Raw genomic sequence first — 114,676 nt, 5'->3', positions numbered from 1 at the left:
TTCAAATGAACTAGTGACAGCAATACTTTCAACATATAGCTACTATACGCACAGACCCAGGAACTCAAAACCAATTCGTATATTTGCATACCAACTAGTAAAAGACAAAAATGTAAAATATCATTTCTTTCAGACAACTTAAAGAGGGCGAAGCGAAAATCGGTTTGCCTATTTCTTAATCTTTAACGAAAGAAGTTATGCTTATTTTACAGAACATCTCCTATACACATCCCAATAAAAATCTGTTGTTTGACAACATCAATCTAACAGTAAATCGTCACGAAAAAATTGCTTTAATCGGCAATAATGGTTCAGGAAAATCTACTTTGCTTAAAATTATTGCAAAGGAAACGGAGCCTTTGGGCGGACAAATAAATGTAGTTGCTGAACCTTATTATGCTCCGCAAATTTTCGGTCAGTACAATCATTTTACCATTGGACAAGCCTTGAAAATTGAAGACAAACTCAATGCTTTGCAAGAATTATTAAACGGTAGCACAGCTGCCGAAAATTATACTCTGCTTGGCGATGACTGGAACATTGAAGAACGCTGCAATGAAGCTTTAACATATTGGCAATTAGCAGATTTGGACTTGTCGCAAAAAATGGAAACGTTAAGTGGCGGACAAAAAACAAAAATTTTCCTTGCGGGTATTGCCATTCATCAACCTGAACTTATTTTGTTAGACGAGCCAAGCAACCATCTGGACGTTTCAGGCAGAGAGCTTTTATATGATTTTATTGAAACCACAAAAAGTACTTTGCTAGTTGTGAGCCACGACAGAAAACTATTGAACCTTTTGGACAGCGTTTGCGAATTGAGCAAACGTGGCATTACCGTTTATGGTGGTAATTATGATTTTTACGTTGAGCAAAAGCAGACAGAAACCAACGCTTTAAATGAGGATTTGCAAAGCAAAGAAAAAGCGTTGCGAAAAGCCAGAGAGAAAGAAAGGGAAACATTGGAACGCCAACAAAAACTGGACAGTCGTGGAAAAGGCAAACAGGAAAAGGCAGGCGTTGCAAGGATAATGATGAATACACTAAGGAACAGTGCTGAAAACAGCACCTCAAAAATAAAAGGTGTTCACGCTGTAAAAATTGGAGGTATTTCACAGGAATTACAAGCATTGCGTTCAGCTTTGCCAGACATTGATAAGATGAAGTTCGGTTTTGACAATTCTTCTTTGCACAAAGGCAAAATATTATTTAAGGCTACGTCGATCAATTTTAGCTACAACAATCATTTACTTTGGCAAGACAACCTTACATTTCAAATCACCAGTGGCGAACGTCTTGCATTGAAGGGGTTGAACGGTTCGGGAAAGACAACTTTAATCAAAATAATTTTAGAAAAGTTAGAACCGCAAACAGGAACAGTTTACAGGGCAGACAATAAACCGGTTTATATTGACCAAGATTATTCGTTGATAGATAACCAGCTTAGCGTTTATGAACAAGCCCTGCAATTCAATTCTTATGCATTGCAAGAACACGAAATAAAAATCAGGCTCAATCGTTTTTTATTTACCAAACACCATTGGGACAAGCCTTGCAGTGCATTGAGTGGTGGTGAAAAAATGCGTTTAATTCTTTGTTGCCTGACCATTGGCAATCAATCGCCAGACATGATCATTTTGGATGAGCCAACCAACAATTTAGACATTCAAAACATCCAAATTTTGACAGCAGCCATTAACGAATATCAAGGGACATTGATTGTGGTATCACATGACGAAACATTTTTAGAGGAGACGAAAATTGAGCAGACTATTCAACTATGAACGAAGCACTGCAGCATTGGTATTGCTGCCAGCCTTGCGGAATTTCCAGCCTGTCCTCTCTGTGGGGCCGGGCGGACTAATGGCCAGACAGCAGCGGCTTTGACAAAACACAAAACAACAAGTATGACTGAACTCTATCATTTAAACTGTGTAAAAATTGTTTCGCCCATTAACGATCATGTTTGCGGGCATTGCCTGCTGGTGAAAGAAGAGGACCGACTTATTTTGATTGATACCGGCATCGGTCTTTTGGACACGACGAACCCTATTGAACGAATAGGTAAACAGCTTATTGATATTGTTGGTTATCGTTTTGAAGAAAGTAAAACTGCAGTGCGGCAAATTGAACAGCTGGGACTTGATCCCGAAAACGTAAGGGATTGTATTATTTCGCACCTGGATAACGATCATATTGGCGGGCTGGCTGATTTTCCCAACGCCACCGTTCATGTGAGTGAAGAAGAACTGAACAATTTTCATTCGGGCAATGCGAGGTATTTGCAAGTGCCCCTGGCACATCAGCCAGTGATCAGAACTTATGCGAAGGGAACTGCTGACTGGTTTGGATTTGAAGCAAGAAAAATTATTGCCGACATTGAAACAGGGATTTTTCTTGTGCCCCTTTTCGGGCATACGTTGGGACATTGTGGTGTGGCCTTGCAGGTGGAGAACAGGTGGTTGTTTTATATCGGGGATGCTTATTACATGCCGGCGGAACTGACAGATGAACATCATCCGGTAAATGAGTTGGCGAAATTGAGAGCAGATGATAATGATTTAAGAATGGCTACTCTTGATAAGATCCGCACATTCATGAGAGACCACCCGGAGATTGAAGTTTTTGGGTATCATGATATAGAAGAGTTTAATCGTTTCAAGGGGGTGGCGAAGGCCGGTGCTAACGCAAGTAAGAGACCGCATTTATAAGTCCCGGGGTCCACTGCGTGAGACCCCTTGCGGACAGAGTTGTTGAAAACGAGCATGCAGGATAAAAGGCCCGCAGTTGTTTACCAAACGATCCAATCAAAATCTTTCAATTCATTCCGGGTGGTGGGTTTTTGCAGTCCGTTTGTTAATTGCTCCACCCGTTCACCTATCATCTTTTTAAGTTGGGATACGTGGATGTTGTTTTGCTTTTCAAGTGCTTCAAGTAAACAATATGTAAATACACCGTTTTCGAGATCGTTCCGCTCCTGTGCAAACTGTACACCTCCTGCCGCAGAAATAATGGTTGCTCCTGTGCCTTTACCAACATTTACAAACAGCGATTGCATCAATTCGAAACTGTTTTGCAAACCAACTGTTTTTGTGTTTGGACCAGTTTCACCTTCACCTTCTTCTTCTGATCCACGATTCATGATGAGGCCTTTATTGCCTGTTTTGCTTTTTGCTTCACGGATGGCCAGCATTTCATCTTTATCAACTTCACCACTGTGGCAGGCATCAATCAATAACAATTTTTTTCTCGCCGGAATTGAATCCAGTAATTTCTCAATTTCTTCATAAACGATACCCCCTTCTGCGGGATTTCTGAAGTTAACATTGTACGATGATAAATAGTAGTCGTATTGTTTGGACAGCAAACCGTGACCGGAGTATGCAATAATTACTTTGTCGTTGATATTTGTTTTGAGTAGTTTTTGTTTCAGCGCCTGTACATTTTTGAGCGTAACATTTTTATTGAACAAGGTATCAATCAAGATGGCATCGCCATACTTTTCTTTGAACTTCAATGCCAAATCACGAATATCTTTTACACACCATTGCAGGTTTCTCCTGTCGTCGGCAAACTCATTAATACCAATACCAATAAAGTGAACGGTTTCTTTAACAGGTTTGATTGGTGTGAATTTTATATATAATGGCATCCGGTAACTTTCTGTTCCGTTAATATTGGTAACAGATGTTTCAATGCGGTTTTCACCTTGCGATAACCGAATCGTAAGTGTGGTGTCAAAAATGTGGCTCTTCCGGTTTCGGATTGTTATTCCTTTCATCCCAAACAATGGCACTTCGTTGATCCAGATATTAAAATGATCGAGGGTATGCGTACTATCTGCACCCTTAATACGAAGTGTTAGTTGTTCGTTCGTGAGTTCGTATCCAAATTGCGATCTATTGAGAAAATCTGCTTGGGGTACGCTGTAGCCATTCGTAAACTGTGTGGTATCAATCCCCAGTTTTTTTACCCGTTTATGGTAAGCCTGCCTGTAAGAGGCGATGAGTGCAGTATCCTGAAAGCCGATTGCTTCCAGTACCTTATCTGGCCGGTTGAATTTTACATCCAGCTGTTCAAACGTAATAATCTTAAGATCTTTGCTTACGTAATGCAGCAAACGGCTCGCCATTTTATCGGCCATATAAAAGCCCGAAGGCAGTACACGCAGCGAATAATTTTTATCGAGCATGATGTACGAATAAAGCAATTGCCCTGTGGCGATGCTCCAGATCTTTGCCGTGTTATCTTTTGATACGGTAAGCACTTTTGTTTGATCGGGTAGAGGCAGCGTAGCCGTTACTTCATTGGTATGCCCCACGAGTTTTGTAATAAGACGGTAATCACCTGCATCATAAATAGCTACCTCATCTTTATAATAAGCAAACAGCAAACGCCCATCTTTACTTAAAACTAACCTGGTAGCAAAGGCAGGAAACTGATTCAACAGTTCGCCTGTAAGTGCATTAAGTACAATAACCCGTCCTTTGTTTGTTGAAATAAAGAGCCTGCTTTCATCGGCCGACCAACATACGTCCCACCGAGCTTCATACTTTTCGGTAAACAGCACTGCTTTTTTCCATATTGCTTTTTCTTTTTCCAGATCCCATAACGAAAACCCATCGTTGCCGGAGAAATGCGAAACAAATACACGGCTGTTGTTGCTGTTAAAGAAAGGCAGGCCTGCGGGTATGGTTAAGATGGGTTTTTCTTTTTGTTCATCGTATACCTGCATATTATCTACGCCCCCGGTTATAAAACGGTTAGTGGTTCCAATAAAGTGCATCCGGTTTAGATGGTCGGTTGTTGTCCAGGAACGGATGGTTTTATTTGCAGGTATATTCTTCAGCGTTATTTTATTTTCTGTATAGGAAACAAAGCGCTGCATGGTTGTATTTACTGCCGACTGCCATACTCTTTCATGTTCGATGCTGTAAAGCAATTTTCCGGTTGCAGCATCCAGTACATAGGATCCCCAATCGTTATTGCCAATAAATAATTGTTTACTATCTGCCGAAAAGGTAAAGCTGCCCTCCGCATTCTGCGTTAAATTCTGCATTCCTTTTTTTTCTACATCATCATCTACCAGTGTAAACGATGGGGCACGCCAGATGCTCACTTTTTCATCATTTGCAAACACATCATTGTTGCTACCTGTTTTGGAATTGATCTGCACCAGTATACTATCGTCAGGGCTATAGCGAAGAAACTTTACTCCCTGATTAACCGGGTGCACAAACGGTGAAATAAGATTGCCCTGCAGTTGCCAGAAGACAGGGTTATTCTCCGGATTGGTAACCAGTAATGCAGGCTTGTTAACCAGGAAAGCATCGTCAACAGTTTGTGTAATGGTTTTCATTTGTACAGCCAGCTTCCCGGTTTCTGCATTCCAAACTGCCAGACTCCTGTTGCTGTTAGAGGTGCCAGCCAGAAGCTTTCCCGTTGTATTAAAAACAGGAAGGGTTAAGCTGTTCGATTCTTCAAACTCAAAAACCGTATTCTTTGTGTCAACATTAAAAAGTTTGCCTTTATCATCATGTTTCAGAAAAAGCGCTTTGCTGTAATTGTTAATGGCAACGTTGCTAAACCGGCTTAATCCTGTTTTTATTTCCATGCCTGTTGTGGCATCCCATGCACGTGCACCTCCGATAGCAGTGGTGATTAAATATTTTTCATCGGCAGTGAAAACAGCTGTTTGTAACGAGCCGTAATCCGAAACTTTGAGTACGCTAATTAATTCGCCAGTTAGTGCATTCCACAAACGTGCATTGGATTCAGACGATGATGCAGTAAGCAGTTGCTTACCCCCAGGGCCAACGCTTATTGAAGTGGTTTCAGATGTATGCCCAGAAAGAGAAAACCTGACTTGATTATTTTGTAGGTTCCAAATGTATACCTGTTTGTCGTAAGATGCTAATGCAACAGTTTGCCCATCGGGAAACCATTGTGCCGCTGTAACAACTGCATGAGGTAAGTTGAGCTCTGCCACCCGTTCACCTGTTTTGGTAGAATAAATTTCCGGTTTGTCGGAATTGTAAATGATCAGCAACAAACTGCCATCAGGGCTGTACGCTGCTGCCTTGGTGGAGTATTTCCAATTTGCCTGTAATTGTACAACTGGCAATCCTGTTTCAGAACTATACAAAGCAGGTTTTTGATCGGATGAATTATTTTCTACTGTAAACGTATTTCCATCGGGACTAAACAGCGCATAAGCTATATAATAAGGCCCTGTGGAAATGCTGCGAATGCGTTCGCCTGTTTGCACATTCCAGAGTATGGCTGTTGAATCCAGATCGGCAGTTGAAAGTAATCGTGTGCCCTGCCGGTTAAACTCTATGGATAAAATATGATCTGCATGGCCTTTTAAATCGGCCAGCAGCTTTCCTGTTTGTACATCCCACAGTTTAATGGTTTTGTCTTTTGACCCGGAAGCCAGTATGCGACCATCAGGACTGAATTTAAGAAGTGTAATATCATCTGTATGCCCAACGGGTAATACCATTCGTGGTGCCTGGGCCCAACAGATAAATGAAGCAATGAACATGAACAAAGAAAGCGACAGCCGTTTCATGGCGCCAATGTAAGCATCATTTTTTTCCCAGCTATACCCCCAAAGATGTAATTTTTCTTACAGGCGCTACCGTTAATCATTTGAAATAACAAGCTTAGCCGATCAGAAAATGTTCAGTATAATATGAAAGCAGTTGGCCGGCTCCGTTAGAAGCGGGTTCAGTTCGTCGTCTACAAATTGAACTTTTCGGTCATCTTCGTTTCACCTGTTGTAATATAAATTGAAGCATGAACTTCATTACCCGAACCAACGAATCAAACTTATGACTTCTTTGGCCAGGGGTTTGGTGCCACCAACCCGGGGAGTTAGAATATTAATTGACAACGGAGAGTCCCGTTTTTCAGGACACTCGCCTGAGAAGCAATGGTGGCTACACAAAACAACAAGTTATTGATGCAGGCCCGGCAATTGGTGCTTATATCGATGCTAATCATTGCGAATAGTTCAACGCCTAGGTTTAGCTCCAATAAATAACGACTCATATTAGAAAGGCTGCTCGCATGAGCAGCCTTTTTTTGCGTTTGCTTGCCTCACTAAATTCAATAATTTAATTCCCTGTTTGGTGAAAGCAACAACCAGTAAGAATACAATACTATTATTTGCTTGCTTTTAATGCGATACCCAAATGCACTTCGTTGCGTATGAGATCATCGGGTTTACCGGGATACACGATATCCCAGTCCTGGCGGTTAATGTTGAATTTTGCAATGGCGCTTGCTGAATTACCAGTTATTGTTATCTGCGCCGGGAACGTAATATTTTTTGTTAGTCCTTTTATGGTAAGGTTGCCACTCACTGAATGTGTGGGGTTGGTTACTTTGTATTTGCTGATGGCTTCCTGCCTTGGATCAGCACTGTCTTTGGCTGTGCCTGAAAAAGGCGCTACCGATGTAATGGTAAACGTTGCTTCAGGATTTTTGGTCACATCAAAAAAGTCGGCCGATTTTAAGTGACCTAATAATTTTTCGTTGGCTTTGGTATCAGAACCTTTAGGACCCGAAACAACAATACTGTTCATATCAAGCACAAAGTTGCCACCAGTAATATTACCGTCCTTTACTATTACTTCACCACTCTTTACATTCAGCGTGCCGGTGTGGTAGGCCGAAACTTTTGTAGCTACCCATTCAACTTTGCTGGCTGTTGTATCTACTTTAAAATTTGTACCGTTGCTGGTGGTTACTTCCTGCGCCTCGGTTGTTTCAGCTTTATCTGACTCAGGCGCATCGGCGCAGGCTGCCAACAAAAACATGGCTGCAATGAATAGTTTGGAATATTGCATATGTTATTTTTTATCTATCCATCAGCAAACCACATACCTTTTTCAACTTTCCGCAAATTAAATGTCGCCTGCTTTGGGCAAACACCTGAATTTTCAATTCCCCTTTTCAAACGGCCTGCCATTTATTATTTCATTACATGTGTTCGAATTCTATCCACAGCATGGGGCATTAATTACCCGATGTACGTTCCAGCTGACTGTAACTGTGTTTGTGTTTTTATGGCACGTTTTTTTAAAAGTAAAAGGGAGAACACCGAATGGCTATCGCCATTCAATTTTATAATCATAAAATTTTTTAATCATGGCACAAGAACGTAACAGGCAATCAGAAGACATGAATCAAGGTGGAAGCAGAAGCGGAAGCCAGGGCGAAAGAGATGAGCAACGTAAGAACAGGGAAGGCGAAGAACAACGCACAGGAAATGAAAGAGGCAGTGAAGGTAACCGCAGCGACAGAAGCCAAAGCGACAGGAATGAGCAACGTGGCAACCGCCAGGGTGAAGAACAACGCACCGGAAGCGAGCGTGGCAGCGAAGGTAACCGCAGCGACCTGACCGAAGATGATGAAGACATGGGCAGTGAAGAAGAAGGTAGAGAAGGCAGAAAAAGTTCCGGTAACCAGGGAGACAGCAGAGGCAGAAATGGCGGCGCTGGTGGAATGTAATTTTTTCTAACGATTGCTAAAGAGGTCTTCTTCTAACGGGGAAGACTTCTTTTTTTGCCCACAGCTCCGGAAGTTGTTTCACTTATTCTTCTTTTCCCGGTAAATGAGGTTAAGCACCACAATGCTGATATTGGTAATGAACGATACAGCATTGGATATAATAATGATCCAGTCGCTCTTGGTAATACCATACCAAACCCAAAGGGCCAGACCGGCCATGAGTATACCCATCATGAGGAAAGAGATATCTGCGGGCTTTTTTTCTTTATAGATCTTAACGAGTTGGGGTAACATGGCAATACCAGTACAAATACTGGCGCCAACACCAATCCAGGTTTCTGCTTGCATGTATAGATAGCTTATATATCTGTGCCAAACTTACGGGTAATGATGCCGTATTTCTGCACCGGAAGAGTGAGGGTATTCGTCATTCAATGCTACTTGCCATTCTTTTGCATATTTTAGATTGTGCATAAACGCATACGAACCAACATGAGAAAGATTATCTGCAACGGGTTTATGCTGTCTTTTATTTTTTTGCATTTTAGTTCTGCAGGGCAAAACAAACTATACAGCATCAAAGAAGCTTCGGCAATGCGTGACAGTATTGCGAAAAAAAGGTGGGATGCAGGTGGAGCTCCCTCGAAATACAGTTTCAGGTATATGGCTGAGCTTTTTCCGGTTGGCATTATTCAACAACCAACTAATGCATTTGCTTTTCGTTACCTGCCACAAAAATCAATCGACAGCATCCAGGTGAAATTAAAAAGCGGCACACTAAGCCTGGAACAATATTTCAAGAGGCTGCATCTAAGTTCGTTTATTGTTGTGCATAAGGGCAGCATTGTATATGAGAAATATTTTTCGATGCTTCCGAATGATCAGCACACACTTCAATCTGTTACAAAGGTTATTACCGCCACTCTAATTACCAGTTTGATCAACGAAAAGAAAATAGGGATTGATGAATCCATTCACAAATACATTCCGGAGTTAACCGGTAGCGAATGGGAGGGGATCACAGTGAGAAATGTTTTACACATGAAATCGGGTATGGACAGTAAGTCTATCGATTATGCATCGGGTCCGTTTACAAATCCATTGCATAAAAATTATCAACTGGAATCGGCATTGGGTCTGCTGCCGAAAACACCCAACACACCTTCATCGGTATATGCATTTCTAAGGGCCATGAAAAAAGATACGGCTGCGGGTGCGGCTGCACAATACTCAAATATCAACACGTTCGTATTAGGTTGGCTTGCTGAAAAAGTGACGGGACAAAAATATGTTGACATGGTATCGGAACGAATCTGGAAACCGATGGGTGCATCGTCGAGCGCTTATGTTTGTTTGTCAAATGAAGGTATTCCATGGTATCATGGTGGTGTGTCGGCAACGTTAAGAGATCTTGCACGTTTTGGAATGCTTTTTACGAAAACAGAAATACAGAAGAGAAAGGAAAGTCTTATCAGTTTCAGTCAGCTAAAAGAGATGTTTGATGCAAAGCCTGTTGACAATTCCTTTGCGCCGTTCAAATGGACCTATCAATGGGATTTCGCTTCGGATGGTATGTTGATGAAAAGCGGTTTTGGCGGACAAGCATTGCTCATTTATCCCGAAAAAGAAATTGTGATTGCTTACTATAATTATGTTGATGAAGATTGGGGTATGAATATGGTGAGTGACGGGGTGATAAATGATATTGTGAAGTTGTTAGAAAAGCAGGCAAACAGAAGTTGATCATAAAAAAGTCCAGGTGTTCGCTGCGTAAAAACCTGGCAGGCTTGAGCCGGCACTTTAAGTGAACAACTTCTACACTTCTTTTTAAAGTTGTTGCAGAAACAGAAGCTGGAACAACGTCCTGTTATTTCAGTAACAATTTCAAATAAAAAATAAACACCTATATCCCAAACTCTGATGCAAAACAGCTTTGCAACACAAAAAAAAAGTTGTTACTTATGCTGCCAGCAGCAACTTTGTGTTTCGCACAATTGTCTCTAGTTTTCCATACCCCATGTAATAAACATTTTGCCAGTACATTTATTCATTTTGTAAAACCAGGACCGGCTGTACATGAAACTGCCCAACGTTAAAACAAGGATCATCAGCATGATTACAGCAATTCTCCTGCTGTTATCGGGGACCATGCTCTTTTCCATATTCACCATTGAAAAAGTAAAGAGCAACCTGGCGATTCAGGTGCAAACACGTACCGCCATCATTACCTTAAAAGATAATTTTGCTTTATTGCTCTCCGCCGAAACTGCAGAGAGGGGTTTTATTATTACTGCTGACTCCAGTTACCTGGAACCTTATGCTGAAACAAGACGGAACATTGATTCCATTACCGGCTTTTTAACGTCGCTCTTAAATTATAGCCCGGCCCAGAAAAAGAACCTAGACACACTTGAACATCTGATTGAGCAAAAATTTGCATATATCGAAAAACTCGTGTCCTTAACCAATAAAGGGAACCGACAGGAGATTGCACGCATTATGGTTTCAGACGAGGGCAAGCATATTATGGACGAAATAAGAGCGCTGAACAAGCGAATGCAGGCAGTGGAACTTCAACGGTTTGAAGCAAGAACAGCAAGCACAGCGGCGAGTATAGGACGAGCAAAATTTGTATTTCTGTTTGAGGGAATTTTAGCGCTGCTCATTACTGTTTTGCTTGCGATCATTCTTTCAAAAGAATTCAGCCGCAGAAAAAAGGTGGAGAAAGAACTGGCTGTTTCAAGCGAACGCTTTTTTAAGATCTTTGATGAAAACCCGGTGGCCATGACGGTTTCGGAAATCGGTACAAACAAAATTGTGTTTGTGAACAGTATTTTTCACAAACAGTTTGGCTACAGCAGGGAAGAAGTAATAGGCAGCACATCCGATGAATTGAAATTATTATCGGCCGAAGAACAGGCAAGAGTATATCCTATCCTGCTCTCGTACATCAATGAAACACGATCATTAGCGGAACTGAGGGCACTATCGCATGAAGAGCGGGAGAAATTGCTGGAGAAGTTAAAAGAAGCAATGGGCAATACTGGTTTGGATGTGTTGTACACAAGAAAGAATGGTGAGACATTTTATGCAGTGCTCTTTTACGATATGATTGAAATCGATGGTAAAAAATATACCATCAATTCGTACCTGGATGTGAGTGAACAAAAAAAGGCGGAGCAAAAAATTAAAGCGTATGCCACCGAGCTTGAACGAAAGAATAAAGAGATTGAACAGTTTGCGTATGTTTCTTCGCACGACTTGCAGGAGCCGCTGCGGAGTGTGACCAATTTTTCTTCGTTACTGGCCGGCAAGCTTGAAACGCATCCTGATAAAGCGGTGCATGATTACATGGGTCTTATTACAGGTGGTGTGAAGCGCATGTCGCAACTCATTTTTGATTTGCTTGAATATTCACGCTTGGGTAATGATGTGGCGAAAACCAAAATTGACTGTAATGAATTAGTGAATGAAGTGCTGGCATCTATGTCGGCCAGTATTAAAGAGAGTGGGGCTGTGGTGGAGGTGTCGGCATTGCCCGTTGTGGAAGGATATTTTCATTTACGGTCTCTGTTTCAAAACCTGGTGAGCAATGCCATCAAGTTTCAGCAGCCGGGTACCCAGCCACAGATTTATATTTCGGCCGTTACCAAAGGCAAGGAACATCTTTTTTCCATTAGTGATAATGGAATTGGTATAGAAAAAGAGTATCATGAACGAATTTTCATTATTTTTCAACGATTGCACAGTCGCAGGGAATTTCCGGGCACGGGTATTGGCCTTGCGCAGTGCAGAAAAATAGTTGAACTGCATGGAGGTAAAATGTGGGTTGAATCGGAGCCCGGGAAAGGGAGCACATTTTATTTCACCTTACCAAAAACGTAAAACCAACTGCTTATGAGAAAGAAACTCGATTGTATCTTGTTAGTTGATGATGACCCCGATGATAATATGTATCACCAGATCATCATTGATGAAATGAATATTGTGAACCGTATTGATATTGCCCTGAATGGTTTAGAAGCGTTGGCGTACCTGAAAAGAGAAAATCAAACTCCACCTGAAATTATTTTCCTGGATCTGAACATGCCCCGGATGAACGGTTGGGAATTTCTGGAGCAATACAAACATTTGAGCAAGGAACAAAAAGCAAAAGTGGTACTGGTGATCTTAACTACTTCAGCCAATCCTGATCATATTAAAAAAGCACAAGAAATTGAAGACGTAACGGGCTTTGAAACAAAACCTTTGTCAAAACAAATTTTGAGAGAGATATTGGTTGAACATTTCCCTGATCATTTATAATTCACCGTGGAAAGGAAATTTTACAACGCTTTCCCCGTACTGAAAACGGAAAGACTGACGCTACGACGATTAAGAATTGAGGATGCACCGGAGATTTTTACTTTGCGTTCCGACAGCGAGATAAATAAGTATCTCGGCAGGCAACCAAGTAACAGTATTGACGATGCAAAGAGTTTTATTCAAAAGATCAATGCCAGTATTGATGCCGGCGCTTCCTTTTATTGGGCAATCACTTTTAATGACAACAACTTATTTGCCGGTACTATTTGCCTGTTTAATTTTTCGGATGATAATAAGAAGTGCGAAATAGGGTATGAGCTTCTAACAAACTTTCAAGGGCAGGGAATCATGAAAGAGGCTGTAGAAAAAGTGATTGACTTTTCATTCACGACGATGAATGTTCAAACAATTGAAGCATGTTGTCATAGAGAAAATGTGCGTTCTCTACAACTATTGTATAAATTTTATTTTGAACCAATTAATGAATCGGATAACGCTGAACCTGAACTAATCTGTTACTGTTTAACAAATTCAAATCATACGCAATAACAAAATCTTACTTCATCTGCATAAAAAAGCCTGTTGTCACCGAAGATAACAACAGGCCTGCAAAGCCTTCAGCAAAGCTGATTTCACACAACAAGATCAATTAACGACCTCTGCTTCGTTCACTGCCTGAATCGGGTCTTGATCTCATATTCATATCAGAATCAGATCTCCCTTCATCAGCAGATGAACTCTTTTTCGAGACTCTACGTTTTTGATACGCTTGTTCGTGTGGTTGCTTGCTGACACGTTTTGCGTCTGCTTTCTTTTTGCTAGGGTTGTCCATAGTGTTATGTTTTAATAGGTGACCCAAATGTTGTGCCATACCGTTTCACTGACATCACCCGTTTTTCACATGCAGGCCCTTACCTGTTGTTCGGCCATACTCCTCACTTCTGCATGGGACTGACGCAAACCATTTTCCTGTTCAATGAGTAGTGAACGCAATGGCAAATCAATATCATGTTCAAGCGCTTTATCATACGCTTTTAAGGTTGCGTCTTCGCCAAAAGCGCAGCAATCAAGTGCAGCCTGGTGATCAGCGCAATCGAATGTAGCTCCAAGATTTACCCATGTGCTGTAGATCTTTCCGGGTTTGTGCTCATTTTCTGCAGGGTTTGGCCCTGAGATGAGGTCCCGTTGTTTTAACTGGTCAACGAACAAACGGCTTTGCGCCACTTTTGCTGCAAACATATGTTTCAGCCTTGGTTCAACCATTTGCTCGGTTACTTTCAGGTAGCCTGCAATGCGATCATGGTTGATTTGGATCAAATCTTCTACAATATTTTTTTCCTTCATGCTTATTGGTTTAAAAAATTTAATGAGGTTGGGGTTTACAATTCCCACTATGTATGCTTGAAAATAGCATACCAAAATTGGTTGATGTGGATATCAACCCATCAAAACAAAAAATAATAGCGTATTACTGATGTCTTTTTCGCATTCGAATAACATTCACTACCTGTTCAATTGTTTTCTTCTACAGTTCGGATGTATTTAATTGTTGATGTGTATTCCTGTTTACAATTTTGTGTGAGTAAAAAGCAATGGAAACATTGTTTCACAAAAACATATATCATCGTAATAACCTAAAGTAAACACAATGCACAAAACAAGCCCTGTATTACAACAAATTGTACAAAAGGATTTTATTGTATCTGAAATTGAAACATTCATTGAACGAGGTGGTCCCCGTTCGCATGAGTATGCTTATGCCGATTACCTGTTTGAAGAACTAGGAAGAAAATTGAAGACAGGTGAATTGCCAGCCGAAACCGGAGTTGACTTATTGCAACAATGCGCTTTTCTACACAAGAGTGAATCGGTGATGGGGCATATTCGCAACAAACCGTATGGTTATGCCGGCGACTTTATGATCATTGAGCGCATTACCTGAACCAGCCGCAATCTTCAACAGCTTATTATCATTGGGATTGCTATTCACTTGAGCATGTAGCTGCCAAAGCTGTTCGTAACAGGAAAGATTATTTTAAGAGCATCATGACAAGTCGTATACAACAAGCAGGTAAGCATTTGCAGTTACTTGATGTAGCGAGTGGACCGGCAAGAGATCTGAAAGAATTGTTTGAAATCATTCGACCGGAAAGCATGAAGGTTACCTGTGTTGAAATGGATAACCGGGCTATTGAACATGCCACAATTATTAATGCTTCGCATGGCGGCGACATCAGATTTATCAATAAAAACATTTTTAAATTTCGTACAACAGAGAAGTTTGATATTGTTTGGTCGGCAGGCTTGTTTGATTATTTCTGCGACCGCAGTTTTGTTCTTGTGTTGAAAAAGCTGATGGAGTTTGCAACTCATAACGGTGAAATTATAATCGGCAATTTCAACGATGAGAATCCAAGTCGTATTTACATGGAAATGGTGGGCGATTGGATATTGAACCGTCGCAGTGAAGAGCAACTTATTGAATTGGCAATAGCTGCGGGCGCTCAGCCTTCACAGGTTCATGTAGGAAGAGAGCCGGAAGGGATCAACCTGTTTTTACATATTAAGAAAGGGTAGTGGCTAAAAAAAAAATGAAAGGTTGGCGATGTGCCAACCTTTCATTTTTATGCGATTGAAACCGTGTAGTTATTCGCTTTGATTTACCTGTAAAACAATTCCACATAGTTTTTTGCAAATGTTTGCCATAAAGCAGTATCCCGCAGCTGCCATAAAACAGAGCCGATAAGCAGCACGATGAAAACATTGAGGAAGGGTTTGTAGTTTTTTTTCCTGTATATGTCAACAGCCAGTAAAATGCCAACGATCACAAGGTCTATCACATCGGTAATAGTTAAGGCCTCATAAATATTCATTCCGAAACTGGCACCAAGTCCACGCCCCACACCTGGTCCAATTGCAAGAATGCCCGTTGCAATCATATAGCGCATATGTGAATCGGGCAATTTGCGGGTGATCATTGCAAGTGTCCAAAAAATAGCGAAGGATAGAAATCCACGCATATCAAGTACAATAAAGCCAAGCATTTCCTGTTCGGTTCTGTTATCGGCCAATCCCCTGAAATAACCTCCACGGCCAATGAGAAAAAGCGAGATGATGATGAGTGGCCCCAATACCCAGGAAACTTTTCCAATGGTGCGATGAAGAATTGCCTTGCCCGTATGTATGAGTAGAGGTTGAACAATCAGTAACAGCATCCATGTCATGAGTAAAGCTCCATGCACATGAATAAGGGGAGTTATATTTTTAAAATTTGGAAAGTGACTTGTATAAGATTGATAGAAGCCCCACTGTACGGCAATTAAAATAACGAATACAAAAATGGCTGTGTTGAGATACGCTTTTTGCATGGTATGTTGTTAACAGGTGGAGTTTGCGATTACTGAAACTACCTGTTTCACTTAACATTTGCAAGCGTTCGATTAAAAAGTTATAACGAAAACAAATCAAGCACCCCTTTCAACCTTAATTTGTAATGTCCTAATTTCTCTTTGTCTTTTTGGTCAATGATTCGTTGTATGGCGGGTGCATAGTTAAGAAGGTTAAATACTTTAACCGCACCCGACATGTCTGCAACTTTTTTATCGGGTAAACCATAACCATCGAGGTAGCGCCATTGGGCATCAATGGAAAGATCGTGTAAGGCAATAGAAGTATCCCAGTATGAACCAATGCTGGAAATACAATTTTCCCAGTCGAGAATGGCTGTTATCTTTCCTTTTTGATCCACCATTACATTTTTTAAACGCAGGTCGCCATGATGCAGGCAAGGTGATTGTTTCCATCTTCTCATCTTTACCAGTTCCCTTGTTATTTTGCCGATCATCGATGGTGGGAGGATTTTATTTTTCCGCAGGATTTCTAACCGTGCATTTACATTCAACTCACAATCGAGGTATTCTTTCCATGTTTTATTTTTCGACAGTGTATTTGGCGACCAATCGAATACATGCCCGTAATCATTGGTGGGAATGGTATGGATCAACGCTGCATAACGACCGATCTCTCTTATAATATGCAGCCGTTTCTCATGATGAATTGCTACATCGCCTTTTATTTTTTTCGAGATCATGTATGGAAAGGGGATGATGTTGTTGCCCACTTCGAGTATGTCGGGCACAGGCACGCCTTTTTCTTTTGCTTTTGCTACTGCCCATTGCTCTTTTTGAAAGCTGTGAATTTTTTCAGCACTATCGCTGATACGCACAACCAATTCTTCCTTGCCAGCTTTCACCGCATATACATAATTAGTAAGCCCCCCGCTAAGTGCCGTTATCGTCAATCTTCTTTTTGGATAATGATGATAGATAACCTGTCGTGTAAATTCTTCGTGTTTGTGGATGTTGTAGGTAGTGCGGTTTGCCATGATTATTTTACGAGGTTGGTTTGCAAATAAGCGAATTGATTCAACAGATCTCCGTACTCCACAAAATCACGAAGCCTCAGTGTATCTTTTAATCCTTCAAAAGGTAAATTCTTTCTTCCAATATGCACCGACATGCCCACTGCTTTTAAAAAATTATCCATATCTGTATCACCTGCGCCAACAGAATGTTCAAGATCAAAATGAAGAAGGCTTGCTATTTTTCCAGTGCCTGTTAGTTTATCAACTCCCTGGTGCGTAACAAAATGACTTCTTTTTGTATGTTGATAGGCCATTAATTTATCGGTTGGTATATCTACCAGCACCAGGAGCATACAAACAGGATTTTTTAATAATTCCGTTTGCAGTTCATCCAAAGAAATGGATATAACCGATGAAGCACTGGTATATTTTTTTTGCAAATGGGGAATGCGTTGCGGATCGGGAGTCCAGATTATTTCCCCATTTTTCCAATCTTCGGGATAATAAAACAAAATGATATCCTGGATGCCGTCACTGGTAAACTGTTGCAAATTGGCTATTTCAGTTTTAATTTCTTCTGCCGATAATGGTGTGCATTGCAACTGTTCAAATGCAAATTCATTTTCTACTTTAATGATATAACCCAACTGACTTCCGTTTAGCAACACCACCGGGATGGGCGCATTGGAAATAGTATACCAGTCCAACGCAAATGTTCGTATAACGGATAGAGGAAAACGAAGTGTATTGATAACGATGGGGCGACCGATATCGTAGATTTTTTTCAAACCCACACCCACCGATTTATGAATGATGGTTCTTCCTTCAAATTCATGCACAGCCGTTCCATCAAGATCAGTAATTACTGCCCCGTTAGTGCTGAACTTGCTTTGTGAAAAAAAACGTTCAATGCGTTCGAGCTGTTCTTCTGTCAAGGTCATAGCATAGCCATGCAAAAGCTCTGCCAATCATGCCAGCAGCAAAATGGCCCTACGAATAATAGATGTCGGGATTGGGGATAATGGTAGCAACTGCATGAAAGTTGGCTTTGTAATTTTTCCGGTTCATTTTGTAATACCAGGCACCTTTCTTGGAATTTTCTTTATCCTTCTGATCAAGTTTTTCCAACAGGTTCATGGAAAGAATTTTCCTGCTGAAATTGCGGTTATCCATTTCAATGTTGTACAGTTCTTCATACAAACTTTTCAATTGCGGCAAAGTGAATTTTGATGGCAGTAATTCAAAGAGGATGGGATGGAAGGCGGCTTTATAACGCAATCTTGCTTTTGCTTTTTCCACCATTTGCTTATGATCAAAGATAAGTTGAGGATGATTGTTGATGGCAAACCACCCTGCATGAAAATCATCAGTGATCTGCTTTTTGTATTTGTTGATATCGATCAATGCAAAGAAGGCAACCGATACCGTGCGCTCAACAGGATCACGTGTTGGTTCGCTGAACGATGATAATTCTTCGAGGTACACATTGGATAAACCTGTGCGGGTTTGCAACACACGTGCTGCGGCCTGCTGAATGTTTTCATTATTAAACACAAAACCACCCATTAAACTCCAGCTGCCCATTTGGGGCTCCAGTGCACGTTGCACCAGCAGGATTTTTAATTCTTTTCCATCAAACCCAAAAATGATGCAATCAACAGCCATAAAAACCCTGGCCTGTTCAGGATAACGATCCATAGTATTAACGGTTATTAGCAAGTAAAAATAACTGTAGTTTTGACAGTTAAAAAATTTTATTTTACTTTGTTGCACCCGAAAGGGTCATAATCAATAGTCGGCAGGCAGTTTCTACTCTCCGCCCTTTCTTAATCATTAACGAACAGGATATTTAGTTTGGCCTCAGTCTTGCGCTTTTTCATCAAACAAATAAACCTGTACCAAACAGAAGCTATATGAAAGAAAAATTAAAAGCAGCGTTCAGCCAACAACATGAGGCGGAGCCTGCAATCATTGTGCGCTCTCCGGGTCGGGTAAATATTATTGGTGAACACACCGATTATAACGAAGGTTTTGTGTTGCCTGCTGCTATTGATAAAGCTGCTTATGTTACCTTATCACTTCGTGATGATGATACCATACATCTTACCGCAATGGATCTGAAAGAAAAGTTTACCACTACCGTTGCAGAATTAAAACCTGTAGGTGATGTAAGCTGGCCAAATTATTTACTTGGTTCAGCTGCGCAATTTTTAAAACGTGGCATCAAACTACGAGGCTTTAACGCCGTGCTTTCAAGTGATGTACCTATTGGTGCAGGCTTGTCTTCATCGGCAGCTGTAGAATGTGCCATGGTATTTGCGTTGAATGAATTACTGCAAACAAATCTTGATCGTGTTACCATGGTATTGATGGCGCAAAAAGCCGAGCATGAATATGCAGGTGTCATGTGTGGTGTTATGGATCAGTTTGCATCGATGATGGGTAAGAAGGATCATGTGATAAAACTTGATTGCCGTTCATTGGAATATGAAAATGTTCCGTTTAAACTTGAAGGGATAAAGATTTTATTGCTCAATACAAATGTGAAACATTCGCTTGCTTCATCTGAATATAATACCCGCCGCAAAGAATGTGGACAGGCAGTTGCATGGATACAGGAACATCATCCTGAAGTAACATCATTGCGACACGCCACTATTGATATGCTCGACAAATATGTATTACCAAAAGACAAAACCATTGATCAACGCAGCCGCTTTGTTGTGGAAGAAATAGATCGTTTGCTTACGGGTTGTGAGGATCTGCAACGTGGCGATATTGCTGCATTGGGTAAAAAGATGTTTGCCACCCATGATGGTCTCAGCAAGATGTATGCAGTGAGTTGTAAAGAACTCGATTTCCTTGTTGATTTTGTACGTAACCGTAAAGAAGTAATTGGTGCACGTATGATGGGCGGCGGCTTTGGTGGCTGCACCATTAACCTTGTGCAGGAGTGGGCCATTGATCAGTTGATTGCTGATGTGAAACCTGCTTATGAAAAAGCTACCGGTCTGCAACTCGATTATTACATTGCTTCCATTGAAAATGGAACCGAAATCATTTAATTATGTTTGATAGCAAAGAGCATTCGCACACACGTTTAAATATTCTTACAGGTGATTGGATATTGGTTTCACCGCATCGCATGAAACGGCCGTGGCAGGGAAAAGTGGAAACATTGCCTGCAGATAACAGGCCTTCTTATGATCCGGGTTGTTATCTATGTCCCGGCAATAAACGCAGCGATGGAAGTATGAACCCTGCTTATACAGGTGCTTATGCTTTCACCAATGATTTTTCGGCGTTGTTGCCAGCAACACCCGATGGAGGAGAAAATAATGAAGGTTTGCTTGTGAGCAAAAGTGAAAGCGGTATTTGTAAGGTCATTTGTTTTTCGCCCGATCATAGTCTTACGCTTCCTGTAATGGAAGAAGAAGCAATTACAAAAGTGATCGATTTGTGGAAGGAGGAATTCAAATCTCTTTCTGCAAACATGCATATCAAGTACATCCAGATATTTGAGAACAAGGGCGAGATCATGGGCTGCAGTAATCCTCATCCACATGGTCAGATATGGGCTTCTTCTTCGTTGCCTTTGGAATTAGCAAAAGAGACCACGCAGCAAAAAAAGTACTATGAACAGCATGGAAAAAGTTTGCTGAGCGCTTACCTCGACCTTGAACTGCAAAAGCGGGAGCGTATTGTAGTGGAGAATGAACATTTTGTGGCGCTGGTTCCGTATTGGGCTGTATGGCCTTATGAAACCATGATCATCAGCAAGCGACAGGTGCAAACTATTTTGCAGTTTAGTCCTGAGGAAGAAAAAGCACTGGCTTCTGTTCTAAAAGATTTAACGACTAAGTACGATAACCTTTTCAATATTTCATTTCCTTACAGTGCAGGTATGCACCAGGCACCTGTTAACGATGGTGAAGATCATGCAGAGTGGCATTGGCATATGCATTTTTATCCGCCTTTGTTAAGAAGTGCAACGGTAAAGAAATTTATGGTGGGTTATGAAATGCTGGCGAATCCGCAACGGGATATTACAGCAGAGGCAGCAGCAGCTACTTTGCAGAAACTATCGGATGTTCATTATTCGAAAAAGTAATGCTTAGTTGTGAACGACAGCATGAGCTCTAAATAAATTTATGCAAACGTTTCCCCAACTCATTTCCGGATGGATTGGATATATTTGGGCCTTATTTAAACAATAAGATAATGGCTCGAAAGACTGCTTCCATGGATCTGCTCGATAGTTTTGAAAAAATTCCCACCAAAATATTTAACAACGCAAAGGAAGGATCGGCATTTGCAGCCACGCAAATAGCCGATCTTATTCGTGAAAAGCAGGCAAAGAACGAAAAATGTGTGCTGGGTCTTGCTACCGGTTCTACTCCCAAATCGTTATATGCTGAGTTGGTGCGTATGCATAGGGAAGAAGGTCTCAGCTTTAAGAATGTAATAGCGTTTAACCTCGATGAATATTATCCTATAGAACGTGATGCGATCCAAAGCTATCATCGTTTTATGAAGCAACAGTTGTTTGATAAGATTGATATTGATCAAAACAACTGTCATATTCCTGATGGTACCACCGCAAAAGAAGATGTGAAACAACATTGCTCTGCTTATGATCAAAAAATTGCAGATGCGGGTGGTGTGGACTTACAGGTTTTAGGAATTGGTGTGAATGGTCATATTGGTTTTAACGAACCGGGTTCAAGCGTGTATACCAAAACAAGGTTAACTACACTTACCAACTCTACACGATTAGCAAACAGTTACGAGTTTGCCAACATCAGTGAAGTACCACGTTTGGCCATCACAATGGGTATTGGTACAATTCTGAAAGCAAAAAAGATCATCCTTATGGCATGGGGCCCAACAAAGGCACCCGTTATTCAGCAATCAGTTGAAGGCGATGATACAGAACATGTGCCTGCATCGTTATTGCAGAATCATGATGATGTAACATTTGTGATCGACGAAATGGCTGCGGCTGAGCTTACCCGTTATAAAAGTCCATGGCTCACTGGTGAATGTGAGTGGACGAATAAGATGATCAAGCGTGCTGTTGTAAACATGGCGTTGAAATTGGGTAAACCGGTTTTGAGTTTAACCAATACAGATTATAATGAATATGGTTTAAGTGACCTGCTGGTAGAGAAAGGGGATGCTTATGAAATTAACCTCCAGGTTTATTATATGTTGCGTGATAGTATTACAGGATGGCCTGGTGGTAAACCCAACGCAGTTATTCCACATCATCCTGAGCGCAGCAATCCTTATCCCAAAAAAGTGATCCTGTTTTCACCGCATCCAGATGATGATATTATCTCCATGGGTGGAACGTTTCAACGTTTACATGATCAAGGTCACGAAGTACATGTAGCTTATCAAACAAGTGGCAACATTGCAGTAACAGATGAGTTTGTTACACGCTTTCTCGATTTTGCTGTGGGCTTTGAACAGATGTTTGGTATCGATGCTGATAAATCGAAAAAGATATTGAGTGAAGCAAGAGGATATCTTGAGAAGAAAAAATCAAATGAAGTTGATACGCAGGCTATCCGTGAGATCAAAGGTTTGATTCGTCGTTGCGAAGCGGCAGCAACCTGTCGGTATGTTGGTTTGAAAGAAGGACAATGGCATTTTCAAAACCTTCCTTTCTATGAAACTGGTACGGTTGAGAAAAAACCAATGGGTGAGGAAGATGTACTGCTTACCATGGAACTGTTCCGTAAAATAAAACCGCAACAGGTGTATTGTGCCGGTGATTTTGCTGATCCGCATGGTACTCACTTAGTTTGTTTCAATGTAGTGCTTGAATCATTAAGAAGAATTAAGGAAGCAGGTGATGAATGGATCAACGATTGCTGGTTGTGGTTATACAAAGGTGCATGGCAGGAATGGAATATGGAAGAAATTGAAATGGCCATACCTATGAGTCCTGAGCAAGTGATGAAAAAACGTTTTGGAATTTTTATTCATCAATCGCAAAAAGATATGGTGCCATTCCAGGGTAGCGATAGCCGTGAGTTCTGGCAGCGTGCTGAAGAACGTAATGCAGCCACTGCTGATCTGTATGGTAAACTTGGCTTAACACAATATGCCGCTATGGAAGCATTTGTAAGATGGCATTATTAAGGATTTAAATATGATTAGACCAATCTGAATTCTGCTCTCATGAATAAAGGCAAAGTGAAATCTTTGCCTTTATGATTTTTATAGAAAGTTTTTTAATACAAACTCTTTTATAAGTAAGAGACTTTTAAGTAATCAATGGCCAGTGTAACTTTTCTGCCTGCACCAAATCCCATTAAGTTTCCGAAGAAAGGGCTAAAGGGCATTGTATAAAATAAGGTGCCGTTAATGAAAAAAGAGTAGGTTTTATCTGTCTTTTTTATAGTGTACACATTAAATGCATCAGAATCCAGTATGGTTTTTTGCAGCGATCCTTTGCGTGGCGTACAGGAACTTTGGTTCTTATCAGTACAAACCTGAACTGAAGCAAACCCATCTTTTGCAAACGTAAAGTAGTAACTGTTCATCACTTCCCGTCCCCAGAATAGCATACTGTAATAGTTTTTATGTTCTGCTTCCCCGCTTACAATTTTTATCCTTGACTCTATTTGAAAATCCTTTCTTGTATCAACTTTTATTTGCTGCGCTTCTCCGTATGCACGCCCGGTTGCAGTTAAATAATAAATGCCTCCTTCAATTTTTGCACTTACATTTTTATTATCGGCAACCGTCCAGTTATTGACATTGTTATCAAAGTCGTCAAAAAAAATAACTGATGTTGACGGGTTTGTCGTTTGCCCTAAACATTTTGTTGTAATCATTAATGCAAAAAGTGCAGATAATATTTTCATAGCTGAGTTAGAGACGGATGTTTCCCCGCCTTTGATTTTGTTTTATAAAAGTATGAATGTAAGGGGAGGGAAAATAGGTGATCACAGAAAAGTATCACCGCTCGTCCCATTACTGTTCCATTCATGGTTGTAAAACCACAATTCAGAGAGAATACATAAATATGTCGGTCCCTGAAAAATAGCTTTGCCAATCAATTATAAACCTTATCATCTATGCGTTTTTTATCTCTCGCAATGGCAATGTTATGCCTGCAGTTTATTATTCTTTCAGGTTGTAAAAAAGCAACTTCGCCACAACAACCTTCAATTGATTTGTCAGCCATAAAGATCAATGATTTTCGTTTTTCGGAAGTGAATTATGCGTCTATTGATATTGATCATCCAACAATCGTCAATGGTGTTGAAACAAATGCCGGGATTATTACAATTAAAATACCAAGAGGTAACACCGGCTTGCAGTTAACGCCACTTGCTTCAAATTTTAAAAAACCGGGATTCATTATTTCTCCGCAGTTAGGTAGCACAACTGATTTTCTCTACAAAGAAATTCTGTACAGCATTACTTCTGCAACTGATCCGCAGAAACAACTGCATTACTGGGTAAGAGTGCAGGAAGAAGCAGAAGCCGGCCCGTTAGCCATAACGCAGGTTCGTCTTTTAAAATCGATGAATGCACAATTGAGCGATGATGTGATTGCATCACAGGTTATTCCTGAAAACGGTTCTATTGGTAAAATACATTTATTTGTACCTGCAGGTACTCATTTTGGTGCGCTTACTGCTGTGTTCGATCATAATGGTGATGAAATCCGTTATACACAAAATGCGTTTGAAGTGCCTGCAAACAGTGCAACGGTTTATCCGCATACAGGTTTGTCACTCGATCTTGCCTATCCAAAAGGTTTTTATGTTGCGGTAAAACGTGGAGCGGAAATAAAAACTTACAGTGTAATTGTAGATGTAATAAAACCGGCAGTGTTTATAAACGATCATGTCACTATAACAGGATTACAGTCGGGCACAACACAAACGGTAAAAGTGGGAGAGTTGTATAACCGTGGCAACAGACCTATCTCCATTACACAAATAACGCATAGCGATCAGCTGCCACAAGGATCGAACCTTCGCACATTTGTTGCAGTGCCCTCGGGAGGATTATTGCCCGGCGAAAAAACAGATGTCACCACCATACTTACTGCTGGTTTTTTCTTTCCAGGTACGTACGAAGTAAAAGCAACCATGCGATCATCTTTTTTCCAGGAACCGGAGATGCAGAATTTTTTGCAGTCATCACTATTTAATTTGAAAGTAGAGTTGCAGTAAAATAAATATAACTTATCAACAGTCATCTTGTTTCGGTTTGGCTTGAAATTTGGTGCTTCAGCAGTAAAACTGTTTATGAATAAAAATTGTTTACTCCTTGTGTTTATTTGTTTTTCTCTTATCACTGCATCATCTTCCTATGCTATTGTTCCGGTAAATACAGAGCCTGTGTCGCAAGCCATAGTAGATAAAGCCGTGAATGATTTTAATGATCTGTCTAACAGAGAAAAGAAGCAGCGAATAAAGGAAGCAAAAAAGCAAATCAGCTTGTTTAAAGCAAATAAGGCAAAGGGTATGGATGCTGATGACAGAACGATTCTGTTGGTTGTGTTGGCTATCATATTGCCACCGTTAGCAGTTTACCTGCACGAAAATGCCATCAATACAAAATTCTGGATCAGCTTGTTACTTACATTGTTGTTTTGGGTGCCCGGAGTTATATATGCATTATTGGTTGTACTTGGTGTTGTATAAAAATCTGTCTTATCTAAAACGAATAGCCGCTTCATTTGAAGCGGCTATTCGTTTTAGTCTTTTATTTCGATCACCCGTTCTTCGATATTTACTATGTCTTCGGACGTGACCGTTTTTGTAAGGATGATGTAAATGGGCCAGCCATATTCATGTATCCTTGCTCCAACAAATGTTTCGTGTACCATTTCTTTCAGGTTGAAATCTTTAGGGACAGGTTTTCCAATTTTCTTTGCAAGGTTGGTTACATATTCTGTAGCGGCGGCAATAAGTTGCTTTTCATCAACAGACTGTTCGTAGCGCAATATATAATTGTCTTCTTCTGTGTTGATCTCGTCCAAATAAATAAACACATTGGCATCAAAAGGTTTGCCGCCAAATACGTTTGGTATTTCAATAGTTCCTTCAGCAGGTTCTCCTTTTGTGTATTTGCCACCATGAAACATATAGAACTGCTGAATGTCGTTTATGGCTATGGCTTCCACATTTTCTTTTGTTGCGTAAAATTTTTCCAGTTCCTTCATCACAATGTCAAAGTTTTTATCATTCCCGAATTCTGTACGCAGCAATGATGACGTTTTAAGCATATAATCCCTTACATCCTTCCAGTTAAGTATTTCTTCAAACGAACCCATTTCATCCGTTTTTACCAGGATTTTCAGACCCTGCTGTGCTGCTTCTACTTTCCTTCGCAGTTTGTCGGAGTTGGTGCTTTTGAAATTGCTGTAAGCCCACTCCAGTGTATAGGATTTTGCTGTTGAATCGATAACGGTAATCTCTACATCATACGTAAGTCTTGCTCTTGAAATAGTGTCGTTAGCCTTTACTTTAAACTTGTCGGTTACAATACTGTATTGCTGTTTTTCTTTTTTGTCCCAATAGCCAACTGTCTGTACCGAGGAATCTTTTAGATTGATCTGTGCAGTAGTAAACGTTGTAATGCTAATAGCAAGGAGGAGTGAAATAATTTTACTCATATCGATTTCTTTTCGTCGATCACCATGGTATTGGTCCATTTGTCTTGCCATGGGTTGCAGGGCGTTCCCAATGCACTAAAGGCGCAAAACGGAACTGCACGGCTGCATCCTCTTGCAAAGGCAGTAGCAAATGAAATCTTTGTTCCATCCATGTTTACAGCACGGGTTCCCGTAATTAATTTGCCAAGTGATTTGCCTTTGAACAGGCCCTCAACAAGACCCATGTATAAAGCGTAAATCAGCAACGTCAGTAAACGATCGACTAAATTGAATCCGGTCGATTCGGTATCGATATTCTCCAATGTGGAAGGCGAAATAACGACGAGTACCATGCCGAAGGCAAAGAAAAGCACATAAAATAAAACAAGATCAATCAGGTAGTTTCCAAATCGCTGGCCGGTACTGGCTCTTACAAGTTCGGTTTCGAGACTGAGGTAATCAGTAGTAGTGGTTTGTTCAGTTTGCATGGTAGTTTGTTCTTAATGTGGGTTTTGGTTTATATTATTGGCGACGGAAAGAAAGGTGATTTTTTTCTACCTGAAGCCCTTCAATAAGAATGAAGATAAGAAGTAAAGTGATTTTAATGATGGTTGTTCAACTCGAAATTTTGGATAAGGTTTTCCCTTTACCGGTGATAGAGGTTTAAACAAAAAAATGCGGACAATCGTAGAATTTGCTACTCCTGTCCGTATGAAAAAAATCAAAAAATTTTATAAAACCTGTGCCAGCTCAATGAGGTTGCCCCAGGGATCGGAAAAGAAAGCAAGCCTGCGACCGATAACAGCAAGATTGAATGGTTCTCCGACGGTTTTTACATCACGTTTATTCAATTCGGCCAATGTTTCGTCAACGCTGTCAACGTTAATGCAAAAGTGATGATAACCTGCCTGGTGAAGACTTTCATTAAGGTCGCTGTAGTCAGGTTGATTAGCTGGTGCCCCTCCTGCAAGCAATTCAATCCAAAAATTATCGTCGTTGGCAGGAGCTAAGTAAGCGAGCTGAAGATTGCCAAAAGGCCATTCATGAATTACACGGAAGTCCAGTTTTTCAATAAACCATTTTTTGCTTGCTTCAAAATCAGGAACACGCATAGCTACATGACTGCCTTTCATGCTGGCGAATTTGCTATTGCTATTAGTTGCTGGAGTTTTTACTACTGTAGTCATTGTATTATTTTTTATAACACAAAGATGAAAACAAAGTAGGGGTGCTTCCTTATTGAAAGAAAAGTATATCTTATGAATTTCAAAGATGGAAGTTTTTCCGGAATTCAGAAGGAGTAATGCCGGTGTTTTTTTTAAAGAAAAGATTGAAGTTAGGTTGGTCGGCAAAGCCCATACTGTAGCCGATATCCTGCAAGCTCCAATCTGTTTGCAGGAGCAGAACCTTTGCTTCTTCAAGCAAACGATTTTTTATGTGTGTACTTATATTTTGCCCGGTATGTTTCTTTAGCAATGCATTTAGGTGATTTGGATGAACAGAAAGACTTGCCGCAAATTCCTTTGCCGTTTTAATTCGAATGGGTGTAGCGTAATTTATGCCGGTTGTTGTTTGCTCCAGCAGTTGGAAGAATTCATGAACATATTTGTATTCTTCTGTAACAGAATCAGGCTTGGGGAAATTACCGATCTTGAGACTTTCAATGATCAATAATTGAAGGTAGGCCTGCATTGTATCTTCACTAAAACTGGTTGCGATTAATTCCTCTTCGTATAAGTTTATAAAAATACGTTCTAAAGCAGCTGCTTCTGTTTCTGTAAGGGAGATGATACTTTTCGTTTTATCTGTAAAAACTTTGTACTTGTCAATGGCTGTTTTCAGCTGTGTATGTTCATTAAAAAAAGTATTTTTAAAAAGACAATAGTAGCCTTTGTTTTGCTCTGAAAGATTTTTCCATGAAATTATATCGTTTGGATGAATGAATAAGATGGTCGGTTTTTCTATAAAATAAGTATTGAGTCCAATGGTAAAAAAACCCACACCTTCGGTAACTAACAAGATCTTGAAGAAAGCACGCCTGTTTGGCGAAATGTAATTCCGGCATTCATGCTTTCGTCTGTCGAATACCCGAATATTCCAATCCTCGTAATATTCACGGTAAACAGGAATAAGATCAGGAATATCACGAAGTGTGTCGATGGTTTTGCTGTCTAATGTGTGTAAGGCCATATTATAGTCATTCAAAAGGCAGAAGACCTGCCTTTACTCTGATTAAAGATATATTGTTTGAATTATGTTGATGGCTCTAATTTTAGTATGCTTACGGCCTACCTGATACAAATAAAAAAGCTGCCTGGTGGCAGCTTCTCACAAATCAAAAATTACTTTTAATTTTTCTTCGGCATATTCTTTCCCATTTCTTCATAATACGTTTTCACCGCTTTTATTTGTTCTGCTGTAAGAACCTCGCTGTATTTTTTTTCTTTTTCCGCTTTTATTTCTGCCAGTTTTTTTGTGCGGTCGGCTTCATTAAGACCTTCTAATTCACGGCCTGCTTTCATGCGGGTTTCGTAATTGATCTCGATAATTTTTTCTGCCTGTGCTTCGGTAAGACCTGCTTTCTCCATCAAGCCGGGCTTTTGTTGTTCTTTCATCTGTTGCAATACATTAGGTGGAGTGGCAGAAGGTTGCGCATAACTGTTAATGGAGAGGAACGCAATTAAAATGAATGTGATAAATAAATACTTTTTCATAACAGAAGATTTAATGTTTTGTAAAAGGTATTTCATTTATTCGTTTTCTTCAAGCGTGAATCTATAAGCGGCTTTTACCACTCTACGAAGCTGACGGAAAATTACCATATCGATGCTGCAGAAAGTGACTTCTAATTATCCTTGAAAGATTAGTAAGGCGTCAGCATCAAACAAACTAAGCTATGTTTTGCTATTTGGCAGGAAGATAATTTCTGTTCATCATTTAAATAGCTTGTTGGGTATGTTCACATAATCACCTGTCTTTGCTTTGTCGTCCCAACGCAATTTGTTTACATATTTTTTAGGTGTCATTCCTGTGGCATCATGTCTTGCATCAAAACTTCGTTCGCTGTCAGGGTTGTTTTTTCCCGTTGGCGTTCCTTTTACACCGCCCTGTATGGTCATTTTCTTTTTACTGACAGGATTAATGCCGGTGGCTTTCCAGCTTTTCCCCTTTGCTGTTGCTGTTTCTATTTTAAATTTTGCCATGATTAAGTTGTTTTCTTTTTCCAATTGGTTTTCATCTTTTCATATGATTTTTTTGATACAGTTTTGTCGGCTTTGCTTCTTGTTATACCTTTTTCTTTTCTTGCATTGATATTATTTACTAATGAGTTCTTTACACCCAACTTATTTGTTTTTGATTTTTTTTTAGTTGCCATTGTTTCTTATGAAAACATCAAACTATATGCCGCTAACTGTTTAATAAATCAGGTCAAAATCATGGTAATAGTTAATCGGCGTGCGTTGGAGAGACATTGTTATTCAGATATTACATTAAAAATGGGCAATAGCACACTTGCAGAAGCTTCCCATGATTGAAATGTGCCAGGCATAATTGTCGGGGAGCATATGACCTGCTGTGAAATATATCTTATTGAGTGAAACTTATTAATTCCGGTACATCATGTTTAGACCAAATCAAATTCATCATCTTTCGATCCCCTGCAAACTTCCTCCCTTTGCAAACAACCTATCAATACGTTTTTCAACTGCGGGATCTTTTTCTAATGGCGGTGCATGATGAGGTTTCATACGCACATCAAACACCACGGGGCCTTTGCAACCCCAATGTTTGTGTTCAGTAAACGAATTGATTCCATATACATCATGACTTGGATTGCAACGTGTATAAGTTACCCATAAATAGTTTTTTAATGTAGCAGCAGTAAACGAAGCATCATCACAAATAACAAGTTGGGCTACAGCATTGAGTTCATGGTTCTTTGTTGATAGTTCATGGTTAAGCCGCTCCATCTCTTTTGCAGCTTCATCATAAGTGCTAAACTTTTTTGTTTGCAAGGCAACAACACCGGGCATGCATAGTTGTGCGTTTTCAAACTGCTGTAATTCTTTCAAAGCCTTTGGCACTTCTTTGCACAATTCTCTTTTCTTGTCGCCATAGGCCGCCAGAACGAGTTTGCTTCCGCTGTTTAATCCCGTTCCGGAATAATCCAGTGTATCGATAGTTGTGTTGGTATGAAAATGCAAATCTCTTGCAAGGTCGATGCGTTCAAACACATATTCCAGGTAATGCTGAATATCGTGCGTGGTTAATTGATTGGTATCGTCAGCAGTAATAAATAAAAACTTCGCAAGACTTAACTGCCCTGTACCCAATACATGATTGGCAATGGTTAGTAATTCAGCAGGCTGTTTGGCGGGCATGTAGGGTGTGTAACGTTCGCTGCCGATGGCCAGTAACAAAGGATGCACACCTGCCGCATCAACCGCATGCACTTCTTTAACGCCGGGAATTTCCTGTGGAATAGCGTTGCCCGTTAGTTCATGTATGAGTTCGCCAAAGCTGGTATCTTCCTGCGGCGGACGACCAACAACGGTAAATGCCCAGATAGCGTTTTTCTTTGCATACACGTTGTTCACTTTCATTAACGGGAAGGGATGTGTTAAACTGTAATAACCTAAATGATCGCCAAATGGTCCTTCAGGTTTATTCTGCAATGGATCTACTTCGCCCGTAATAACAAAATCCGCATCGGTGCTGATGGCATTGCCCAATGCATCATATGCATATCGAAATCTTCTGCCTCCTAATATTCCTGCAAAAGTCATTTCACTGATTCCTTCTGGTAAAGGCATCACCGCACTTAACGTATGCGACGGCGGCCCGCCCACAAAGCAACTTACTTTCAGCGGTTGCCCTTTGGCGTTAGCTTTTGTTTGATGAATACCAATGCCCCTATGTAACTGGTAATGCAAACCAATTTCTTTGTTCAGCTCATATTCATTTCCGCTTAGTTGAATGCGATACATACCAAGATTCGATTGCATGATGCCTGGCTTGTCAGCATCTTCTGTATACACTTGCGGCAGTGTTACAAACGCACCGCCATCCATTGGCCAGTGTTTAATAAGGGGCAGATCACTCACCTTTATTTTATCAAAAGAAAAAGAAGATTGCTTTTTTGGTAATGCTTTGAAAGCTGCCAGTCCCGTACTGATATTCTGAAAAGGTTGCTTCAGCGCTTTCATAGGATCGCCTTTCAGTGCAATTAGTTTTTGTACCAGCTCCAATGTTTCACGGAAAATAAATTTACTACGGTCGAGTGTGCCAAAAATATTTGAAGCAGCACGGTATTTCGATCCTTTTACATTTTCAAATAACAGGGCCGGACCTTTTGCATCGTACACACGGAGATGAATAGCCGCCATTTCAAGATGCGGATCAACTTCTTCTTTAATACGCACAAGGTGACCGTTCTTTTCAAGATCGAGTAAACATTCTTCAAGTGAGCTGTATGCCATAATTAGCAAAGGTAGGGGAGGAAAAGGAGTTGAATAGAAGTTAAGAGTTAGGGGGTATGAGTTAAAGTTGCACCCTATGATTCATTATTGCTCTTTCTAAGGCAAAGTGGCGTCTGAAAATACAAAATGGTAAAAGTTATAACAACCCGTAACCCATAACTCATAACACGTAACTGTTTTATCCGCATCTTTGTGTTTTGAGTCACAGACGGCAAAAAAATAATACATGAACTTTCCAATAGAAGTAAAGAAAAGCAAGGTAGCTGGCAAAGGAGCATTTGCATTGAAAGCCATTCCTGCAAAAAAGAAGTTGGGCAATATGGCTGGTGAGATCATCAGTTATAAAGAAGCTCAGCGCAGGGTGAAGCAACAACATGCTGGTGAATTGCTGATGGTGGAATTTGATAATGATCCTGTGGCCCTGGATGCAAGCATTAACCGCAATGCATTATCATACATCAATCATTCCTGCGATCCCAATACGTATATGCGTCGTGCATACCGGCAAGTTGAATTCTACAGCAAACGCCCGATAAAAAAAGGAGAAGAGCTTACTTGTGATTATGGCGAAACGCATCATGATGGTAAACTGCCTTGTAAATGCGGAGCGAAGAATTGCAGGGGATTTATTTAAAAGAGAGCGGCGTGTAGTGAGTAGTGAATGGCGAGCGCAAGCTCCGATCGTGAAGCTGAATAATCAATCAGTTTTGCGGATATTCATTTTCCTCCTCTAAACTTATATCGCTTCTGCCCCCAAACATAACATAACAAACGAGGCCGATAATAGGAGCTACTACAATAAAAATGCTCCATAAAAGTTTTGTGCTTTGGTGAATATCGTCCCTACCCCAAATTGCATACACGGCCCTGATAAAAACTGCTAAAAACAGAAGGGCGAACAACGACCAAACTATCAACATCCAATCAAAGCTAATAAGTGTCATGTGCTGTGTTTTTAATAATAATGCAAATGAAAGTGTGTTATTGGTTTCGACTTTGTTTATATCCAAACAGTAAATAACAAATGATGCTGAGAATGGGAGCGAAGACAAAGAAAATCATCCACATGATCTTTGAAGCCTGATTAAGATCTTCTCTTTTCCACACGGCGATAATAAAAGTTAGAGGAATAACGATCAACAAAAAAATAAATAAGGAAAGCATAAGCCCGCTCATCGTAAATTGAAAATTCTCCATAGTCAGCATTTGATTAAAAGTATAAAATGTTTTTAGTTGATGCAAGCGCCGGGCTTTCATTACTCATAACCCCTAACCTTTAACTCACCAGGATTTGTTTCTCCTTAACTTTGTTGTATGACCAAACTTTCCGTGAACATCAACAAATTTGCTACGCTGCGCAACAGCAGAGGTGGTAACCGTCCCAACGTTTTACAAGCTGCCATTGATGCGCAGCGATTTGGTGCCGATGGTGTAACAGTTCATCCACGTCCCGATGAGCGGCACATACGTTATGATGATGTGCGACAAATTAAAGAAATCATTACCACTGAATTTAATATTGAAGGAAACTGTCGTGAGCAATCATTTGTTGATCTTGTGTTGGAAGTAAAACCGGAGCAGGTAACTCTTGTGCCCGACGCATTAGGACAACTCACGAGTGATCATGGATGGGATACCATTCAGAATAAAAAATATCTGATTGAAATGATCACAGTATTTAAGAATGCCGGCATACGCACTTCCATTTTTGTTGATCCGGAGATACGAATGATTGAAGGTGCCGTTGAAACAGGTACTGATCGTATTGAATTGTATACCGAAGGTTATGCAAAACGTTTTGCAGATGATCCACGAAGTGCAGTGCAGGAATACCTCGTTGCGGCCACACGTGCCCGTTCGATGGGCCTGGGTATTAATGCAGGTCATGATCTTGATTTGCAAAATCTCAATTACCTCGTGCAAACTATTCCATGGATTGACGAAGTAAGTATTGGTCATGCATTGGTTTGTGATGCCTTGTATCTTGGCTATGAAAATGCTGTACAGCTGTATAAACGACAGTTGAATGTGGAATAATCTGTCAGGCAGAAATATACACTGACTGTGAAAATTATTTAACAAGGTTGAAAGTGCAGCAAACAACTTAAAACTTAAAACTCAAAACTTAGAACTTTTCCCATGTCAAACATCAATCTCATAATCGAAGAGCGTGCGGCGAACATTGGAAAGTTTATGGTAGGCAGGTTGTTGCCTTTCCGTGAAAAAAGAATGGTTGGGCCCTTCATTTTTATCGATCATATGGGTCCGGTGCAAATGAACGAGCGGGAGAATATGGATGTGCTGGCTCATCCGCATATTGGCCTCAGCACACTTACGTTTTTGTTTGAAGGCAGCATTATGCATCGGGATACATTAGGTACAGAAGTGGAAATAAAACCAGGCGCTGTTAACTGGATGACTGCGGGCAAAGGCATTGTACATTCTGAACGTACGCCTGAATACCTGCGACATTCTTCTAAAGCCATGCATGGCTTACAGATATGGGTGGCATTGCCAAAAGAACTTGAATTTATGGAGCCTGAATTTTTTCATATTGAAAAAGATCAGTTACCGGAATGGACAGATGGGGCAGTTCATTATAAATTAATTGCTGGTGATGCATGCGGACACCAATCGGCAGTGCCGGTGTATAGCAGACTTTATATGATTGAAATAAAAAGTACAGCAACGCAAACAGTAAAGATCGGAAGCGAGTTGTACGGCGAATCGGGATTGTATATTTTAGAAGGCAGTATTGAAAGTGAAGGAACAGTGTTTGAACCAAAACAATTACTTGTAGCAAAAGACAGCAGCCTTTGCGAGTTTACTATACACGCAAACAGTACCATTTATATTTTTGGTGGTGAGCCTTTCGGCGAAGAACGTTTCATCGACTGGAATTTTGTTGCAACAAGTAAAGAAATACTTGCAGAGGCAAAACGTCAATGGATAGCGCAGGAATTTCCCAAAATAAAAGGAGAGGAGAATGAGTTTGTGCCTTACCCCGTGATGAAAACGAATACAGTTAAAGGTTAAGGGTTATGATTTACGGATTCTGCTAACTTTTACCTTGTCACTCATAACTTGTTCGCCACAGTTGATACTTCATTAATACCATTCCATCCATATGGTTCTTTTAGTTAAGTGGTAGCAAAATAGTTTTGATGGAAAATAAAACCTCATGAACTACATCTTGCCACACACTATTGAAAATGTACTCGGCGAAAAACTTGTATTTGTGTCTTCTCAAAAAGAAGAACTTGGCGAAAAACTTATTGTTGAAAATTTTGTTGATCCCGGTTTTGGTCCCATCATGCACACACATTGGTTGCAGGACGAATGTCTTACGGTTGTAAGAGGACGTATTGGTTACCAGGTAAAGGGCGGTAAAGAACAATTTGCCGGTGAAGGAGAAACGGTATTATTTAAGCGGGGAGTGGCGCATCGTTTCTGGAATGCAGGTAATGAGGAGTTGCATTGCAAGGGTTGGATCTACCCGGCCAATAACATCGTGTTTTTTCTTACATCCATATTTGATGCGCAAAATAAATCGGGTAAAGCACAGCCCGAAGCCTTTGATGCTGCATACCTCGCCACACGATACAAATCGGAATTTGATATGGATGAAATGCCGGTGGTTGTAAAAAAAGTAATTCTTCCTGTTACCTGCTTTGTTGGCAAAATGCTCGGCAAGTACAAACATTTTGAACATGCGCCAGCACCGATTCGGAGCTGAACTTCCCTAACGATACAAAATGAAGAAAGAATGAACTAAGCTGATACGTTGAGCCTCGGGTGTTTCAATATCATTGCGTCCTAACAGTTAAACGGGCAGCGGTCATATGAACAAAACAGTCTCCGGTGTTATTGGAAGTTCCACTGCGGAACTGCACACAGAAAAAAAACAACAGTAACAAATCTCAAACAGTTGAGAGCAAGACTTTGGATTCTGCCAAACCCGGTGCGAAGCCCCATTACCAAATATTAGATCGCCTCAGAGGTGTTGCAGCCATCATCGTGGTATTCTTTCATCTTGCTGAACCGCTTGCCAAAATCGTTTTGAGAATGTTATAAACCATGGTTACCTCGCTGTTGATTTTTTCTTTCTGCTCTCTGGTTATGTAATTGGGTATGCATATGATGACAGATGGAATAAGTTAACTATCGCTGGTTTCCTTCGACGCAGGTTAGAGCGTGTAGTATGTTGGTAACAGTTGTTTTACTGATGCCAAGAATTGGCGGTGATGCCCATTTATGGTGGAATGGTTTGTACGAAGCATTTTGCATCATCGTTATTTTTCCATTGATCGTATATGTCGGTGCAAGCGGTGTGGTGCATGGTAAAATTGAAAGTAAGATCTGTAAGTTCTTGGGCGATCTTTCTTATCCGTTATACATTACCCATTATGTGCTTGTTTATTTTTATGTGGCATGGGTAAGTAATCATAATGGCATTACATTACTGCAGGCTTTGCCTTATGCACTTCTCACATTTGCAGGTGCGGTTGTATTAGCTTATGCAAGTTTAAAATTATACGATGAACCAGTGCGAAACTGGTTACGAAAAAAAGTGAAGTTTCAAAAGAGTCGTTGATCTCCTTTCCAGGTATTCGGTTTAAACAACCGATAATTTTTTCATTATGTTCCCGTTTGCATATGTGCTCAATCTTCCAATACTAAGGGTTAAACCTTATTGTTATACCCGTTTTTTTAAATCACCTTTGAATTCATCATTGTCGGATTTTTTTTTAAATAAAGAAATTCGAGCGGCTGGCTCTTTTTAGAGTCGGCCTTTTTAATCTCCTCTATTTTTTCACGCATTAGAAGAACCCGGAAAACGCTTCCTTTTACTCAACTTATTGTTTTATAACAAGCTGCGTACCCCAATATGTAGAATAATTTGCTCAGGGTATTTAAGCTTCCATAGGCAATTACAACATGGCATGGTTTTTTAAAGTGCATTGTTAATATTATTCATCTAAAACGGAAAAAAATGAAAGCTTTAGCCAACTTAAAAACCGCATGGATTACAATGCTGTTATTCTTCGTTAACATAGCCTTATTCGCCCAGGAAAAAAAAGTAGATGTTGATATCGATCTTGATAAAGGTAATAATGCCCAATGGTATAGCAACCCCATTGTATGGGTAATTGGTGGGGCTGTATTTATTTTACTATTGGTGGCCCTGTTACGTGGTGGAAAAGAGAAGGGCTGATAGTACAATTTATTGTTAGCTGATATATTGCCGAATCATAAAGCAACTGTTTTCAGTTACGGGGCTTTATGATTCGTTTTGGTTTTTTAAACCGTCATTTATAATCTCATAAATAAATAAAGATGAAAACGCAAATTCTTGATCTGGAAAAAAAATACTGGCAGGCAATGGAAGACCATGATTTTGACAAAGTAAAAAAACTCACCCGTTTTCCTTGTATTGTCGTGGGGAAAAATGGAGTGCAGAGTGTAGATGAAGATACTTTCAAAAATATGTTTGAATCGGGCGCTAATGCTAAACTAAAAGTGCTCAATATTACTAATGTAGAAACGCAAACAGTAAGTAAAAAAAGTGCGGTGATCGCTTACCAAATAGAGTTAGGCACTGCCTATAACGAACAGAACGGCTCCATGAAATGCGCATGTACTTCAACCTGGACAAGAGAAGATGACGAATGGGTATGTGCTATGCATACGGAATCGGAACTGGTGCAGCAAAATCAATCGCACGGAGAATAATCAAGGTTCTTTTTAATAAGGTGTAGTTACTTGCCTGGTTTGCTGTAGGCGGCTTTTACATTATTGACGAGCTGCATGAGTTTTTTTTGCACAACCGGCCCTTCGTCGCTGTTGTCAATTGGCGCTATATGCATCAGTTCAATTGAGCCGGCCCTTTCAAACGTTCCGGTAAGTGTAATTGCTCTTTCTTCTTTTACGGATGTACTGCCTGGGGTTTCAAAGCCAACGTAGTAATCATAAAACACATCTTCAATAGCGGTGATAGCTACAGATGTGCGCACAAAAACATCAGAACTGTCGGTTTGTGAAATGTATTTGCGCACGACTGAAAGCACACCGCTTTTTATTTTATACGGCCCAACGATTATACCCATATCAATAGTAAGTTGATTTTCGGTGTGTGTTTTACAGATCATGTTCAGATATTGAACGAGTTCTTTCTCAGCTTTTAACTGTTGGTTTGTTTGGGCAATAACCGATTGAGTAAATGAAAGACAGAGCATGAATGCGAATGATGACAATAAAAGTTTCATGGGTATATTTTATCAATGTAGAGAATGGGTGACAGCATCAACTCACAACTTAAGACTCAGAACCGGGTTTTTAACTATCCTCCCGTTTGTCCTGTTCTCACTTTTATTTTTTTCTTTCCTGCATTTTTCTTCTCGTATTCCAGGATTTCTTTGGGCTTTGTTTTTTCTTTTGCCGCAGGCTTATCGGTTGAGTTGTTGGCGTTAGCCGGATCGTTCGGATCTTTTTTGATGATACCGTTTGCTGAACCGGTTCCATCATCAAGCTTTCCAAGAATAAAATTTTCTTTGCGTAATACTTTGCCGGTGCCCGGTTCGTAAATGGTCCAGAAACCATGCGCAACAGAAGAGGCTTCCATCTTTACTTCAACCAAATAAACCTTCTTGGGATCGTTTACATCATACACTTCAATTGTTTCAGTGGGCTTTTCAGGGTTTTGAGCCAGCCAGCTTTCTTCACGTATCATATCGCCCATTGCATTAAAGTATTGCTGCTTCCCATGTTTGTTTCCCCAACGGTAATATTCAATTGCCAACACATCGCCCATCAAAGTGTACACACGCCAGGGACCTTCCTTCTTTCCATCTTTAAAAATGCCTTCCTCTTCATAACCCGGTTCCCCACGCACTTCCTCGTAGCGTACAACCCATTTGCCTTGCTTCAGATCTTTTATATCGGTGCAATTGAGCGTATCGCCTTTTACGCTGATCGTAAAGTCCTTACATTGTGCCGAACCGCTCATCCAAAAAAACAACATGGCCACAACACTTAAAGCGGCTATTCGTATGTTTGAAAAGTTGAATAATTTACTCATCTGTTTATTTTTCATTTGATGTTGGCAGATAGGTATTAAAAACATGAGATCAAAAAACCAAAGCTGTATGCTCCAGTACAAAACGACCGCAATTCTTAAAAATTGCCTGCTCAAAGTTACCCCCGTTCTTTCGTTCCTGTTACTTGTTCTTGAAAGTAACGCACAAATCAAGCCCACTTCTGATGAAGAAAGACAGAAAGGCATGGAGTTGCGTAAGGAAATGGAAAAGAAATCTTTGTTAAAAGACGTGAAATTCCGCAATATCGGCCCCACCGTTATGAGTGGCCGGGTGAACGATGTGGAAGTAAACCCAGAAGACCCGACCGAGTTTTATGTGGCTTATGCAAGCGGTGGGTTATGGCATACCAAAAACAATGGTCAATCCTTTACACCCATTTTTGATAACGAAGACGTAATGACCATCGGCGATATCGCTGTAAAATGGTATGGCAGTCGTGTAATTTGGGTTGGTACAGGTGAAGTGAACAGCAGTCGCTCCTCATACGCTGGTAATGGTGTTTACAAGAGCAGCGATAATGGCAAAACATGGGAATATCTCGGCTTGCCCGAAAGTCATCATATAGGAAAAGTGCAGTTGCACCCAACCGATCCTAACACGGCATGGGTGGCAGCACTAGGTCATTTATATTCTCCAAATAAAGAACGTGGTGTATATAAAACAGTGGATGGTGGAAAAACATGGAAACTCACTTTAGCTGTTGACGATAATACAGGTGCAGTTGAAATGGAAATGAATCCCAACAATCCCAACGAATTATATGCAGCAATGTGGTATCGCACACGCCGTGGCTGGACGTTTACTGAAAGCGGCCCAACCAGTGGTATTTATAAAAGCACAGATGGTGGAAACAACTGGACGTTGGTAAGCGGCCCCGGTAGTGGTTTTGCTGAAGGGAAAAAGCTTGGCCGGATAGGGTTGAGTGTTTATGCAAAAAATCCCAACATTGTTTTTGCGGTGATCGATAATTATAATCCTTTGCCCGACACCGGCAAAAAACGACCAACGGGTGATACTACTATCCAGCTGAAAGATTTTAAGACCATGACGTCTGATCAGTTTCAACAACTCGACGAGAAAAAACTGGATACGTTTATGCGCAGGCAACGTTTCCCTGCAAAATATACTGCAGCGTCAGTAAAAGAAATGGTGCGTACAGGAAAAATTCAACCTGTTGCCATGTGGGATTATTTTGATGTGGGTGATGATGGTTTCAGCAATTCAGCTATTAAGGGTTGTGAAGTATATCGTAGTGATGATGCCGGTAAAACATGGAAGCTGGTGAATAATAAATTGCCCCAGGCATTCAGTACATACGGATACTATTTTGCTAAGATCTATGTGTCGCCTACGAATGTTGATAAGATGGTTGTGCTGGGAGTAAATGCATGGTTGAGTACGGATGGCGGTAAAACATTTAAGAATATTGATGGGCGTAATGTGCATTCCGATCATCATGCATTATGGATCAATCCGAAAAAAGATTCACACATGATCAATGGAAATGATGGAGGTATCAATATTACTTATGACGATGGTGTAAACTGGTTTAAAGCCAATTCAATTCCGCTTGGCCAGTTTTATAATATTACAGTTGATGATGCAAAGCCATATAATGTATATGGTGGTTTGCAGGATAACGGTACTTGGTTTGGCCCAAGCAACAACCGTGAAACAGTTGACTGGCACGATAACGGAAACTATGCATTTAAATCAATTGGTGGTGGCGACGGTATGCAGGTGCAAATTGATACAAGAGATAATGCAACTGTATATGCAGGTTCACAATTTGGCGCTTACAGCAGGGCAAATAAAAACACACCGTTTGTTGGTCGTGTAAGTGTTCGTCCGCTACATGAGCTGGGCGAAAAGCCATTGCGTTTCAACTGGCAATCGCCCATTCTGTTATCGAAACATAACCAGGATGTATTTTACTTCGGCACCAACCGTTTTCATCGCAGCTTTAATAAAGGAGAGAACAGTGTAAACCTGAGTAATGATCTTACAGGTGGAAAAAAAGAAGGGAATGTTCCTTTTGGAACATTGGTGACCATGAGCGAATCACCTTTGCGTTTTGGCTTGGTTTATACCGGTAGCGATGATGGTTTTATTCATGTAACAAAAGATGGTGGTTATAGCTGGACGGCTGTACACACAAAATTGCCAAAGAATGTGCAAGGTCTTTATGTAAGCCGTGTCATTGCATCAAAATATAAGGAGAGCAGGGTATATGCAACATTGAATGGTTACCGTAACGATCATTTCACTGCATGGGTATTTGTGAGTGAAGATTATGGCAATACCTGGAAACAGATCTTTACTGATCTTCCTGCAGAACCCGTGAATGTGATCCGTGAAGATCCCAAACAGGAGAAGCTGTTGTACATCGGCACCGATCATGGATTATATGTTTCAGTTGATGCTGGTGCAAGCAGCATGGCATGGATGAGTGATCTGCCACGAGTGGCCATTCATGATATTGCTATCCAGGAAAGAGATAATGAAATTGTGCTGGGTACGCATGGCCGCAGTATTTATATTGCTCCGCTTGGTGAAGTGCAAAAATTGGCGGCAGATAAAGCTTATCACGACCAGAAGAAGGCAAATTTAAAATAACATTAATCGCCATTTGTCATTCAGGCAACAATATTGCTGGAATTTTGTTTTAACTTGAAACCTTAATAAAAAACAGCAGAACATGAAACGTATCACAAGTGTATTATCTGTCTTTGCGTTATTCGTAGCGTTTACAGCTTGCGCACAAAATCAAAAACCTAGTCCGCCTGCATCAACTGAGTTTAAAGCAGGTGGAGCAAACATCAAAATCAATTACAGTGCTCCTTCAGTAAAAGGAAGAGAGATATGGGGTAAACTCGTTCCTTATGGCGAAGTATGGCGCACTGGTGCAAACGAGGCTACCGTGTTTGAAACAGATAAAGACATTAAAATAGAAGGAAAAACATTACCTGCAGGTAAATACGGATTGTTTACAGTTCCCGGTAAAGATGAGTGGGTGATTGTTTTCAACAAAACATGGAAACAGTGGGGCGCTTACCAATACAAAGCAACTGATGATGCTTTGCGTGTAACGGTAAAACCAACTTCTTCTGACATGACTGAAACACTCAAGATCGATGGCTCGGCTGACGGCGCCACCATCAAATGGGAAAAACTGAGTGTACCATTTAAGATTTCACAATAAGTATAAACCATCAATGTGCGATCGATCCCCTGAGCAATCGGGGGATTTTTCATTTCACAGCTTATCCACACGCAGCAAGGGTTTCAATTACACACAATAATTAATAAGTAGTTTGCACGGGAATGAAAGATATAAGGAATATACTGCTGGTTGTTGTGTCGCTCTGCCTGGTGGGTACATGGGTGTATCACCTTTATGATAAAAACAAATATGCCAATACGGATATATTGATGCCTGTAAAAGATTCACTTGCTGAGCAAACAAAGTTGAATGATTCGCTTCGGGTTGCTTATAACGGGTTATTGCAACAGATCGATTCATCACGCACTGCTTCAACTATCGATACTGCAATTGTTGCTCCCGATTCAACACGCAATGCCATTGACAGTTTACGAAATGAAATAGCGGCCATACTTGCCATCAATAACATCACCAAAGAAGATCTGCGCAGGGCCGAAGAAAAAATAAAACAACTGCAACAACGGTTATTTGCTTCATCATCAACTCCTGTTACCGCTTCAACTGAAATAAAAAATACAACCGTTCCGATAACAACCCGTGTTGAAACAATCAGCAAACCTGTTGTAGAGGAACCGGTGTTCACTGCATCTGCAATCAGCTTTCGTGCAATACAAGCAGGGAAGGACCAGGTAACAGCTGCTGCAGATGCAACAGGTTATTTTAGTATTGCCTGCACGGTGCAGAATTCAACCGCTTCATTTACTGATACGGAAGTATATATGGCGTTGATCGATCCATCTGGTGATGTGGTGCAGGATGATCCCTGGCAATCTGGAATGCTCACCACTGCCAACAACGATCGCATTCCTTATACACGCAAAACAAAGCTTTCATATGCCAAGGGCGATGCAAGCCGCATTGCCATGAATATGAAACTGCCTGCATATGATAAAGGAATGTACAGTGTGCAGTTCTATCATAACGGGGTGCGAATTGGACGTGGCAATCTTAGGTTGAATTAAAACCGGCTTTTCACTTAATCACATTTTTTTCACAGTTGCTCACATGTGCATCAGCATGGCGTTCAACAGGCATCTATTGTGTTACTTTTACGCAAAGTACAACTTACATTATGTTGAAGAACCCAGTGATGTTGCTGATGGCTTTGTTATTTGTATGGGGTCATCAGTCATTTGCCCAAACCAGCGCCTCTCCCAAATACAGTGTTCCTGATCTTTATGCCGGTATTGAAGTTGGTTCAAAAGGTGTAAAGCTGAGCGTAATTGAAATGAAGCAGAATAAGGAAACAGGAAATAGTTTCTCCATTGTAAAAGACACTTCTTTCAACACCGATTTTATTTCTTTTACTCAACCAACGTTTGATGCAACGGCTAATAGTTTTGCTGGTATGTTTCAAACAGCTGTCAACAAGTTTAATATTCCATCAAAGAGAGTATTTACTGTTATCAGCAGCGGGGTGAAGATGCAGGCAGAGAAAGACAAGAAAAATGATTGGGTGGAAAAACTCATTAAAGAATTCCGCTCAAAAATAAACGAACCGCAACGCAAAGTAGAAGTAGTAGATGTGCAGCAGGAAGCAAAATTATCACACCAGGGAATTGTTCCTGTTAATCGTCGTTACAATACTTTCTTAATTGATATCGGCAGTGGTAATTCAAAAGGCGGTTTCTTTCCGTATGGTAATGACAGTTACTTTTATCTCTTTCAATTATCATGGGGCACAAAGAGTACAGCCAACGCTGCAGAAAAAATGTGTGGTGATGATAAGTCGCATGAAAATTATACACGCCAGTTATTACGTGTAGCAGCAGGCGCTGAAAATTCAGAGATCGCTTATACAGTTAATACAAGTGGAAGTTATCCTGTGAGCGATCATATTGCATTCAGTGGTGGCATTGCATGGGCCACTGCCACATTGTTGTATCCTGAATTAAATACTAATCCTGTTGTGCCGGTAACGTACGAAGACGTGGAGCGTTTCCACAAACGTGTTACAGAAAATTATTCTTCCTTATCTGAAACCTATTTAATGAGTAAGCTCACCAATGGCAAATGGGACAAGAAGCTGATCTCTTCAGAAATAAAACGTGTTCATGGCGTCTTCGATCAGCGTTCACTCATGGCCGGTAGTGCCTTGTTGCTGCGTATCATGCGCCAGTTTAAGTCGGTAAACGAAGCCAAACAATTCTACCTCATCAAAAATGGCCAGGTAGGTTGGGTGTCGGCATATGTTGATAATGCCGTTGATTAACGTGTACTTCTACTCCATTATATAAAAGCTCCGGTATTTGCCGGAGTTTTTTTATGCAGCATTAAACCACATTCTTTTTTGATGGTCTATGCATCCAGCCTTCAAAAAAATACGTAAAAGATGAAGGCATTTAATCCGTCACCATCGCAATCGTACTAAGTAGTTTGGCATGGTGTTTGGCAATCAACAAAAAAATATGTTTATGAAAATCAAACTTCTGTGTCTTGCCTTTGTTGCTGCAACTATTAGCAGCGTATCAGCACAAAACTCATCAGTATTTATTAAAGCAGGTTATAACCTTGCAAATATCTCGATCAGTGAAGATGGAGATGTAGATGAAAACAGAGCATTGTCAAGTTTTCATGTGGGCTTGCAGGGTGATCTTCCTCTTATCAAAAACATTCTTTCTATTCAACCAGGTTTGTTGTTTACGGGTAAAGGATCAAAATTACAAAATGGTGAGCCCGGACAAAATGGGTATTATCGTTCAGTAGTTAATCCTTATTACATTGAAGTGCCAGTAAATCTTGTATTGAAAGCACCATTGGGCGGCGATGCAAAGTTCTTTGTTGGTGCAGGACCTTACGCTGCAATGGGTGTTGGCGGTAAACGTAAACTTGAATGGCAGGCAATCGGTATTGCTTACAACAGAACAGACAAAATAGAATTCTCGAATGATGATCCTACTACATCAGGAGAAGAAGGACAAGGTTACGGTATCCTTCGTCGCTTTGATTATGGTTTAAATGGCACGATTGGTTTTGAAGGTACCAGAGCAATGTTCTCTGTTAACTACGGGCTGGGATTAGCAAAGCTTCAGTCAGGTGCGGATAGTGATATTGATGAAAAGAACAAACATAGGGTCCTGAGTTTTACAATCGGTTTCCGTTTGTAAGAACCTGCCGGACTGAGAAGGGCGCATTGCTTAGCAATGCGCCCTTTTGTATTTAACCGTTGATGAAATGAACTTATTGATGCGAATGAAATAAAAAGTGAGGAAGCTGATCAACAGATCAGCTTCCTCACCCAGTTCGTGTATTCGCTTGCAGCGAGTAGCTAATAGCTTGCAGCTTATTTCTTAAACTTATTCTTTAAAGCAGCCAATGCATCGTTGACGCTTAAGTTGCTGAGGTCTTCTTCCTTCTTTTGGATCCGATAGCTATCGGATTTTGTATTTGGGTTTTTATTAAGTCTTGTTCCTCTAGCTGGTGCTTCCTGCGTTTGTTTGATAGATAGTGCAATTCGCTTACGTGCAATGTCAACTTCCACAACTTTCACCATTACTTTATCGTTCAGTTTTAATTTTTCTGCAGGATCAGTAATATAGTCATGTGAGATTTCTGAAACGTGCACTAGTCCGTCTTGCTTCACACCAATATCAACGAATGCACCAAAGCGAGTAAGGTTAGTAACAATGCCAGGAATGACCATCCCTGCATTTACATCTTCGATCTTAAAAATGTTTGCATATTCAAATGCCTGTGCTTCACTACGTGGATCAAGACCAGGCTTCACTAATTCTTTCAAAATATCGGTGATGGTTAGTTCCCCAATTGTTTCGCTCACATATTTTTTAGCGCTGATCTGTTTGATGGTGGTTTCATTGCCAATCAATTCTTCCACTTTCAACTGCAGATCGTTTGCCATTTGCTCAACAACAGCATATGCTTCCGGGTGAACTGCACTTTTATCCAATGCATTCTCACCATCGTTAATGCGTAAGAAACCTGCACATTGTTCAAATGCCTTGTCACCCAGTCTGGGCACTTTCAATAATTGCTTGCGTGAAGAAAAACGACCGATCTCATTTCTATATTTTACAATGTTTTCGGCAATGCTGCTGTTGATACCACTCACATAGCTCAATAAATGTTTGCTGGCAGTATTTAAATTAACACCCACCTGGTTCACGCAACTTACCACCGTTTGATCAAGACGTTCTTTTAAGCGAACCTGGTTTACATCATGTTGGTATTGACCAACACCAATACTTTTCGGATCGATCTTCACCAGCTCAGCCAATGGGTCCATTAAACGTCGGCCGATGCTTACAGCGCCACGAACTGTTACATCTTTATCAGGAAATTCTTCACGGGCAACTTCACTTGCACTGTAAACAGAGGCACCATCTTCATTCACAAGAAATATTGGTAAGCCAAGATTGAGTTTTTTGATGAACTGCTCGGTTTCTCTTCCAGCAGTGCCATCACCAATTGCAAATACCTGCGTGTTGTAAGTGCTTACTAAATGACGGATCGTGTGTTCGGCAGAAAACAATTTGCCCGGTTCATGAATATAAATGAGGTCAGTTGTTTGCAGCTCACCTTTTTCATCCAAACAAACAATCTTACAGCCTGTACGATAACCTGGGTCAAGTGCAAGAATACGTTTGCTGCCAAGCGGACTGCTTAACAGTAACTGGCGAAGATTTTCTGCAAACACAGTAATAGCTTCTTCATCGCCTTTTTGTTTTAGTTGCGAACGGAATTCCGTTTCAAGACTTGGTTGCAATAAACGTTTATAGGCATCTTTAATTGCTTTCTTCACCTGCGTTGTGCTTTCGCTCATGCCTTTCACATATTGTGCATCGATCAATTCAATGGCCAGTTCTTCTTCAGGTTCAATACTCATCTTTAAGATACCTTCTGTAAATCCACGTAGAATGGCGAGTATTCGATGTGATGGTATTTTATGTACAGGTTCACTGAAATCAAAATAATCTTTGAATTTAACGCCTTCAGTTTCTTTATCCTTCATCACGGAGCTCTTCACCAACGCTTCATCTTCAAAGAATTTACGCAGTTTAGCACGCACATTCGCATCTTCATTCACCATTTCTGAAATAATATCTCGTGCACCTTGCAATGCATCATCTGCAGTTGCTACTTTATCATTAATAAATGTTGCTGCCTGTTGGTTAACAGCAATATCTTTTTGCTCGAGTAATAAAAGAGCAAGTGGTTCAAGTCCGTTCTCTCTTGCGGTTTGTGCTTTTGTTTTACGTTTCGGCTTGTAAGGCAGATAAATATCTTCCAGTTCATTTAATGTCGTTGCATTATCAAGCTTTGCCTGCAATGCATCTGTCATTTTACCTTGTTCGGTTATTGTTTTCTCGATGAACGTTTTACGTTCAGTAAATTCTTTCAGGAATTTGGCTTGGTCCTGTATCTGTTGAATGGCTACCTCATCGAGGTTGCCGGTTTTGTCTTTACGATAACGGGCAATAAAGGGAATAGTGGCGCCTTCGTTTAATAATTCAATTACCGGTTCAACCTGCTGCACACGCAGGCTTAGTAAACCTGCGATCTTTGATGAAAATTCTGTCATTCTTCTTCAGTTATACTTGTTAAAAGGGCATGCAATATAGTTGTGCTTACCTAGAAAAAAAATTTGTTCATTTCATTTATCACAACAAAAAAATGATTAAAGAGGTATGACGTGATCATGACAAAACGCATGTAAAAAAAAGACGTTATGTAAAAAACGAACATTTGCCTTTGCGTTCATCGCAACTTTTTTACCACTCTTCAAAACAAACAAGTTAAAACGCAGCATCACTTAAAAATGTTTTGTCAGTTATTTATAAGTGTTCGTTATTCGCACACTTTTTAATGATCTTAACAATAGTTAGATCATTATTTTACTAACATCAAAACTTTATCATTCATGACAAGAGAAAACCTTCGGGTTCTTCTTACGTTTGTGATTGCTGTGTTTTCTTTTGCGTTTGTGCAGGCACAAACTGTAACTGGAAAGATCACATCACAAACAGGAGAACCGCAACCTTTTGCTACTGTACAAGTAAAAGGCACACAAACCATCACCACTGCTGACGCACAAGGAAATTTTTCCATCAAAGCAAAACAAGGCGACGTACTTATTTTCACAAGTACTTCTTTTGACCGTAGAGAAGTACCTGTTGATGGCGCAGTGATGAATGTAACTGTAACGGCTACAGTTAACGCATTAAGAGAAGTTGTGGTAACAGGCTATACCACACGTTCAAAACGCTCAAACATTGGTTCTGCATCTACTGTTGTGATCGATGACATACGCACACAACCCATTGCATCATTTGATCAGATACTTCAAGGACAGGCACCTGGCTTGAATGTAAAAACCGGTTCTGGTCAGCCTGGCCGTAATGCAGATGTGATCATTCGTGGACGTACATCCGTAAATGGCTCAGTTGATCCTTTGTACATTGTTGATGGTATTGAAGTAAGAGCCGGCGATTTCAGCACAATGAATCAAGGCGATTTCGAAAGTGTATCAGTTTTAAAAGATGCAGCATCAACAGCTATCTATGGCTCACGTGGTGCTAACGGCGTAATTGTGGTAACAACCAAAAAAGGTAAAAGCGGCAGAGTTCGTTTTGCTTACGATGGACAAATAGGTGTTTCTACATTACCTGAAAACAAGTTAAAACTGATGAACACGCAGGAGAAACTTGATTTTGAAATGAACATTGCAGGCAATCCATGGGGATGGTCACCTGCAGAAGTTGCTGAATTCCGCAATGTAAATACTGATTGGAATGATGCAGTTTTCCGTGATGGCAAAATGCAATCGCACCAGATCAGTGCAAGTGGCGGTAACGAGAAAACAACTTTTTATACATCATTCAATTACTTTGACCAGGAAGGTGTAACGATCAACACAGGTTTAAAACGTTATAATGGACGTTTGAATCTTTCTCATGCAGAGCGCAACATTAAGTTTGGTATAAACTTAGCAGGCGGTTGGTCAAAATTCAGAGGAACATTTGAAGGTGATCAAAGTATTGGTTCACCATTGAATACAGTTATCTGGGCATTGCCTTATGAAAAAGTGTACAATGATGATGGCACTTATGCAGGTTCTGTTCAATTTCCTTTTTGGTTAAACCCGGTTGAAGAATTAGTTGTAAATGGAGATAACAGCTGGCAATTAAAATCAACAGGTAATGTTTTTGTGGAATACAATATTCCAGGAATCAAAAACCTCACTTATCGTTTAAATGCTGGTGGCGACTATTCACAAATAGAAGCTTTTGGCATTACTAAAAATGGAACACAATCTGCTCAGCAAAATGCAGCATTTGGTAGTGCGTTTGCAGGCGAGGGTGCTTTGGCAAGAAGTCTTGATCGTCGTTTCCGTTCAACTATTACCAATAGTCTTACTTATAAAACTTCTTTTGGTGCAAATGATGAACATGATTTAACTACATCATTGTTTACTGAATATATCAGACGCAGAGGCCGTAGCTTTAACTTTACTGGTTATGGTTTGCTCTTGCCATTTGATAACGAAGCCGGGCTTGTTGCCGGCACTGCTGCTAACGGGTATATTCCTACAGTTGGTGGTGGCTTCCCCGAAAACAGTTCACTACTTTCTTATTTCGGAACAGTTGACTATTCATTCCGCAGCAAATACTTCCTTACACTTTCAGGAAGAACAGATGGTTCATCACGCCTGAGTCCTGATAATCGCTGGACACAGTATGGATCAGTAGGTGCTGGCTGGATCATTTCAGAAGAAAATTTCTTTAAAAATGTGAATGCGATCAATTATCTGAAATTAAGAGCAAGTTTTGGTGCTGTAGGTAACCAAAATGGTATTGGTGAATTCCCTTACATCCAGCAATATGGTCGTGGCACTTATGGCGGCCAGGGAACATTAAGTATCAATAGTCTCGGTAATGCTGAACTCACCTGGGAAAAAAGAAGAACAGCAAACATTGGTGTTGAATTGGAATTATTTAAGAGCCGTATCAGAACATCAGTTGAATATTACAACAGCTTAACAACAGGTTTGTATTTCCAGCCTACTGTTCCTGCAACAAGTGGTGGTAATGGAACTATCCTTGCAAATAATGGAAGTATGGAAAACCAGGGTATTGAAGTAAATCTTTCATTGAAAGTTATTGATGTGAAAGATTTCAAATGGACAATCGATGCAAACTATGCATATAATAAAAATACCATTAAATCGCTGCCCGATAACCAAACCTTCCAGTTGTATAAAAGCTTCCAGGCATTACAGGTAGGCAAGCCCTTGAACAGTTTTTATCTCGTTCAATACGCAGGTGTTAACCCCGACAACGGTAATTCACAATACCTGAAAGCTGATGGCAAAACCATCACAGAAGATTATGATGCAAATGATCTTACAGTATTGGGTGGAAGTGATGCTCCTCACAATGGTGGTCTTACAAACACCTTTAACTTTAAAGGGTTAGAACTTTCAGCATTCTTTGTTTACTCGCAAGGAAACTATGTGTATAACAATGCACGTTATAATGTTGAGTATTATGCATACACCACATCAGGTTTTGCTCGCAGCGGTTTAACAGCGTGGACAACACCAGGTCAGCAAACAAATTTCCCACGTATTGATGAAGCTACTCAAGGTCAAACAACACGTTTCCTTGAAAAAGGTGATTTCCTTCGTTTACGTAATGTGATGCTTTCTTATTCATTACCAAGAAGCGTAACAGAAAAACTGAAGATACAAGGCCTGCGTTTGTTTGTGCAAGGACAAAACCTTTACACATGGCATAAGTTCCAGGGCTGGGATCCTGAAGTATCAACAGTTGTAAACTCTGATGCTAATTCAAATGCTGCTGTAAGTGGTGCACAATATCCCTCTTTACGCAGTATAAACTTTGGTTTGAATTTAAATTTTTAATGAACGAAATTATTAATATATGAAGATGACACTAAAACCGGTTTACATCATGCTGGCCCTGCTATTTACAGGAATTGCAGCATGTAAGAAGCCATTAGACACAATACCTGATACGTCGTTAACGGATTTAAAAACCTTTGATGATGTACGCAGTGCTTTACGTGGGGCATATGACGGGTTCCAGAGCAACAACTACTATGGTAGCCCTGCTGCATCGGGCAGTGCAAGTGCATGGAGTGCATTACCTGAATTAATGGGTGATGATTTTGTAGAAGCGTTAGAAAGTTTGGGTAACTGGAATATCATGAGTGAAATGACTTATGCTTCCGATAACGGAGCAGTAGCTGCTGCTTTTATACAGCCTTATGAAATTATTTCAAGAGTGAATAACCTGTTGAAGTTTGTAGAGACCTATGAAACAGGTTCTACTGAAGCTGAAGCCAAGCGTATCAAAGCACAGGCATTGGCCATTCGTGCACACGCACACTTTGATCTTATGCGTTATTTCGCACAGGATTTTGGTCGCAACTCAACAGCATTAGGTGTGCCCTTTGTAACTGTTTTCGATCCACAAAAGCCGTTTGCTAATTTGCCAGCACGTAACACCGTTAAAGAAAACTACGATGCCATTTTAAAAGACCTCGGCGACGCATTGATTGCGTTTCGTGAGGGTGGTAACACAACCGGAAATGGGGCACGTAATTATATCGATAGCGTTGTTGTGTATGCGATGCGTACACGTGTGAACTATTATGCTTCTGAGTGGGCGGCAGTTATTGCCGATGCAAATATTGCATTAGGGTTAAGACCTGTTGGTAGTGCTGCAAATTATATTTCAACTTTTGCAACTGCCGGTGAAGCATCTCCTTCGAGTGAAGTTTATTGGGCTATTCCTTCCGATAACGCTCTGCGTCCTGGGGGTGCAATAAGTGGAAATAGTCCTAACTATCGTGTAACTGCTGCCATGAGTGCTATTTTACAGGCACAAGGTGGTGCTTATGTTGATCCCGGTGTAAACCGGTTCAACCAGGCGGGTTCTGGTGGTATTCAACGCACACTTAGCTGGAAATATCCGGGCATCAGAAGCTTTAAAGTTTTTCGTGCCGGTGAATTGTTATTGATGCGTGCTGAAGCAAAACAACGCACAGGCGATCTTACTGCATTGGCCGATCTTAATTTGTTGCGCACCAATCGTGGTGTAGCAGCAGGCGCCGAAGTTGGTGCAGCTTTGCTTAATGCTATTTTATTGCAACGTCGGGTTGAATTGCTGGGCGAAGGTCATCGCTGGTTCGATCTCCGCAGATCTACAAAGACAATTGTTCGTGCCGAGTGTGGTGTTGCCAATGGCTCACGTGCCGACAATTGCAATATCAATTCAACATCCAGGTCATGGACGTTCCCTATTCCATTCAATGAAATAAAAGTAAACCCTAATCTTGTACAGAATCAAGGTTATTAAAACGGGAGGGGATAAATAAGAAAAAGCTGTTCAGTTATAAAAAGCTGAACAGCTTTTTTCTTTACGATTGTTGCTCGTGCTCTTCCTGTTGTGGAAGATGCGCATTCAGCACTTCTTCGATCTTATCATGCAACACCGTAGTTGAAGAGGTCACCCACTCGGGTAGATCATGGTTTTCCAAAATTTTCCACTTGTTATCTTCTTTATGCATCTTGAAGAGTAACCTGTTTCCACGTTCATCTGCCACATCTACGCTGAAGATGCCTTCTTGTAAGCCACCAAGCTTCCTGAAGTTGAATTCACGTAAGCGTCCGTCTGCTTTTATTAAACGGGTGAATTGAATGTTTTTAACGACTTGTAGTTTCATCTGTTCAATTTTTTGTGTTTTTGCCAGATGTTATTCGTCATAAAGATCATCATCGCTTTTGGCGACAATTTGCTCGATAATTTTTATGACTCATTTCATCAGTATATAAGTTTTTATTGGTAAGCTGTTTTATAAATGTGGGCAAGGGAGTATTTATGAAAGCAAAACTCATGCACAACTTAATTTTTGTGGAAAACTTACAGGACAGAATAATACCCGTATCGGGCATATCAATCAAGACAGATGAGTCTAATCCTTTAGGATCCTGGCTTCTTTAATGATGTCGATCTGGGGAAATTTGTTAATGAACCATTTATTGCCTTTGAAATAAATGGTGTCAGCGGGCTTCATGGCATCATTTCCATACCCTGAATAGAACTGCCGCACTACGTCCATGCCGCTAATTACTTTGGCAAAGGGCACAAATCCTTTCACTCCGCCGGCATTAATTGTATCGTACGAAAGATTATTCCGAAGATTGATAAAAATGGATGTTTTGCGGGTATTGGGCGCTCCACGGGAGAAACAGATGGTGCTATCGGTATTGGAACCGACAACAGGTTCATCTTTCAGATTCTTTCCCTGCCAAAAGATATTTTTTTGTTTGTCTTCACTCACGCCAAACTGCACCAAAAAATCCTTTATCACACGAAAAATGACAGTATTATTATAATAGCCGCTGCGAATGAGTTGGTAAAAGCGATCGGCTCCGAGCGGCGACCAGCTACGATAAACTTCCACCGTGAAATTTCCCTTGCTTGTTTCAAATTCCGCTTTGAATGTTTCAGGTGCTTTTAGTTTTAACAGGGTGGCATCTGTTTTTAAAATCTGTGCATGCGTTTGGATCAGAAGGAGTGAGGTCAATATAGATAGAGTGAAACATTTCATGCTGAAAATTACAAAGCTTTCCTCAATTACAACTTGTAGTTGAGGAAAGCTTTGCATGTTACTAACTTAAAAACTCAGAACTATAGAACCTAGAATCTTATTTTTTTGCTACACCGCCTTTCTTGCTATCAACAGTGATCGTGTATTTTCCTGAACCCTGCACAACCCAGCGAACGGTAACAGTTGACAAGCCGGGGATATTTGCAATTTCAATTTTCTCAGGATTACTTGTTTGTTCGTTTGAAATGTTGAGATCGGTATTTTCAACGATCATTCCTGCAATTGCTTTTACGCCAGTAATTGAAATATGATCGGGACGTTCAATCTTATATTTCAGATCATGACTGCTGTGCGTTGGCATAATGCGACTGTTTGAAATAACAGCTGTTACTTCTTTCAATCCATTGCCGAGATCTTTTTCTGTAACCGTATCAACATTCAATAACGGAGTATGATATGCATGATAAATCGTAAACGCCATGTTGCGATGTGCATCACTTTCTAACAAAAAGCCCGGATGTGCACGGCCAAAGTTTTTCTTGAAACCACCAATTTCAATTTTACCATATTGCGGATGATCATATTCATGCCAATCAACAAATGCGTCTTTAAACAACAGGTAACTATCAAACTGGAAGTTTGTATTATCCTGCGGATTGCGGGTTGCATCTTTGTTGTACATTAAGAAAGGAGTCCATAATTCATTTGAATAAGTGTAAATACCACGACCACCATAGAACCAATCAAGTTCGCCACCATACGCTGCATACAGATCTTTATGAACAATCAAGTAGCGATACCCGGGAATTAACTCTTCACCTTTCTTTGCAATGATATCATACACCTGTATGTCTTGCGGATTGTAAGTTACCTGGTCTGTTGGATCACCAGGGCCACGTAAGATCATGCCACCAGCATTGTGATACGATTGTGCGCCTGCAATGTTTGGATGCTTCATTACAAAATCCATCACGGCTCTTGTTTCAGGCAATGAGAATGGATATTTGTACGCTCCATTCTGAATATAGTTTGGTTGCCATCCCCATCCCCAGTCACGGTTTGGATCGTATTGAAACGTATAGCCATCTTCATTCACTGCACCATCACCATCATCATCTTTACCTTCAAGACCCAATAATTCATAATCGCCTTTTTCGTCTGGGCCAACCTGCATCATCCTACGTGGATCCGATGGGTCAACACGGTAGCGTCCTGTCGCTGATTTGCGACGCATCAATAAAATTTCATTGTCTTTGTCAAGATCATCATAACCATCTTCATCGAGTAAACCATCACGATCATTGTCAACAGGAATAACTCCTGAACGTGGTGAGCTTCCAGTATTTGGTTCATGAAAATAACTATCACGACCGTCAGGATTAATGGTTGGCACGATATAAAAAACTTTATCGCCCAGTAATTCTTTAATGAAGCGAGTGTCTTTAAATGATTCAGTTAGGTACCATGCTGTGTACAAAGAGAACTCTGCACCTTGTACTTCGTTTGAGTGAATGTTGCCATCGATATACATGCCGGGTTTCTGGTCAGCATTTCCTTTTTTGAAATCAGTAATGGTAAGACACCAGATATCCCTGCCTTTAAATGATTTGCCGATCGATTGCAATTTTGCAAGATCGGGATGAGCTGCTGCGATTTTTTTGCATATTTCTGTAATACCTGCATGATCGTAATAACGATTCCAACTGATAGCTACTTTTGGATTTGCCGGGGAGCCGGCAGCTTTAAATATCTGGTCAACATTTTGTGCAGTGGCCAACAAGGCTACAACACTGAACGCTGCTGATGCTATGATTTGTTTTATGTGAAGTTTCATACTTGAAAATTTTGGAGTGAACATTAAAGTGTAACCTCAATTGTTTTTGTTCCTGTAGTAGGGCTGCCAGCTTCAATGATTATTTTGCCAGTTCCTTTAATAAGCCATGTCAGTTGTTTTGAACTGTAGCCTTCCAGTGCATTTAACAATTGGATTTTTTTACCACTGATGATCGATTGAGAACTGTTGTTGTTCACTTTTACATTAATGCGTTTCACCCAGTAACTGCGTTCGCCTAGTTTGGCGTGAGAAGGCAAAGCAGATTTATTGATGACATCAAGTGTTATTCTTGTTAGGCCTCTTGCAAGTTTTTCCGTTCTAACATTCACAATATCAACTTCTGGTTGTGCCGCTGCAAGTTTCATCAAAAAGTTGCTGTGCTTTTTTACAAGATCAGCAACAAGCGAATAGGGTGGGGTAGTTTGTGCAAAGGGATCAATACCACCAACCTCAACTTTTTGATTTGGGAAATCACGATGTTGAATTGTTTTCCATTCAGTAAATACATTGCCTGCATTTTGTTGCGACGCCCAACGCAAATAGTTTGCAGTTGCATCTTCAACAGTAAATGGTTTTTCATTTTTTGCAGTGTCGGGTTTTGTTTTTGGCACCCACCAACCCGGCGTACTGAAACTAAACCGCCCATAATGATAGTAACCCCATGATAACAGATCACCACCATTTACTGATGATGGAGGAGCATCTTTCAAACCAACAGTTTTATTATACAAGTCGCTCACCATGCTGTTTACTCTTGTATCGGGTTGTAACCACCCAGCAAGAACAGGAGCCGTTACAGACGCTGCGTTGAAAGAGTAAGGCGTACTCAAATTATTGTTGCTGCTGAAACTAATGACCGCATACACATTGAACCGATCGAACAACTCATCAAGCAATGCTCTTGTTTCTTTTTCTGATGCAGGGTATTCACCTGAACCTTGCGAAAACGAAGGATGTTTAAAGGATAAATTTTTATTGAACCAAACGCCGCCTTCGCCATCTTCATTAAAGACGCCGTCTTTATCATTGTCTTTGCCTTCTGTAAAAACAAGATAGTTTCCTTTTTCACCTTTGCTAACATCTGCCCGGATCAATACTCTGGGATCGTTGGGATGTAAACGGTGTGTGCCCACTGGTGATTCAACACGCATCCATGTGATCTTACCATTACCATCAAGATCATCATAATCATCTTCATTACTAATTCCATCACGATCATCATCAGTTAAAGTGGCATTGCCCTGGCGCTCGTAACGAATCGATGCAAAGAACTGTTCCATTGCGTCCGGACTCATGTTGGGAAAAATATAGAACGTTGTTTTGTTGAGCAGGTTTTTGATACTGTCGGTTGAAATGCCTTGCATCAGTTGCTCTGCAAAGCCAATAGCGAGTTCTGTACTCAACGGCATATTACCTTCTACACCACCCACTACCGCAATGGCCGGTTTGGTTTCGGTGTTGCCCGAGCCGATGGTAATTTGCCAGATGTCTTTACCGCCATTTGTTTTAGTTAACGATTTTACTTTTACCCATTGCGGGTTTGCTTTTGCCAACCCATTAATGCGGTTGGTTTGTTGAGCAAAATTGCTGTAACCATTTTGTGCTGTTAAACTGCTGTAACAGATCATACACAACAGGTAGGCACTGATTCTTTTCATCATTGTGAAATTGTTTTGGTTGCCGAATATACTGAAAACAAACCCCCATTAAATGCCTTTTGATGAATGGTGGAAATGGGGGATGAGGCGGACGGTAGTGGGTTGGTAATTTGGAATTAGGTGGATGGCGGGTATTCTTTTATCGTCAATAAACTTCAGTTATCTGAATCGTGCAGAAATAGTGTAGCACACTTTTTCATTGATACGATGAAATATTTCGTTGTTTATTTTTCTTGCACGACGCAAGTTCCGGCGATCGAGCAAGACACCATCCTTATCGTAGTACTGCGGCTGATTATAAAACGTAAGAATAAAATATTTTTCAGGAGCAAATGGTGCTCGAAGTGATCGGTTACGAATAGACATGAACGTAAGCATCCGTTTTTGTCCTTCTACATAATAGTCGAGTTTATTCACCCAGGTACAATTCGCTTTTTTCATATACTGCAATAAGTAAGCAGTAGCGGTTGTATCGTACCCATACCTGTGTAAGCTATCGTAGAGGGCCCGGTCATTGAGGTCGAATTCATAGATATAGCGGATGGTATCAGTTTTTATTTCAATCAACCCATGGCTGTATTGGTTGTCGGTAAATCCCAGCGATAATAATCTTGGTTGTGCGATATGACTATATACCGCTTCTATGCCCACAATATCTTTTTCATGTTGCTTGTAATAGTTGATCGGGAACTGGCGTGATACAGAACAGGAGCTCATGATAACAATAAGCAGGATGAAGTAAGCACAATATTTTAAGTGTGTTCTCATTGCTTTTTTCCTACGCTCCAGCTAACGCCATAGAGTAAACGTTTAAATGTATTCAATTCAATTTTTCGCAATGTATTAAAGCCCGCATCCCAATAGGTGATATTTACCATGTCGTTTTCCCGGGTTATTTTTTTTAATACGATATAATGCGTGGGAGTGTGCTTTTTTACTTTGCCATGGTTCTTGCGTCGTAGCATGCGGTTATTGAGATAAAGAAAAACTTCACCTGTCTCTAATTTCTTCTGTAGAAACTGTACAGGATTTTTCAACCTGAGTCTCAGAAGATCGTAACCCATAGACTGTATCTCCGTTTGCATGGTAGCCCGCAGCATATGATTAAACTTTGCAAGATTAGTTGCAGCCCACAGGGTTAATTCTCTTCCTTCTTCGTAGTTGCGGTGGAATATATTAATGTAACCTTTGTAATGATCGGCCAGTGTAAAGAAAAGCATTTGATCTGCATCGTTCCTGTCGAGTTCACCTTCATACAAAACCAATCCCACTTGCTTTTGAACAGCGTCAGATGGTTTATACATTACCCCGGCATATTCCGCTTTCCCGTTTTTATATAATTCAGTCATGAACTTTACATAACCAAGCGGATCATTTGTTATCATGGCATAACTCACTGCAGCAAATGCGCAGAAGTTGGTGTTGCGGCCAGCATACAAGAAAAATGGGTGCTCAATGTTCCTTTGAAGATTCTGTAAAAATAATTGCTGGTTTACCGATACCCATGGAGCATTGCCCGCAAAAGAGGATTTTTTCAGAAAGGCCAACGCCTGTTGCTGCTTGCTGACAAATACAGCTCCGTTCGTTTGTGAATACGAACAAATAGGTACGCTTAAAATGAAGCACAGATAAATAAAAGCCTTTTGAAGTCTCATGCCATAAAATGCTTGCCGGGTAAAAATAACGAGAAACTTGTTACGGTATCACGAACAGAACCTGCAGAGGTTGAGAATTTCAATTCTACACTTGCATTTGGTAAACGAAATGTTTAATTTGGAATACTTACTTCCTTAGTCCGACTCTGTCAATTCTAACAGTTGCTTTTATAAGTCATCGTTATTCGTCAGCACCTATCCTTACCCGGTCTTATTTCAAAACCTTAAAACGAAAATCAATGAAAGAGAAAAATCAAGAACAGGTACCGGCACGCAGGAAATTTTTATCAGCTGTTGCTGCTGGTGCTGCTGCTTTGGGGTTGGCATCCTTGCCTAAAGCCATCCAGGCATCTCCACTGCTTAAAGAAAACATGGTAACCGATCAAAACAGTCCCGATGAATGGTTCAACCAGATCAAGGGAAAGCACCGGATGGTGTTTGATGCAACACAGCCGCATGAAGTTTATCCATTTGCCTGGCCTAAAGTATTTCTAATGACCAACGAAGCCACAGGAACAGCTCCTAAAGATTGCAGTGTGGTAGTGGTGCTCCGGCATACGGCTCTTGGTTATGCCATGGACGATAAGATTTGGGAGAAATACAAGTTCGGCGAATTGTTTAAAGCCAACGATCCAAAAACAAGTAAGGCTGCAACCCGCAATCCTTTCTGGCAACCAAAGCCCGATGATTTTGTGATCCCTGGCATTGGAGCAGTTCCGCTCGGTATTAACGATCTGCAAAAAGACGGCGTGATGTTTTGTTATTGCCAGGCGGCTTTTGCTGTTTACTCAACCGTTGCTGCAAACATGATGAAGATGGATGTAGAAGCTGTGCGTAAAGAATGGCTTGCAGGCATATTACCTAACATTCAACCTGTACCTTCTGGTGTGTGGGCATTGGGCAGGGCACAGGAAAAAGGTTGCGGATATATTTTTGCCGGATAACAGGTCAGCGAGTTAATAAAAAAATCCCTTTCGTTAGCGATAGGGATTTTTTTTATTAGAACAGTACATGAAGCGTTATGCTTTTTTCTTTTTTCCCAACCAGATCAGCAGCAGCGAAACCAGCAGGAACGCAAGTGTAACATACACTGCATTTGTAAATGCTTTTGTATAGCCCAGCTTTCCTGCATCAATAAAAAAGTAAGGATAAAAATCACTGAAAGCTCCACGAATCAAAACATAAATAAGATAAATGAATGGATAGAATAACCACAGTGCAGTTTCCTTCCACTGTATTTCTTTAGCCGACGTATAGGCGATCCAGTAAATGATTGTCAGCAGTGGAGTAACAGAGTGCAGTAAATTGTCGGCCAGTAATTGCCAGCCTTGTGGATTCCACAAAGAGCGAAGTATAAGATTGTACACCAATCCCACGATAAGAATATAAACTGTGACAGCGGTAAACACCCCCGGCTTATTAAAGAACTGAAATCCTTTTCCTTTGTTCTGTAACAATGAAGTAAAACAAATAGCTACAATAAGATTGGTAAGAATAGTAAAGTAGCTGAAAAAGCGAACCACGGCTTCGCCTACACCGGTGGTGCGGTTTACAATTTGTAAATAAAGTTGTAGCAGGAGAGCAAACCAGGCAATAACTGCAATGCTGATCTGCACAATGCGTTTAGTTTGGTTAACAGGCATATAATTGAAGTGTTTCTTAAAGATACATATCCAAAAAACAAAAACCCGCTTCTGTTGAAACGGGTTTTGCTTGCAGCTTTGAGGCTGTATTAGTAACGATAAGCTTCAGGTTTAAATGGACCTTCTTTTGAAATACCGAGGTATTCAGATTGAGCAGAAGTCAATTCATCCAGTTCAACACCAATTTTTGCAAGATGAAGACGTGCAACTTTTTCATCAAGATGCTTAGGCAATACGTATACGTTGTTATCGTATTTGCTGTTGTTCAACCAAAGTTCGATCTGTGCTAAAGTTTGGTTGCTGAAAGAGTTACTCATCACAAATGATGGGTGACCAGTAGCACAACCAAGATTCACCAGGCGGCCTTCAGCCAGCAGGATGATGTCTTTACCATCTACATTGTAAATATCAACCTGTGGTTTCACAGTATCTTTTGTATTACCATAGTTTTCGTTCAACCATGCAACATCAATTTCAATATCGAAGTGACCAATGTTACAAACAATTGCTTTATCCTTCATTGCTTTGAAGTGTTCGCCAGTGATCAGGTCACGGCAACCAGAAGCAGTAACAATGATGTCAGCTTCTTTCACCGCATCTTTCATTTTCTTTACTTCAAAACCATCCATAGCAGCTTGTAAAGCGCAGATAGGATCAATTTCAGTAACAATTACACGGCAACCTGCACCAGCTAATGAAGCAGCAGAACCTTTACCTACATCACCATAACCACCAACAACTGCAATTTTACCAGCGAGCATTACGTCGGTTGCACGACGGATAGAATCAACTAATGATTCTTTACAACCGTACTTGTTATCGAATTTAGATTTAGTAACGCTATCGTTTACGTTGATAGCAGGCATTGGTAAAGTGCCTTTTGTTACTCTTTCATATAAACGGTGAACACCAGTAGTTGTTTCTTCACTGATACCTTTAATGCCAGCGATCAGCTCAGTATAGTTATCTAACACCATGTTGGTTAAATCGCCACCATCATCAAGGATCATATTCAACGGACGATCAACACCACCAAAGAACAATGTTTGTTCAATACACCAATCAGCTTCTGCCTGTGTTTGACCTTTCCATGCATAAACACCAATACCTGCAGCGGCAATTGCAGCAGCAGCATGGTCTTGTGTAGAGAAGATATTGCAAGAGCTCCATTTAACTTCAGCGCCCAAAGCAACCAGTGTTTCAATTAACACGGCAGTCTGGATGGTCATGTGTAAGCAACCGGCGATACGTGCGCCTTTCAATGGTTGTTGTGCACCATATTCTGCACGGATTGACATTAAGCCCGGCATTTCTGCTTCAGCCAAACGAATTTCTTTACGACCCCATTCAGCGAGGCTGATATCGGCCACTTTGTATTTCAGATCGAAATCAATAGTGCTTCTTGTAAGAGTTGACATGTTGTAATGTTTTTAGATGGCAAAGGTAGTTTTTCAGTAGAAAATAACACGAATGTGAATAAATTCAGGAAATCATTCTAAATTGGAGGTAGATAAAAGGACAAAAACCTGTTTACCCATGGCAAAAGCGACTAAAACAGAACAAATCACTAAAGAGCCCGTTACACTCGATAAAACTGACCTCAGCATTCTTCGCCTGCTGCAACAAAATGCACGGATGACGGTAAAGGAAATTGCTGACAAAGTTCACCTGAGTACCACTCCTGTTCACGAACGCATTAAGTGGTTGGAAAGAAGTGGCGTCATTAAACAATATGCAGCCCTCATTGATCATGCGAAGGTAAAGAAGGGATTGATGGTGATCTGCTACGTGTCGTTAAAAGAGCACAGTAAAAATGCAGGCACGAAATTTATTAAACATATCAACGAATTGCCGGAAGTGATCGAATGTTATAATATTTCCGGTGAGTTTGATTTTATGTTGAAAGTAGTGGCAGAGAATATGGACGATTATTATAACTTTCACGTGAACAAGTTGAGCCAGAGTGAAAACATGGGGAATGTGCAGAGTGTGTTTGTGATGGGTGTGTTGAAGCAGACACCTGTGATGGTGTGAAGAAAGTACGAAGTGGGAAGTACGGGGTACGAAGGGATGAATACAAACTGTCTTTGGCCCGGTTTATCGAACAGCAATTATCATTTTTCAATTATAAATTAACATCATGTACAGTTACGATACAGTTACCGAAGCGATCAGTGATTTAAAAGCCAGAGGTTTTTCCCTCGACTTTAACCTGCAGGTAAATACGCTGCAATGCTACAATCCCGATCTTAACTTAACGCCACAGGAATTTGAGATTAAAGAAATCTACCGGTTTGAAGGCGACACCAATCCATCTGACGAAGAAATTGTTTATGCCATTGAAACAAAAGAAGGACACAAAGGTGTATTTGTGAACGGTTACGGAATTTCGGCTGAAGAAGTTGGTTCGGAGATGATGAAAAAACTGGTTGATCATCACAACGATTAAACTTCAACATCAAGTCATTCAACTTTAGGAAGCAAGTAGATAATGAAGCTCATGAAAATAATGAGCGCTGCTACATGAATGGCAACAAATGGTTTTGCATTTTGTTCTCCTTTAGCAAGCCTTATAAAATTCCGTGCTGAAAAAAATAAGCTGATGATGGGGAATGCCCAGAATGCATACACAAGAAGCGCACTTCGATAAGGGAAACGAGGCGTCATGTAAAGATTGTAAAGGTTAACAATATACAGTAAGTAGGATACGATTGTAATACTGATGTTTAAAGCCCTGTCGGAAGCAGTGGACTTTCTATTGCTGATATGCATTAAAGCTGGGTTATTTTGATTTCAAATCAATGATAATAATTTTTCTGATTAAATGTCGGGGTGAAACATGTTCTTCGAAGTAGTATGATGTTCCTTGATTGCTTTTCTTGAAAGCCAGATGGCAAATACAAATGAAGCAACAGCGCCAAGAAATAATAAAGTATCGCTCAGATACTTGTTTACAGCAGCATTGCCTTGTAGAAACAAGAAGAAATCATACGTACCATGAAAGAATGCAGCCCAGAAAATACCGGTGAATAAATAAAACCTCCTGCGTTCAGGTTTAAATTTCGCTTTACCCGCAAAATAACCCATCAGCACGGCAAAAGCTGCATGGGCTGGTACACTTAAAAACATTCGCACAACTGCAGTGCCTAATCCATGCTGTTGAACATACAAGATATTTTCAACCGTTGCAAAACCCATCCCGATCATTACACTGTAAACAATACCATCGAATGGTTCATCAAAACTTTTTCTGGGAAAAGCGTAGGCACGCAGCATAATGTATTTGCTCCATTCTTCACTCAGGCCAACAATGATATAAGCAAATACAGCGGTGTATAAAATGCTTTCGCTCATCAGGTTTCCAACAGGCCCTGCTGTTAACAATTGAATAATGATGGCAGGTATGATGCTAAGGCATCCAAGAAAAAAGCAGATAAGCAAATTAAGATGCGGCTCACGGTTAAAGCGGTCCTTCAAAAAAATGTAAAGACTGATAGCAATACCGGGTGCAATGGAAAGGGCGAGCAGAAGCATGGTGTTGAAATTGCTTAAAGATAGTTGCTGAAGATGATTTTATTTCACCAGTTCAATTTATTTTTAAGTATGAATCGAAAACCTCTCATTGCAACGATTGTGTTTTTTGTTTTTGTGATAAGCCAGATAAAAGCGCAACGCTTTGGCGGCAATCCTACTTCGTTGAAATTTTATCAACTCAATACAGATAAGGTGCGTATTATTTTTCCGAAGGAATTAGAAAAGCAGGCGAGGGAGGCTGCATGGTTATCGCACCAGTTGGTTCGTGATTCACTTTCTTCTTCACTTGGTAACAGGTTAAGAAAGTTCAATGTCGTGTTGCAAAATCAAACCACCACATCAAATGCATATGTCGGTCCGGCTCCATGGCGCAGTGAATTTTATATGATGCCCGATCTTACAAACCTTGGCAGCGGAGCTGTTCCATGGCACCAGTATTTAGCCTTGCATGAGTTCAGGCATATTGAACAGTTCTCCAACTTTGATCGTACCATTCCTAAAATCGCTGGCTTCTTTTTTGGACAGGAAGGAAAAGCTGTAGCCATGAATCTTGCTGTGCCCGATTGGTTTTGGGAAGGCGATGCTGTGTGGCAGGAAACCATCAATAGTAAACAAGGTCGTGGGCGTTTTCCTTCTTTCTTTAATTCGTATCGTTCATTGTGGTTAGCTAATAAAAACTATTCTTATCAAAAGTTGAGGAATGGATCATATCGACATTTTGTTCCTAATCATTACGATCTCGGTTATTTGCTGGTAAGTTATGGCCGTGAAAAATATGGCAGCGACCTGTGGACGAAAGTGAATAACGATGCATTGAATTTTAAAGGATTGTTTTATCCTTATCAAAAAGCTGTGAAGCGGCATACCGGTATTAAGTACAAGCAGTTTGTAAACGATGCATTCAATTGGTATAAGGATGAAATGAGTGTAAAAGAAACGTCGGTGTTTCAATCGTTGCAATCCATCAATAAGCCCGTAAAAAATAGCGTGGTGAATTATGAGTATCCTTTTATTACTGATGATGGAAGTGTGCTGGTATTAAAATCGGGTTACAGGCAAATACCAAGATGGGTGCGGATTCACACCAATGGACATGAAGAGAAGTTAAGGGTGAAAGATATTGCAGAAGACAGTTATTATTCTTACAGGGATGGCAAAGTTGTGTACACCGCATTTGCAACCGATGCACGCTGGGGATATAAAACCTATTCTGAGCTGAAAGTGTGGGATACAAGAGTAAATGAAGTAAAAAAGATTAGCAGTAAAACAAGATTGTTTCAGCCCGATCTTTCACCCGATGCAAACAGCGTTGTTGCTGTAAATTCAGGAACAGATCAGCAAACAAATCTCCGCATCATTCAGTTGAATGATAACGCTGTTGTTGATCTGCCAAACCCTGCTGAATATGTTTATACGTTTCCTCGTTTCTCTGCTGACGGTTCAACCATTATCAGCGCTGCTCGAAATGTAAAAGGGGAGATGGCTTTGTTGCAAACAACTATTTCTTCAAAACAAGAAGAAATATTGTTGCCGTTCAGTAATGCAATGATGGCTTATGTACAAGTATCAGGTGATACAGTATTATTTACTTCATCTCAAAACGGGGCGGACGTGTTGTATTTGTTAGATGTAAAAACGAAAGAGTTGTTTCGTGCAGCCGATCTACCCAATGGAAATTACCAGGCAACACTTGATCAAAAAACACAAACAGTTATCTGGAATACATTTACTGCTGATGGTAGTATGCTGTTGAAACAAAAACTAAGTGATGTAAGATTAAAACAAGAAACAACAACTGCTCCTTTAAGCAACTTATATCTTTCAGGTAAAACATTTGCAGCAGCTGACCTGTTGAAAAATGTTCAACAGCATCCAGGTGAAATAAAACGTTATCGTTCCGGTACAGGTTTGTTGAACATTCATAGCTGGCGACCATTTGCTGAAGATCCTGATTATGGTATTACATTCTACAGCCAGAATATTTTGAACACATTTGTCGGTGAATATGCTTATACGTACAATCGCAACGAAGGTTATAACCAGGTGTCGGCTGATCTGATCTATGGTGGAATCTATCCTCAACTATCTGTTGGTGCTTCGCAAACATGGAATAGGAATTTTGCATTGAATGAGGATACAACCATTACATTCAATCAAACAAACCTGAATGCAGGAATTAATATACCACTCAACTTTACCGGGGGGCTGACGTTTAAAAACCTCAACCTTTTTGCTTCCTATAATACAGAGCAGTTCAATTTTACCGGCATTGCAAAAAGGATTTATAAAGACCAGCAGTTCAATTATATCAATACAGGGTTTAGTTGGTTGCTACAAACACAGAAGGCAAGGCAACAGATATTTCCGAAATGGGCGAACACCATTTCACTTCGATACAGGAGAACAACGGACGGACAATTAGGAAATCAACTACAAGGCAATATCGGTTTTTATCTTCCTGCTTTGTTCCGAAATCACAGCCTGTCCTTTTTTGCTACAGGGTTTGCACGGGATACGTTGCGTGGCTCTGTGTTCAGTAATAATTTTCCGTTTGCCAGAGGATACCAGGCTTTCAACTATCCACGCATGTGGCGCTTTAGTACCAACTACCAATTTCCTGTAGCCTATCCTGAATTTGGTATTGCCAACATGATCTATTTCATGCGTGTAAGAGCAAACCTGTTTTATGATTATACGGCGATCAAAAGTTTGCGCACAGGAAATGTATTCCCGTTTGAATCGGTAGGAGGAGAGTTGTTTTTTGATACACGTTTATGGAATGTACAGCCGTTCTCTTTTGGTGTGCGTTATAGTTATTTGCTGAGTGTTGATGATCTTGGATTGAATCGCAACCCTCACCAGTTTGAATTGGTGTTGCCTTTGGATTTGTTTTAACACAGTTTCACGCAAAGATCGCAAAGGAACAAAGGCGCAATGGTTGTATTGGCTTGCAGCGAGTAGCTAACAGCTTGCAACCTGCTTCTACATCACCTTTATCTTGATATCAGGCGCAGTATAATAATAACCAAACTTATCTTTCACAATAATATCGGTGATAAGAATTTCGTCTTCTTTTTTGATGATCTCGTACAGATTTTTTTGCCAGGGTTTACTGAGAAAACCAGAGTTGCTAACGTTGGCTGCGGTTGAGTTATACTTACTTTTTATTTCACCTGTTTTTTCGTCTTCATACTTGTCCTTACTGCGATGCACCACTATAAAACGGGAAATATGATATCGGTTCTTTTTATCATCGATCACCCATATGGCAGAGTCGATGGTGGTCAACACCATTTCAAGCGGAAGATCACCACCCTTTGTTTTACCCCAAAATGATTGGAGCGGCGGCGGTTTTAAGGTTGGCTTGGGTTTATCCTGCGCCTTGGTTTGTAAACACAGCAACGAAACAAACAGGAATAAAAACAAACGAAATGGTTTTTTCAACAACATGGATCAAATGATTTTTGTTATAACGAAGCAGGCCTTCTTCTATTGCACCTGCATTTCTTCCTATTTTAAAAGGAAGTTAAAGCGCTGCTAAACTTTCTTCAATTGCCTTGATCTTCGCTTCTGCATCGGCTTTTTTCTTGCGCTCAACATCTACCACTTCTGGTTTAGCGTTCTGCACAAAACGTTCGTTGCCGAGTTTCTTTTCAACAGATATAAGAAAACCTTTCAGGTAATCAAGATCTTTCAGCAATTGTTCTTTTTGTGAAGATGTATCGATTGCCTGTTCGGTTGCAATGTAAAATTTATCTTTTTGAACCACAGTAGAAATAGAGCCCGCCACTGCAGCTGAAACATAATCTATGCTCTCGGCATTTACTTGTTTTTGGAGAATAGAAGCAACGAGATTGTATGATGTTGTATCCGATGTTTCAATAGATATCCGTATCGGTTCCTTTGGTTTGATCTGGTTCTTTACCCGCACATCACGGAGAGCTGTGATGGTTTCTTTCAATTGCTCGCCAGTGCGAAGAATAGTTTCATCAGCTGGTTGAGAAGCTTTGTATTGTTTAATCGTGAGATCGTCGCCTGCTTTGCGTTCCTTTAACGAATGATAAATATCTTCTGTAATAAACGGCATAAACGGATGCAGCAATTGCATGAGCTCTTCGAAATACAAAACCGTTTTTTCATAAACAGCTGCTTCAATGGGCTGTTCAAAGCCTGGCTTCACCCATTCTAAATACCAGCTGCAGAAATCATCCCAAATAAGAGAATAAATCGTTTTCAATGCTTCACTCAAACGGAACTCTTTAAACAACTGATCGATCTCTGCTTTCGCTTCATTCAACCTGCTGCCAAACCAGTCAACTGCAAAATTGCTTTTTGCAATCTGTGTTCCGCTTTCAGTATTTTTTCTTTCTTCCCACATTTTCACCAGCTTCAGCGCATTCCACAACTTGTTATTGAAGTTGCGGCCTTGCTCATTGCTGCTTTCATCCCACAACAAATCGTTACCTGCAGGTGAGGAGATAAGAATACCAAAGCGAACTGCATCGGCACCATATTGATCGATTAAACCTAACAGATCAGGTGAGTTGCCCAGTTGCTTACTCATCTTTCTGCCTTGTTTATCCCTAACCATCCCTGTGAAATAAACATCTTTAAATGGCCGTTCATTCTTGTATTCAAAACCCGCCATGATCATTCTAGCCACCCAAAAGAAAATGATATCCTGTCCTGTTACCAACGTGGTAGTAGGGTAATAATATTCTACATCCTTATTTCCGGGATTGCTTATGCCTTTAAATACTTCCATAGGCCATAGCCATGAAGAGAACCAGGTATCGAGACAGTCTTCATCTTGTTGAATATCGTCAATGGTGAGTGGTGAATGGTGAGTGGCAGCCTGTTGATTCAATATTTCAAATGCTTCCTCTTTAGTAGCAGCAACTGCAAAAGAACCATCGGGCGCATACCATGCCGGTATCTGTTGTCCCCACCATAGCTGGCGTGAAATACACCAGTCCTTGATATTATTCAGCCAATGGCTATAAGTATTTTTTGTTTTTTCAGGATAGAATTTGATCTCATCGTTCATTACTGCCGCTAATGTCTCCGGATTTCTATTTAAGAATTCCTTCATGTTAATAAACCATTGCAGGCTCAATCTTGATTCGATGATGGCACCGGTACGTTCACTTGTTCCAACCTGTCCTTTGTAATCTTCCGTTTTTTCAAGTTGGTTTAATTGTGCAATATCATCGGCAATCTTTTTTCTTAATTCAAAACGATCGATCCCATTGTAACTCAGTACAAGTTCAGATGGCTTGTCTTCTGCAAGTTCTTCCGAAGTGAATCTACCCTCTGCATCCAAAGTGTTTAATGCTTTCAGGTTATGTTTACGACCAAGCTCATTATCGTTTTTGTCGTGAGCTGGTGTAATTTTTAATGCACCTGTACCAAACTCTGCATCCACATATTCATCTGCAATAACCGGAATGCGGCGGTTGATGATCGGCACAATTACTTCTTTACCTACCCATGTTTTATAGCGTTCATCTTCCGGATTTACGCAAATGGCCACATCACCTAAAATGGTTTCAGGTCTGGTGGTAGCGACAGTTATAAACTGATCGCTGTTTTCTGCCAATGCATATTTCACATAAAACAGTTTTGAATCGATCTCTTTAAAGATCACTTCTTCGTCGCTAAGCGCTGTTTTGCCAACAGGGTCCCAGTTCACCATGCGTAACCCACGGTAAATAATTCCTTTTTTATGCAGATCGATAAATACCTTGATCACACTTTTGTAATAATCTTCATCCATGGTAAAACTGGTACGATCCCAATCGAGACTGCAACCCAATTTTTTCAGCTGCTGAAGAATAATGCCACCATACTTTTCTTTCCATTCCCAGGCATATTTCAAAAATTCATCACGGCTGAGTGAAGCTTTCTGTATGCCTTTTTCACGAAGCATTTGCACCACTTTCGCCTCAGTAGCAATGGAAGCATGGTCGGTACCCGGCACCCAGCAGGCATTTTTGCCCTGCATTCGGGCACGACGAATCAATATATCCTGTATTGTATTGTTGAGACAGTGGCCCATGTGTAAAACACCCGTAACGTTCGGCGGCGGAATGACAATGGTATACGGCTCACGGCCATCGGGAGTGCTGTTGAAATATTTCTGTTCGTTCCAGTAGCTGTACCATTTCTCTTCGGATGCATTGTGCTCAAAATTCTTACTCAGTTCCATGCAGGATGTATCTTTTTTGGTGGGCAAAGTTAAGGAAAGCGAGCCTGATTGACCCTAGTAATCCTTTGGTTGAGAGGGGGATAAAAATAGAAAAGCTCCGTTCCCGGAGCTTAAAAAATAAGGTGAATAAGGTACTGAGCTGTTCTAAGAACAGCGGTTGAGTAAATTTCTTATCATAGGCAATTGATTAACCGAACATTAATAAGGTAATCAATGCAATCGCTGCAAAAAATACAATAACAAAGATTGTTGTTTTTGCTGTTTCACTCGTTTGTGATGAATTTGATGCCATAACTTTTAAGTTTAGAAGGTTACAAATTACTTCACAGGAAATACGGAATTTCAATCGTACTGTTGAGTTCTTACAGGAGTGGTAGAGGTAAATCTAGTACGAATTTACTTCACATTTGGCAGCCCACAAAAAATCTGCAGTTTTTATTTTAAATTGCCGGTTCGTGTTTTTACGATACTATGCTCTACGCAATTACAGATATTGAGACAACAGGCGGCTATGCAGCTTCAAACGGTATTACGGAAATAGCTGTTTATATCCATGATGGCCAACAGATTGTAGATAGCTTTGAAACACTGGTAAACCCACATCAGCCAATTCCACGTTTTGTACAGTCGCTCACAGGTATAACCGACGATATGGTGCAACTGGCACCTTCTTTTGAAGAAATTGCCCCACGGTTGATGGAATTGTTCCAGGGAAAAGTGTTTGTAGCGCATAATGTGAACTTCGATTATTCATTTATCAATCATCAATTACAATCGCTGGGTTATCATCTCAACTGTAAAAAACTATGCACTGTTCGTTATACTCGAAAAATATTTCCAAAACTTGCATCTTATAGTTTGGGTAACCTTTGCAGGCATTTTGAAATTCCAATTTACAACAGGCATAGAGCATCAGGCGATGCTAGAGCTACTGTTCATTTACTGGAATTGTTACGCAGGAATGATGTAAATAATCATTTGCATACAATGCTTGGTAAGCAATCGGGCGAACAATACCTGCCGCTTAATTTAAACAAAGAGGATATTGATCAATTGCCGCTCACACCTGGTGTTTATTATTTTCATGATGCAAAGGATAAGATCGTGTATGTGGGCAAAGCATTACAATTAAAGAAAAGGGTAACGAGTCACTTCTCCAACAACAAACCTTCACGACAAAAACAGGAATTTCAACGCAACATTCATCGTATTTCTTATCAACAATGTGGTACAGAGTTAATGGCTTCTGTGTTGGAAACAATCGAGATCAAACGACTATGGCCAAAATATAACCGGGCTATTAAAGGTTATGAAGCCAGTTATGGTTTGTATTTATTTGAAGATGGTAATGGTTACATGCGTTTGGCAATTGACCGAAAGCATAAACATCTGCCAGCGGTCTATCATTTTTATAGGAGGTATGATGGCACAGCAGAGTTGAAACGGTTGATCCGTGAATTTGGTTTGTGCAACAAGCTTTGTTTCATTGATCGTTCAACTGATGATACGTGCAGTTCGCTTGCATGTAAAGGTGCTTGCAACGCAAAAGAAACTCCGGCAGAATACAACCTGCGTGTGCAGCAGGCAATCGCTCAATTAAAACAGGAGTTGCCAAGCTTTGCTATTCGTGAAAGATCTTACTTTAATGGCAAAGACAGTTGCATTCTTATGGAAGATGGTCGGTTCTACGGAATGGGTTATGTTGAAGCCACATTCGAGTTAAAAGAAAGAGATGATTTGCGCAAACAGTTACTTGAATATCCTGAATATGATTTTGTGCGAAACATCATTAAACGTTACGCATTAGAACAACCTGATAAGGTTGTGTGGTTGTAATAAAGCTTTTATGTTTCGCTGAAAGTAGAACAAGACCGCAAGTGGGTTTAAAAACTTACAACTAAACAACTCAGAACATTTTTATTGTCTAGTCCATTTATCGGTTCTGCCAATCAACGATACACCAATATATCCACGAACATTAATGGAGTTGTTGTTATCCATACTTATTTTACAGGAATAGGTTTTGCCATTTTTAGGATCATAAATCTTACCACCGGTCCATTCGTTTTTATCAGTGTATTTGAAGCCCCACATGTTTACTAAACCCAAAACTGGCCTGTTGTGATTTTTTTCATCGGGGTGATTGATATCTGTTTTAGGCTTCCCGGTTTTAGGGTCATTTGGTTCTTTTAACCAGGTGATCTTTCCCTGGTATTTGTCGCCATTTTTATAGATCTGGATAACGCCAGTGCCTTCGCCGTTTTTCCAACTCCCGACAATAGCATCCGGATTACCTTGTTTAACACTGAAAGATGAAATAGCCAATAATAAGCAGGTAAAGAATGTTGCAGATAAGATCTTTTTCATATGACAAATTTTGAGGTTCAATATTCAAAAGTAAACAACCATTAGTATAATTTACTGCAGTTATTGATCCCTTGAAAAAAAATTTGATTATTTAACCTTCATACAACATCTTTGCAACTCAATGAACAAAGCAATTGTAAATAATCAGTGGTGGTGGCATACAACTCTAAGGGGTCTGTAATGCTATTACTGTGATTGTTCCAATCATATTCAGACCCCGAAGTTTTTCGGGGTTTTTTATTTGCTGAAACTGAAATCAATTAAACGGATCATGAAGAAAATTAAAATAGACACCACTTGTAAAAAAATGCTGGCAGATGTGTTTACACCTGTTGGTATTTACCTGCGGTTGAGGGATCGGTTCAGGGATACCATCCTGCTTGAAAGTACAGATCATCATGCCGCAGAAAACAGTTGGTCGTTTATTGGCATCAATGCTATTGCCGGTATGGAGATCAGCTCCACCACCAGCATTGAATTTAAGCTACCCGGACATAAACCTGAACGTATTGCTATCAAGCAACCCACTGAAGTGCCGCAGCAGTTGTTTGATTTTATGAACCGCTTTGAAGCAAGCGGCGATTGCAAGGAAGCGAAATTCGCACAAGGTCTTTATGGTTATACAACCTATGATGCGGTTCAATTTTTTGATACGATTAAACTAAATGCTGAACGAAAAGACTCACCGGCAATTCCGTTAATGCGTTACCGTCTCTACCAATATGTAATCGCAATTAATCATCATAAAGATGAATTGTTTATTTGTGAGAATAAGATCAATGGCATTGAAAGCGATGTAGCTGTTGTTGAAAGTTTGATACGCAGTAAAGACGTTCCCGTTTATCCGTTTGAAGTGGAAGGCGAAGAAAGTTCGAATGTAACCAACGAGGAATATGTCGAGATGGTGAAGAAGGGCATTGCCAGTTGTCACAGAGGCGATGTGTTCCAGATCGTATTGAGCAGAAGATTTCAGCAATCGTTCACTGGTGACGAGTTTAATGTGTACCGTGCTTTGCGCAGCATCAATCCTTCTCCTTATTTATTCTTTTTTGATTATGGCGATTATAAATTAATGGGTTCATCGCCTGAATCGCAGATCATCATTAACAATGGCAAAGCAGTGGTGCATCCCATAGCCGGAACATTCAAGCGTACAGGTGATGATGAAATTGATCAGCGTGAAGCCGCACGTTTGCTGGAAGATGCAAAAGAAAATGCGGAGCATGTAATGTTGGTTGATCTGGCAAGAAATGATCTGAGTCGTGTGTGTGATGATGTGAGTGTAGCGCATTACAGGCAGGTGCAGTATTACAGCCATGTGATTCATTTGGTGAGTGAGGTGATCGCAAAAGTTCGTCCTGCATCTAATCCATTTGAATTATTAGCAAAAACATTTCCTGCAGGTACATTAAGTGGTGCGCCAAAGATCAAAGCGATGCAGTTGATCGATGCGTATGAAACAACTGCAAGAAGTTATTATGGCGGTGGCATCGGCTTCATGGGTTTTGATGGTAGTTGTAATCATGCGATTATGATCCGTACGTTCATGAGTCGACAAAATACATTGGTGTATCAGGCGGGAGCAGGTGTAGTAGCAGCAAGCAAACCTGAAAGTGAATTGCAGGAAGTGAATAATAAATTAGGAGCGTTGAAGAAGGCAATTGAGTTTGCAGTAAGTATTAGTTAATAGTTGATGAACATTACAACAATGAAAATTTTAGTCTTCGATAATTACGACAGCTTTACTTATAACCTTGTTCACCTGGTGGAGAAGATCACACATATAAAAGTAGATGTGCATCGCAATGATCAGATTCCATTAGAGAAGGTTAAGGACTATGATAAAATTATTTTGTCCCCCGGGCCGGGTATTCCTGAGGAAGCAGGATTGTTGTTGCCGTTGATCAAAGAATATGCAGCAACAAAATCTATTCTCGGTGTTTGTTTAGGACACCAGGCAATTGGCGAAGCATTCGGTGGAACGTTGACGAATCTTTCAACTGTATTTCATGGAGTAGCAACGCCTATCAACATCCAAAATCCAAAAAGTCCAAAAACCAATGGCGTGTTGAATGGGCTTTCAGATACTATTGAAGTTGGCCGTTATCATAGCTGGGTGGTAAATAAAGAAGCCTTCCCTGCAGAATTAGAAATTACCGCTGAAGATGAAACAGGAATGATCATGGCCTTGCAACATAAAACATACGATGTGCAGGGTGTGCAGTTTCATCCGGAAAGTGTGTTGACGCCGGTTGGAGAGCAGATCCTTCGCAATTGGTTGAAGGCTTAATTGAAAATGAGTGAATTTGAAAATTTGAAAATGAAAAAAATACTTCAGTTACTGTTTGAACATAAAAGCCTCAATCGTCATCAGGCGAAAGATGTACTTCTAAATATCGGTAAGGGTGTTTACAACGAACATGAGATCACGGCATTCATGACGGTGTATTTAATGCGCAGCATTACCATTGAAGAGCTGCAGGGTTTTCGTGATGCGTTGCTTGAACTTTGTGTGCCGGTTAATCTCAATGGACATTCCGTGTTGGATATTGTTGGTACAGGCGGCGATGGAAAAAACACATTCAACATTTCTACACTCGCCTGTTTTATTGTGGCGGGTGCCGGACAAAAAGTTGCCAAGCATGGTAACTATGGTGCATCAACCATCAGCGGTGCAAGTAATGTAATGGAACAACTTGGATACAAGTTCAAGAACAATGTTGATCAGTTGAAACGTGAAGTGGAAGAAGCAAATATTTGCTTCATGCATGCACCCATTTTTCACCCGGCATTAAAAACGGTTGGGCCTATCCGTAAGAATCTCGGTATGCGAACCTTCTTTAACATGCTGGGGCCAATGGTGAATCCTGCAAGTCCGGCGTATCAACTGGTGGGTGTATTTAGTTTAGAGATGGCGAGAGTGTACAATTATTTACTGCAACAGACAGGTGGCGCATTTACGATCATTCATAGTTTGGATGGATACGATGAAATATCATTGACGAACGATACCAAGGTAATCACCAACAAAGGTGAATTCATTATGACGCCTGAACAGTTGGGTAAACGCATGGTACAGCAAACCGATATTCATGGAGGTAACAGTATTGACGAAGCGGCAAAGATTTTCACGAAAATATTAAGTGGTGAAGGAACATGGGCGCAGAATGCAGTGGTGATGGCAAATGCAGCAATGGGTTTGTATTGCACAGGTGCTTATAAAACCTATGATGATGCGTTTGGAGCAGCAGTTGAAAGTTTAGAGAGCGGAAGGGCAAATGATTGTTTGAAGAAATTGATTGAATTGCAATAAGTATTAGGTTATAAGTATTAAGTTATAAGCATGAATATTTTAGATAAGATCATTGCGCAAAAACGGATTGAAGTAGAAGAACGTAAAGCTACAACTCCTGTTGAGGTTTTCCGCAGCCTGCCTTTGTATGGACGTAAAACGTTTTCATTGAAACAGTTTTTACTCGATGATACAAAGACAGGTATCATTGCGGAATTCAAACGGCAGTCACCATCAAAAGGTGTCATTAACGGAACAGCGGATGTGTTGGAAGTAACAAGTGCTTACACAAACAATGGTGCGTCATGTTTAAGTGTATTGACGGATGAAGAGTTCTTTGGTGGCAGCTCCAGCGATCTGATGAAAGCAAGGATAAACAGAATTCCCATTCTCCGTAAAGATTTTATGGTGGATGAATACCAAATTGAAGAAGCAAAGGCAATGGGTGCTGATGTAATTTTGCTGATCGCTGCATGCTTAACAAAAGAAGAGGTAAAGCGATTGGCAACCTTTGCAAAAAAGCTGGGACTGGAAGTGTTGCTTGAACTGCACGACGAAGAGGAATTGCAACACATCTGCGATGAAACAGAAATTGTGGGCATTAACAACCGCAACCTGAAAACATTTGAAGTGGATATTGAACGGAGTCTGCGTATGGCAAAACAAATACCTGATACAAAAATTAAAGTTGCAGAAAGCGGTATCAGTTCAGTTGAAAATATTCAGCTGTTCAAAGCAAATGGTTTCAGGGGTTTTTTGATTGGTGAGAATTTTATGAAGGAAGAAAATCCAGGGAAAGCATTTGCAGCATTTGCACAACAACTAAAAGAAAAAGCATGAACATAAAAGTATGTGGTATTACCACAGCAAAACAGGTACAACAGTTAGACGGATTAGACATTGATTTCGCAGGATTCATTTTTTCGCCCGATTCCCCACGCTATGTGGAAGGCAAGCTGGATAAGAAAGCGATCAAGAATGCCGATTTTGATCTTAAGAAAGTAGGTGTGTTTGTCAATCCATCGTACAGCGATATTTTGGATGCAATTGAAGATTATGGTCTGGATGTAGTACAGTTGCACGGTGAAGAAACGCCGGAGTTTTGCAGCGATCTGAATGAAGATGTGGAAGTGATCAAAGTATTTCATATTGATGAATCGGTAAAAGATATTGATGCGTTGGTTGCTCCCTATGACAATGCTTGTGATTATTACCTGTTCGATACAAAAGCGGGAGAGCAGAAAGGTGGTACCGGAAAACAATTCGACTGGAGCATTATTGCAAAAAGTAAAATTGAAAAGCCTTTCTTCTTAAGTGGAGGAATAGGTGTGGAAGATATTGCACAGATCAAGAAGTTTAAGCATCCCGATTTTTACGGCGTTGATATCAACAGTAAATTTGAAACAGAACCGGGTGTGAAGGATATGGCGAAAGTGCTGCAGTTTAAAGTGGGAATGAAGTAGTCTGAAACGGGATTTATAGGATTTATGAGATTAGGAAGATGATAATTAGAAAACATCAGTCCTAACAATGACGAAACGAATAACGATTGCGTTTGCTGACAAAACCACTTCAAGCAAAGCGTATGAGAATAAAAGTTTGCGGCATGACCGAATTGGAGCAAATGCAACAACTGGGCGACCTGGGTGTTGAGTTTGCCGGTATGATCTTCTATCATAAATCGCCACGGTTTGTGTTGCGTACGCTTACGGGAAAACAGGTGAAGAAGGCAAAGCTGAAAGTGTACAAAGTGGGTGTGTTCGTAAATGCATCGTATGATGAGATCATGAACCATGTGGAGAATTTTGGTTTAGACTTGGTGCAGTTGCATGGCGACGAAACGCCGAGGTTTTGTGAAAAGGTGAGTGACTATATTTCGGTGATCAAGGCGTTTCGTATTGCAGAGGATGACAACATAGCGTGGAAGATCAAAGATTATTTTGACGCCTGCGATATGTATATGTTTGATACGATGGGTGCAGGTTATGGAGGTACGGGTAAAAAGTTTAACTGGGATATGCTGAAGGGATTGAACATTGGTAAACCATTTTTCTTAAGCGGCGGTATTGAACCAACAGATGCAGCAGCGGTGAATCAGTTTGCAAACGAACCTGTAGCGAAGGATTTGTTTGCATTAGATATGAACAGCAAGTTTGAGATCAGTGCAGGTGTAAAGGATATGAATTTGGTGAAGAAGTTTGTGGAAGAGGTGAGAGGATAGCAGGATGTCGGATTTATGATGTATGATTTCTGATGTTAAAGATGTTTACAGAAAGTGAAGGTTGAAAAGAAATGATTGAGATGCTGACTGAATGTAATCGGTATGAATTTTTAGAGATGCCTCGTGCCTCGACATGACGCACAAAGATTAAAATCATTGAATGAGCGACGATAAATACTGGAATGATTACAGTTTTTTTATCAAACGAACGGAAGAACTTACAAAGTATGCTCCTAGCTCGCTGTTGGAACTTTATGAAGATTTTGTAAAAGAATTGGAAGAAGGAGTTGGTGCCAGTTTTGAAGAATTGATTAATGATGATGTCGATCCATTAGACTTCATTCGGTTGTCATATGTAGTGATTGAAGATGAAGAATTAACGACGAATATTTTAAAAGAAGCATTTGAGCAGAATGTGAAACAGATTGAAGAAAGGTTAAAACAGTTTTTATTTCCTCATGTTAATGACGCAGACTGGAAAAGGAATTTTGAAACAGAGCATATCGACTGGAGTAAAGCTAAGTTTAATGACTAGTTCTTGCTCAATTTTGCACAACCGATGAATGGATTGCGACGCAACAGTTGATGCTATAAAAAACTGATGCTCGTATTAAAAAGAAATTATTATGGAAACAACATATCAAAAACCTTCTTCGCAAGGTTATTACGGAAAGTTTGGCGGGGCGTATATTCCTGAAATGCTGCACCGCAATGTGGAGGAGCTGCAGAGCCGTTACCTCGATATTATGAGCGATGCATCGTTTCAGCAGGAGTTTCGTGGATTGCTGAAAGATTATGTCGGTCGTCCCACACCGTTATATTATGCAAAGCGTTTGAGCAAACTGCACGGTACCAACATTTGGCTAAAGCGTGAAGATCTTTGTCATACAGGTGCGCACAAGATCAACAACACGATCGGGCAAATTTTATTGGCTGAACGTTTGGGTAAGAAACGCATCATTGCGGAAACAGGTGCTGGTCAGCATGGTGTTGCAACCGCAACGGTTTGTGCATTGAAAGGAGTGGAGTGTATTGTGTATATGGGCGAAAAAGATATTGAACGCCAGGCGCCGAATGTTGCACGCATGAAAATGTTGGGTGCAACGGTTGTGCCCGCAATAAGCGGCAGCAAAACATTAAAGGATGCAACGAATGAAGCCATCCGTGACTGGATCAATAATCCCAACGATACACATTACATCATCGGTAGTGTGGTGGGGCCGCATCCGTATCCTGATATGGTTGCAAAATTTCAAAGTGTGATCAGTGAGGAAATGCGTTGGCAGTTGAAAGAACACACGGGCACTGAATTACCAACGCATGTAATGGCATGTGTGGGTGGTGGCAGTAATGCAGCCGGTGCGTTCTATCATTTCTTAGATGAATTGAGTGTGCAGCTGGTGGCTGTAGAAGCAGCCGGACATGGTGTAAACAGTGGCATGAGTGCTGCAACAACGCAACTTGGTAAACCGGGTGTGTTGCATGGCAGTAAAAGTTTGGTGATGCAAACAGAAGATGGACAGGTGGTGGAGCCGCATAGTATTTCGGCAGGTTTGGATTACCCGGGTATTGGTCCGATGCATGCGAATTTGTTTGATAGTGGTCGTGGTTTTTTCTTAAGTGCAACCGATGAAGAAGCGTTGGCTTCTGCATTTGAAGTGTGCAAGCTTGAAGGAATTATTCCTGCATTGGAAACAGCACATGCGTTTGCGGCGATAAAGCAAATGAAGTTTACAGCAGATGATCAGTTGATCGTTTGTTTAAGCGGAAGAGGTGATAAGGATTTGGGAACTTACATGAAAGCGATGGAAGAAAGAATGTAGAATCAAGAATATAGAAGTAAGAATTATGAGTAGAATAAACGAGTTGTTCGAAAAGAAGAACGTAAGAGTACTGAATGTGTACTGCACTGCAGGTTATCCGCAACTGAACAGTACACTGGAAGTAATGACAGCCTTACAGGAAAACGGTGCAGACCTGATCGAATTAGGTATGCCTTACAGCGATCCGCTGGCAGACGGACCGGTAATACAGCACAGTAGCACCATTGCGCTTGCAAATGGCATGACCATTAAAACTCTGTTTGAACAGTTGAAAGATTTCAGGAAGACGATCAATGTGCCGCTTGTGTTGATGGGCTACATGAATCCAGTTTTGCAATATGGCTTTGAACAATTTTGCAAAGATGCAGCAACTGTTGGTGTTGATGGATTGATCTTACCTGATCTGCCTGAATACGAATTTGAAACAGAGTATGGCGCCATCATCAAACAATATGGTCTTGATTTTATTTTTCTTGTTACACCTGAAACAAGTGATGAGCGTATCAAGAAACTCGACAGCTTGAGCACAGGCTTTTTGTATGCTGTATCATCATCGTCAACAACAGGCAGCGATAAAAATATGACCGATGTAAACGCTTACCTGCAAAAATTGAAAACATTGCGTTTGAAAAATCCTGTGTTGGTTGGGTTTGGCATTAAAGACAAACAAACATTCGACACAGCTTGCAATAATGCAAATGGTGCTATTATTGGTACGGCTTATATAAAAGCATTGGAGAATACGATGGATGTGAGTGAGACAACAAAGCAGTTTTTGAAAGCAATTGTCTGAACTGTGATTTATAAGATTGATGGATTAGTGGGATGGGCTACAATAATCTCAATAATCCCAATCATCTCACTCATCCCAGTTCAGACAGTGAGCGGAAGACGGGGCTCGAACCCGCCACCCTCAGCTTGGGAAGCTGATGCTCTACCAAATGAGCTACTTCCGCTAATGTGTTTAAAGTTAAACATGAAATTGAATTTTAAGAAATGAGTACAGCAGAAAACAGCGGAGTCTTTTCAGTTCCCCCTTCAGGGGGCGGAGGGGGCAACATAGCAATTGTAAAATACAACGCAGGAAACATTCAATCGGTGCTGTTTGCATTGGAGCGATTGGGTGTTGATGCAAAAGTGACAGATGATTTTGAAGAACTGCAGAAAGCCGATAAGGTGATATTCCCCGGTGTGGGTGCTGCACGCAGTGCTATGGATAGTTTAAAGGAAAAGGGATTGGATGCAGTGATCAAACAACTGAAGCAACCGGTGCTGGGTATTTGTGTGGGCATGCAGTTGTTATTTGAACATTCGGAAGAAAGTGATACGGAATGCTTAGGCATTATTCCAGGTAAAGTAAAACTGTTCCGTAGCGAGGAAATCAGTCCGGATATTCCCATTAAAGTGCCGCAGGTGGGATGGAATGATATTTACAATTTGAAAACGCCGTTGTTTAAGAATGTGCCCGAACATAGTTACGTGTATTATGTACACAGCTATTATGCAGAAATGAATCCGTACTGTATTGCAACCACCAACTATGGTTTGGAATATGCAGGTGCTGTGCAAAAAGATAATTTTTACGGTGTGCAGTTTCATACAGAAAAAAGTGCGAAAGTGGGAGAGCTTATACTCGCAAATTTTTTGAACGGGTAGCAGTTGAAATGAAAAATGAAGAATTAAAAATTAGTAATCAGAAATGCAGATAATACCAGCCATTGACATTATAGACGGCAAGTGTGTACGATTAACAGAAGGTGATTATGCCCAAAAGAAAATTTATAACGAACATCCTTTAGAAGTAGCCAAAGAATTTGAAGGTGCAGGATTGCAACGACTTCATCTTGTTGATCTGGATGGTGCAAAAGCTGGTGCTGTAAAAAACTGGAAAGTGCTGGAAACAATTGCAGCGAAAACTTCTCTCGTGATTGATTTCGGTGGCGGCATTAAACAGGAAGAAGATGTAAAGATCGTTTTCAACTCCGGTGCTGCATTGGCAACAGTAGGAAGTATTGCGGTGAAAGATGAAGTGAGATTTGTAAGCTGGCTGCAGCAATTCGGCGCAGCAAAGTTTTTGTTAGGCGCTGATGTAAAGAATGAAAAGATTGCTGTGGGTGGGTGGTTGGAAACAACGGATATCTGGATCTACGATTTTATTGAAAAATATATTAACCATGGTGTCCAGCAAATCTTCTGTACTGATGTAAGTAAAGATGGACGACTCGAAGGGCCTTCTACTGAACTCTACAAAAACATTCTGCAGAAATTTCCTCAATTGCATTTTATTGCCAGCGGTGGTGTAAGTTCCATGAGCGATCTGGATGAACTTGCGAATATTGGTTGCACAGGTGCAATTGTTGGCAAAGCGATTTATGAAGGCAGGGTAACATTGAATGATCTCAAAAAATTTTAGCGATGTCTGCTATAGGATTTTAGTTGATTAATGTGGCCGTCACTCTCGACTACGCTCGATTGACTACAGTATCCTTCGATCCTTCGACTCCGCTTAGGATTGCTCAGGACTTCTTTCCAAATTTCTTCTTCACTACATCTACTAATTGCATGGCATCTGGTGTAAGTTTTAATGCAAAGATGCCTGTAAAGAAGATCAAAGTAAATACTGTGCTTCTTAAAATAATACCTGTCCAGCCTTCAAAGTTTTGAAATGAGAAATAGCAAATAACATAAGCTCCGATCGCTAATATCAAACTCAAAATTGTTTTGCTGCTGAAAGGTTGCAATTTGTATTTATGCCAAAGAAACCAAAGTCGAATGGCATTGTAAATGGCAAATGAAATTACATTGCTGTAAGCCGAACCAACGATGCCAAATTGTTTGATAAGAATATAATTCAACGGAAGAAATAAAGCCAGCAGGATGATCCCAGTTAAGAATTCAAAACGCCATTGAGTGGAAGTGCCAATGATCTGTGCGTTTACACCAGTACCTGCATCAATTATCCTCGCTATGCCTAAAAAGAAAATCACCATTAAACCAGCTTCATAATCTTTCTGTACGTTCAATACTGTAAACGCATCTTCAATACTCAGCCATATACCACCAAAAATAAAAAGGCCCATCAACAGCAGGTTGATGGCTGTTCTTTTATAAATGCGATCGATCTCATGCAGGTTTTTATCTTTCCATGCCTGTGATAAAATGGGAATAGTAATAGCGATCATACTACGTTGCGGAACCTGTATAAGGTTTGCAACATAGGCTGCCAGGCTGTATACACCTGCGTCAATAATTCCTTTGTCGCTTATACTGGCAATCATAATGCTATCCGCTACCTGCGATAGAATAAGGATGATGGTGCCTACATAAATGTATGTAGCCAGCGTTGCTATTTTTGTTTTGAACTTTTTAGTTACACGACTTACAGAAAACGTAAATCTGAAGTGTTTACTCTTCAATAAAACATAACAAATGATCACAGCTATTACTACATAAAGCAGGGAGAATAGTTTTATAAAGCCATCAAAACTGATCACCGAAAAAGTAAATAGCAGGATGAATACAAGCGTAAGAAACCGAAGCGTTGTTTCTTTTAAAAAGTTGGGTAGTATCGTTCTTCTGAAAATATTGGAGTAGGTTTCAAGAACGGTAAACACGAGCATGCCAAAGCCAAACAAAAATATCCAGTGGTAGTAATCAACAAACAAAGATGATTTGGTGCTAAACTTTCGTACAATAAGCGGTTCAAACAACAAACCTCCTGCAATTACCAATACAAAGCCCATTAACGGTATCACCATTCCCCAAGTGTACAGGTCGTTTTCTTTTGTGCTGAGGTTGTCGTTGTAATATGGAAAGAATTTGTAAACAGCCGGCAACATCCCTAACGATGCTACTGTGAACATCAATTGACCCACATCAAAAAACAAACGGGTGAGACCATATTCTGCTGGAGTAAAAGCGCCTGATCCATTTCTAATGAACAACCATGTGTTAATAGCGCCAATTAAAAATCCTGCATAAATAACAATGCTGGAGTAAATGGCTTGTTTTCTGATTGTTCCCATACTTGCAGCCGAAGATATTATTTAACCTTCTTATAGGTCACATAAAAGTTTTTATCCATCAACTTACTGATGTCTTCTCCCTCTTTAAAATTTGTCCGCATCTTTTGCCAGTTTTCTGTTGCCAGCATCAAACCATATTTTGGATTACTATTTCCTGGCAATCGAATAGGCATGTTGAAGCCCTTTACACAATTCGCCCAACGATAGTTTAATATCTGTGTGCCGTTTTCATCGGTAATATAATACTCAAGTGTAGGTACCTGTGTTGTGCGCAGGTATTGATCGAACATTTTGCCCAGGTTAAATCCTGTACGTTTACTCATAAAATCTTCAATCTCTGCACCTGTAACTGTTTTGTGATAATATTTTTCATTCATATCACGCAACAGTAATCGGAAAGTGCTTTTATCGCCGATGATCTGTCGAACCATGTGAACCATATTGGCCGCTTTCGGATACATATCGCCACTGCCTTCCTTGTTTACATTGTATTTGCCAACAATAGGGATATCGTTACGGATATTTCTGCGTACACCTTGCACATACGCATTGCCTGCTTCTTCGCCGAAAATATAATCAGTATAAAGTGTTTCGCTATAGTTGGTGAATCCTTCATGCACCCACATATCAGCAATGTCTTTACTGCTGATGCTGTTGCCATACCACTCGTGACCACTTTCGTGGATAATGATGAAGTCAAATTTAGTACCCCACCCGGTTCCGCTGAGATCAGTTCCTTTGTAACCATTCATGTACTCGTTACCGTAAGCAACTGCACTTTGGTGTTCCATGCCAAGATGATTGCTTTCAACCAGTTTATACCCATCTTCATAAAAAGGGTAGGGGCCAAACCAATATTCAAATGCACGTAGCATTGGTTTCACTTGTTCAAATTGCTTTTTTGCTTTGTCAAGATTATAATCAAGTACATAATAATCGAGATCAAGTTTGCCGTTTTCTCCCTGCAGTGTATCACCAAAATGAACATACTTCCCAACATTCATTGTCACATCATACAGGTTAATCGGATTTTTTACAACCCATGTCCATACTTTATTTCCTTTGCCATCAGCAACTACATTTTCTAATCGTCCGTTAGAAACATTCATTAAAGTATCAGGAGCAGTAATGCTGATGCTTACACCGTTATCAGGTTCATCGCTCTGGTGATCTTTGCAGGGCCACCATACACTGGCGCCTAATCCCTGGCAGGCAACATTTATCCATGGATTTCCATTCTTATCTTTTTTCCAGACAACACCACCATCCCAGGGAGCACGCAATGCAGGCTTGGGCACACCATGATAAACAAGGTAAAGTTGATGCAGATCTTTATCCTCAGTCAAAACTTTGGGCATTCTGCGTTTAGGCATTTCAATATACCATGCATGCCCATCTCGTGTGAAGTTCACCGGTACGCCATTCAACAACGCACTATCGATGATCAAAGGGTCCTGCAGATCGATCTGCATACGATTGCCTTTTCTTTTCACCAATTTAAAGTAGATGGTATTGCTGCCACTTATCGTGAAATTTTTGAAGTTTGGTGTTACGGCTAAATCATACTTCACCACATTCCACCATGCACGCTCTGGTGTTATTGAACCACGCAAAGTATCCTGCCTTGTTGGTTTTTGGCCTTGATGAAACGATTGCGATTGAACCAGCACGGATTGTAATAAAAGTATGAGAAGTAAACTGTGAGAGATCGATAGATTCTTTTTTTTCACCGGATTTCTATTTGGGGCTAAATTTAACGGTAATTCTTTATGTACAACACTAAAAACACAAGAGATGGAAGAATGGTTCTGCAAGGCCTGGTCCCGGTAGTTGAGGTTGCAGTTTCTCATTCCCTATTTTTCATTCTTCATTTCTCATTTCTATTTCTTTCATGTGGTAAAGCTGCAAAAAACGAGCAGAATATTTTTCGTTATAACGAAGTAAGCGGTATCAGCTCTCTTGATCCTGCGTTTGCCAAAAGTCAATCGGTTATCTGGGCAACGCACCAGCTGTACAATACATTGGTTGAAACGGATAGTCAACTACATATTGTTCCTTCATTGGCGAAAAGCTGGGAAGTGAGTGAAGATCGCATGCAGATAACATTTCATTTACGTAATGATGTGTTCTTTCAGGATCATGAGGCCTTTCCCAATGCAAAGGGACGAAAGATGATCGCATCAGATGTGGTATATAGTTTTCAGCGTTTGATGGATAAGAATACCGCAAGCCCTGGTGCGTGGATATTTAACAACAGGGTTGATGCAGCAACAGGGTTTGCCGCAATTGATGATACAACGTTTCGTATTACTTTGTTGCGACCGTTTGTGCAGATACTTGGAGTGTTGAGTAATGTCTACTGTTCAATTGTTCCAAAAGAGGTTGTTGAAAAGTACGGACCTGATTTCAGGCGAAATCCTTGTGGCACCGGGCCGTTTCAATTTAAAGTTTGGGAAGAAGGACAAGCGTTGATTCTAGTAAAAAACAAGAACTATTTTGAAAAAGATAGTGCTGGCAATAGCTTGCCTTATATTGATGGAATTAAAGTAAGTTTTCTCGATAACAAGGCCAGTGAGTTTATGGAATTCAGGCAGGGCAATCTTCACTTCATTAATGATATTGATGCATCTTTTAAGGATGAAGTGCTGAATAAGAAAGGAGAGTTGCGAAATGAATGGAAAAATAAGGTTGTGCTCAACAAACATCCTTATCTCAACATTGAATACATCGGCATATTGGTTGATTCAACAAATGCTTTGGTCAAAAATTCGCCGCTACGATTGAAAGCAATAAGGCAGGCAATTAATTATGGATTTGACAGGAAAAAGATGATGCTTTATCTGCGTAACTCTATTGGTACGGCTGCTGAAAGTGGCTTTATACCTACAGGTTTACCCAGCTTTGATTCATCAATTGTACAAGGATATTCTTACGATCCTGCAAAAGCGAAAACGTTGTTGTTGCAAGCCGGTTTTTCAAACATGAAAGAATTGCCGGAGATAAAACTGCTTACGATTCCAATCTATGCTGATCTTGGAAGTTATATTGCCCGGCAGTTGCAGGATATTGGTTTAACAGTAAAAGTGGAAGCGGTACAAAAAAGTTTATTGCTCACACAAACATCAAAAAGTGAAGCACTGTTTTTTCGTGCAAGCTGGATAGCTGATTATCCTGATGCTGAAAACTACCTGAGTGTATTCTATGGAAAAAATCCTGCGCCGCCTAACTATACCCGCTATAAAAATGCTGCGTTTGATGCGTTGTACGAACAATCAACAAAAGAACCCAACAATTCAATGCGTTACAAACTATACCAACAAATGGATCAAATGCTCATGAATGATGCACCTGTGGTGCCATTATGGTACGATATGGTGATTCATCTTGTGCAACCAACTGTAACAGGCTTTAAACCAAATGCATTAAACTGGCTTGAACTTAGAAATGTTAAGTTGAAATAAGGAAACATAAGCTGCAAGAAGCGAGTGAAACTCAAAACTCAGGACTTAGAACTATTGACTCTTTCTCTTTTTGTCTTTAAACACTTTGTCAAACTTATCGAGTTTGGGTTTAATTACGTAGTAACAATAAGGGTTTGAATTTTTATTGAGGTTATAATAATTCTGGTGATAGTTTTCAGCTTCGCTGTAGTTTTTATATGCTTCAACGGTTGTAACAATTGGCGCACTAAAAGCGCCGCTCTTGTTTAATTCATCTTTATATTTTTCTGCTTTTGCTTTTTGCTCAGCATTGTGATAAAAAATTGCACTGCGGTATTGGGGTCCATCATCATTGCCCTGGCGGTTGAGTGTTGTTGGGTCATGTGTTTGCCAGAAGATTTCAAGTAATTCATCAAATGAAATTTTCTTTGGATCGAAAACGATCTGTGCTACTTCTGCGTGGCCCGTTGTTTTGCTACTGACTTGCTCATAAGTAGGGTTCTTCACGTGGCCGCCGCAATAACCACTGCTTACTTTTAATACACCTTCAACCTGTTGAAAAATTGCTTCCACACACCAAAAACATCCGGCACCAAATGTGGCAGTATCAGTAGAAGCACCTTCATTGCCTGTGCTTCCAGCAAAGGCAACGCTTGATAAATTATCACTCATGATTTTGTTATTAGGTTCACTTGTAACACAGGAAAAAAATTGAAACGATCCGGTTACGGTCAAAATGCTCAAAAGAAATTTGCTCCACATATCGTCTTTGATTTTTTGCAACATGCAATTTACGCTTAAAATTGTGCCAATGGATTCGATGGGAATGTAGTACAAACGACAATTTAGGTGTTTTAGAAATGCTTTAACGTTTGTTTACCGGCTTAAGGGTACTTTCTCTATCTTTCAGCACCATTGTTCAACCATTACTTGTCTTTACTGCATGGACTTTAACACAATACTTTCAATCCTGGTGATAGCCACTATGGGCACGTCGTGGACAATTGTGTATTTGCTGATCATTTATCGTTCGTTTAAAGACAGGGTATGCGGTATGCCGTTTATTGCGCTCGCCCTGAATATGAGTTGGGAATTTCTGTATTCGTTTATATTCAATTCTCCAGGGCTTGAATTGCAGACATGGGTAAACCGTGGTTGGTTTGTTTTTGACCTGGCAATTGTAACATCTTTTTTTCTGTACGGAAGAAAAAACTGGCAGGCAGAAAACAGGAAACTATTTGTCCCCTATGTTTTGTTTGTCTTTATTGCTTCGTTCGGTTTACTGTACCTGCTGCAGCTGGACTTTGAACAAAGTGCAATTACTTATTCCGCTTTTTTAATCAGCCTGGTTATGTCGAGCTTGTTTATCGTCATGTTACTACGTGAGCCGGGCATACGAGGGCAATCATTTGGCATCGCTTTTTTTAAAATGCTGGGCACACTTGCTGCAACTATAGTTTTGTTTCAACGATACAGTTATTTTCTTCAATTCACCGGTGTATTATGTTTTGTACAGGATATGGTCTACATCGTTATGATTGTTAACCGATATAAAAAACTAAACCTGCAACTGGTAAACCGGAGATTGAAAATTTAACCAGGCCAGTCGATCGTTAACAGTTGGCTGCAGCACTTGCTGCGGCACAAGTGAGTGACACAAGGAACGCCGAATAGAATTACCTTTGCCGGCAACAAAAAAGAGGTTTTTAAGTGATTAAATTTTTTCCTGATTCAGCATTGGTGCAGCTGGAGTTTGATAAAGTGAAGGCGTTGTTACATGAGCATTGCAAAACGGAGTATGCAAAAAGCAAGGCGCAGGAACTTCGTATCCACACAAGAAAAGAGTACATAAAACTGGAACTGCAGCAGAGTTACGAGTTTATGCTGTTGCTGCAGCAAGCGCAATATTTTCCTACAGATTATATCCTCAATCTTTCACGTGAATTAAAATTATTATCGATACCAGGTGCAGTGTTAACCGAAGAGCAATTAGTGCTGGTACGTAAACTGGCCGCTAACGCACAAAGCATTTTTCGTTGGTTTGATGCCGAGCGCCGTTTGGCTTATCCTGCATTAACGCAGGTGATTGAAGGAACTTACTACGAGAAAGTAATTCTTGAAATGATCAACGATGTATTGGATGATAGTGGTGTGGTGAAAGATGATGCAAGTGAAGAGTTGGGAAACATCCGTATGAGTTTGTACCGCAAGCGAAATGAATTACGTCGTGAGTTTGAAAAAGTGTTGAAGCGTTTACAGAAACAAGGTTATGTGGCTGATATTGAAGAATCGTTTTTAAGTGGCAGGCGGGTGGTGGCTTTGTTTGCAGAACAAAAACGACAGGTAAAAGGAATTTTACACGGGGAAAGTGAAACAAGAAGAACGGTGTTTGTGGAGCCCGAAGAAACCATTGAACTCAACAATGATATTTTTAGCCTGGAGAATGAAGAGAGGAGAGAAGTGTATCGCATACTTAGAGAATTAACTGAACGGCTTTCGGTTTATTCATCGTTGCTTACAACCTATCATGGTATTTTAGGTGAATACGATTTTATCAGGGCCAAAGCAAAGCTTGCTGTTGATATGCAGGCAAACTTCCCCATGCTTACCGATAAAGCATTGATCGAATTAAAAGAAGCTTATCATCCGCTGCTGTTATTGTACAATAAGAAAAATCAGAAACCAACTATTCCCACCAACATCAGGCTTGATGAGAAGAGCAGGATACTGGTGATATCCGGACCCAACGCCGGTGGTAAAACTGTTACCATGAAAACTGTTGGGTTGATGCAGTTGATGGTGCAAAGTGGTTTGCTTGTGCCGGTGCATCCTGATAGTGAGTTTGGCATATTTAAACAGGTGATGATCCATATCGGCGATACACAAAGCATCGAATATGATCTGAGCACATACAGTAGTCATTTATTGCACATGAAACATTTCATGGAAACTGCTAATGGCCGCACTTTGTTTTTTATTGATGAGTTGGGTAGTGGTAGTGATCCAAACCTTGGTGGCGCTTTTGCCGAAGTGATCTTGCAGGAGTTGGTAAAGAAACATTCATTAGGAATTGTAACGACGCATTACCTCAACCTGAAAGTAATGGCGAATCATACGCCGGGCATTGTGAATGGTGCCATGAGTTTCGATGAAAGAAGTTTGCAGCCTTTATACAAACTCATATTTGGTAAACCCGGAAGCTCCTACACATTTGCTATTGCTGAACGTATTGGCTTAAGTAAGCAACTCATTGATCGGGCCAGGGCACTGGTGGACGAAGATCATTTTCGTCTTGATAAATTATTAAATACAGCTGAAAGTGATTTACGCCAGATTGAAAAGAAAGAAAAAGAATTGCATAGGTTGCTGAAAGAAAATGAGCGGTTGAAAAAAGAAATGGAGCAGGTGCTCAATAAAGAAAAGCATCAGCAGCAGGTTGAATTGCTGAAACAGCAAAACAAGATCACCGAAGACCGCATTGCCTACCTCAAGGATATGGATCGAAAGCTCAAAGCCATTGTGCAGGAGTGGAGACGAAGTGATAATAAAGCTGAGGTGATGAAACAGATCAATGCATTACTGTTTGATCAAAAGCAAAAACAGGTAGCGGAGAAAAAAGATAAAAAGCTGAACGAAAAATTTAAGGAAGTCGGCGGGGAGATAAAGCCTGGTGTAAAAGTGAAGATGATGAAGAACCGCCAGGTGGGTATTGTAAAAGAGATCAGGGGTAAAAATGCGGTGGTGCAACTGGGTGTCATTCCAATTACTGTAAGCCTTGCTGATTTGGTGGTTGTGGTGGATAAAATGGAAGAAACAGAAACGAAATAATAATAATTTTTTTCTTCGAAACTCTTTATTGGCGGCTGTTTCAGCCGCCTTTCTTTTTTCTTTTTTGTAAGAATTTGGGAGAAAGAAACTGTACCCTTACTTTTGCGCCGGAGAGATGGCAGAGCGGTCGAATGCGGCGGTCTTGAAAACCGTTGACTGTCACAGGTCCGGGGGTTCGAATCCCTCTCTCTCCGCTCAATTACGCTGAAGCTTCGTTGAGCAGGCTCAGCAAAAATCGGTCAGGTAATACCTGGCCGTTTTTTTATTAGTATACCATTTTACAAGCAATCCCACATACATCTTACCATAAACTAAAACGGGGAACAATTTTCACTTATCAGCAAGTAAATGCACCAAAAAGTGGAGTTATTTCATCTCCTGGCAAGTGGCACAAGCCAATTTTTAAATGGCACAGTTTTTTATAAATACTTAACAGAAGTTTCCCGAGGGGGTGGTTTGGAAACAAATCTGAGATCATACTCCCATCACCTGATCTGGATAATTCCAGCGTAGGAAAAAAGAAACCTCTTAGACTCCGGTTAACACCGGAGTCTTTTTGACTCAAATTTTATTCAACAGCATAAATTAACCGGCTATGGGAAAGGAAGATATCAACATCGTATTTGCAGCATGCATGGCAATCATTATGCTTATCGTTTCTGCGATTGCTGAAAGAAGAGAAAATCAGCGATTATTAAAAGCGCAGGTACATGATGCGATCGACGAAAAGCAAGAACACATGATTGACTAATTTTTTTAAAGTTAGCTATATGAAAAAGAATCCTAGTAATGAATCTCCATCAAGGAGTAAAACACCACAAGACCCCAACATGAGGCCGGAAAACAAGGATAATCTCGATAGCAGGGAAGGTGAAGAACAACTGAGAAAAGGCGATGATGTTACGCACAACAAAAAAGAAGTGAAGAACGAAAAATCTGGTCAGAGGAGAGGGAATGATCGTGGGGGCAAATAATAACTCTGTAAACTTTGATTCATTTCGGTGATGATTGTTTACAAGTTTAAAAGAGCAAGCGAAAGCTTGCTCTTTTTTTTGATTTGTAAATAATTCATTTTTTGATTATTACGAAACGGAATAGTGTTTGTCATTTTACAAATTAAAAAATGGAAAACAACGAAATAGTTATTGCCGGAATTTGTGGCAGCCTCAGGAAGGCATCATTTAATAGGCACTTATTAAATACGGCCATCAGCATGGCTGCTGCTGAAAGTATGATTATTCGTCCTCTTGAATTTGATCAGCTTCCATTATACAACGCAGATATCGACATTCCGGAAGTGCATACCAGGCCGGCAGCTGTAGAAGAATTCAGAAATGGTATCGTCAACACTCATGGATTACTCATCGTTTCTCCTGAATATAATTATTCAATACCCGGGCCTTTAAAGAATGCTTTCGACTGGGCTTCGAGAGGAAAAGATTCTCCATTAAAGAATAAACCAGTGGCGTTGGTGGGCGCCAGCACTTCGTTTGTTGGATCGGCAAGAATGCAGGTGCATTTTCTTTCACTGTTTCTTTATATGGATATGAAACCTGTTTATCAACCTGAGGTATTAATCAGTAAAGCGCAAGACAAGTTTAATGCTAACGGGGAACTTATTGATGAAACAGCTAAACAACTTCTGCAGAAAAAACTCGCCGGTTTAAAACAGTTGATTGCGCAGGAGCGTTTGCTACAGCAATCGTATAAATAATCAACAGGAAATATGGAAAGGTGTGGAATTTGTTCCACACCATTATGACGCCTGGAGAACAAGGTCGCATTGTTCTGCAGTTTCTTTACATGCATTTGCACATTGCTGGCAATGCTCTTCGGGAACATCGGCACATATTTTCATACAAGCCAAACATATTTCTCTGCAAAGTTGAAGAGATTGGTCACCAAAGCTGCTGTTCATTACAAGCAACAATGTAGTACTGTGGCACACTTCAGCGCATTCAAGACATATCCGTATGCAGTCAGCATGTGCACTAATAGCGGCTTCCTGCAGGCATGTACCGGCACATGATGAACAATGTTTCGCACATTGAGTGAGGGTTTGAATCAATGCTTCCTGGTTCATTTTATTGTTTACTTCCAATCAAGGCAATTACTCCGCCATGTTCGAAAAGAAGCCATGGCATGATGCTTGTCGGTTCATCAAGGCTCACTAAGATTAACTCTTAAAACAACAGATTGTATGAAAAAAGAACGCTTTGATTATATAGCTATGTTCATTTGTCTTTTTTTATTATCGGCTTTTATAATCATTCACAGAGCAGGGGGAGGAATAGTAGGAACAATATCGCCCACAAATATTAAAGTTTGGGTGAGCGCAATTAAAGATGGCGACACGATTAAGGTGGAAGTAAAAGAAGGAAGTTTTTCCATCGCTGATTTGAAACCGGGAAATTACACAGTTGTAGTTGAAGCCGTGGCTCCCTACCAAAGTAAAACACTTGACAGCATAAAAGTAAAAGACGGGCTAACCACCAATGTTGGAATGATTGTTCTTGGTCAACGATGAATGATTTTAGTACAGCATTGAACAAATGAGAAAGGCAATATTTGGTATTGCCTTTTTCATTTTGCGTGACTGATCATATTTTATTATCGGCCTCTTGAACTGTTTCCTCTTCCAGAAGATGATCCACCTCTGCCTGAGGATGATCCGCCTCTGCCAGATGAAGAGCTACTTCCACCGCCATGCGAAGCTTTTCCACCTTTCCTTGCTATACGTCTTACTTCTTCCGGGTTCATTGCTGCAAATCCCCGGTGTGAAGAGTTACTTGAAGATCTTCCTGAAGAAGATCCACTTCTTCCACTGCTGTTTCGGGAAGAACGATCTCTTCCACCAGCACCGCCTCTTTCCGATGAACTGTTCCTCCGTTGATTTGCGCCACTGTTGCTGCCACTACTGCGGTTACCTCCACGGCTACTGTTACCCGGTCCTCTTCCTTTTCCGTTACTGCGTTCTCTTTCGGCACCACCCCGGTTTTCATCGTTTCTTCCGCTGCTGCCCCGCCAGGCACGTCCTCCTTTGCTGGCTATTCGACTCACTTCTTCACGATCCATTGATGCAAAACCACGTGAACGGTTGCCTGAATTTCTTCCACGATCGTTCCGATAATCATCATCACCTTCTTCATCGTCATCATATCTTGATGATGTTCTTTGGTATTCATTTTCTTCCTCGTTGTAGTCTTCGTCATCATCATATTCGTTGTCGTAGTCATTTTCATATTCATCTTCCTCACCTTCATGTCTTGAAGATGTTTGCTGGTAACCACCTTCATCATCATCGTACTTCTCTTCGTAATCATCTTCATCCTCGTAACGATCTCTTCCCTGCGATCCATAGCCTCCACGGCCGACATTTTCTCTCCTTTGTTCAGGTTCCATTGATCCAAAACCCTGACGCCCGGAGTTCCTTCTTTGTACCATAGTTGTTTTATTGAATGGTGAATAAAAAACATATCGGAGATTTTTAAAACAAAGGCCATGCCCTTGCCAGCTTTTTGCATCTGCGAATTAGTATAGCAGGAAGAAAAATTGAAGTTGAGAAGAGTGATGATTAATTACACATATGATTTTTGTTGTGGAATATATTCAACAGTGGCATTGTTTTTTACACTGTACTATCATGAATTGGAAGAATATAAAAAATGAAATCACGGTTTTCATGCAGGAGTTTTCTGAAAATAGAATTCCAAAGATGTCAGCATCGCTGGCTTACTACACGGTGTTTTCATTACCTGCGTTGTTACTGATCATTTTATGGATCAATCGACTTATTTATGATGAACGCCTGGTGGAAGGAACGTTGTTTGGTGGACTTGCGGGATTGATAGGAACAGATAACGCAAAATTTATTGAGAGTGCCATTCAAAAAGTGCAGTTAACAGAAACAAACTACATCGCAAAAACGCTGGGCATAATAACGCTGCTTCTGGGCGCAACGGGAATCTTTGGTGAAATGCAGGATTCTATAAACCAGGTATGGCATTTAAAAATTGTAAAGAAAAAAGGGCGGGGATGGATACGGCTTATACTAAACAAACTTCTTTCATTTTCCATGATTGGTGTACTCGGTTTTCTGTTATTGGTATCACTTGTATTAAATAGTATGATGGAAGTTTTTATCAACAAATTAAAAGCAGTTTTTTCCGATAGTGCAGTTTGGCTTGTATATATCGTTAACCAGCTGGCCACATTTATTGTGGTGGCCGGTTTGTTTGCCGTAATCTATAAAGTATTGCCTGATGCACGCATTCGATGGAAGGATGTGCGTGTGGGGGCCATGGTAAGTGCTTTACTGTTTGTAGTTGGAAAATTTGTGATCAGTTATATCGTAGCTACTAATAAAGTGCCCGCTTATTACGGTGCGGCAGCATCGGTGTTAGTAATACTGATATGGGTATACTATTCATCTATTATTTTATTTACAGGTGCAGTGTTTACCCGTTTGTACGTGTTGAAACATAACAGAGCTATCATACCTAGTCAATATGCTGTGGCTGTTGAAAATCACGAAATAGAAAAACCGGCAGATACCGATCAACGACTGGAACAATAAATAATATAGCTTCATTTTTTGTTGAGGAAACTGTTGCCTTATTTCCCCAGGGAACATGCATCGATCTTCATCTTATGTTCTTCCTTTATTTTATGCGCATTAATTCAGGAGTAATAATTCAAAGAAAGAATTAGCTGAATTGGTATGATTTTTTAACTATACTTTGTTGATAACGAACTTTTTTGTGAGAAATCACAGAAAGCGAAAAAGGGTTGCGCACTGAACTTTTTAAAACGGGGCTTTCTTAATTGTTTTTTTCCTTTCTTCAATTTTACACGTAAGGACAGGTGTAATTTTGTTGACCGGGGCTGAAACGAATGGATAGCAAAAGTGAGGTTGCGTTAACCCTTTTTCTTATTTAACATGCAGAATAAAAATGGTGTGTGGTGAATTGAACATTCATTTTGGTAAGACAAAAATGTTTAAGCCGCAACTCATCCATTAATAATCTCTCCGCCATTTGGATGTAGAAATTGTCCTGTAATGTAAATAGCATCTTCACTTGCAAGAAACAGGTAGCAGGGAGCTATCTCAACAGGTTCACCTGAGCGTGCCATAGGTGCATCGCTTCCATGTGTAGCCACTTTTTCTTTTTTGAATCCCGATGCAATAAGAGGTGTCCACACAGGGCCTGGCGCAACGCCATTCACTCTTATTCCTTTCTTTACAAGTCCTGCAGATAAACTTCTTGTGAAAGAAACAATAGCTCCTTTGGTAGCTGAATAATCTAGCAACGATGCACTTCCACGATATGCAGTTACTGAAGCGGAGTTTATAATGGATGCACCTTTTTTCATATGCTTTAATGCCGCCTTCGTGATCCAGAACATCGAAAAAATATTTGTTTCAAATGTTTTTCTTAACTGAATAGTGGGTAGTTTTTCAAGATCAGTTTCTTCATACTGCACAGCAGCATTGTTCACAAGTATATCTATTTGCTGAAACAGTTTAACTGTACGTGCAACAATTTTCTTACAATGTCCTTCACGACCAATGTCGCCGGGAATCAACAAGCATTCTCTGCCATATGTTTCTTTTACAATGCGTGCTGTTTCTTTTGCATCTGTATGTTCACTTAAATACGATATCGCAATATCAGCTCCCTCTTTGGCAAAAAGAATTGCTACCGCACGACCAATGCCACTATCGCCACCAGTAATAAGTGCTTTTTTACCAACCAATTTCCCTGAGCCTGGCTTTTGCGGATAATCATAAACAGGCAAAGGTTTTAATTTGTTTTCAATCCCGGGTTTGTTCTGCCGTTGCGGAGGCCTTACATTTTTTTTCTTACTTGCTTTTTGCATAGAGATCTTCGTTTAAAAGCCATTCAATGTTTCTTGTCATGCGCAGGCCGCTCTCGTTAATTAGCCGTTTGTTCGTTTAAGAATAAATGTTCGCCCGAAACAACAGGCTCTGAGAAACGATGCGCATTTTTTTTCGATTGGAGCTGTACCAGTTGGTATAATAATCCGCCAATAAATGGCAGTGAAATAAGAATAATAAACCATCCTCTTTTTTGAGGAGGTTTCAGCTTTGGTGCCGTGGCAACCATAATAATTGTGAGCAACCAATAAGCTGCCGCAAAATAACCTGCAATGATTAGTAGCTCACTGTTAAGTCCTTCTCCGGGCGTTCTAAGTATAAAACTTGCAGCAAGGAGGAGGAGAGTTGCTATTACAAAAAGAAATGGAAGTTTGTTGATGGTCATTGCTATACCTGTTTTGATTTTTTTGAAAATTCTTCAACCTGTTCAATAAACGCAGCAAGAACGGGATCGGCATAAGCGCCATATGCATTAATGAGAATTCCTTTTTTTCCATCTTTTGTTTCAACCAAATAAAGGATAGAGTTTTCTGAAGGGTCACTTGCACCTTCAAAACGGTAAAAATCATTGATTGAAATTTGTTCAGATGAATAGTAATGCTCATCATCTTTTATATGAAGCCCCGCTTCGGTTACTTCAAGATCATAAGTGTACCCATCGTTCTTTGCCTTGCTTAAACAAGTAAGTAGCGTGGGCATATTCGTTGGGCTTGGTTCCTTTTTCATGTCTCAATGTTAATAAGAGGCACAACCCATGGTTGTGCCTCGTTTGTTTGATTGTTAACTCTTCTTCTCGCTGTCACGCAATAGCTTAATTCTATCGTGCGAATCTTTAATGCTACGCATTTGTTTTTCAAGAAGCGAACGAACATCTGCAGAAAGATCATCTTCCTGCAATGCTGCGCCGTAAGCTCTTAATGCTGCATCTTCACCAAATTCGCATGAGTCTAAAGCAGATTGCCTATCGTTACTGCTGAGTGTATTTTTTACATCCATCCAGGCACGATAGAATTTGCCTCTTACTGTTGTTCCCTGATCTGCCTCGTCAAGGTAAAATTGTAATTCGCCAATGTACTGACGGCTTTGTGCTGCCATATCATTAAAAAGATTTCGAAGATCACCATCTTCCTGTTCAAGATAACTTGCAGCTTTTTCGTACCCCGCAATTCTGTCGTTGTTTATTTCAACAAGGTCAGTAAGTGCTTCTCTGTTTTGTTTCATTGTTTCTGTGTTTTCCATCTTAATTATAATTTATGAATGAATAGATGCGTATTGTGTGGAAGGGATTCTACATTTATTGCCTGTGTAAAGATGATCAGATGTTATATAAGAACTATGTTCGTTCATTAAGCCTATCGTTGTTTCCCTTCATAATGAAATTTGAAAAAACCATACCAGCTTCAAACAACTATTGGTATCTAATTTGAACTTTCATCGGTATGAACACAATAACCAAACAACAAGAACTTGATCTGTTACGGGATCGTATCAGGTTAATACCTCGTGCAATTATGTACAACCACAGCGCAAACCCAGTCCATTTGCCAAATGATGTGGTGCATGTAGAAGGACTTGACAAAGAGGGTTGTCTTTGGATAACGGTAAGTTATCCGAAATACAATCACGTATTTATTGAGCCGCATTTTCCATTGAAGCTTTGTTTCTATGATAAGAGTGTGGATTTTTTTATAGAAGCTGATGGTATGGGCTATTTCAATGGTTTGCTAACCGAACGCCACGATATGCTGTTGGTGAAAGTAGTTCCCGCTTCTATAAGGGTTACAGAGTTTGAGCGGGCCAGTGTTGTTAAGCCATCGTTACGAGCCTATTTCGAGTTTATACTTGAAAAAATGCGGCAGTTGATTGCACCAAAAAGAGAAACGGTGTGGGTGTTGGAATAAGCTTTTGTGCATGAAATAATTAATTAATTGCTGTTACTTGTAATCAAGTGGGCTGTAATTATTCTTTTTAAATACCAATATTTATTAAATGGGCTAATCTTTACACTCTTTCTTAAACCAGTTTCTGTACTCTTATCAGCCGCTTCATTTCAAAACATTTTTTGTGAATGCGGAAAGGTTTCCTTTTCATTAAATCCTAAATTAATCGGCCCTGTCTGGTTTTTTTAGTGTAACTTGTTTGTATTGACCAAAATCCTCCCTAATTTTATTGTCCTCATATCCCGTTGGTCATACATTACACCTTGGTATTAGCCGCTTCTGTGTAATAGTTGTAAAGAAAAATTAGTCAAGTTTCCGCCTTATCATCAAACATGCAATTGATTTGCAAATGAATAACCTGTTCCTGTTCTGAAAGCTTTCGAGATACAGATCCGGTACGTAAAAATTGAGCAGGAAATGGAAAATGTCAGTAATAGTGAACATCCAGATGAAAATGTTTTGGAGAAGAACGTTAACATCGAAAATATTACCCTGAGCCGTATTGCCGCCATGATTGTACATGATATAAAAAATCCACTTAATAACATCCTGCTGAGTTGTTCAGCAATGGATGAAATGCAACTGCACGATGAGCACAAGAATTGCGTGGAATTGATCAGGCGAAATTCAAATCGAATAAATTTACTGTTGAATGATCTGTCGATGGCTACCACCGACTTAAGAATGAACATGCAACTTGTGAATATTCACACACTTCTTACACAAGTGCTTCGGTCGGTAAAAGGGGCCGTTCCTTTTAATGAAGTGGTGGTGAATTATAGCTACGAGCTGAATATTCCACCCCAGGTCATTGATAAAGATTTAATGGAAAAAGCATTGTTCAATATCCTCACCAATGCCTTTGAGGCGGTTGATGAGAAAAAAGGAACAGTGGAAATTACCAGCAAAACAACAGATGGAGTAGATTGCATAATAGAAATAAAAGATAATGGCAAGGGAATTGCAAAAGAGCATGAGGCTGAGATATTTGCACCTTGTTTTTCGATGAAACCTGGCCATCGTGGGTTAGGATTGTCCATAGCAAACAATATTTTAAAACAACATAATGGTAACTTGTCGTTAGGAAAAAGTACAAGAGAAGGAACGCTTTTTGTTATCCGATTGAGCAACACCACAACCGGCGGCTAAACACTGCTGAACTTAACCCTTATATACCTTTAAAAAAGAACAAACGCATGAATGGCAAAATTCTGATCATAGATGATGATATGGATCTATGTTTTTTATTGATTCGGTTTTTGAAGAAAAACGGATTTGAAGCCGAAGCTGCCTATTCGGGCCAAAAAGGCATAGCCGCCTATGAGGCAGGCCAATTCGATGCAGTTATCTGCGATTATCGCCTCGGCGATATGGATGGTATCCGCCTTGTAACAGAACTCAAGAAAAAAGATCCACAAGCCGCCATTATTGTTATTACAGCTTATTCAATGATCAAAACGGCTGTTGAGATCATTAAAATGGGAGCTTACGATTACCTGGTGAAGCCCCTTATTCCCGACGAAGTATTAAAAGTGCTCAATAAACTTTTGCTTGCAAAAAGTCAACCTGCAGGCCAGAGTTTTACTTCTGAATATGCAATGCCGGCTCAGAAACAAGTATCTCCTGAAAATGCTGCCGGCAAAAATTATCGCCTGCAATATTATGTAGGCAATTCTCCATCTGTGGTAGAACTTTATAAACAGGTTGATATTGTTGCCGCCACTAATTACAGCGTATTACTTTATGGTGAAAGCGGAACAGGTAAAGAAGTGATTGCACGCACTATACACGAACAAAGCCAGCGTGCAAATAAACCTTTTATTGCATTAGACTGCGGTACATTATCGAAAGAACTGGCAGGCAGCGAATTGTTTGGCCACACCAAAGGATCGTTTACCGGTGCGTTGGCTGATAAAGAGGGACATTTTGAAATGGCCAACGGCGGCACTCTATTTCTGGATGAAATTGGTAACCTTTCGCTTGAAGTACAGGCGTCATTATTACGTGTTTTGCAGGAACGAAAATTCAAACGTATTGGCGGAACCAAAGAAAGTCCTGTTGATGTAAGAATTATCGTGGCATCAAATGAAAATTTAAAAGAAGCATATAAGAACGGAAAGTTCAGGGAAGATCTTTATTACCGGTTCAACGAATTTCCCATTCATTTGCCACCGTTAAGAGAGAGGAAAGAAGATATTCTGCCCTTAGCTGAGTACTTCCTCGAGATGGCTGCAAATGAAACAGGAAAGCATGTAAAAGGATTTTCCGATGAAGTGAAACAAATCTTTGTTGAATATGGCTGGCCTGGTAATTTAAGAGAATGCAGAAACGCAATTAGGCGTGCAGTATTATTAACACCCGAAGACCAGATGGTTAAACCTAATTCGTTGCCACCTGAGATCAGTGGAGGTCAATTCGAAAAAGAAACTGCTCCATCTGACGAGTATTTTTTAGTGCCGAAGAAAGAGTTTGTAACAACCGACGATCAACTAAAATCTGCAGTTAATAAAGCAGAGTTTGAAACCATACTCACTGTTTTACAACAAGTGAATTTCAACAAAAAGAAAGCGGCTGAAATATTAAAGATTGATCGAAAGACACTGTACAATAAACTAAAGATGTTGCACAACGCACAATCATAAAAAAGCAAAGTGGGAATTTATTTCCCACTTTGTTTTTATATAGGGGTAAACATTTTACGTGTTAATTTTTTTACGCACTTATCTACACATATATCTTATAGGCATACTGTTTGGTGTTTTTTAAAAGCAATTGATTGTTCATCTAAAAAAAACACAGTATGGCAAACAGAAATCATTCACGCAGTGGGTTCGGGTCTTCTTCAGATAGGGACGACCGGAACATGAATTACTCAAACCGTCAAAGTGGTTACGGACAAAGAGACGATAACTATGATGATGATTTTGAAAGTACGCATGACGCATACGATGATGATGACAGTGAAGATCGTTATCAAAACACCAGCAATTACAGCAACAGTGGCCGTCATGAAGATCGTGGACGTTATGAAGACAGTGGCCGTTATCAGGGAGCAAGCTATGATGACTTTGATGATGAAAACGATGATGAAGATGTAGAAGAACGTGGATTTGGTGGCAATCGCAACCGTGAATTTGACGGTGGCGATTACCGTAACACAAACCGTGGTGGCAACGAAAGTGGTTACTATGGTTCAACAGGTAGCAGCAGCAACAGGCGCACTGGTTTTGGCGGACGTTCCGATTCTAATTGGGGCGGCATGTCTGGTTCAGGATCAGGAAGGGGCTCGTCTTCTTATGGCAATTCCGATTCAAATGATTGGGATCAGCAAAGCAGAAGAGGCAGCAGCTCAGGCTCTGGCAACTGGGGCGGTCAACAAGGAAGAAGTGGTATGTCTGGTTCAGGCAATTGGGGACAACAGCAAGGCAGAAGCGGAAGTGGTTACAACGAGCGGAGCAATATGTCATCCGGCCGTGGGGGCTCCATGTCTGGCCGCAGTGGTTCTCAGTCTAATCGTGGTTCACAACAATCTGGTGGTCGCAGTTCGCAATCTGGTAACTACGGCAATAGCAGCAGCTATGGTAATTCCGATCAAGGTTCACGCCGCAGCAGCAACAGCGATAGAAATTCTGGACGTAGCGGCAGCAACTCCGGAAGACGTAACGAACGCAACTGGTGATATCAATCATCCATCTTTTCAAGTTTAAACTCATGTGCAAATGAGAACAAAAACAAATTCAAAAACGACAAAAAGCACGATGACAAACAGTAGTAATGGCCATACTGCTGCAAAATCTTCTAATGCAGAAAACGAAAACAATACTCCTTTCCTGGAAAAGTTTTTTACTGACCAATTAAAGGATATCTATTATGCTGAACAGCAGCTGTTGAAAGCATTAGATGAAATGCAACAGGCAACAACTACTGAAGAATTGGAAGATGCATTTGAACACCACAAGAAGCAAACTGAGCGTCACGTTAAACGACTTGAAAAAGTGTTTAAACTAATAGGCGCCGAAGCTTCAGGAAAAAAATGCGAAGCAATGGATGGCTTACTAAAAGAAGCGAAAGCAATAATTTCAGAAACGAAGGAAGGATCAGCTACCAGAGATGCGGCATTAATTATTGCAGCGCAAAAAGTAGAACACTATGAAATAGCTACCTATGGCAGTCTTGTACAGTTAGCTCTTACAATGGATCTTGATCGTGCAGCGGAGATCCTGGAGAAAACTTTACAGGAAGAAGAAGAGACAGACAGAGAGTTAACGTCAATTGCCGAAAGCTATATTAATGTAAAAGCAGAACAGGAAACACCATACTCCTGGCAAAAAAAGGAAATGGCCGAACAAGAATATTAAAACGTTTTATACCGTTTATCCGGTCATTTATTTCCATACTCAAGTATTATAGCGTAAAAAACCTGGTATTTCTATACTGGGTTTTTTTTATAATAATGACTGTGAAAAATATCGTTCAAAAAAAAGCATGACCCAAATGGTCATGCTGTAATAATTGGATAATTGAAAAATTAAAAGTGCATTTTTTTGATCGCTTGTGCCGAATCAAGATGCATGCGTAATTTGCTCAACGTATTATTAGCAAACGCTTTTATATCTGCATCGCCTGCATCTTTTGCAGCATCTTCATAAGCCTTGATTCCGTTTTTATGACGATCGATCATTTCGTTAATAAATTCTTTGTCAAAATTTTTCCCGGTTTTTTCGGCAAGATCATTCACATCTTTCTGATCATCGGCTGCAATAGCGGCGGGCAATACAATGTTTTTTGATGTTGCTATCGATTTTATTTCCTGTTGCAGCGCTTCATGATCTTTTGCAAGCATGGAAGCGAAATTCTTTATATGCTGTATGCTTCCCACCTGGCCTGCGTTGCGGAGCATGGCTAATTCTGTCATTGTAGAATTAGCAGCTCTTACAAGAAACTCCGAACTTTTTTCATCTACGAGGATGGTTGTATCGTTGCGCACAATATCCTGGCGACTTTCATTTGCTGAATCGGCTTGTTCAACGGTGTCGTCGGCTTTGTTGTCTGCGTCATTACATGCTACCAGAATAGCAAAACTTAAAAATAATAGGCTGGTTTTCTTTTTCATGTCAGTTGATTTAATAATGAATTATTTGTTCAACTGAACGAAGGGAATTTCATGCCATATAAAACCTTCAGTCCAAAATTTTCGGGCAATTTATAGATCGGTGTGGCATCATTTTTTCTACTGTAAAGCTGGAGTTTCATCGAATTATTGCCGGTCAGAAACGGTTTTCAGACTTGATTTGACAGGCGTAATTCATATCAGTGCGTGTAACAAGGCATAGATATTTGATTTCTCTGAAGTTCCGGGGGCTAACCGGAACTTCTTTCTCTTAAATGAATAGAATGCAAGTTCAATGATAGCATGAAAGGGGAAATGGTTCTACATCAATTCATATTCATTTAAGCGCCTGTTTACACAGCCAGCGGATTGTTTTAAAATAGTTTGGGTCATGTGCACACAGTTATTATACAGGTTAACAAAACTGCTTATACATCTTCTTTCGGCATTGTCACAACATCACAAGGAACAATTTGGTAAGATCGGATCTGTAGCAAAGTTTTACTTAGCAACGCCATGCATTTTGTTATTCCAAACCGAAGTTTAGGATTGCTTATCAATTAAAGAGTAGCCTTAGTAGCTAAAAAACGATCAACATATATGAAAGTACTTACCAAAGAAGAGATGCTGGTTTATGACCTTGTAAAGATTCAGCAGGAGCGCATGTCGGCATGTTGTTACCTGCAAAAATGGTTAACGGATCATGTGCTGGTAGATCTTGTTGCAAGGTTAGAAGAACAGGCAAAACAATTCCAGATGGAATTGAGAAGTTGCCTTCATACTGCAAGACCTGATCCTGCAGGGCAAGCAGAATACAAAGGTGAGCTTTATCAACAATGGGAAGGCATACATAAAATAAAACCAGGATGTTCTGAATACGATCTTATTATTTCATGCGAAGAAAATGAACGCTCTACCACATTGTTGTACGAAGCTATACTGAAAGAAAAAGAAGAACTTACAAGAGATATCTGTCGGATAATTTCTACACAATTAGAAAAAATGGGGAAATCACTTGCAGTAGTAATGGAAACAAAACTTTATGCAGGTGCCGTAAATCAAAAAAACAGTGAATTGTGCATACGAGGTTAGTGAGTTTTTAAAATGGCATGGTTTTGCAGACAGTTGTATTGTCAGAAAAATTAATCATGAACAATTAAATTAAAGGTTATGTTACGGTGGACAGTTATTTTTTTAATTATTGCAATAGTAGCAGCTGTATTTGGTTTTACAGGTATAGCAGCCGGTGCAGCATCAGCAGCAAAGATTATATTTTACATCTTTCTCGTAATCTTTCTTATTTCTCTTCTTTTCGGCAGACCGAGTAAAGGCAAAATATAATCCATTCTTAATCTTAAAAATATTTACGGTATGACAACAGGATCAAAGATCATCATCAGCGTTGCCGGTGCAGTTGCAGCAGGTTTAGTTATCAATTACCTTCTGCACACCGAAAAAGGTTCTGAAGTTAGCCAGCAGTTGAAAAAAGCTGCAGGCGATCTTCTGGACAAAGGAAAAGAAATGCTGAGTAAAGCAAAAGAAGACGCAGAAACACAGTTGAAAGAAGCAACTATTTAGCAAACGATTTTTTAACGAGTGATTCCATAAAACTATGTTTGAACAAACAGCTGAACTATTGGAAGACCTGGGAGGATATGTGAAAACAGCTTATAAGCTGGGCACAATAAAAGTAACCAGGAAAACGGTTGATATACTTACTTCCGTAACAATGGTTTTGTTGATGTCGATTACCGCTCTGGTTGGATTAATATTTCTTAGCGTGGCAGGAGCTATATGGCTTGGCGATTACTTACAAAGCGGATGGCAGGGTTTCTTATGGGTCGGCTGTTTTTATGTTGTGCTTTTGTTGTTTCTCATCATTGGACGTAAAAGTCTCTTTGCACCATTTTTCAAAAACACGCTAACCAGGCAACTGTATGAAAAACAGAATGAGAGCGTATGATCGCTTGTTACTGGAAGAGTCAACATTGCAGCAACAATTAAAACTCAACCGTCAAAAAATAGGTGATCATGTACAATCGCTTAAGGCAAAGGCTCAGCCTGCTGCTATTGGTATGGGAATTGCAAAATCAATTTTAACCCGTAACGGCAGGCAACCAATTGCCCAGGGAGGGCTCGATTTAATGATTGACCTGGTAACGAAGAGATTTCTTTTTCGTAAATCAGGTTGGATCGCTAAAATGATTCTTCCGCCGCTCTTGAAAAACATCAGCTCCCATGCTTTATCATGGAAAGTATTTAATGAAAAATAAACATCTATAAGGCCGTTGCTAACCTACACCTACACCTATCAATCAGGAATTATTAAAAAAACAGCATGGTGAGTTTTTCAGAGAAGGTGACCCGGACCTTGATCTTGCTTCTCATTTTATTTTTAGTGGTTCTTTCGGTGTGGCAGCTTCAACTATTTATGCCGGGTTTGTTGGGAGCTGTCACACTTTATATTTTAAGCAGGCGCAAATTTTTTCATCTCATTTACGATCTCAAGTGGAAGAAAGGTTTTTCTGCCATGCTGTTTGTTATTGCTTACCTGGTACTGTTGGGCATTCCCGTTGTAATGATGGTGAAACTTGTTAGTCCTAAACTGCAGGATATTATTGCCAATCCTAACCAGATCATTCAAACAGTAGAAGCCGTTAACAGGCAAATAAAAGCGAGTGTTGGATTTAATGTACTCCACGGTGTTTCTCTTGCAAACTATTCCGATAAGTTGGTAACAGCATTGCCTACGTTGTTAAACAGCACCGCTATGCTTGTTTCAAATCTTGCATTGATGTTATTCTTGCTGTATTATCTTCTTTACAACGGTAGCGAAATGGAACGTGGACTGTTTCGCTTTATTCCTCTTAACGATGAGAATACCAGTCTGCTTGCGGCCGAAACCAAAAAACTGGTTACTGCAAATGCGTTGGGTATTCCCATTATCTCTGCTATTCAAGGTGCGACTGCAGCACTTGGTTATTATTTATTTGGTGTTGAAGAATGGGCACTGTTTGGATTTATGACGGGAGTGTTTGCCTTCTTTCCCATTGTGGGAACACTGGTGGTATGGGTGCCACTTGTATTATTTCTTTATTCAACCGGGCATAACAGCCAGGCAACATGGTTGTTGATCTATAGTGCCGTTGTTACTGGAAACGTCGATTATCTTGCACGAATAACTCTTATGCGCCGCATGGGTGATACACATCCCGTTGTAACAGTGCTGGGTATAATTGTGGGGCTGGGCCTTTTTGGATTTATTGGATTTATCTTCGGTCCATTACTGATCAGTTATATTATTATTCTTATTAAAATTTATAAAAGCGAATTTGTGACAGCTACAAAAAAATAAAATGCACTTTCATATAAAATCAAGTTGATCCCAGTATTCCTTCCTTAAAATAAAACTGTGGGTAAACAAAAAGCCTGTTGCAAAACAGGCTTTTGATATATAGACCCGGATACCCTGAAATTTAAACTTGCGTCCAAGCAAAATACTGAACACCCGGTGCTTATTTTATTTACAAGAGAAGACGTTTGATGAAAGCAAAATACTTTACAGAAGAAAACAAAGTGTATGCCATGGGTATCAACTGTGAAAAAATATTTTGCACTTTGTTGTCACCCATTTACAGCGCTATTGAGACAATCAATACTCAATGTCGCTCGCTTCAACCACGGCCGCATTACAATTTTGTCACTTAGTTTTCTTCGGCACTTTCGCTCCGGCTTTTTTCGCTTTCGATAAACCAATAGCGATAGCTTGTTTTTTGCTCGTTACTTTTTTGCCGCTTCCCGTTTTCAATACACCTTCTTTTTTTTCATGCATTGCTTTCTCTACTTCAGTCTGGGCCTTTTTTGAATATTTCGCCATAATGTTTTCTTGTAATCGGGCAAGGAGAGTGCCATTATAATGTGGTTCTGGCATTATTTTATTAGTTGTTTCCGAAAAAGGAATTATGCGTGCAATGTGGACCGGTTCGCTCGGATTTGGATTAGTGAATATCCCTATTCGCTTGTACAGTGCTGTGCAGAGTAGTACACTCGATCTTGATATGCTCGATAAAAAAGATCATGCGAATATTCGTTTTAAACGTGTGAATGAACATACTGGCAAGGAAGTGCCGTGGGAAAGAATTGTGAAAGGATATTTAGTGGATGACCGGTATGTTGTATTAACACCCGATGATTTGGCAAAGGCTGCTCCCGAAAAAACAAAGCATATCGACATTATGCAATTCGTGGAAGAAACAGAGATCAACAGTATTTATTTTGAAGCGCCTTATTATGCAGAACCTGATAAAGCAGGAGTGAGGGCATACGCTTTATTGCGAGAAGCAATGTTGAAAACCGGGCTTGCAGGCATTGGTTTATTTGTTATGCACAACAGGGAACATATTGTGGTGATAAAGGCTGAAGAAGATGTGATTATTGTGCATAAGATCAGGTTTCAGCAAGAGATACGTTCACCCGCAGAATTAAATATTCCCACTGCTAAATCAAAACCGGCTGAATTAAAAATGGCAGTGAACCTTATTCACCAGTTAAGTGCACCATTTGACATCAGTACTCTTAAAGATGAATACACCGGCAACTTGAAAAAATTGATAAAAGCAAAAGCCAAAGGCAAACGCATTGCCTATGAGCCAGTGAAAGCAATTCATTCGCCGGTGAAAGATATAATGTCGCAGTTGAAAGCAAGTCTTACAGAAAAGAAAAAGAAAGTATCATGAGTTTAACTCGCTACCGACAGAAAAGAAATTTTTCAAGTACTGCGGAGCCGGAAGGCAAGAGGAACGACAGCAAACAATTTCGTTTTGTAGTGCAACGTCACCAGGCATCGCATTTACATTTTGATTTTCGGCTGGAGCTAGGTGGTGTTTTAAAAAGCTGGGCGGTGCCGAAAGGACCATCGGTTGAGCCGGGAGAAAAACGATTGGCAGTGCAAGTTGAAGATCATCCTGTAGAATACATTACGTTTCATGGAAGAATTCCCAAAGGAAATTATGGGGCTGGTACAGTTGCTATTTGGGATAAAGGAACATTTGAACCACAAAGCAAAGTATCTGCACTTAGCGAAAAGCAGGCGCTTGCAGGAATAAAAAAAGGACATCTTGATGTGGAGTTGCATGGAAAAAAATTAAAAGGCTTGTTTTCCCTGGTGCGATTAAAAGATACTGAACCCAATTGGTTGCTCATAAAACAAAAGGACAAAGCGGAGGCAGATGAAACAACATCGGTAAAAGCGAAAACAAAAAAAGCAACGAAAGCCGCAACAAAGAGTATAAAAAAAAAGACTTCGCTAAGACCCATGCTGGCAAGCGTGGCTAAGCAGGCATTTGATGATAAGGATTGGGTGTATGAAATGAAATGGGACGGCTATCGTGTAATTGCAGAGTTAGAGAATCAGCAAACCTCACTTTGGTCGAGAAACGGGTTGAGCTTTACTGATAAGTTTTCTTTGATTGCTGAAGAATGTAATAAAATAAAGAAAAATGTTGTGATCGATGGAGAGGTTGTTTTAATGAATGAAAAAGACGTTCCCGATTTTCAGCGATTGCAACATTATGAAACAGGGGATCCCGGAGTGTTGCTCTATTATGTATTTGATCTCTTGTTTGTTGATGGTAAATCAATGAAAGATCTTCCATTGCTTGAGCGTAAGAAAAAATTAAAAGCAATACTTGGCAAACGGCAGCTTGTTCGTTATTGCGATCATATTGCCGGCAAAGGAATTGATTTTTTTAATGCGGTACATGCTATGGGGCTTGAAGGTATCATAGCAAAAGAAAAAGACTGCACTTATCGTGAAGGTGTTCGCAGCAAAAGCTGGTTAAAGATAAAGGGCGAAAGATCAGAGGAAGTGTTGATTGCAGGGTTTACAAATCCACGAAACAGCAGGAAGTATTTTGGTGCATTGATCTTAGCAACACCGAAAGGTAAAAAGTTTGTTTACCGTGGGCATGTAGGCACAGGTTTTTCGCAGGCATTACAAAAGGAATTGCTTGCGAAAATGAAAAAATTTCAAACAGACAGTTCGCCATTCAGCGAAAAAGTTCCACTTAATGAAAAAGTTACCTGGTTAAAACCAGCCATTACAGTTGAAATAGGATATGGAGAAATTACACAAGGTGGAATATTTCGTCACCCGGTATTTCTTCGTGTGAGAGATGATAAAGATTTAAATAAGGAAACATGACAGTAAGTACAAAATCTGCAAAGAAAACAGTACGTGCAGGTATACACAGTGTTACAATCAGTAACCCGGATAAGGTATTTTGGCCAAAAGAAAAATATACAAAAGCTGATCTGGTAAACTACTATAACGAGATGAGCCGTTTCGTTTTGCCCTACCTGAAGAACAGGCCGCTTAGTTTAAAGCGTAACCCCGATGGAATTTTGAGCCAGGGATTTTATCATAAAGATGCTGGTGAAAAAGCACCGTCATATGTTGACGTGTTTAAACAGGAAAGTGAAAGCAGCAATAAGGTAATCGATTACATCGTATGTAATAACAAGGCTACTTTATTATACGTAGCAAATCTTGGTTGCATTGAAATGAATCCCTGGAACAGTACAACTAAAAAACCCGACAATCCTGATTGGATGGTGATTGATATTGACCCTTCAGAAAAGAATAAATTTAAACAGGTAGTGGAAGTTGCATTGAAAGTAAAAGAAGTACTTGATAAAGCAAAGGTTGATTGTTGCTGCAAAACTTCAGGTGCCACGGGCTTGCATGTATACATTCCGATGAAGCGTGCTTATGAAACTTCTGAAGTAAGAGAGTTTGCAAGATTGATTGCTCTTCTTGTGCAGGAACAACTTCCTTCAACAACAACAGTTGAGCGTTCGATCAGTAAACGTAATGGCAGAATTTATATTGACTTTCTGCAGAACAGTAAAGGTCAAACGCTTGCATCGGCTTACAGTGTGCGTCCCGTGCCTGGAGCTTGTGTGTCTACACCACTTGAATGGGAAGAAGTAAATGAAGATCTTAACCCTAAAGCATTCACTATTAAAACAGTCCCTGATCGAGTAAAAGAGAAAGGCGATTTGTTTGAAGCAGTATTAGGCAAAGGTGCATCTATTGAAAAGGCAATTAAGCTTCTCAATGCCGAAGACCTTTAAGAAAAACCTAAGCGTTTGTAGTTTGTTGGTTTGTATTTGCAGCAGATCGTTGTAAGTAATGCCGTATTACGGACCGTAGATATTGTATCTCGAAAGGTTTTTCAATATACGCATCAGCACCAGCTTCAATGGAAAGCGGTCCTATATCCGGCGAAGCCGAAATCATGATCACCGGAACATCTTTTGTTTCCGGTTTATTTTTTAAGTACTTACAAATATCGAGGCCATTGTGTCCAGCCAACTGTTTGTCGAGCAAAAAAAGATCAGGAACTTCGAAAGAGTTGTTGAGGATATTTTCGCCAGTAGAGCTTATTTCAATTTGATAGCCGGCGTTGCCCAATATCAATTGAAATATATCACGGATGCTTTCATCGTCGTCAGCAATTAAAATTCGTTGTTTCATGGCAATCGATTCATTCGGGAATGCGGTCGTTGTTACCCACATAATACTACTTTTTTTCTTTAGTTAAATGAGGCATGGGTAGAGAGAAGAAAAATGTTGAACCTTCATCAGGCTCACTTGCAACTCCAATATCTCCTCCCTGCCTTCTTATAAATTCTGATGCAATATATAAGCCAAGTCCGAGGCCGGGAAAATGATGCGGCTTTTCAGTTCCCCTGTAATAACGGTCAAACACTTTTTGTTGATGCAGCGCATCAATGCCAATACCAAAATCCTGTACAAACACCTTTACTTTTTCTTTTTCCACAACAGTACTGATATTGATTTTATTGGCCTTCGGTGAATACTTTACAGCATTACTCAGCAGGTTGGTAATTACCTGCCCGGTACGATATCGATCACCAAACAAGATAACGGGGCGTGATAAGGTCGTTTCAATCACATGCTGTTTGGTAGTGGTTTGCACTTCTTCTGTTATTTCATGCACCAGCTCATTAATCTCGTATTCTTCTTCACGGAAGTGTAATCGGTTACTGTCGATTCTTGCATAATCCAAAAGATCCCTGATGAGTGTGGTAAGCCTGTCAACCTGGGTGTTCATTTTGCTGACCAGCAGAGTAGGGTTGTTATCTTTTGATTGGGTGATGTTTTCCTCCAGTATCTGCAGGTAAGCTTTTAAACTTGTAACAGGCGTCTTTAATTCGTGGCTCACGATGGCAATAAATTCGTCTTTATGACTTTCAAGTATTTTTCGCTCAGTGATATCCCGGTAAGTTGCAATAACGCCACTGATCTTAGGATCATCCAGCTTATTGTTGAAAATAGCATCGATAGTACGGTAGTTACCGTTTTTATGCCGCAGCCTGAATTCGCCCATAATGTTTTCGGTAGGGGATGCAACAGATTTTTGCAAAAGATTAATTTTTGTCTGCCGGTCATCAGGATGCACAATGGAATCGGTGTGAATATTTTTCCCCACTCTTTCTTCCGGTTTGTACCCCAATACGGGCTCTATCGCCGGGCTTTCATAAGTAATGCTGCCGGTTGCGTCAAGAACGGTAATGATATCCGATGCATTATGAATAAGTAATTGCAAACGCTCTTCATTTTCCCTTGTTTTTACTTCAAGGCTTTTTTGCTCCGATACATCCTGTATAGCCAAAAGAATCATGTCGCAGTTTTCTTCTTTCATTGAAAATTTGTTTGCGTTAAGCCACAGCGTCCTTTGTCCAACAGAGGGAAACTGATGAGATATTTCGAGATGATTAAAAGGAATGTTCTTATTCTGGAGTAACTGAAGTTGTTCTTTCAGGAGGGGAATATTCCATTGGGCAGCGGCTGTTTCGTATAAATACCGGCCTTCTGTTTCTTCAGGTGTTGTTTCGAACGTTTTGTAAAATCCATTGTTAGCATGAATTATCATCAGGTCGGCGTTGAGCAATAACAGTGACTCGTGTGCCGTTTCAAGAATTGCTTTTGCATAGTCACCCATCGATCGTTTTCGATGTTTTCCAGGAATATTTTTCACGTTGGTAATTCTTCTCTTCATCATTAACAAGAATGGTTAGCTACTCTTTCCAACCTTGGCTAATTACATAATTGGAGTTTGCTAAAGGTGTTTAAAAAATTATACCAGAAAAACCTCCGGTTTTTTTGATATAAAGATGCCTGTACAACAGAAAATGGATGTTAGCAGAAGAAGTGTGCTGTTATATTTCGGCTGATAAAACAGCAGGAGATTCAAAAACACTTTTTAAAACCGTAGCAATATCAATTTTGCTATCGGGTTTATCCATGCAGAGCGTAACATTTAATGCCTTTGCTTTTTGCCTTGAAACAGCATCTAAGGATGATGAGAATAGATACACCGGAATTTCTTCCAGGTCTTTCGTCTTTCTCAATTCTTCGGTTATTTCAAGGCCATTCATCTTGGGCATATTATACTTGATGAATATTTTTTCAGGCCGCAGGTAATGAAGCATCTTAATTGCATGCGGTCCGTTTGCTGCATAGGTGCATTTGAATTTATCGCCCATGTCATTTAAGGTCTTCACAAAAAATCTCATCTCTTCAATATCATCATCTACGAGGAAGATATGTGTTTTCATGTGTTTGTGTATTTGTCTTATTACATTTCTGCCGGGTTCGATCAATGTACACTTATTAACATCTCAATTACACCTATGAAATATCATGCCTTGTTTTAAACGAATCAAACTAGGATTTTACCTTAGTTCATTTGTTATTCTGTTGCATTATTTCCCCATTTTAAAAACGATTGCCGAATTGAAAACCTGCAGCGCAATTATCTGCCCTTCTTTTAACCAATTTTTCTATGGCTGATTTTTTGCACTATCAACTGCGATACCTATTCATGAATCAATCATACAGCACTCATGGCTACGAAAAAGAATAAACCAACAACTAACCAGGTAAAACAAGAGAGCCGTA

115 protein-coding genes and 2 tRNA genes (1 of these 117 only partly in view) are annotated in these 114,676 nt (G+C 40.2%); 68 read left to right on the top strand and 49 right to left on the bottom strand.

The features are described from left to right. The first annotated feature begins 197 nt into the window (after positions 1-197). Both ACO1QW_RS11950 and ACO1QW_RS11945 read left to right on the top strand, forming a co-directional pair. A complete protein-coding gene (locus ACO1QW_RS11950) occupies positions 198-1,784 on the top strand; it encodes an ABC-F family ATP-binding cassette domain-containing protein (protein WP_486258791.1) in 1,587 nt (528 codons plus the stop codon). A 123-nt stretch (positions 1,785-1,907) separates the two neighbouring features. Next, positions 1,908-2,711, top strand: a complete 804-nt coding sequence (locus ACO1QW_RS11945) for an MBL fold metallo-hydrolase (RefSeq protein WP_486258789.1) — start codon at positions 1,908-1,910, stop codon at positions 2,709-2,711. A gap of 80 nt (positions 2,712-2,791) precedes the next feature. Here the strand turns inward: ACO1QW_RS11945 and ACO1QW_RS11940 are convergent, their stop codons facing one another. Both ACO1QW_RS11940 and ACO1QW_RS11935 read right to left on the bottom strand, forming a co-directional pair. Then, a complete protein-coding gene (locus ACO1QW_RS11940; RefSeq protein WP_486258786.1) occupies positions 2,792-6,574 on the bottom strand; it encodes a WD40 domain-containing protein in 3,783 nt (1,260 codons plus the stop codon). A gap of 595 nt (positions 6,575-7,169) precedes the next feature. Then, positions 7,170-7,856 (bottom strand): YceI family protein, encoded by a 687-nt coding sequence (locus tag ACO1QW_RS11935; RefSeq protein ID WP_486258784.1) that lies wholly within the window; start codon positions 7,854-7,856, stop codon positions 7,170-7,172. A 301-nt stretch (positions 7,857-8,157) separates the two neighbouring features. On the opposite strand from ACO1QW_RS11935, the gene ACO1QW_RS11930 reads away from it, so the two are divergent. After that, positions 8,158-8,520 carry a hypothetical protein gene (locus tag ACO1QW_RS11930; RefSeq protein ID WP_486258782.1) on the top strand — a complete coding sequence of 121 codons (363 nt, stop codon included), beginning with the start codon at positions 8,158-8,160 and terminating at the stop codon, positions 8,518-8,520. Positions 8,521-8,598: 78 nt separating this feature from the next. On the opposite strand, the gene ACO1QW_RS11925 is transcribed toward ACO1QW_RS11930, so the two are convergent. Beyond that, entirely contained in the window at positions 8,599-8,868 is a 270-nt protein-coding gene (locus ACO1QW_RS11925; RefSeq protein ID WP_486258780.1) for a SemiSWEET family sugar transporter, read from the bottom strand. Between the two features lie 144 nt (positions 8,869-9,012). Here ACO1QW_RS11925 and ACO1QW_RS11920 point away from each other — a divergent pair, with 144 nt between their 5' ends. From ACO1QW_RS11920 to ACO1QW_RS11905, 4 genes are all read left to right on the top strand, one after another. After that, a complete protein-coding gene (locus tag ACO1QW_RS11920) occupies positions 9,013-10,263 on the top strand; it encodes a serine hydrolase domain-containing protein (protein ID WP_486258778.1) in 1,251 nt (416 codons plus the stop codon). A 333-nt stretch (positions 10,264-10,596) separates the two neighbouring features. Continuing rightward, positions 10,597-12,405, top strand: a complete 1,809-nt coding sequence (locus ACO1QW_RS11915) for a sensor histidine kinase (protein ID WP_486258777.1) — start codon at positions 10,597-10,599, stop codon at positions 12,403-12,405. A 12-nt stretch (positions 12,406-12,417) separates the two neighbouring features. Next, on the top strand, positions 12,418-12,825 hold the full coding sequence (locus ACO1QW_RS11910) for a response regulator (RefSeq protein WP_486258775.1): 408 nt from the start codon (positions 12,418-12,420) through the stop codon (positions 12,823-12,825). A 6-nt stretch (positions 12,826-12,831) separates the two neighbouring features. Beyond that, positions 12,832-13,374 (top strand): GNAT family N-acetyltransferase, encoded by a 543-nt coding sequence (locus tag ACO1QW_RS11905; RefSeq protein ID WP_486258774.1) that lies wholly within the window; start codon positions 12,832-12,834, stop codon positions 13,372-13,374. Positions 13,375-13,722: 348 nt separating this feature from the next. Here ACO1QW_RS11905 and ACO1QW_RS11900 read toward each other — a convergent pair whose 3' ends face one another. Then, positions 13,723-14,169: a PA2169 family four-helix-bundle protein gene (locus tag ACO1QW_RS11900; protein ID WP_486258772.1), complete on the bottom strand. Its 447-nt coding sequence runs from the start codon at positions 14,167-14,169 to the stop codon at positions 13,723-13,725. 304 nt (positions 14,170-14,473) lie between these two features. Here ACO1QW_RS11900 and ACO1QW_RS11895 point away from each other — a divergent pair, with 304 nt between their 5' ends. Further along, positions 14,474-14,767 carry a hypothetical protein gene (locus tag ACO1QW_RS11895; RefSeq protein ID WP_486258771.1) on the top strand — a complete coding sequence of 98 codons (294 nt, stop codon included), beginning with the start codon at positions 14,474-14,476 and terminating at the stop codon, positions 14,765-14,767. A gap of 104 nt (positions 14,768-14,871) precedes the next feature. Continuing rightward, the gene (locus tag ACO1QW_RS11890; protein WP_486258769.1) at positions 14,872-15,402 is read left to right on the top strand and encodes a methyltransferase domain-containing protein; all 531 of its coding nucleotides are present in this window, start codon (positions 14,872-14,874) and stop codon (positions 15,400-15,402) included. Between the two features lie 83 nt (positions 15,403-15,485). On the opposite strand, the gene ACO1QW_RS11885 is transcribed toward ACO1QW_RS11890, so the two are convergent. The 4 genes from ACO1QW_RS11885 to ACO1QW_RS11870 form a co-directional block, all read right to left on the bottom strand. Continuing rightward, the gene (locus ACO1QW_RS11885; RefSeq protein WP_486258768.1) at positions 15,486-16,193 is read right to left on the bottom strand and encodes a hypothetical protein; all 708 of its coding nucleotides are present in this window, start codon (positions 16,191-16,193) and stop codon (positions 15,486-15,488) included. Between the two features lie 80 nt (positions 16,194-16,273). Beyond that, on the bottom strand, positions 16,274-17,209 hold the full coding sequence (locus tag ACO1QW_RS11880) for a phosphotransferase family protein (protein ID WP_486258766.1): 936 nt from the start codon (positions 17,207-17,209) through the stop codon (positions 16,274-16,276). Between the two features lie 2 nt (positions 17,210-17,211). After that, on the bottom strand, positions 17,212-18,129 hold the full coding sequence (locus tag ACO1QW_RS11875) for an HAD hydrolase family protein (protein ID WP_486258765.1): 918 nt from the start codon (positions 18,127-18,129) through the stop codon (positions 17,212-17,214). A gap of 49 nt (positions 18,130-18,178) precedes the next feature. Next, positions 18,179-18,886, bottom strand: a complete 708-nt coding sequence (locus tag ACO1QW_RS11870) for an NUDIX hydrolase (RefSeq protein WP_486258764.1) — start codon at positions 18,884-18,886, stop codon at positions 18,179-18,181. Positions 18,887-19,101: 215 nt separating this feature from the next. Between ACO1QW_RS11870 and galK the strand changes: the two genes are divergently transcribed. The 3 genes from galK to nagB all read left to right on the top strand — a co-directional run bounded on the left by galK (position 19,102) and on the right by nagB (position 23,338). Beyond that, entirely contained in the window at positions 19,102-20,253 is a 1,152-nt protein-coding gene (galK, locus tag ACO1QW_RS11865; protein WP_486258762.1) for a galactokinase, read from the top strand. A gap of 2 nt (positions 20,254-20,255) precedes the next feature. After that, a complete protein-coding gene (locus tag ACO1QW_RS11860; protein WP_486258760.1) occupies positions 20,256-21,299 on the top strand; it encodes a UDP-glucose--hexose-1-phosphate uridylyltransferase in 1,044 nt (347 codons plus the stop codon). A 110-nt stretch (positions 21,300-21,409) separates the two neighbouring features. Then, positions 21,410-23,338, top strand: a complete 1,929-nt coding sequence (gene nagB, locus ACO1QW_RS11855; protein ID WP_486258758.1) for a glucosamine-6-phosphate deaminase — start codon at positions 21,410-21,412, stop codon at positions 23,336-23,338. Between the two features lie 107 nt (positions 23,339-23,445). On the opposite strand, the gene ACO1QW_RS11850 is transcribed toward nagB, so the two are convergent. Continuing rightward, on the bottom strand, positions 23,446-24,066 hold the full coding sequence (locus ACO1QW_RS11850) for a hypothetical protein (RefSeq protein WP_486258757.1): 621 nt from the start codon (positions 24,064-24,066) through the stop codon (positions 23,446-23,448). A gap of 213 nt (positions 24,067-24,279) precedes the next feature. Between ACO1QW_RS11850 and ACO1QW_RS11845 the strand changes: the two genes are divergently transcribed. Beyond that, the gene (locus ACO1QW_RS11845; protein WP_486258755.1) at positions 24,280-25,389 is read left to right on the top strand and encodes a hypothetical protein; all 1,110 of its coding nucleotides are present in this window, start codon (positions 24,280-24,282) and stop codon (positions 25,387-25,389) included. A gap of 75 nt (positions 25,390-25,464) precedes the next feature. Next, positions 25,465-25,863: a YqaE/Pmp3 family membrane protein gene (locus ACO1QW_RS11840; protein WP_486258753.1), complete on the top strand. Its 399-nt coding sequence runs from the start codon at positions 25,465-25,467 to the stop codon at positions 25,861-25,863. Between the two features lie 53 nt (positions 25,864-25,916). On the opposite strand, the gene ACO1QW_RS11835 is transcribed toward ACO1QW_RS11840, so the two are convergent. The 8 genes from ACO1QW_RS11835 to ACO1QW_RS11800 form a co-directional block, all read right to left on the bottom strand. Further along, positions 25,917-26,837 carry a hypothetical protein gene (locus ACO1QW_RS11835; protein WP_486258751.1) on the bottom strand — a complete coding sequence of 307 codons (921 nt, stop codon included), beginning with the start codon at positions 26,835-26,837 and terminating at the stop codon, positions 25,917-25,919. Then, positions 26,834-27,304, bottom strand: coding sequence for an RDD family protein (locus ACO1QW_RS11830; RefSeq protein ID WP_486258749.1), 471 nt, complete (start codon positions 27,302-27,304; stop codon positions 26,834-26,836). Before ACO1QW_RS11830 ends, ACO1QW_RS11835 begins: the two co-directional genes overlap by 4 nt. A 243-nt stretch (positions 27,305-27,547) precedes the next feature. Further along, the gene (locus ACO1QW_RS11825; protein WP_486258747.1) at positions 27,548-28,003 is read right to left on the bottom strand and encodes a VOC family protein; all 456 of its coding nucleotides are present in this window, start codon (positions 28,001-28,003) and stop codon (positions 27,548-27,550) included. 79 nt (positions 28,004-28,082) lie between these two features. After that, positions 28,083-29,006 carry an AraC family transcriptional regulator gene (locus tag ACO1QW_RS11820; protein ID WP_486258745.1) on the bottom strand — a complete coding sequence of 308 codons (924 nt, stop codon included), beginning with the start codon at positions 29,004-29,006 and terminating at the stop codon, positions 28,083-28,085. Between the two features lie 158 nt (positions 29,007-29,164). After that, complete coding sequence (locus ACO1QW_RS11815) at positions 29,165-29,530, bottom strand: hypothetical protein (RefSeq protein ID WP_486258743.1); 366 nt, start codon at positions 29,528-29,530, stop codon at positions 29,165-29,167. A 219-nt stretch (positions 29,531-29,749) separates the two neighbouring features. Further along, positions 29,750-30,019: a hypothetical protein gene (locus ACO1QW_RS11810; RefSeq protein WP_486258741.1), complete on the bottom strand. Its 270-nt coding sequence runs from the start codon at positions 30,017-30,019 to the stop codon at positions 29,750-29,752. Positions 30,020-30,021: 2 nt separating this feature from the next. Next, complete coding sequence (locus tag ACO1QW_RS11805) at positions 30,022-30,192, bottom strand: hypothetical protein (RefSeq protein WP_486258739.1); 171 nt, start codon at positions 30,190-30,192, stop codon at positions 30,022-30,024. Between the two features lie 268 nt (positions 30,193-30,460). Next, the gene (locus ACO1QW_RS11800; protein WP_486258737.1) at positions 30,461-32,296 is read right to left on the bottom strand and encodes a UbiD family decarboxylase; all 1,836 of its coding nucleotides are present in this window, start codon (positions 32,294-32,296) and stop codon (positions 30,461-30,463) included. Between the two features lie 226 nt (positions 32,297-32,522). Between ACO1QW_RS11800 and ACO1QW_RS11795 the strand changes: the two genes are divergently transcribed. Then, positions 32,523-32,930, top strand: coding sequence for an SET domain-containing protein (locus ACO1QW_RS11795; RefSeq protein ID WP_182806397.1), 408 nt, complete (start codon positions 32,523-32,525; stop codon positions 32,928-32,930). A 67-nt stretch (positions 32,931-32,997) separates the two neighbouring features. Here ACO1QW_RS11795 and ACO1QW_RS11790 read toward each other — a convergent pair whose 3' ends face one another. After that, entirely contained in the window at positions 32,998-33,240 is a 243-nt protein-coding gene (locus ACO1QW_RS11790; RefSeq protein WP_486258734.1) for a hypothetical protein, read from the bottom strand. Between the two features lie 370 nt (positions 33,241-33,610). Here ACO1QW_RS11790 and ACO1QW_RS11785 point away from each other — a divergent pair, with 370 nt between their 5' ends. The 6 genes from ACO1QW_RS11785 (at position 33,611) to ACO1QW_RS11760 (ending at position 38,029) form a co-directional block, all read left to right on the top strand. Next, the gene (locus tag ACO1QW_RS11785) at positions 33,611-34,333 is read left to right on the top strand and encodes a pyridoxine 5'-phosphate synthase (protein ID WP_486258732.1); all 723 of its coding nucleotides are present in this window, start codon (positions 33,611-33,613) and stop codon (positions 34,331-34,333) included. 102 nt (positions 34,334-34,435) lie between these two features. Continuing rightward, the gene (locus ACO1QW_RS11780) at positions 34,436-35,332 is read left to right on the top strand and encodes a pirin family protein (RefSeq protein WP_486258730.1); all 897 of its coding nucleotides are present in this window, start codon (positions 34,436-34,438) and stop codon (positions 35,330-35,332) included. A 145-nt stretch (positions 35,333-35,477) separates the two neighbouring features. Then, entirely contained in the window at positions 35,478-36,032 is a 555-nt protein-coding gene (locus ACO1QW_RS11775; RefSeq protein WP_486258728.1) for a cupin domain-containing protein, read from the top strand. Positions 36,033-36,497: 465 nt separating this feature from the next. Further along, the gene (locus tag ACO1QW_RS11770) at positions 36,498-36,890 is read left to right on the top strand and encodes an acyltransferase family protein (protein WP_486258726.1); all 393 of its coding nucleotides are present in this window, start codon (positions 36,498-36,500) and stop codon (positions 36,888-36,890) included. 399 nt (positions 36,891-37,289) lie between these two features. Beyond that, the gene (locus ACO1QW_RS11765) at positions 37,290-37,511 is read left to right on the top strand and encodes a hypothetical protein (RefSeq protein ID WP_486258724.1); all 222 of its coding nucleotides are present in this window, start codon (positions 37,290-37,292) and stop codon (positions 37,509-37,511) included. A 122-nt stretch (positions 37,512-37,633) separates the two neighbouring features. Then, a complete protein-coding gene (locus ACO1QW_RS11760; protein ID WP_486258722.1) occupies positions 37,634-38,029 on the top strand; it encodes a nuclear transport factor 2 family protein in 396 nt (131 codons plus the stop codon). 26 nt (positions 38,030-38,055) lie between these two features. Here the strand turns inward: ACO1QW_RS11760 and ACO1QW_RS11755 are convergent, their stop codons facing one another. Continuing rightward, entirely contained in the window at positions 38,056-38,562 is a 507-nt protein-coding gene (locus tag ACO1QW_RS11755; protein WP_486258720.1) for a hypothetical protein, read from the bottom strand. Between the two features lie 74 nt (positions 38,563-38,636). Continuing rightward, positions 38,637-39,374: a toxin-antitoxin system YwqK family antitoxin gene (locus tag ACO1QW_RS11750; RefSeq protein WP_486258718.1), complete on the bottom strand. Its 738-nt coding sequence runs from the start codon at positions 39,372-39,374 to the stop codon at positions 38,637-38,639. Positions 39,375-39,441: 67 nt separating this feature from the next. Between ACO1QW_RS11750 and ACO1QW_RS11745 the strand changes: the two genes are divergently transcribed. From ACO1QW_RS11745 to ACO1QW_RS11725, 5 genes are all read left to right on the top strand, one after another. Then, a complete protein-coding gene (locus ACO1QW_RS11745; protein WP_486258716.1) occupies positions 39,442-42,009 on the top strand; it encodes a VPS10 domain-containing protein in 2,568 nt (855 codons plus the stop codon). Positions 42,010-42,091: 82 nt separating this feature from the next. Then, on the top strand, positions 42,092-42,595 hold the full coding sequence (locus ACO1QW_RS11740; RefSeq protein WP_486258714.1) for a DUF2911 domain-containing protein: 504 nt from the start codon (positions 42,092-42,094) through the stop codon (positions 42,593-42,595). A gap of 122 nt (positions 42,596-42,717) precedes the next feature. Then, positions 42,718-43,578: a hypothetical protein gene (locus ACO1QW_RS11735; RefSeq protein ID WP_486258712.1), complete on the top strand. Its 861-nt coding sequence runs from the start codon at positions 42,718-42,720 to the stop codon at positions 43,576-43,578. A 110-nt stretch (positions 43,579-43,688) separates the two neighbouring features. After that, positions 43,689-44,828, top strand: coding sequence for a hypothetical protein (locus ACO1QW_RS11730; protein ID WP_486258710.1), 1,140 nt, complete (start codon positions 43,689-43,691; stop codon positions 44,826-44,828). Between the two features lie 202 nt (positions 44,829-45,030). Continuing rightward, complete coding sequence (locus ACO1QW_RS11725; protein WP_486258708.1) at positions 45,031-45,723, top strand: porin family protein; 693 nt, start codon at positions 45,031-45,033, stop codon at positions 45,721-45,723. A gap of 176 nt (positions 45,724-45,899) precedes the next feature. Here ACO1QW_RS11725 and ACO1QW_RS11720 read toward each other — a convergent pair whose 3' ends face one another. Next, complete coding sequence (locus ACO1QW_RS11720) at positions 45,900-48,155, bottom strand: Tex family protein (protein ID WP_486258706.1); 2,256 nt, start codon at positions 48,153-48,155, stop codon at positions 45,900-45,902. Positions 48,156-48,494: 339 nt separating this feature from the next. Here ACO1QW_RS11720 and ACO1QW_RS11715 point away from each other — a divergent pair, with 339 nt between their 5' ends. After that, positions 48,495-51,497 (top strand): SusC/RagA family TonB-linked outer membrane protein, encoded by a 3,003-nt coding sequence (locus tag ACO1QW_RS11715; RefSeq protein ID WP_486258704.1) that lies wholly within the window; start codon positions 48,495-48,497, stop codon positions 51,495-51,497. 19 nt (positions 51,498-51,516) lie between these two features. Further along, positions 51,517-52,956 carry a RagB/SusD family nutrient uptake outer membrane protein gene (locus ACO1QW_RS11710; protein WP_486258702.1) on the top strand — a complete coding sequence of 480 codons (1,440 nt, stop codon included), beginning with the start codon at positions 51,517-51,519 and terminating at the stop codon, positions 52,954-52,956. Positions 52,957-53,017: 61 nt separating this feature from the next. On the opposite strand, the gene ACO1QW_RS11705 is transcribed toward ACO1QW_RS11710, so the two are convergent. The 6 genes from ACO1QW_RS11705 to ACO1QW_RS11680 all read right to left on the bottom strand — a co-directional run bounded on the left by ACO1QW_RS11705 (position 53,018) and on the right by ACO1QW_RS11680 (position 59,358). Continuing rightward, the gene (locus ACO1QW_RS11705) at positions 53,018-53,323 is read right to left on the bottom strand and encodes a hypothetical protein (RefSeq protein WP_486258700.1); all 306 of its coding nucleotides are present in this window, start codon (positions 53,321-53,323) and stop codon (positions 53,018-53,020) included. A 249-nt stretch (positions 53,324-53,572) separates the two neighbouring features. Further along, positions 53,573-54,211, bottom strand: a complete 639-nt coding sequence (locus ACO1QW_RS11700) for a peptidylprolyl isomerase (RefSeq protein ID WP_486258698.1) — start codon at positions 54,209-54,211, stop codon at positions 53,573-53,575. A 97-nt stretch (positions 54,212-54,308) separates the two neighbouring features. After that, positions 54,309-56,045: a M14 family metallopeptidase gene (locus ACO1QW_RS11695; protein ID WP_486258696.1), complete on the bottom strand. Its 1,737-nt coding sequence runs from the start codon at positions 56,043-56,045 to the stop codon at positions 54,309-54,311. 23 nt (positions 56,046-56,068) lie between these two features. Continuing rightward, complete coding sequence (locus ACO1QW_RS11690) at positions 56,069-57,706, bottom strand: M14 family metallopeptidase (protein WP_486258694.1); 1,638 nt, start codon at positions 57,704-57,706, stop codon at positions 56,069-56,071. Positions 57,707-57,862: 156 nt separating this feature from the next. After that, on the bottom strand, positions 57,863-58,471 hold the full coding sequence (locus ACO1QW_RS11685; RefSeq protein ID WP_486258692.1) for a hypothetical protein: 609 nt from the start codon (positions 58,469-58,471) through the stop codon (positions 57,863-57,865). Then, a complete protein-coding gene (locus tag ACO1QW_RS11680; protein WP_486258690.1) occupies positions 58,468-59,358 on the bottom strand; it encodes a hypothetical protein in 891 nt (296 codons plus the stop codon). Before ACO1QW_RS11680 ends, ACO1QW_RS11685 begins: the two co-directional genes overlap by 4 nt. Positions 59,359-59,597: 239 nt before the next feature. On the opposite strand from ACO1QW_RS11680, the gene ACO1QW_RS11675 reads away from it, so the two are divergent. Next, on the top strand, positions 59,598-60,302 hold the full coding sequence (locus ACO1QW_RS11675) for a twin-arginine translocation signal domain-containing protein (protein WP_486258688.1): 705 nt from the start codon (positions 59,598-59,600) through the stop codon (positions 60,300-60,302). A 75-nt stretch (positions 60,303-60,377) separates the two neighbouring features. Here the strand turns inward: ACO1QW_RS11675 and ACO1QW_RS11670 are convergent, their stop codons facing one another. Both ACO1QW_RS11670 and ahcY read right to left on the bottom strand, forming a co-directional pair. Next, a complete protein-coding gene (locus tag ACO1QW_RS11670) occupies positions 60,378-61,001 on the bottom strand; it encodes a Pr6Pr family membrane protein (RefSeq protein ID WP_486258686.1) in 624 nt (207 codons plus the stop codon). Positions 61,002-61,090: 89 nt separating this feature from the next. Further along, on the bottom strand, positions 61,091-62,419 hold the full coding sequence (ahcY, locus tag ACO1QW_RS11665; RefSeq protein ID WP_486258685.1) for an adenosylhomocysteinase: 1,329 nt from the start codon (positions 62,417-62,419) through the stop codon (positions 61,091-61,093). 118 nt (positions 62,420-62,537) lie between these two features. Here ahcY and ACO1QW_RS11660 point away from each other — a divergent pair, with 118 nt between their 5' ends. Both ACO1QW_RS11660 and ACO1QW_RS11655 read left to right on the top strand, forming a co-directional pair. Then, a complete protein-coding gene (locus ACO1QW_RS11660; RefSeq protein WP_486258683.1) occupies positions 62,538-63,035 on the top strand; it encodes an Lrp/AsnC family transcriptional regulator in 498 nt (165 codons plus the stop codon). Between the two features lie 106 nt (positions 63,036-63,141). Beyond that, a complete protein-coding gene (locus tag ACO1QW_RS11655) occupies positions 63,142-63,450 on the top strand; it encodes a phosphoribosylpyrophosphate synthetase (protein WP_486258681.1) in 309 nt (102 codons plus the stop codon). 14 nt (positions 63,451-63,464) lie between these two features. Here the strand turns inward: ACO1QW_RS11655 and ACO1QW_RS11650 are convergent, their stop codons facing one another. Beyond that, complete coding sequence (locus ACO1QW_RS11650; protein ID WP_486258679.1) at positions 63,465-63,773, bottom strand: hypothetical protein; 309 nt, start codon at positions 63,771-63,773, stop codon at positions 63,465-63,467. A gap of 48 nt (positions 63,774-63,821) precedes the next feature. Next, positions 63,822-64,535 (bottom strand): PrsW family intramembrane metalloprotease, encoded by a 714-nt coding sequence (locus tag ACO1QW_RS11645; protein WP_486258677.1) that lies wholly within the window; start codon positions 64,533-64,535, stop codon positions 63,822-63,824. A 69-nt stretch (positions 64,536-64,604) separates the two neighbouring features. Between ACO1QW_RS11645 and ACO1QW_RS11640 the strand changes: the two genes are divergently transcribed. Beyond that, entirely contained in the window at positions 64,605-67,430 is a 2,826-nt protein-coding gene (locus ACO1QW_RS11640) for a TolB family protein (protein ID WP_486258675.1), read from the top strand. Between the two features lie 87 nt (positions 67,431-67,517). Here ACO1QW_RS11640 and ACO1QW_RS11635 read toward each other — a convergent pair whose 3' ends face one another. Continuing rightward, positions 67,518-67,985, bottom strand: a complete 468-nt coding sequence (locus ACO1QW_RS11635) for a hypothetical protein (protein ID WP_486258673.1) — start codon at positions 67,983-67,985, stop codon at positions 67,518-67,520. 76 nt (positions 67,986-68,061) lie between these two features. Further along, on the bottom strand, positions 68,062-70,743 hold the full coding sequence (locus ACO1QW_RS11630) for a valine--tRNA ligase (protein ID WP_486258672.1): 2,682 nt from the start codon (positions 70,741-70,743) through the stop codon (positions 68,062-68,064). A gap of 471 nt (positions 70,744-71,214) precedes the next feature. On the opposite strand from ACO1QW_RS11630, the gene ACO1QW_RS11625 reads away from it, so the two are divergent. Then, a complete protein-coding gene (locus tag ACO1QW_RS11625) occupies positions 71,215-72,579 on the top strand; it encodes an exonuclease domain-containing protein (protein ID WP_486258670.1) in 1,365 nt (454 codons plus the stop codon). Positions 72,580-72,660: 81 nt separating this feature from the next. Here ACO1QW_RS11625 and ACO1QW_RS11620 read toward each other — a convergent pair whose 3' ends face one another. Beyond that, on the bottom strand, positions 72,661-73,110 hold the full coding sequence (locus ACO1QW_RS11620) for a DUF2147 domain-containing protein (RefSeq protein WP_486258668.1): 450 nt from the start codon (positions 73,108-73,110) through the stop codon (positions 72,661-72,663). A gap of 271 nt (positions 73,111-73,381) precedes the next feature. Between ACO1QW_RS11620 and ACO1QW_RS11615 the strand changes: the two genes are divergently transcribed. From ACO1QW_RS11615 to trpA, 9 genes are all read left to right on the top strand, one after another. Continuing rightward, entirely contained in the window at positions 73,382-74,797 is a 1,416-nt protein-coding gene (locus ACO1QW_RS11615; protein ID WP_486258666.1) for an anthranilate synthase component I family protein, read from the top strand. A gap of 21 nt (positions 74,798-74,818) precedes the next feature. Beyond that, positions 74,819-75,400 carry an anthranilate synthase component II gene (locus tag ACO1QW_RS11610; protein WP_486258664.1) on the top strand — a complete coding sequence of 194 codons (582 nt, stop codon included), beginning with the start codon at positions 74,819-74,821 and terminating at the stop codon, positions 75,398-75,400. 30 nt (positions 75,401-75,430) lie between these two features. Next, complete coding sequence (trpD, locus tag ACO1QW_RS11605; protein ID WP_486258663.1) at positions 75,431-76,423, top strand: anthranilate phosphoribosyltransferase; 993 nt, start codon at positions 75,431-75,433, stop codon at positions 76,421-76,423. A gap of 30 nt (positions 76,424-76,453) precedes the next feature. Further along, on the top strand, positions 76,454-77,242 hold the full coding sequence (gene trpC / locus ACO1QW_RS11600; protein ID WP_486258661.1) for an indole-3-glycerol phosphate synthase TrpC: 789 nt from the start codon (positions 76,454-76,456) through the stop codon (positions 77,240-77,242). Beyond that, positions 77,239-77,865, top strand: a complete 627-nt coding sequence (locus ACO1QW_RS11595) for a phosphoribosylanthranilate isomerase (protein WP_486258659.1) — start codon at positions 77,239-77,241, stop codon at positions 77,863-77,865. Before trpC ends, ACO1QW_RS11595 begins: the two co-directional genes overlap by 4 nt. A 122-nt stretch (positions 77,866-77,987) precedes the next feature. Further along, complete coding sequence (locus ACO1QW_RS11590) at positions 77,988-78,623, top strand: phosphoribosylanthranilate isomerase (protein WP_486258658.1); 636 nt, start codon at positions 77,988-77,990, stop codon at positions 78,621-78,623. A 160-nt stretch (positions 78,624-78,783) separates the two neighbouring features. Continuing rightward, positions 78,784-79,158, top strand: coding sequence for a hypothetical protein (locus tag ACO1QW_RS11585; protein ID WP_486258656.1), 375 nt, complete (start codon positions 78,784-78,786; stop codon positions 79,156-79,158). A gap of 91 nt (positions 79,159-79,249) precedes the next feature. Then, positions 79,250-80,446, top strand: coding sequence for a tryptophan synthase subunit beta (trpB, locus tag ACO1QW_RS11580; protein ID WP_486258654.1), 1,197 nt, complete (start codon positions 79,250-79,252; stop codon positions 80,444-80,446). A 25-nt stretch (positions 80,447-80,471) separates the two neighbouring features. Next, positions 80,472-81,239: a tryptophan synthase subunit alpha gene (trpA, locus tag ACO1QW_RS11575; RefSeq protein WP_486258652.1), complete on the top strand. Its 768-nt coding sequence runs from the start codon at positions 80,472-80,474 to the stop codon at positions 81,237-81,239. A 90-nt stretch (positions 81,240-81,329) separates the two neighbouring features. On the opposite strand, the gene ACO1QW_RS11570 is transcribed toward trpA, so the two are convergent. Then, positions 81,330-81,402, bottom strand: a tRNA-Gly gene (locus ACO1QW_RS11570). 40 nt (positions 81,403-81,442) lie between these two features. On the opposite strand from ACO1QW_RS11570, the gene hisH reads away from it, so the two are divergent. Continuing rightward, on the top strand, positions 81,443-82,102 hold the full coding sequence (hisH, locus tag ACO1QW_RS11565; protein ID WP_486258650.1) for an imidazole glycerol phosphate synthase subunit HisH: 660 nt from the start codon (positions 81,443-81,445) through the stop codon (positions 82,100-82,102). A 43-nt stretch (positions 82,103-82,145) separates the two neighbouring features. Next, positions 82,146-82,859 (top strand): 1-(5-phosphoribosyl)-5-[(5-phosphoribosylamino)methylideneamino]imidazole-4-carboxamide isomerase, encoded by a 714-nt coding sequence (gene hisA, locus ACO1QW_RS11560; protein ID WP_486258649.1) that lies wholly within the window; start codon positions 82,146-82,148, stop codon positions 82,857-82,859. A 103-nt stretch (positions 82,860-82,962) separates the two neighbouring features. Here hisA and ACO1QW_RS11555 read toward each other — a convergent pair whose 3' ends face one another. Together ACO1QW_RS11555 and ACO1QW_RS11550 are read right to left on the bottom strand one after the other, a co-directional pair. Next, the gene (locus tag ACO1QW_RS11555) at positions 82,963-84,471 is read right to left on the bottom strand and encodes a lipopolysaccharide biosynthesis protein (protein WP_486258648.1); all 1,509 of its coding nucleotides are present in this window, start codon (positions 84,469-84,471) and stop codon (positions 82,963-82,965) included. Positions 84,472-84,488: 17 nt separating this feature from the next. After that, positions 84,489-86,201, bottom strand: a complete 1,713-nt coding sequence (locus ACO1QW_RS11550) for a M1 family metallopeptidase (protein ID WP_486258646.1) — start codon at positions 86,199-86,201, stop codon at positions 84,489-84,491. A gap of 39 nt (positions 86,202-86,240) precedes the next feature. Here ACO1QW_RS11550 and ACO1QW_RS11545 point away from each other — a divergent pair, with 39 nt between their 5' ends. Further along, complete coding sequence (locus ACO1QW_RS11545) at positions 86,241-87,932, top strand: ABC transporter substrate-binding protein (RefSeq protein WP_486258644.1); 1,692 nt, start codon at positions 86,241-86,243, stop codon at positions 87,930-87,932. 51 nt (positions 87,933-87,983) lie between these two features. Here the strand turns inward: ACO1QW_RS11545 and msrA are convergent, their stop codons facing one another. Then, positions 87,984-88,583, bottom strand: a complete 600-nt coding sequence (gene msrA / locus ACO1QW_RS11540) for a peptide-methionine (S)-S-oxide reductase MsrA (protein ID WP_486258642.1) — start codon at positions 88,581-88,583, stop codon at positions 87,984-87,986. Positions 88,584-88,854: 271 nt separating this feature from the next. Here msrA and ACO1QW_RS11535 point away from each other — a divergent pair, with 271 nt between their 5' ends. The 6 genes from ACO1QW_RS11535 (at position 88,855) to ACO1QW_RS11510 (ending at position 93,453) form a co-directional block, all read left to right on the top strand. Beyond that, positions 88,855-89,508, top strand: coding sequence for a transmembrane-type terpene cyclase (locus ACO1QW_RS11535; RefSeq protein WP_486258640.1), 654 nt, complete (start codon positions 88,855-88,857; stop codon positions 89,506-89,508). 116 nt (positions 89,509-89,624) lie between these two features. After that, positions 89,625-91,739 carry an endonuclease MutS2 gene (locus ACO1QW_RS11530; RefSeq protein ID WP_486258924.1) on the top strand — a complete coding sequence of 705 codons (2,115 nt, stop codon included), beginning with the start codon at positions 89,625-89,627 and terminating at the stop codon, positions 91,737-91,739. Positions 91,740-91,848: 109 nt separating this feature from the next. Beyond that, positions 91,849-91,933 (top strand) — tRNA-Ser (locus ACO1QW_RS11525). A gap of 401 nt (positions 91,934-92,334) precedes the next feature. Continuing rightward, positions 92,335-92,490, top strand: coding sequence for a hypothetical protein (locus tag ACO1QW_RS11520; protein ID WP_486258638.1), 156 nt, complete (start codon positions 92,335-92,337; stop codon positions 92,488-92,490). Between the two features lie 19 nt (positions 92,491-92,509). Then, entirely contained in the window at positions 92,510-92,713 is a 204-nt protein-coding gene (locus ACO1QW_RS11515; protein WP_486258636.1) for a hypothetical protein, read from the top strand. 149 nt (positions 92,714-92,862) lie between these two features. Beyond that, positions 92,863-93,453: an NADPH-dependent FMN reductase gene (locus tag ACO1QW_RS11510; RefSeq protein ID WP_486258634.1), complete on the top strand. Its 591-nt coding sequence runs from the start codon at positions 92,863-92,865 to the stop codon at positions 93,451-93,453. A 42-nt stretch (positions 93,454-93,495) separates the two neighbouring features. On the opposite strand, the gene ACO1QW_RS11505 is transcribed toward ACO1QW_RS11510, so the two are convergent. Further along, positions 93,496-93,822 carry a four-helix bundle copper-binding protein gene (locus ACO1QW_RS11505; RefSeq protein WP_486258632.1) on the bottom strand — a complete coding sequence of 109 codons (327 nt, stop codon included), beginning with the start codon at positions 93,820-93,822 and terminating at the stop codon, positions 93,496-93,498. Between the two features lie 117 nt (positions 93,823-93,939). On the opposite strand from ACO1QW_RS11505, the gene ACO1QW_RS11500 reads away from it, so the two are divergent. Then, on the top strand, positions 93,940-94,266 hold the full coding sequence (locus ACO1QW_RS11500; protein WP_486258631.1) for a carboxypeptidase-like regulatory domain-containing protein: 327 nt from the start codon (positions 93,940-93,942) through the stop codon (positions 94,264-94,266). An 83-nt stretch (positions 94,267-94,349) separates the two neighbouring features. Here ACO1QW_RS11500 and ACO1QW_RS11495 read toward each other — a convergent pair whose 3' ends face one another. Further along, on the bottom strand, positions 94,350-95,183 hold the full coding sequence (locus tag ACO1QW_RS11495; protein WP_486258629.1) for a KGG domain-containing protein: 834 nt from the start codon (positions 95,181-95,183) through the stop codon (positions 94,350-94,352). A 142-nt stretch (positions 95,184-95,325) separates the two neighbouring features. On the opposite strand from ACO1QW_RS11495, the gene ACO1QW_RS11490 reads away from it, so the two are divergent. Next, positions 95,326-96,315 (top strand): YihY/virulence factor BrkB family protein, encoded by a 990-nt coding sequence (locus ACO1QW_RS11490; RefSeq protein WP_486258627.1) that lies wholly within the window; start codon positions 95,326-95,328, stop codon positions 96,313-96,315. A 434-nt stretch (positions 96,316-96,749) separates the two neighbouring features. Here the strand turns inward: ACO1QW_RS11490 and ACO1QW_RS11485 are convergent, their stop codons facing one another. Genes ACO1QW_RS11485 through ACO1QW_RS11470 form a run of 4 tightly spaced genes read right to left on the bottom strand, consistent with a single transcriptional unit; the run spans position 96,750 to position 98,859 of the window. Next, on the bottom strand, positions 96,750-97,619 hold the full coding sequence (locus ACO1QW_RS11485; protein WP_486258625.1) for an SDR family oxidoreductase: 870 nt from the start codon (positions 97,617-97,619) through the stop codon (positions 96,750-96,752). A 56-nt stretch (positions 97,620-97,675) separates the two neighbouring features. After that, on the bottom strand, positions 97,676-98,023 hold the full coding sequence (locus tag ACO1QW_RS11480) for a hypothetical protein (protein ID WP_486258624.1): 348 nt from the start codon (positions 98,021-98,023) through the stop codon (positions 97,676-97,678). Between the two features lie 2 nt (positions 98,024-98,025). After that, positions 98,026-98,364, bottom strand: a complete 339-nt coding sequence (locus ACO1QW_RS11475) for a hypothetical protein (protein WP_486258623.1) — start codon at positions 98,362-98,364, stop codon at positions 98,026-98,028. Positions 98,365-98,418: 54 nt separating this feature from the next. After that, positions 98,419-98,859 (bottom strand): PA2169 family four-helix-bundle protein, encoded by a 441-nt coding sequence (locus ACO1QW_RS11470; RefSeq protein ID WP_486258621.1) that lies wholly within the window; start codon positions 98,857-98,859, stop codon positions 98,419-98,421. 218 nt (positions 98,860-99,077) lie between these two features. Between ACO1QW_RS11470 and ACO1QW_RS11465 the strand changes: the two genes are divergently transcribed. The 5 genes from ACO1QW_RS11465 to ACO1QW_RS11445 all read left to right on the top strand — a co-directional run bounded on the left by ACO1QW_RS11465 (position 99,078) and on the right by ACO1QW_RS11445 (position 103,936). Further along, entirely contained in the window at positions 99,078-99,539 is a 462-nt protein-coding gene (locus ACO1QW_RS11465) for a hypothetical protein (protein WP_486258619.1), read from the top strand. A gap of 456 nt (positions 99,540-99,995) precedes the next feature. Then, positions 99,996-100,727: an ATP-binding protein gene (locus tag ACO1QW_RS11460; RefSeq protein ID WP_486258617.1), complete on the top strand. Its 732-nt coding sequence runs from the start codon at positions 99,996-99,998 to the stop codon at positions 100,725-100,727. A gap of 47 nt (positions 100,728-100,774) precedes the next feature. Beyond that, complete coding sequence (locus tag ACO1QW_RS11455; RefSeq protein WP_486258615.1) at positions 100,775-102,220, top strand: sigma-54-dependent transcriptional regulator; 1,446 nt, start codon at positions 100,775-100,777, stop codon at positions 102,218-102,220. Positions 102,221-102,378: 158 nt separating this feature from the next. Beyond that, the gene (locus tag ACO1QW_RS11450; RefSeq protein WP_486258614.1) at positions 102,379-103,257 is read left to right on the top strand and encodes a hypothetical protein; all 879 of its coding nucleotides are present in this window, start codon (positions 102,379-102,381) and stop codon (positions 103,255-103,257) included. Positions 103,258-103,297: 40 nt separating this feature from the next. Continuing rightward, complete coding sequence (locus tag ACO1QW_RS11445) at positions 103,298-103,936, top strand: YciE/YciF ferroxidase family protein (RefSeq protein ID WP_486258612.1); 639 nt, start codon at positions 103,298-103,300, stop codon at positions 103,934-103,936. Positions 103,937-104,106: 170 nt separating this feature from the next. Here the strand turns inward: ACO1QW_RS11445 and ACO1QW_RS11440 are convergent, their stop codons facing one another. Beyond that, positions 104,107-104,691 carry a DUF4142 domain-containing protein gene (locus ACO1QW_RS11440; RefSeq protein ID WP_486258611.1) on the bottom strand — a complete coding sequence of 195 codons (585 nt, stop codon included), beginning with the start codon at positions 104,689-104,691 and terminating at the stop codon, positions 104,107-104,109. Between the two features lie 597 nt (positions 104,692-105,288). Between ACO1QW_RS11440 and ACO1QW_RS11435 the strand changes: the two genes are divergently transcribed. The 6 genes from ACO1QW_RS11435 (at position 105,289) to ACO1QW_RS11410 (ending at position 108,043) form a co-directional block, all read left to right on the top strand. Further along, a complete protein-coding gene (locus ACO1QW_RS11435; RefSeq protein WP_486258610.1) occupies positions 105,289-105,780 on the top strand; it encodes a hypothetical protein in 492 nt (163 codons plus the stop codon). Positions 105,781-105,858: 78 nt separating this feature from the next. Continuing rightward, positions 105,859-106,029 (top strand): DUF1328 domain-containing protein, encoded by a 171-nt coding sequence (locus ACO1QW_RS11430; RefSeq protein WP_486258608.1) that lies wholly within the window; start codon positions 105,859-105,861, stop codon positions 106,027-106,029. Between the two features lie 30 nt (positions 106,030-106,059). Further along, the gene (locus ACO1QW_RS11425; protein WP_486258606.1) at positions 106,060-106,266 is read left to right on the top strand and encodes a YtxH domain-containing protein; all 207 of its coding nucleotides are present in this window, start codon (positions 106,060-106,062) and stop codon (positions 106,264-106,266) included. 34 nt (positions 106,267-106,300) lie between these two features. Continuing rightward, positions 106,301-106,651 carry a phage holin family protein gene (locus ACO1QW_RS11420; protein ID WP_486258605.1) on the top strand — a complete coding sequence of 117 codons (351 nt, stop codon included), beginning with the start codon at positions 106,301-106,303 and terminating at the stop codon, positions 106,649-106,651. Next, positions 106,626-106,961, top strand: coding sequence for a hypothetical protein (locus tag ACO1QW_RS11415; RefSeq protein WP_486258603.1), 336 nt, complete (start codon positions 106,626-106,628; stop codon positions 106,959-106,961). The genes ACO1QW_RS11420 and ACO1QW_RS11415 overlap by 26 nt, the downstream gene beginning before the upstream one ends. A gap of 65 nt (positions 106,962-107,026) precedes the next feature. Further along, positions 107,027-108,043, top strand: coding sequence for an AI-2E family transporter (locus ACO1QW_RS11410; RefSeq protein ID WP_486258602.1), 1,017 nt, complete (start codon positions 107,027-107,029; stop codon positions 108,041-108,043). Between the two features lie 345 nt (positions 108,044-108,388). Here ACO1QW_RS11410 and ACO1QW_RS11405 read toward each other — a convergent pair whose 3' ends face one another. Continuing rightward, positions 108,389-108,619: a DUF6496 domain-containing protein gene (locus tag ACO1QW_RS11405; RefSeq protein WP_486258600.1), complete on the bottom strand. Its 231-nt coding sequence runs from the start codon at positions 108,617-108,619 to the stop codon at positions 108,389-108,391. A gap of 31 nt (positions 108,620-108,650) precedes the next feature. Here ACO1QW_RS11405 and ku point away from each other — a divergent pair, with 31 nt between their 5' ends. The 3 genes from ku to ligD (ACO1QW_RS11390) are packed head-to-tail and all read left to right on the top strand — an operon-like array spanning position 108,651 to position 111,822. Next, positions 108,651-109,424 (top strand): non-homologous end joining protein Ku, encoded by a 774-nt coding sequence (ku, locus tag ACO1QW_RS11400; protein WP_486258599.1) that lies wholly within the window; start codon positions 108,651-108,653, stop codon positions 109,422-109,424. Beyond that, positions 109,421-110,890 carry a non-homologous end-joining DNA ligase gene (gene ligD, locus ACO1QW_RS11395; RefSeq protein WP_486258597.1) on the top strand — a complete coding sequence of 490 codons (1,470 nt, stop codon included), beginning with the start codon at positions 109,421-109,423 and terminating at the stop codon, positions 110,888-110,890. The genes ku and ligD (ACO1QW_RS11395) overlap by 4 nt, the downstream gene beginning before the upstream one ends. Then, complete coding sequence (gene ligD / locus ACO1QW_RS11390; protein WP_486258595.1) at positions 110,887-111,822, top strand: non-homologous end-joining DNA ligase; 936 nt, start codon at positions 110,887-110,889, stop codon at positions 111,820-111,822. Before ligD (ACO1QW_RS11395) ends, ligD (ACO1QW_RS11390) begins: the two co-directional genes overlap by 4 nt. Positions 111,823-111,829: 7 nt before the next feature. Here ligD (ACO1QW_RS11390) and ACO1QW_RS11385 read toward each other — a convergent pair whose 3' ends face one another. From ACO1QW_RS11385 to ACO1QW_RS11375, 3 genes are all read right to left on the bottom strand, one after another. After that, complete coding sequence (locus ACO1QW_RS11385) at positions 111,830-112,267, bottom strand: response regulator transcription factor (protein WP_486258593.1); 438 nt, start codon at positions 112,265-112,267, stop codon at positions 111,830-111,832. 4 nt (positions 112,268-112,271) lie between these two features. Next, complete coding sequence (locus ACO1QW_RS11380; RefSeq protein ID WP_486258592.1) at positions 112,272-113,774, bottom strand: PAS domain S-box protein; 1,503 nt, start codon at positions 113,772-113,774, stop codon at positions 112,272-112,274. Between the two features lie 160 nt (positions 113,775-113,934). Further along, entirely contained in the window at positions 113,935-114,333 is a 399-nt protein-coding gene (locus ACO1QW_RS11375) for a response regulator (protein ID WP_486258590.1), read from the bottom strand. A 288-nt stretch (positions 114,334-114,621) separates the two neighbouring features. Here ACO1QW_RS11375 and ACO1QW_RS11370 point away from each other — a divergent pair, with 288 nt between their 5' ends. Then, on the top strand, positions 114,622-114,676 hold the start of the coding sequence (locus ACO1QW_RS11370; protein WP_486258588.1) for a catalase. Its footprint extends 2,135 nt past the window's final position; 55 of the gene's 2,190 nt are visible here — the first part of the coding sequence; it begins with the start codon at positions 114,622-114,624; its stop codon lies beyond the right edge, outside the window.

The organism is Lacibacter sp. (assembly GCF_057361365.1).
The sequence above is the reverse complement of the archived record's forward strand: the minus strand, read 5'-3'. Positions and strand labels throughout refer to the sequence as shown.

Excerpts from the sequence above, each read along its gene's own strand:
- ku (WP_486258599.1), top strand. The coding sequence starts at position 108,651 with ATGCGTGCAATGTGGACCGGTTCGCTCGGATTTGGATTAGTGAATATC.
- ACO1QW_RS11515 (WP_486258636.1), top strand. The coding sequence starts at position 92,510 with ATGAAAAAGAATCCTAGTAATGAATCTCCATCAAGGAGTAAAACACCA.
- ACO1QW_RS11770 (WP_486258726.1), top strand. The coding sequence starts at position 36,498 with ATGTTGGTAACAGTTGTTTTACTGATGCCAAGAATTGGCGGTGATGCC.
- ACO1QW_RS11820 (WP_486258745.1), bottom strand. The coding sequence starts at position 29,006 with ATGGCCTTACACACATTAGACAGCAAAACCATCGACACACTTCGTGAT.
- ACO1QW_RS11765 (WP_486258724.1), top strand. The coding sequence starts at position 37,290 with ATGAAAGCTTTAGCCAACTTAAAAACCGCATGGATTACAATGCTGTTA.
- ACO1QW_RS11405 (WP_486258600.1), bottom strand. The coding sequence starts at position 108,619 with ATGCCAGAACCACATTATAATGGCACTCTCCTTGCCCGATTACAAGAA.
- ACO1QW_RS11675 (WP_486258688.1), top strand. The coding sequence starts at position 59,598 with ATGAAAGAGAAAAATCAAGAACAGGTACCGGCACGCAGGAAATTTTTA.
- ACO1QW_RS11920 (WP_486258778.1), top strand. The coding sequence starts at position 9,013 with ATGAGAAAGATTATCTGCAACGGGTTTATGCTGTCTTTTATTTTTTTG.
- ACO1QW_RS11900 (WP_486258772.1), bottom strand. The coding sequence starts at position 14,169 with ATGAAGGAAAAAAATATTGTAGAAGATTTGATCCAAATCAACCATGAT.
- ACO1QW_RS11440 (WP_486258611.1), bottom strand. The coding sequence starts at position 104,691 with ATGAAAAAGAAAACCAGCCTATTATTTTTAAGTTTTGCTATTCTGGTA.
- ACO1QW_RS11730 (WP_486258710.1), top strand. The coding sequence starts at position 43,689 with ATGTTGAAGAACCCAGTGATGTTGCTGATGGCTTTGTTATTTGTATGG.
- ACO1QW_RS11505 (WP_486258632.1), bottom strand. The coding sequence starts at position 93,822 with ATGAACCAGGAAGCATTGATTCAAACCCTCACTCAATGTGCGAAACAT.
- ACO1QW_RS11425 (WP_486258606.1), top strand. The coding sequence starts at position 106,060 with ATGACAACAGGATCAAAGATCATCATCAGCGTTGCCGGTGCAGTTGCA.
- ACO1QW_RS11520 (WP_486258638.1), top strand. The coding sequence starts at position 92,335 with ATGGGAAAGGAAGATATCAACATCGTATTTGCAGCATGCATGGCAATC.
- ACO1QW_RS11420 (WP_486258605.1), top strand. The coding sequence starts at position 106,301 with ATGTTTGAACAAACAGCTGAACTATTGGAAGACCTGGGAGGATATGTG.
- ACO1QW_RS11690 (WP_486258694.1), bottom strand. The coding sequence starts at position 57,706 with ATGATGAAAAGAATCAGTGCCTACCTGTTGTGTATGATCTGTTACAGC.
- ACO1QW_RS11830 (WP_486258749.1), bottom strand. The coding sequence starts at position 27,304 with ATGCAAACTGAACAAACCACTACTACTGATTACCTCAGTCTCGAAACC.
- ACO1QW_RS11825 (WP_486258747.1), bottom strand. The coding sequence starts at position 28,003 with ATGACTACAGTAGTAAAAACTCCAGCAACTAATAGCAATAGCAAATTC.
- ACO1QW_RS11745 (WP_486258716.1), top strand. The coding sequence starts at position 39,442 with ATGCTCCAGTACAAAACGACCGCAATTCTTAAAAATTGCCTGCTCAAA.
- ACO1QW_RS11465 (WP_486258619.1), top strand. The coding sequence starts at position 99,078 with ATGAACACAATAACCAAACAACAAGAACTTGATCTGTTACGGGATCGT.
- ACO1QW_RS11915 (WP_486258777.1), top strand. The coding sequence starts at position 10,597 with ATGAAACTGCCCAACGTTAAAACAAGGATCATCAGCATGATTACAGCA.
- ACO1QW_RS11805 (WP_486258739.1), bottom strand. The coding sequence starts at position 30,192 with ATGGCAACTAAAAAAAAATCAAAAACAAATAAGTTGGGTGTAAAGAAC.
- ACO1QW_RS11755 (WP_486258720.1), bottom strand. The coding sequence starts at position 38,562 with ATGAAACTTTTATTGTCATCATTCGCATTCATGCTCTGTCTTTCATTT.
- ACO1QW_RS11935 (WP_486258784.1), bottom strand. The coding sequence starts at position 7,856 with ATGCAATATTCCAAACTATTCATTGCAGCCATGTTTTTGTTGGCAGCC.
- ACO1QW_RS11725 (WP_486258708.1), top strand. The coding sequence starts at position 45,031 with ATGAAAATCAAACTTCTGTGTCTTGCCTTTGTTGCTGCAACTATTAGC.
- ACO1QW_RS11510 (WP_486258634.1), top strand. The coding sequence starts at position 92,863 with ATGGAAAACAACGAAATAGTTATTGCCGGAATTTGTGGCAGCCTCAGG.
- ACO1QW_RS11720 (WP_486258706.1), bottom strand. The coding sequence starts at position 48,155 with ATGACAGAATTTTCATCAAAGATCGCAGGTTTACTAAGCCTGCGTGTG.
- ACO1QW_RS11925 (WP_486258780.1), bottom strand. The coding sequence starts at position 8,868 with ATGCAAGCAGAAACCTGGATTGGTGTTGGCGCCAGTATTTGTACTGGT.
- ACO1QW_RS11800 (WP_486258737.1), bottom strand. The coding sequence starts at position 32,296 with ATGGCATACAGCTCACTTGAAGAATGTTTACTCGATCTTGAAAAGAAC.
- galK (WP_486258762.1), top strand. The coding sequence starts at position 19,102 with ATGAAAGAAAAATTAAAAGCAGCGTTCAGCCAACAACATGAGGCGGAG.
- ACO1QW_RS11810 (WP_486258741.1), bottom strand. The coding sequence starts at position 30,019 with ATGGCAAAATTTAAAATAGAAACAGCAACAGCAAAGGGGAAAAGCTGG.
- ACO1QW_RS11635 (WP_486258673.1), bottom strand. The coding sequence starts at position 67,985 with ATGTTGTTGAAAAAACCATTTCGTTTGTTTTTATTCCTGTTTGTTTCG.
- ACO1QW_RS11750 (WP_486258718.1), bottom strand. The coding sequence starts at position 39,374 with ATGAGTAAATTATTCAACTTTTCAAACATACGAATAGCCGCTTTAAGT.
- ACO1QW_RS11455 (WP_486258615.1), top strand. The coding sequence starts at position 100,775 with ATGAATGGCAAAATTCTGATCATAGATGATGATATGGATCTATGTTTT.
- ACO1QW_RS11450 (WP_486258614.1), top strand. The coding sequence starts at position 102,379 with ATGGCAAACAGAAATCATTCACGCAGTGGGTTCGGGTCTTCTTCAGAT.
- ACO1QW_RS11620 (WP_486258668.1), bottom strand. The coding sequence starts at position 73,110 with ATGAAAAAGATCTTATCTGCAACATTCTTTACCTGCTTATTATTGGCT.
- ACO1QW_RS11950 (WP_486258791.1), top strand. The coding sequence starts at position 198 with ATGCTTATTTTACAGAACATCTCCTATACACATCCCAATAAAAATCTG.
- ACO1QW_RS11785 (WP_486258732.1), top strand. The coding sequence starts at position 33,611 with ATGACCAAACTTTCCGTGAACATCAACAAATTTGCTACGCTGCGCAAC.
- ACO1QW_RS11715 (WP_486258704.1), top strand. The coding sequence starts at position 48,495 with ATGACAAGAGAAAACCTTCGGGTTCTTCTTACGTTTGTGATTGCTGTG.
- ACO1QW_RS11385 (WP_486258593.1), bottom strand. The coding sequence starts at position 112,267 with ATGTGGGTAACAACGACCGCATTCCCGAATGAATCGATTGCCATGAAA.
- ACO1QW_RS11480 (WP_486258624.1), bottom strand. The coding sequence starts at position 98,023 with ATGACCATCAACAAACTTCCATTTCTTTTTGTAATAGCAACTCTCCTC.
- ACO1QW_RS11885 (WP_486258768.1), bottom strand. The coding sequence starts at position 16,193 with ATGCAAAAAGCGTATCTCAACACAGCCATTTTTGTATTCGTTATTTTA.
- ACO1QW_RS11705 (WP_486258700.1), bottom strand. The coding sequence starts at position 53,323 with ATGAAACTACAAGTCGTTAAAAACATTCAATTCACCCGTTTAATAAAA.
- ACO1QW_RS11380 (WP_486258592.1), bottom strand. The coding sequence starts at position 113,774 with ATGAAGAGAAGAATTACCAACGTGAAAAATATTCCTGGAAAACATCGA.
- ACO1QW_RS11435 (WP_486258610.1), top strand. The coding sequence starts at position 105,289 with ATGAAAGTACTTACCAAAGAAGAGATGCTGGTTTATGACCTTGTAAAG.
- ACO1QW_RS11930 (WP_486258782.1), top strand. The coding sequence starts at position 8,158 with ATGGCACAAGAACGTAACAGGCAATCAGAAGACATGAATCAAGGTGGA.
- ACO1QW_RS11840 (WP_486258753.1), top strand. The coding sequence starts at position 25,465 with ATGAATAAAAATTGTTTACTCCTTGTGTTTATTTGTTTTTCTCTTATC.
- ACO1QW_RS11695 (WP_486258696.1), bottom strand. The coding sequence starts at position 56,045 with ATGAAACTTCACATAAAACAAATCATAGCATCAGCAGCGTTCAGTGTT.
- ACO1QW_RS11375 (WP_486258590.1), bottom strand. The coding sequence starts at position 114,333 with ATGAAAACACATATCTTCCTCGTAGATGATGATATTGAAGAGATGAGA.
- ACO1QW_RS11670 (WP_486258686.1), bottom strand. The coding sequence starts at position 61,001 with ATGCCTGTTAACCAAACTAAACGCATTGTGCAGATCAGCATTGCAGTT.
- ACO1QW_RS11490 (WP_486258627.1), top strand. The coding sequence starts at position 95,326 with ATGATTTTTGTTGTGGAATATATTCAACAGTGGCATTGTTTTTTACAC.
- ACO1QW_RS11940 (WP_486258786.1), bottom strand. The coding sequence starts at position 6,574 with ATGAAACGGCTGTCGCTTTCTTTGTTCATGTTCATTGCTTCATTTATC.
- ACO1QW_RS11475 (WP_486258623.1), bottom strand. The coding sequence starts at position 98,364 with ATGAAAAAGGAACCAAGCCCAACGAATATGCCCACGCTACTTACTTGT.
- ACO1QW_RS11415 (WP_486258603.1), top strand. The coding sequence starts at position 106,626 with ATGAAAAACAGAATGAGAGCGTATGATCGCTTGTTACTGGAAGAGTCA.
- ACO1QW_RS11775 (WP_486258728.1), top strand. The coding sequence starts at position 35,478 with ATGAACTACATCTTGCCACACACTATTGAAAATGTACTCGGCGAAAAA.
- ACO1QW_RS11460 (WP_486258617.1), top strand. The coding sequence starts at position 99,996 with ATGGAAAATGTCAGTAATAGTGAACATCCAGATGAAAATGTTTTGGAG.
- ACO1QW_RS11410 (WP_486258602.1), top strand. The coding sequence starts at position 107,027 with ATGGTGAGTTTTTCAGAGAAGGTGACCCGGACCTTGATCTTGCTTCTC.
- ACO1QW_RS11615 (WP_486258666.1), top strand. The coding sequence starts at position 73,382 with ATGAAGAAAATTAAAATAGACACCACTTGTAAAAAAATGCTGGCAGAT.
- ACO1QW_RS11700 (WP_486258698.1), bottom strand. The coding sequence starts at position 54,211 with ATGAAATGTTTCACTCTATCTATATTGACCTCACTCCTTCTGATCCAA.
- ACO1QW_RS11655 (WP_486258681.1), top strand. The coding sequence starts at position 63,142 with ATGTACAGTTACGATACAGTTACCGAAGCGATCAGTGATTTAAAAGCC.
- ACO1QW_RS11590 (WP_486258658.1), top strand. The coding sequence starts at position 77,988 with ATGAGAATAAAAGTTTGCGGCATGACCGAATTGGAGCAAATGCAACAA.
- ACO1QW_RS11430 (WP_486258608.1), top strand. The coding sequence starts at position 105,859 with ATGTTACGGTGGACAGTTATTTTTTTAATTATTGCAATAGTAGCAGCT.
- ACO1QW_RS11845 (WP_486258755.1), top strand. The coding sequence starts at position 24,280 with ATGCGTTTTTTATCTCTCGCAATGGCAATGTTATGCCTGCAGTTTATT.
- hisH (WP_486258650.1), top strand. The coding sequence starts at position 81,443 with ATGAGTACAGCAGAAAACAGCGGAGTCTTTTCAGTTCCCCCTTCAGGG.
- ACO1QW_RS11630 (WP_486258672.1), bottom strand. The coding sequence starts at position 70,743 with ATGGAACTGAGTAAGAATTTTGAGCACAATGCATCCGAAGAGAAATGG.
- ACO1QW_RS11640 (WP_486258675.1), top strand. The coding sequence starts at position 64,605 with ATGAATCGAAAACCTCTCATTGCAACGATTGTGTTTTTTGTTTTTGTG.
- trpC (WP_486258661.1), top strand. The coding sequence starts at position 76,454 with ATGAATATTTTAGATAAGATCATTGCGCAAAAACGGATTGAAGTAGAA.
- ACO1QW_RS11650 (WP_486258679.1), bottom strand. The coding sequence starts at position 63,773 with ATGCATATCAGCAATAGAAAGTCCACTGCTTCCGACAGGGCTTTAAAC.
- ahcY (WP_486258685.1), bottom strand. The coding sequence starts at position 62,419 with ATGTCAACTCTTACAAGAAGCACTATTGATTTCGATCTGAAATACAAA.
- ACO1QW_RS11870 (WP_486258764.1), bottom strand. The coding sequence starts at position 18,886 with ATGGATCGTTATCCTGAACAGGCCAGGGTTTTTATGGCTGTTGATTGC.
- ACO1QW_RS11735 (WP_486258712.1), top strand. The coding sequence starts at position 42,718 with ATGAAAGATATAAGGAATATACTGCTGGTTGTTGTGTCGCTCTGCCTG.
- ACO1QW_RS11795 (WP_182806397.1), top strand. The coding sequence starts at position 32,523 with ATGAACTTTCCAATAGAAGTAAAGAAAAGCAAGGTAGCTGGCAAAGGA.
- ACO1QW_RS11740 (WP_486258714.1), top strand. The coding sequence starts at position 42,092 with ATGAAACGTATCACAAGTGTATTATCTGTCTTTGCGTTATTCGTAGCG.
- ACO1QW_RS11850 (WP_486258757.1), bottom strand. The coding sequence starts at position 24,066 with ATGAAAATATTATCTGCACTTTTTGCATTAATGATTACAACAAAATGT.
- ACO1QW_RS11500 (WP_486258631.1), top strand. The coding sequence starts at position 93,940 with ATGAAAAAAGAACGCTTTGATTATATAGCTATGTTCATTTGTCTTTTT.
- ACO1QW_RS11710 (WP_486258702.1), top strand. The coding sequence starts at position 51,517 with ATGAAGATGACACTAAAACCGGTTTACATCATGCTGGCCCTGCTATTT.
- ACO1QW_RS11875 (WP_486258765.1), bottom strand. The coding sequence starts at position 18,129 with ATGACCTTGACAGAAGAACAGCTCGAACGCATTGAACGTTTTTTTTCA.
- ACO1QW_RS11545 (WP_486258644.1), top strand. The coding sequence starts at position 86,241 with ATGTACAACACTAAAAACACAAGAGATGGAAGAATGGTTCTGCAAGGC.
- nagB (WP_486258758.1), top strand. The coding sequence starts at position 21,410 with ATGGCTCGAAAGACTGCTTCCATGGATCTGCTCGATAGTTTTGAAAAA.
- ACO1QW_RS11835 (WP_486258751.1), bottom strand. The coding sequence starts at position 26,837 with ATGAGTAAAATTATTTCACTCCTCCTTGCTATTAGCATTACAACGTTT.
- ligD (WP_486258597.1), top strand. The coding sequence starts at position 109,421 with ATGAGTTTAACTCGCTACCGACAGAAAAGAAATTTTTCAAGTACTGCG.
- trpA (WP_486258652.1), top strand. The coding sequence starts at position 80,472 with ATGAGTAGAATAAACGAGTTGTTCGAAAAGAAGAACGTAAGAGTACTG.
- ACO1QW_RS11660 (WP_486258683.1), top strand. The coding sequence starts at position 62,538 with ATGGCAAAAGCGACTAAAACAGAACAAATCACTAAAGAGCCCGTTACA.
- ACO1QW_RS11780 (WP_486258730.1), top strand. The coding sequence starts at position 34,436 with ATGTCAAACATCAATCTCATAATCGAAGAGCGTGCGGCGAACATTGGA.
- ACO1QW_RS11860 (WP_486258760.1), top strand. The coding sequence starts at position 20,256 with ATGTTTGATAGCAAAGAGCATTCGCACACACGTTTAAATATTCTTACA.
- ACO1QW_RS11485 (WP_486258625.1), bottom strand. The coding sequence starts at position 97,619 with ATGCAAAAAGCAAGTAAGAAAAAAAATGTAAGGCCTCCGCAACGGCAG.
- ACO1QW_RS11685 (WP_486258692.1), bottom strand. The coding sequence starts at position 58,471 with ATGAGAACACACTTAAAATATTGTGCTTACTTCATCCTGCTTATTGTT.
- ACO1QW_RS11895 (WP_486258771.1), top strand. The coding sequence starts at position 14,474 with ATGCACAAAACAAGCCCTGTATTACAACAAATTGTACAAAAGGATTTT.
- trpB (WP_486258654.1), top strand. The coding sequence starts at position 79,250 with ATGGAAACAACATATCAAAAACCTTCTTCGCAAGGTTATTACGGAAAG.
- ACO1QW_RS11555 (WP_486258648.1), bottom strand. The coding sequence starts at position 84,471 with ATGGGAACAATCAGAAAACAAGCCATTTACTCCAGCATTGTTATTTAT.
- ACO1QW_RS11470 (WP_486258621.1), bottom strand. The coding sequence starts at position 98,859 with ATGAAACAAAACAGAGAAGCACTTACTGACCTTGTTGAAATAAACAAC.
- ACO1QW_RS11645 (WP_486258677.1), bottom strand. The coding sequence starts at position 64,535 with ATGCTTCTGCTCGCCCTTTCCATTGCACCCGGTATTGCTATCAGTCTT.
- trpD (WP_486258663.1), top strand. The coding sequence starts at position 75,431 with ATGAAAAAAATACTTCAGTTACTGTTTGAACATAAAAGCCTCAATCGT.
- ACO1QW_RS11610 (WP_486258664.1), top strand. The coding sequence starts at position 74,819 with ATGAAAATTTTAGTCTTCGATAATTACGACAGCTTTACTTATAACCTT.
- ACO1QW_RS11680 (WP_486258690.1), bottom strand. The coding sequence starts at position 59,358 with ATGAGACTTCAAAAGGCTTTTATTTATCTGTGCTTCATTTTAAGCGTA.
- ACO1QW_RS11945 (WP_486258789.1), top strand. The coding sequence starts at position 1,908 with ATGACTGAACTCTATCATTTAAACTGTGTAAAAATTGTTTCGCCCATT.
- ACO1QW_RS11815 (WP_486258743.1), bottom strand. The coding sequence starts at position 29,530 with ATGAAAAAGTATTTATTTATCACATTCATTTTAATTGCGTTCCTCTCC.
- hisA (WP_486258649.1), top strand. The coding sequence starts at position 82,146 with ATGCAGATAATACCAGCCATTGACATTATAGACGGCAAGTGTGTACGA.
- ligD (WP_486258595.1), top strand. The coding sequence starts at position 110,887 with ATGACAGTAAGTACAAAATCTGCAAAGAAAACAGTACGTGCAGGTATA.
- ACO1QW_RS11445 (WP_486258612.1), top strand. The coding sequence starts at position 103,298 with ATGAGAACAAAAACAAATTCAAAAACGACAAAAAGCACGATGACAAAC.
- msrA (WP_486258642.1), bottom strand. The coding sequence starts at position 88,583 with ATGAGTGATAATTTATCAAGCGTTGCCTTTGCTGGAAGCACAGGCAAT.
- ACO1QW_RS11760 (WP_486258722.1), top strand. The coding sequence starts at position 37,634 with ATGAAAACGCAAATTCTTGATCTGGAAAAAAAATACTGGCAGGCAATG.
- ACO1QW_RS11625 (WP_486258670.1), top strand. The coding sequence starts at position 71,215 with ATGCTCTACGCAATTACAGATATTGAGACAACAGGCGGCTATGCAGCT.
- ACO1QW_RS11880 (WP_486258766.1), bottom strand. The coding sequence starts at position 17,209 with ATGGCAAACCGCACTACCTACAACATCCACAAACACGAAGAATTTACA.
- ACO1QW_RS11890 (WP_486258769.1), top strand. The coding sequence starts at position 14,872 with ATGACAAGTCGTATACAACAAGCAGGTAAGCATTTGCAGTTACTTGAT.
- ACO1QW_RS11910 (WP_486258775.1), top strand. The coding sequence starts at position 12,418 with ATGAGAAAGAAACTCGATTGTATCTTGTTAGTTGATGATGACCCCGAT.
- ACO1QW_RS11585 (WP_486258656.1), top strand. The coding sequence starts at position 78,784 with ATGAGCGACGATAAATACTGGAATGATTACAGTTTTTTTATCAAACGA.
- ACO1QW_RS11535 (WP_486258640.1), top strand. The coding sequence starts at position 88,855 with ATGGACTTTAACACAATACTTTCAATCCTGGTGATAGCCACTATGGGC.
- ACO1QW_RS11495 (WP_486258629.1), bottom strand. The coding sequence starts at position 95,183 with ATGGTACAAAGAAGGAACTCCGGGCGTCAGGGTTTTGGATCAATGGAA.
- ACO1QW_RS11595 (WP_486258659.1), top strand. The coding sequence starts at position 77,239 with ATGAACATAAAAGTATGTGGTATTACCACAGCAAAACAGGTACAACAG.
- ACO1QW_RS11790 (WP_486258734.1), bottom strand. The coding sequence starts at position 33,240 with ATGACACTTATTAGCTTTGATTGGATGTTGATAGTTTGGTCGTTGTTC.